The organism is Yoonia sp. SWMV100 (genome assembly GCF_056108365.1).
Genome location: NZ_JBWBAQ010000002.1, coordinates 730,705 through 845,143, shown reverse-complemented (window position 1 = coordinate 845,143; position 114,439 = coordinate 730,705). Strand labels below are relative to the sequence as shown.

General features: G+C 56.8%; 108 protein-coding genes and 2 tRNA genes (2 of these 110 running past the window's edge). 56 read left to right on the top strand and 54 right to left on the bottom strand.

Going from position 1 to position 114,439, the window contains the following annotated elements:
* The 11 genes from ybgC to folD all read left to right on the top strand — a co-directional run.
* On the top strand, window positions 1–270 hold the 3' portion of the coding sequence (ybgC, locus tag ACXJGX_RS04280; protein ID WP_474778955.1) for a tol-pal system-associated acyl-CoA thioesterase. 117 nt of this gene lie to the left of the window's left edge; 270 of the gene's 387 nt are visible here — the last part of the coding sequence; its start codon lies off the left edge, out of view; the stop codon is at window positions 268–270.
* Between the two features lie 112 nt (window positions 271–382).
* Window positions 383–1,057, top strand: a complete 675-nt coding sequence (tolQ, locus tag ACXJGX_RS04275) for a protein TolQ (protein WP_474778953.1) — start codon at window positions 383–385, stop codon at window positions 1,055–1,057.
* Between the two features lie 2 nt (window positions 1,058–1,059).
* The gene (locus ACXJGX_RS04270; RefSeq protein ID WP_474778951.1) at window positions 1,060–1,536 is read left to right on the top strand and encodes an ExbD/TolR family protein; all 477 of its coding nucleotides are present in this window, start codon (window positions 1,060–1,062) and stop codon (window positions 1,534–1,536) included.
* Window positions 1,537–1,539: 3 nt separating this feature from the next.
* A complete protein-coding gene (locus ACXJGX_RS04265; protein WP_474778949.1) occupies window positions 1,540–2,685 on the top strand; it encodes an energy transducer TonB in 1,146 nt (381 codons plus the stop codon).
* Window positions 2,686–2,787: 102 nt separating this feature from the next.
* On the top strand, window positions 2,788–4,104 hold the full coding sequence (gene tolB / locus ACXJGX_RS04260) for a Tol-Pal system beta propeller repeat protein TolB (protein WP_474778947.1): 1,317 nt from the start codon (window positions 2,788–2,790) through the stop codon (window positions 4,102–4,104).
* An 83-nt stretch (window positions 4,105–4,187) separates the two neighbouring features.
* Window positions 4,188–4,727: a peptidoglycan-associated lipoprotein Pal gene (pal, locus tag ACXJGX_RS04255; RefSeq protein WP_474778945.1), complete on the top strand. Its 540-nt coding sequence runs from the start codon at window positions 4,188–4,190 to the stop codon at window positions 4,725–4,727.
* Window positions 4,728–4,747: 20 nt separating this feature from the next.
* On the top strand, window positions 4,748–5,566 hold the full coding sequence (gene ybgF, locus ACXJGX_RS04250; protein ID WP_474778943.1) for a tol-pal system protein YbgF: 819 nt from the start codon (window positions 4,748–4,750) through the stop codon (window positions 5,564–5,566).
* Window positions 5,557–6,828, top strand: coding sequence for a tRNA lysidine(34) synthetase TilS (tilS, locus tag ACXJGX_RS04245; RefSeq protein ID WP_474778941.1), 1,272 nt, complete (start codon window positions 5,557–5,559; stop codon window positions 6,826–6,828). Before ybgF ends, tilS begins: the two co-directional genes overlap by 10 nt.
* A 77-nt stretch (window positions 6,829–6,905) precedes the next feature.
* Window positions 6,906–8,819, top strand: a complete 1,914-nt coding sequence (gene ftsH / locus ACXJGX_RS04240) for an ATP-dependent zinc metalloprotease FtsH (RefSeq protein ID WP_474778939.1) — start codon at window positions 6,906–6,908, stop codon at window positions 8,817–8,819.
* A 125-nt stretch (window positions 8,820–8,944) separates the two neighbouring features.
* Window positions 8,945–9,523, top strand: coding sequence for an MOSC domain-containing protein (locus ACXJGX_RS04235; RefSeq protein WP_474778937.1), 579 nt, complete (start codon window positions 8,945–8,947; stop codon window positions 9,521–9,523).
* 185 nt (window positions 9,524–9,708) lie between these two features.
* Window positions 9,709–10,602, top strand: coding sequence for a bifunctional methylenetetrahydrofolate dehydrogenase/methenyltetrahydrofolate cyclohydrolase FolD (gene folD / locus ACXJGX_RS04230; protein WP_474778936.1), 894 nt, complete (start codon window positions 9,709–9,711; stop codon window positions 10,600–10,602).
* A 22-nt stretch (window positions 10,603–10,624) separates the two neighbouring features.
* Here the strand turns inward: folD and ACXJGX_RS04225 are convergent, their stop codons facing one another.
* The 14 genes from ACXJGX_RS04225 to ACXJGX_RS04160 all read right to left on the bottom strand — a co-directional run bounded on the left by ACXJGX_RS04225 (window position 10,625) and on the right by ACXJGX_RS04160 (window position 23,785).
* A complete protein-coding gene (locus ACXJGX_RS04225) occupies window positions 10,625–11,410 on the bottom strand; it encodes an NAD(P)-dependent oxidoreductase (RefSeq protein ID WP_474778934.1) in 786 nt (261 codons plus the stop codon).
* Window positions 11,411–11,484: 74 nt separating this feature from the next.
* Entirely contained in the window at window positions 11,485–12,795 is a 1,311-nt protein-coding gene (locus tag ACXJGX_RS04220; RefSeq protein WP_474778932.1) for an ATPase, read from the bottom strand.
* A 135-nt stretch (window positions 12,796–12,930) separates the two neighbouring features.
* The gene (locus ACXJGX_RS04215; RefSeq protein ID WP_474778930.1) at window positions 12,931–13,422 is read right to left on the bottom strand and encodes a prepilin peptidase; all 492 of its coding nucleotides are present in this window, start codon (window positions 13,420–13,422) and stop codon (window positions 12,931–12,933) included.
* 3 nt (window positions 13,423–13,425) lie between these two features.
* A complete protein-coding gene (locus tag ACXJGX_RS04210; RefSeq protein WP_474778928.1) occupies window positions 13,426–14,280 on the bottom strand; it encodes a tetratricopeptide repeat protein in 855 nt (284 codons plus the stop codon).
* A gap of 31 nt (window positions 14,281–14,311) precedes the next feature.
* Window positions 14,312–14,869, bottom strand: coding sequence for a tetratricopeptide repeat protein (locus ACXJGX_RS04205; RefSeq protein WP_474778926.1), 558 nt, complete (start codon window positions 14,867–14,869; stop codon window positions 14,312–14,314).
* A 6-nt stretch (window positions 14,870–14,875) separates the two neighbouring features.
* On the bottom strand, window positions 14,876–15,844 hold the full coding sequence (locus tag ACXJGX_RS04200; RefSeq protein ID WP_474778924.1) for a type II secretion system F family protein: 969 nt from the start codon (window positions 15,842–15,844) through the stop codon (window positions 14,876–14,878).
* 10 nt (window positions 15,845–15,854) lie between these two features.
* Window positions 15,855–16,820, bottom strand: coding sequence for a type II secretion system F family protein (locus tag ACXJGX_RS04195; protein ID WP_474778922.1), 966 nt, complete (start codon window positions 16,818–16,820; stop codon window positions 15,855–15,857).
* Window positions 16,821–16,826: 6 nt separating this feature from the next.
* On the bottom strand, window positions 16,827–18,281 hold the full coding sequence (locus ACXJGX_RS04190) for a CpaF family protein (RefSeq protein ID WP_474778920.1): 1,455 nt from the start codon (window positions 18,279–18,281) through the stop codon (window positions 16,827–16,829).
* A gap of 11 nt (window positions 18,282–18,292) precedes the next feature.
* On the bottom strand, window positions 18,293–19,534 hold the full coding sequence (locus tag ACXJGX_RS04185) for a CpaE/TadZ family protein (RefSeq protein WP_474778918.1): 1,242 nt from the start codon (window positions 19,532–19,534) through the stop codon (window positions 18,293–18,295).
* 246 nt (window positions 19,535–19,780) lie between these two features.
* Complete coding sequence (locus ACXJGX_RS04180; RefSeq protein WP_474778916.1) at window positions 19,781–20,437, bottom strand: OmpA family protein; 657 nt, start codon at window positions 20,435–20,437, stop codon at window positions 19,781–19,783.
* Window positions 20,438–20,454: 17 nt separating this feature from the next.
* On the bottom strand, window positions 20,455–21,897 hold the full coding sequence (locus ACXJGX_RS04175; protein ID WP_474778914.1) for a type II and III secretion system protein family protein: 1,443 nt from the start codon (window positions 21,895–21,897) through the stop codon (window positions 20,455–20,457).
* Between the two features lie 211 nt (window positions 21,898–22,108).
* Window positions 22,109–22,936 carry a Flp pilus assembly protein CpaB gene (gene cpaB, locus ACXJGX_RS04170; protein ID WP_474778913.1) on the bottom strand — a complete coding sequence of 276 codons (828 nt, stop codon included), beginning with the start codon at window positions 22,934–22,936 and terminating at the stop codon, window positions 22,109–22,111.
* 275 nt (window positions 22,937–23,211) lie between these two features.
* A complete protein-coding gene (locus ACXJGX_RS04165; RefSeq protein WP_474778911.1) occupies window positions 23,212–23,388 on the bottom strand; it encodes a Flp family type IVb pilin in 177 nt (58 codons plus the stop codon).
* A 217-nt stretch (window positions 23,389–23,605) separates the two neighbouring features.
* A complete protein-coding gene (locus ACXJGX_RS04160; protein ID WP_474778909.1) occupies window positions 23,606–23,785 on the bottom strand; it encodes a Flp family type IVb pilin in 180 nt (59 codons plus the stop codon).
* A gap of 204 nt (window positions 23,786–23,989) precedes the next feature.
* On the opposite strand from ACXJGX_RS04160, the gene ACXJGX_RS04155 reads away from it, so the two are divergent.
* On the top strand, window positions 23,990–24,139 hold the full coding sequence (locus ACXJGX_RS04155; protein ID WP_474778907.1) for a hypothetical protein: 150 nt from the start codon (window positions 23,990–23,992) through the stop codon (window positions 24,137–24,139).
* On the top strand, window positions 24,136–24,969 hold the full coding sequence (locus ACXJGX_RS04150) for a lytic transglycosylase domain-containing protein (RefSeq protein WP_474778905.1): 834 nt from the start codon (window positions 24,136–24,138) through the stop codon (window positions 24,967–24,969). The genes ACXJGX_RS04155 and ACXJGX_RS04150 overlap by 4 nt, the downstream gene beginning before the upstream one ends.
* Before the next feature lie 45 nt (window positions 24,970–25,014).
* On the opposite strand, the gene ACXJGX_RS04145 is transcribed toward ACXJGX_RS04150, so the two are convergent.
* The 5 genes from ACXJGX_RS04145 to tldD all read right to left on the bottom strand — a co-directional run bounded on the left by ACXJGX_RS04145 (window position 25,015) and on the right by tldD (window position 32,099).
* Window positions 25,015–25,638 carry a 3-oxoacid CoA-transferase subunit B gene (locus ACXJGX_RS04145; RefSeq protein WP_474778903.1) on the bottom strand — a complete coding sequence of 208 codons (624 nt, stop codon included), beginning with the start codon at window positions 25,636–25,638 and terminating at the stop codon, window positions 25,015–25,017.
* Entirely contained in the window at window positions 25,638–26,342 is a 705-nt protein-coding gene (locus ACXJGX_RS04140) for a CoA transferase subunit A (RefSeq protein ID WP_474778902.1), read from the bottom strand. The genes ACXJGX_RS04145 and ACXJGX_RS04140 overlap by 1 nt, the downstream gene beginning before the upstream one ends.
* 84 nt (window positions 26,343–26,426) lie before the next feature.
* Window positions 26,427–29,051: a type I DNA topoisomerase gene (gene topA, locus ACXJGX_RS04135; RefSeq protein ID WP_474778900.1), complete on the bottom strand. Its 2,625-nt coding sequence runs from the start codon at window positions 29,049–29,051 to the stop codon at window positions 26,427–26,429.
* 108 nt (window positions 29,052–29,159) lie between these two features.
* Window positions 29,160–30,293 carry a DNA-processing protein DprA gene (dprA, locus tag ACXJGX_RS04130; RefSeq protein WP_474778898.1) on the bottom strand — a complete coding sequence of 378 codons (1,134 nt, stop codon included), beginning with the start codon at window positions 30,291–30,293 and terminating at the stop codon, window positions 29,160–29,162.
* A gap of 384 nt (window positions 30,294–30,677) precedes the next feature.
* Entirely contained in the window at window positions 30,678–32,099 is a 1,422-nt protein-coding gene (gene tldD, locus ACXJGX_RS04125; RefSeq protein WP_474778896.1) for a metalloprotease TldD, read from the bottom strand.
* 169 nt (window positions 32,100–32,268) lie between these two features.
* On the opposite strand from tldD, the gene coxB reads away from it, so the two are divergent.
* From coxB to ACXJGX_RS04075, 10 genes are all read left to right on the top strand, one after another.
* The gene (coxB, locus tag ACXJGX_RS04120; protein ID WP_474778894.1) at window positions 32,269–33,135 is read left to right on the top strand and encodes a cytochrome c oxidase subunit II; all 867 of its coding nucleotides are present in this window, start codon (window positions 32,269–32,271) and stop codon (window positions 33,133–33,135) included.
* Window positions 33,136–33,217: 82 nt separating this feature from the next.
* On the top strand, window positions 33,218–34,150 hold the full coding sequence (gene cyoE, locus ACXJGX_RS04115; RefSeq protein WP_474778892.1) for a heme o synthase: 933 nt from the start codon (window positions 33,218–33,220) through the stop codon (window positions 34,148–34,150).
* Window positions 34,151–34,351, top strand: coding sequence for a hypothetical protein (locus ACXJGX_RS04110; protein ID WP_474778890.1), 201 nt, complete (start codon window positions 34,151–34,153; stop codon window positions 34,349–34,351).
* The gene (locus tag ACXJGX_RS04105; protein WP_474778888.1) at window positions 34,348–34,962 is read left to right on the top strand and encodes a cytochrome c oxidase assembly protein; all 615 of its coding nucleotides are present in this window, start codon (window positions 34,348–34,350) and stop codon (window positions 34,960–34,962) included. Before ACXJGX_RS04110 ends, ACXJGX_RS04105 begins: the two co-directional genes overlap by 4 nt.
* A gap of 25 nt (window positions 34,963–34,987) precedes the next feature.
* Window positions 34,988–35,821 carry a cytochrome c oxidase subunit 3 gene (locus ACXJGX_RS04100; protein WP_474778886.1) on the top strand — a complete coding sequence of 278 codons (834 nt, stop codon included), beginning with the start codon at window positions 34,988–34,990 and terminating at the stop codon, window positions 35,819–35,821.
* A gap of 96 nt (window positions 35,822–35,917) precedes the next feature.
* Entirely contained in the window at window positions 35,918–36,598 is a 681-nt protein-coding gene (locus tag ACXJGX_RS04095) for an SURF1 family protein (RefSeq protein WP_474778884.1), read from the top strand.
* 4 nt (window positions 36,599–36,602) lie between these two features.
* Complete coding sequence (gene thrC / locus ACXJGX_RS04090; RefSeq protein WP_474778882.1) at window positions 36,603–37,982, top strand: threonine synthase; 1,380 nt, start codon at window positions 36,603–36,605, stop codon at window positions 37,980–37,982.
* Window positions 37,983–37,984: 2 nt separating this feature from the next.
* Entirely contained in the window at window positions 37,985–39,253 is a 1,269-nt protein-coding gene (locus tag ACXJGX_RS04085) for a M16 family metallopeptidase (RefSeq protein WP_474778880.1), read from the top strand.
* Window positions 39,253–39,837: a GNAT family N-acetyltransferase gene (locus ACXJGX_RS04080; RefSeq protein WP_474778878.1), complete on the top strand. Its 585-nt coding sequence runs from the start codon at window positions 39,253–39,255 to the stop codon at window positions 39,835–39,837. Before ACXJGX_RS04085 ends, ACXJGX_RS04080 begins: the two co-directional genes overlap by 1 nt.
* A gap of 42 nt (window positions 39,838–39,879) precedes the next feature.
* The gene (locus ACXJGX_RS04075; RefSeq protein ID WP_474778876.1) at window positions 39,880–41,295 is read left to right on the top strand and encodes an FAD-binding oxidoreductase; all 1,416 of its coding nucleotides are present in this window, start codon (window positions 39,880–39,882) and stop codon (window positions 41,293–41,295) included.
* A 260-nt stretch (window positions 41,296–41,555) separates the two neighbouring features.
* Here the strand turns inward: ACXJGX_RS04075 and ACXJGX_RS04070 are convergent, their stop codons facing one another.
* On the bottom strand, window positions 41,556–42,086 hold the full coding sequence (locus ACXJGX_RS04070; protein ID WP_474778874.1) for an adenine phosphoribosyltransferase: 531 nt from the start codon (window positions 42,084–42,086) through the stop codon (window positions 41,556–41,558).
* A gap of 10 nt (window positions 42,087–42,096) precedes the next feature.
* A complete protein-coding gene (locus ACXJGX_RS04065) occupies window positions 42,097–42,963 on the bottom strand; it encodes an S-methyl-5'-thioadenosine phosphorylase (protein WP_474778872.1) in 867 nt (288 codons plus the stop codon).
* A 175-nt stretch (window positions 42,964–43,138) separates the two neighbouring features.
* Here ACXJGX_RS04065 and ACXJGX_RS04060 point away from each other — a divergent pair, with 175 nt between their 5' ends.
* The 3 genes from ACXJGX_RS04060 (at window position 43,139) to ACXJGX_RS04050 (ending at window position 46,090) form a co-directional block, all read left to right on the top strand.
* On the top strand, window positions 43,139–44,755 hold the full coding sequence (locus ACXJGX_RS04060; protein WP_474778871.1) for a SulP family inorganic anion transporter: 1,617 nt from the start codon (window positions 43,139–43,141) through the stop codon (window positions 44,753–44,755).
* A gap of 93 nt (window positions 44,756–44,848) precedes the next feature.
* Entirely contained in the window at window positions 44,849–45,769 is a 921-nt protein-coding gene (locus tag ACXJGX_RS04055; RefSeq protein WP_474778869.1) for a calcium/sodium antiporter, read from the top strand.
* Between the two features lie 72 nt (window positions 45,770–45,841).
* A complete protein-coding gene (locus tag ACXJGX_RS04050) occupies window positions 45,842–46,090 on the top strand; it encodes a peptidase (RefSeq protein ID WP_474778867.1) in 249 nt (82 codons plus the stop codon).
* Here the strand turns inward: ACXJGX_RS04050 and ACXJGX_RS04045 are convergent.
* Window positions 46,087–46,695: a flavin reductase family protein gene (locus ACXJGX_RS04045; RefSeq protein WP_474779194.1), complete on the bottom strand. Its 609-nt coding sequence runs from the start codon at window positions 46,693–46,695 to the stop codon at window positions 46,087–46,089. The genes ACXJGX_RS04050 and ACXJGX_RS04045 overlap by 4 nt on opposite strands.
* A 70-nt stretch (window positions 46,696–46,765) precedes the next feature.
* Here ACXJGX_RS04045 and ACXJGX_RS04040 point away from each other — a divergent pair, with 70 nt between their 5' ends.
* Window positions 46,766–47,281 carry a GNAT family N-acetyltransferase gene (locus ACXJGX_RS04040; RefSeq protein WP_474778865.1) on the top strand — a complete coding sequence of 172 codons (516 nt, stop codon included), beginning with the start codon at window positions 46,766–46,768 and terminating at the stop codon, window positions 47,279–47,281.
* Window positions 47,282–47,296: 15 nt separating this feature from the next.
* Window positions 47,297–48,076 (top strand): EcsC family protein, encoded by a 780-nt coding sequence (locus ACXJGX_RS04035; RefSeq protein ID WP_474778863.1) that lies wholly within the window; start codon window positions 47,297–47,299, stop codon window positions 48,074–48,076.
* Here the strand turns inward: ACXJGX_RS04035 and ptsP are convergent.
* The 4 genes from ptsP to ACXJGX_RS04015 form a co-directional block, all read right to left on the bottom strand.
* A complete protein-coding gene (ptsP, locus tag ACXJGX_RS04030; protein WP_474778861.1) occupies window positions 48,067–50,310 on the bottom strand; it encodes a phosphoenolpyruvate--protein phosphotransferase in 2,244 nt (747 codons plus the stop codon). The genes ACXJGX_RS04035 and ptsP overlap by 10 nt on opposite strands.
* A gap of 37 nt (window positions 50,311–50,347) precedes the next feature.
* Complete coding sequence (locus ACXJGX_RS04025) at window positions 50,348–51,586, bottom strand: aspartate kinase (RefSeq protein WP_474778859.1); 1,239 nt, start codon at window positions 51,584–51,586, stop codon at window positions 50,348–50,350.
* A 111-nt stretch (window positions 51,587–51,697) separates the two neighbouring features.
* Window positions 51,698–52,102, bottom strand: a complete 405-nt coding sequence (locus ACXJGX_RS04020; protein ID WP_474778857.1) for a DUF1178 family protein — start codon at window positions 52,100–52,102, stop codon at window positions 51,698–51,700.
* A gap of 6 nt (window positions 52,103–52,108) precedes the next feature.
* Window positions 52,109–52,618, bottom strand: coding sequence for an NUDIX hydrolase (locus ACXJGX_RS04015; RefSeq protein WP_474778855.1), 510 nt, complete (start codon window positions 52,616–52,618; stop codon window positions 52,109–52,111).
* A gap of 33 nt (window positions 52,619–52,651) precedes the next feature.
* Between ACXJGX_RS04015 and ACXJGX_RS04010 the strand changes: the two genes are divergently transcribed.
* From ACXJGX_RS04010 to modC, 4 genes are read left to right on the top strand one after another with little or no spacing between them, the layout of a single operon-like run.
* Window positions 52,652–53,809 carry an acetoin utilization protein AcuC gene (locus ACXJGX_RS04010; protein WP_474778853.1) on the top strand — a complete coding sequence of 386 codons (1,158 nt, stop codon included), beginning with the start codon at window positions 52,652–52,654 and terminating at the stop codon, window positions 53,807–53,809.
* Window positions 53,810–53,847: 38 nt separating this feature from the next.
* Window positions 53,848–54,585, top strand: a complete 738-nt coding sequence (gene modA, locus ACXJGX_RS04005) for a molybdate ABC transporter substrate-binding protein (protein WP_474778851.1) — start codon at window positions 53,848–53,850, stop codon at window positions 54,583–54,585.
* Window positions 54,582–55,277: a molybdate ABC transporter permease subunit gene (modB, locus tag ACXJGX_RS04000; RefSeq protein WP_474778849.1), complete on the top strand. Its 696-nt coding sequence runs from the start codon at window positions 54,582–54,584 to the stop codon at window positions 55,275–55,277. Before modA ends, modB begins: the two co-directional genes overlap by 4 nt.
* On the top strand, window positions 55,277–56,338 hold the full coding sequence (gene modC, locus ACXJGX_RS03995) for a molybdenum ABC transporter ATP-binding protein (RefSeq protein ID WP_474778847.1): 1,062 nt from the start codon (window positions 55,277–55,279) through the stop codon (window positions 56,336–56,338). The genes modB and modC overlap by 1 nt, the downstream gene beginning before the upstream one ends.
* Here modC and ACXJGX_RS03990 read toward each other — a convergent pair.
* Genes ACXJGX_RS03990 through neuC form a run of 3 tightly spaced genes read right to left on the bottom strand, consistent with a single transcriptional unit; the run spans window position 56,335 to window position 59,981 of the window.
* Window positions 56,335–57,618 carry a 3-deoxy-D-manno-octulosonic acid transferase gene (locus tag ACXJGX_RS03990; RefSeq protein WP_474778845.1) on the bottom strand — a complete coding sequence of 428 codons (1,284 nt, stop codon included), beginning with the start codon at window positions 57,616–57,618 and terminating at the stop codon, window positions 56,335–56,337. The two genes, modC and ACXJGX_RS03990, sit on opposite strands and share 4 nt — an antisense overlap.
* Window position 57,619: 1 nt before the next feature.
* Window positions 57,620–58,873: a 3-deoxy-D-manno-octulosonic acid transferase gene (locus ACXJGX_RS03985; protein ID WP_474778843.1), complete on the bottom strand. Its 1,254-nt coding sequence runs from the start codon at window positions 58,871–58,873 to the stop codon at window positions 57,620–57,622.
* A complete protein-coding gene (gene neuC, locus ACXJGX_RS03980; RefSeq protein WP_474778841.1) occupies window positions 58,857–59,981 on the bottom strand; it encodes a UDP-N-acetylglucosamine 2-epimerase in 1,125 nt (374 codons plus the stop codon). The genes ACXJGX_RS03985 and neuC overlap by 17 nt, the downstream gene beginning before the upstream one ends.
* 206 nt (window positions 59,982–60,187) lie before the next feature.
* Between neuC and ACXJGX_RS03975 the strand changes: the two genes are divergently transcribed.
* Window positions 60,188–60,261 (top strand) — tRNA-Cys (locus tag ACXJGX_RS03975).
* 95 nt (window positions 60,262–60,356) lie between these two features.
* On the opposite strand, the gene ACXJGX_RS03970 is transcribed toward ACXJGX_RS03975, so the two are convergent.
* The 13 genes from ACXJGX_RS03970 to xdhA form a co-directional block, all read right to left on the bottom strand.
* Complete coding sequence (locus ACXJGX_RS03970) at window positions 60,357–61,478, bottom strand: aminodeoxychorismate synthase component I (RefSeq protein WP_474778839.1); 1,122 nt, start codon at window positions 61,476–61,478, stop codon at window positions 60,357–60,359.
* Window positions 61,479–61,481: 3 nt separating this feature from the next.
* Window positions 61,482–61,775, bottom strand: coding sequence for a Dabb family protein (locus ACXJGX_RS03965; RefSeq protein ID WP_474778837.1), 294 nt, complete (start codon window positions 61,773–61,775; stop codon window positions 61,482–61,484).
* A gap of 239 nt (window positions 61,776–62,014) precedes the next feature.
* Window positions 62,015–63,670, bottom strand: a complete 1,656-nt coding sequence (ettA, locus tag ACXJGX_RS03960; RefSeq protein ID WP_474778835.1) for an energy-dependent translational throttle protein EttA — start codon at window positions 63,668–63,670, stop codon at window positions 62,015–62,017.
* 70 nt (window positions 63,671–63,740) lie between these two features.
* Window positions 63,741–65,069: a KAP family P-loop NTPase fold protein gene (locus tag ACXJGX_RS03955; RefSeq protein ID WP_474778833.1), complete on the bottom strand. Its 1,329-nt coding sequence runs from the start codon at window positions 65,067–65,069 to the stop codon at window positions 63,741–63,743.
* Between the two features lie 138 nt (window positions 65,070–65,207).
* Complete coding sequence (locus ACXJGX_RS03950; RefSeq protein WP_474778831.1) at window positions 65,208–66,653, bottom strand: type IV pili methyl-accepting chemotaxis transducer N-terminal domain-containing protein; 1,446 nt, start codon at window positions 66,651–66,653, stop codon at window positions 65,208–65,210.
* A 216-nt stretch (window positions 66,654–66,869) separates the two neighbouring features.
* Window positions 66,870–68,462 (bottom strand): phosphate ABC transporter substrate-binding/OmpA family protein, encoded by a 1,593-nt coding sequence (locus ACXJGX_RS03945; RefSeq protein WP_474778829.1) that lies wholly within the window; start codon window positions 68,460–68,462, stop codon window positions 66,870–66,872.
* Between the two features lie 423 nt (window positions 68,463–68,885).
* Window positions 68,886–69,959, bottom strand: a complete 1,074-nt coding sequence (locus ACXJGX_RS03940) for a BMP family ABC transporter substrate-binding protein (RefSeq protein WP_474778828.1) — start codon at window positions 69,957–69,959, stop codon at window positions 68,886–68,888.
* Window positions 69,960–69,983: 24 nt separating this feature from the next.
* Entirely contained in the window at window positions 69,984–70,898 is a 915-nt protein-coding gene (locus tag ACXJGX_RS03935; protein ID WP_474778827.1) for an ABC transporter permease, read from the bottom strand.
* Window positions 70,898–71,977 carry an ABC transporter permease gene (locus tag ACXJGX_RS03930; RefSeq protein WP_474778826.1) on the bottom strand — a complete coding sequence of 360 codons (1,080 nt, stop codon included), beginning with the start codon at window positions 71,975–71,977 and terminating at the stop codon, window positions 70,898–70,900. Before ACXJGX_RS03930 ends, ACXJGX_RS03935 begins: the two co-directional genes overlap by 1 nt.
* 42 nt (window positions 71,978–72,019) lie before the next feature.
* Complete coding sequence (locus ACXJGX_RS03925; RefSeq protein WP_474778825.1) at window positions 72,020–73,543, bottom strand: ABC transporter ATP-binding protein; 1,524 nt, start codon at window positions 73,541–73,543, stop codon at window positions 72,020–72,022.
* Window positions 73,540–74,280 (bottom strand): xanthine dehydrogenase accessory protein XdhC, encoded by a 741-nt coding sequence (gene xdhC / locus ACXJGX_RS03920; protein ID WP_474778824.1) that lies wholly within the window; start codon window positions 74,278–74,280, stop codon window positions 73,540–73,542. Before xdhC ends, ACXJGX_RS03925 begins: the two co-directional genes overlap by 4 nt.
* Window positions 74,277–76,640 carry a xanthine dehydrogenase molybdopterin binding subunit gene (gene xdhB, locus ACXJGX_RS03915; protein ID WP_474778823.1) on the bottom strand — a complete coding sequence of 788 codons (2,364 nt, stop codon included), beginning with the start codon at window positions 76,638–76,640 and terminating at the stop codon, window positions 74,277–74,279. The genes xdhC and xdhB overlap by 4 nt, the downstream gene beginning before the upstream one ends.
* Window positions 76,637–77,992, bottom strand: a complete 1,356-nt coding sequence (xdhA, locus tag ACXJGX_RS03910) for a xanthine dehydrogenase small subunit (RefSeq protein ID WP_474779192.1) — start codon at window positions 77,990–77,992, stop codon at window positions 76,637–76,639. Before xdhA ends, xdhB begins: the two co-directional genes overlap by 4 nt.
* A 285-nt stretch (window positions 77,993–78,277) precedes the next feature.
* Between xdhA and ACXJGX_RS03905 the strand changes: the two genes are divergently transcribed.
* The gene (locus ACXJGX_RS03905) at window positions 78,278–78,715 is read left to right on the top strand and encodes a hypothetical protein (protein WP_474778822.1); all 438 of its coding nucleotides are present in this window, start codon (window positions 78,278–78,280) and stop codon (window positions 78,713–78,715) included.
* 41 nt (window positions 78,716–78,756) lie between these two features.
* Here ACXJGX_RS03905 and ACXJGX_RS03900 read toward each other — a convergent pair whose 3' ends face one another.
* Window positions 78,757–79,077 (bottom strand): ArsR/SmtB family transcription factor, encoded by a 321-nt coding sequence (locus tag ACXJGX_RS03900; RefSeq protein ID WP_474778821.1) that lies wholly within the window; start codon window positions 79,075–79,077, stop codon window positions 78,757–78,759.
* A gap of 105 nt (window positions 79,078–79,182) precedes the next feature.
* Here ACXJGX_RS03900 and dnaE point away from each other — a divergent pair, with 105 nt between their 5' ends.
* Window positions 79,183–82,683, top strand: coding sequence for a DNA polymerase III subunit alpha (gene dnaE, locus ACXJGX_RS03895; protein ID WP_474778820.1), 3,501 nt, complete (start codon window positions 79,183–79,185; stop codon window positions 82,681–82,683).
* Window positions 82,684–82,688: 5 nt separating this feature from the next.
* On the opposite strand, the gene ACXJGX_RS03890 is transcribed toward dnaE, so the two are convergent.
* On the bottom strand, window positions 82,689–82,892 hold the full coding sequence (locus tag ACXJGX_RS03890; RefSeq protein WP_474778819.1) for a SlyX family protein: 204 nt from the start codon (window positions 82,890–82,892) through the stop codon (window positions 82,689–82,691).
* A 163-nt stretch (window positions 82,893–83,055) separates the two neighbouring features.
* Between ACXJGX_RS03890 and hisS the strand changes: the two genes are divergently transcribed.
* From hisS to ACXJGX_RS03870, 4 genes are all read left to right on the top strand, one after another.
* Window positions 83,056–84,534 carry a histidine--tRNA ligase gene (gene hisS, locus ACXJGX_RS03885; RefSeq protein ID WP_474778818.1) on the top strand — a complete coding sequence of 493 codons (1,479 nt, stop codon included), beginning with the start codon at window positions 83,056–83,058 and terminating at the stop codon, window positions 84,532–84,534.
* Window positions 84,534–85,613, top strand: a complete 1,080-nt coding sequence (locus tag ACXJGX_RS03880) for an ATP phosphoribosyltransferase regulatory subunit (RefSeq protein ID WP_474778817.1) — start codon at window positions 84,534–84,536, stop codon at window positions 85,611–85,613. Before hisS ends, ACXJGX_RS03880 begins: the two co-directional genes overlap by 1 nt.
* Window positions 85,603–86,295, top strand: a complete 693-nt coding sequence (hisG, locus tag ACXJGX_RS03875) for an ATP phosphoribosyltransferase (RefSeq protein ID WP_474778816.1) — start codon at window positions 85,603–85,605, stop codon at window positions 86,293–86,295. The genes ACXJGX_RS03880 and hisG overlap by 11 nt, the downstream gene beginning before the upstream one ends.
* Window positions 86,296–86,368: 73 nt before the next feature.
* Complete coding sequence (locus tag ACXJGX_RS03870) at window positions 86,369–86,956, top strand: hypothetical protein (protein ID WP_474778815.1); 588 nt, start codon at window positions 86,369–86,371, stop codon at window positions 86,954–86,956.
* A 4-nt stretch (window positions 86,957–86,960) separates the two neighbouring features.
* Here the strand turns inward: ACXJGX_RS03870 and ACXJGX_RS03865 are convergent, their stop codons facing one another.
* Window positions 86,961–87,392, bottom strand: coding sequence for a DUF1489 family protein (locus ACXJGX_RS03865; protein WP_474778814.1), 432 nt, complete (start codon window positions 87,390–87,392; stop codon window positions 86,961–86,963).
* A gap of 146 nt (window positions 87,393–87,538) precedes the next feature.
* Here ACXJGX_RS03865 and ACXJGX_RS03860 point away from each other — a divergent pair, with 146 nt between their 5' ends.
* A complete protein-coding gene (locus ACXJGX_RS03860; protein WP_474778813.1) occupies window positions 87,539–89,821 on the top strand; it encodes an adenosylcobalamin-dependent ribonucleoside-diphosphate reductase in 2,283 nt (760 codons plus the stop codon).
* A 473-nt stretch (window positions 89,822–90,294) separates the two neighbouring features.
* On the opposite strand, the gene ACXJGX_RS03855 is transcribed toward ACXJGX_RS03860, so the two are convergent.
* Window positions 90,295–90,384, bottom strand: a tRNA-Ser gene (locus tag ACXJGX_RS03855).
* A gap of 514 nt (window positions 90,385–90,898) precedes the next feature.
* Between ACXJGX_RS03855 and ACXJGX_RS03850 the strand changes: the two genes are divergently transcribed.
* From ACXJGX_RS03850 to ACXJGX_RS03815, 8 genes are all read left to right on the top strand, one after another.
* Window positions 90,899–91,447: a GbsR/MarR family transcriptional regulator gene (locus tag ACXJGX_RS03850; RefSeq protein ID WP_474778812.1), complete on the top strand. Its 549-nt coding sequence runs from the start codon at window positions 90,899–90,901 to the stop codon at window positions 91,445–91,447.
* 29 nt (window positions 91,448–91,476) lie between these two features.
* The gene (locus tag ACXJGX_RS03845; RefSeq protein WP_474778811.1) at window positions 91,477–92,139 is read left to right on the top strand and encodes a DUF4166 domain-containing protein; all 663 of its coding nucleotides are present in this window, start codon (window positions 91,477–91,479) and stop codon (window positions 92,137–92,139) included.
* Between the two features lie 15 nt (window positions 92,140–92,154).
* Window positions 92,155–93,060, top strand: a complete 906-nt coding sequence (locus tag ACXJGX_RS03840) for a LysR family transcriptional regulator (protein ID WP_474778810.1) — start codon at window positions 92,155–92,157, stop codon at window positions 93,058–93,060.
* Between the two features lie 69 nt (window positions 93,061–93,129).
* On the top strand, window positions 93,130–95,205 hold the full coding sequence (locus ACXJGX_RS03835) for a hydantoinase/oxoprolinase family protein (RefSeq protein ID WP_474778809.1): 2,076 nt from the start codon (window positions 93,130–93,132) through the stop codon (window positions 95,203–95,205).
* Window positions 95,202–96,887 (top strand): hydantoinase B/oxoprolinase family protein, encoded by a 1,686-nt coding sequence (locus ACXJGX_RS03830; protein WP_474778808.1) that lies wholly within the window; start codon window positions 95,202–95,204, stop codon window positions 96,885–96,887. The genes ACXJGX_RS03835 and ACXJGX_RS03830 overlap by 4 nt, the downstream gene beginning before the upstream one ends.
* On the top strand, window positions 96,887–98,089 hold the full coding sequence (locus tag ACXJGX_RS03825; RefSeq protein ID WP_474778807.1) for an NAD(P)/FAD-dependent oxidoreductase: 1,203 nt from the start codon (window positions 96,887–96,889) through the stop codon (window positions 98,087–98,089). Before ACXJGX_RS03830 ends, ACXJGX_RS03825 begins: the two co-directional genes overlap by 1 nt.
* Window positions 98,086–98,871 (top strand): HpcH/HpaI aldolase family protein, encoded by a 786-nt coding sequence (locus tag ACXJGX_RS03820; RefSeq protein ID WP_474778806.1) that lies wholly within the window; start codon window positions 98,086–98,088, stop codon window positions 98,869–98,871. The genes ACXJGX_RS03825 and ACXJGX_RS03820 overlap by 4 nt, the downstream gene beginning before the upstream one ends.
* Window positions 98,868–99,704, top strand: a complete 837-nt coding sequence (locus ACXJGX_RS03815) for an NAD-dependent epimerase/dehydratase family protein (protein WP_474778805.1) — start codon at window positions 98,868–98,870, stop codon at window positions 99,702–99,704. Before ACXJGX_RS03820 ends, ACXJGX_RS03815 begins: the two co-directional genes overlap by 4 nt.
* 43 nt (window positions 99,705–99,747) lie before the next feature.
* Here the strand turns inward: ACXJGX_RS03815 and ACXJGX_RS03810 are convergent, their stop codons facing one another.
* The 4 genes from ACXJGX_RS03810 to ACXJGX_RS03795 all read right to left on the bottom strand — a co-directional run bounded on the left by ACXJGX_RS03810 (window position 99,748) and on the right by ACXJGX_RS03795 (window position 101,904).
* Window positions 99,748–100,011: a hypothetical protein gene (locus tag ACXJGX_RS03810; RefSeq protein ID WP_474778804.1), complete on the bottom strand. Its 264-nt coding sequence runs from the start codon at window positions 100,009–100,011 to the stop codon at window positions 99,748–99,750.
* Between the two features lie 128 nt (window positions 100,012–100,139).
* Window positions 100,140–100,922 carry a transglutaminase-like domain-containing protein gene (locus tag ACXJGX_RS03805; RefSeq protein WP_474778803.1) on the bottom strand — a complete coding sequence of 261 codons (783 nt, stop codon included), beginning with the start codon at window positions 100,920–100,922 and terminating at the stop codon, window positions 100,140–100,142.
* Between the two features lie 92 nt (window positions 100,923–101,014).
* Window positions 101,015–101,440, bottom strand: a complete 426-nt coding sequence (locus ACXJGX_RS03800; RefSeq protein ID WP_474778802.1) for a DMT family transporter — start codon at window positions 101,438–101,440, stop codon at window positions 101,015–101,017.
* Window positions 101,437–101,904, bottom strand: coding sequence for a DMT family transporter (locus tag ACXJGX_RS03795; protein ID WP_474778801.1), 468 nt, complete (start codon window positions 101,902–101,904; stop codon window positions 101,437–101,439). The genes ACXJGX_RS03800 and ACXJGX_RS03795 overlap by 4 nt, the downstream gene beginning before the upstream one ends.
* 336 nt (window positions 101,905–102,240) lie before the next feature.
* On the opposite strand from ACXJGX_RS03795, the gene rpsD reads away from it, so the two are divergent.
* The 5 genes from rpsD to ACXJGX_RS03770 all read left to right on the top strand — a co-directional run bounded on the left by rpsD (window position 102,241) and on the right by ACXJGX_RS03770 (window position 107,099).
* Window positions 102,241–102,861 (top strand): 30S ribosomal protein S4, encoded by a 621-nt coding sequence (rpsD, locus tag ACXJGX_RS03790; RefSeq protein ID WP_474778800.1) that lies wholly within the window; start codon window positions 102,241–102,243, stop codon window positions 102,859–102,861.
* A gap of 154 nt (window positions 102,862–103,015) precedes the next feature.
* Complete coding sequence (locus tag ACXJGX_RS03785) at window positions 103,016–104,167, top strand: WD40/YVTN/BNR-like repeat-containing protein (protein ID WP_474778799.1); 1,152 nt, start codon at window positions 103,016–103,018, stop codon at window positions 104,165–104,167.
* A 105-nt stretch (window positions 104,168–104,272) separates the two neighbouring features.
* Complete coding sequence (gene hisC / locus ACXJGX_RS03780) at window positions 104,273–105,358, top strand: histidinol-phosphate transaminase (RefSeq protein WP_474778798.1); 1,086 nt, start codon at window positions 104,273–104,275, stop codon at window positions 105,356–105,358.
* Complete coding sequence (locus tag ACXJGX_RS03775; protein ID WP_474778797.1) at window positions 105,358–106,281, top strand: prephenate/arogenate dehydrogenase family protein; 924 nt, start codon at window positions 105,358–105,360, stop codon at window positions 106,279–106,281. Before hisC ends, ACXJGX_RS03775 begins: the two co-directional genes overlap by 1 nt.
* Window positions 106,278–107,099, top strand: coding sequence for an extensin-like domain-containing protein (locus ACXJGX_RS03770; RefSeq protein ID WP_474778796.1), 822 nt, complete (start codon window positions 106,278–106,280; stop codon window positions 107,097–107,099). Before ACXJGX_RS03775 ends, ACXJGX_RS03770 begins: the two co-directional genes overlap by 4 nt.
* Here the strand turns inward: ACXJGX_RS03770 and ACXJGX_RS03765 are convergent.
* Entirely contained in the window at window positions 107,096–108,145 is a 1,050-nt protein-coding gene (locus tag ACXJGX_RS03765; protein ID WP_474778795.1) for an aspartate-semialdehyde dehydrogenase, read from the bottom strand. The genes ACXJGX_RS03770 and ACXJGX_RS03765 overlap by 4 nt on opposite strands.
* Window positions 108,146–108,229: 84 nt before the next feature.
* Window positions 108,230–108,487, bottom strand: coding sequence for a hypothetical protein (locus ACXJGX_RS03760; protein ID WP_474778794.1), 258 nt, complete (start codon window positions 108,485–108,487; stop codon window positions 108,230–108,232).
* 103 nt (window positions 108,488–108,590) lie between these two features.
* Between ACXJGX_RS03760 and ileS the strand changes: the two genes are divergently transcribed.
* Window positions 108,591–111,488 carry an isoleucine--tRNA ligase gene (ileS, locus tag ACXJGX_RS03755; RefSeq protein WP_474778793.1) on the top strand — a complete coding sequence of 966 codons (2,898 nt, stop codon included), beginning with the start codon at window positions 108,591–108,593 and terminating at the stop codon, window positions 111,486–111,488.
* Window positions 111,489–111,524: 36 nt separating this feature from the next.
* On the opposite strand, the gene ACXJGX_RS03750 is transcribed toward ileS, so the two are convergent.
* Window positions 111,525–112,493, bottom strand: a complete 969-nt coding sequence (locus ACXJGX_RS03750) for an alpha/beta hydrolase family protein (RefSeq protein WP_474778792.1) — start codon at window positions 112,491–112,493, stop codon at window positions 111,525–111,527.
* Between the two features lie 171 nt (window positions 112,494–112,664).
* On the opposite strand from ACXJGX_RS03750, the gene ACXJGX_RS03745 reads away from it, so the two are divergent.
* A complete protein-coding gene (locus ACXJGX_RS03745) occupies window positions 112,665–113,240 on the top strand; it encodes a TetR/AcrR family transcriptional regulator (protein ID WP_474778791.1) in 576 nt (191 codons plus the stop codon).
* Here ACXJGX_RS03745 and ACXJGX_RS03740 read toward each other — a convergent pair.
* Window positions 113,237–114,238, bottom strand: a complete 1,002-nt coding sequence (locus ACXJGX_RS03740; RefSeq protein WP_474778790.1) for an LLM class flavin-dependent oxidoreductase — start codon at window positions 114,236–114,238, stop codon at window positions 113,237–113,239. The two genes, ACXJGX_RS03745 and ACXJGX_RS03740, sit on opposite strands and share 4 nt — an antisense overlap.
* A 69-nt stretch (window positions 114,239–114,307) precedes the next feature.
* Between ACXJGX_RS03740 and ACXJGX_RS03735 the strand changes: the two genes are divergently transcribed.
* A protein-coding gene (locus ACXJGX_RS03735; RefSeq protein ID WP_474778789.1) for a methylated-DNA--[protein]-cysteine S-methyltransferase crosses the window boundary here: on the top strand, window positions 114,308–114,439 show its 5' portion. It continues 345 nt past the right edge of the window; only the first 132 of its 477 coding nucleotides appear in the window; the start codon lies at window positions 114,308–114,310; its stop codon lies beyond the right edge, outside the window.

Genomic DNA, 114,439 nt, shown 5'->3' with positions numbered 1-114,439 from the left:
ATGGGGATTGATCAGGTCGCGATGAAAGCTGGCGGTCTGGTTTTTGCGGTGCGGCGGGTCGAGGCGGATTACCTGCACCCGGCCAAATTCGATGACACATTGGTCGTTGAGACAGCGATGGAGCAGGGGTCAGGCGTGCGATTGGTTGTCCGCCAAGACGTGAAAAGGGGTGATACGCTGCTTTTTACGGCGCTGGTCACGATCATTTGTATGACCACAGAGGGCGCAGTTACAAGGCTTCCAGCGGCGATCCGCCGTTTTGATCATTAAAATAGCGCCGATCACGCCGTTTTAGACCGGATTGATTGGATTTCATTTTTATACTGCGTTATGGTCTGAACTAATCAGAGCCCAAAACCGGGCCTACAGGCAGAGCAGGCATATGGACGCAGCAACCGACTTCACAATGTGGGCGTTATTCGCGCGCGCAACACTTACCGTTAAACTTGTCATGATCTTGCTGATCTCGGCGTCAATTTGGTGCTGGGCAGTGATCGTGGACAAGATCATCCAGTATCGCAAAGCCCGCGCAGAGGCAGATGTGTTTGACCGTCAGTTTTGGTCGGGCGAACCTTTGGACGCATTGTTTGACAAAATTGGCACGGATCCCGAGGGCGCGAGCCAAAAGATTTTTGTCGCGGGAATGTTGGAATGGCGCCGGTCACACCGTCAGGACGGTGGGCTGATTGCCGGGGCCACAGCGCGGATCGACAGGTCGATGGATGTCGCGATCGCGAAAGAGGCCGCAAAGCTGCAAAAAGGTCTGCCAGTTTTGGCCACTGTCGGGTCAACTGCGCCGTTTGTCGGTCTGTTCGGCACCGTCTGGGGCATCATGAACGCCTTTATCGAGATCGCAGAAGCCCAAAACACAAACCTTGCTGTGGTCGCCCCCGGCATCGCAGAGGCGCTGTTGGCCACAGGTTTGGGCCTGATGGCGGCGATTCCTGCGGTGATATTTTATAACAAGCTGTCCGCGGATAGTGATCGGATCGTCGCGGGCTACGAGGCCTTTGCCGACGAATTCGCGACCATTCTTAGTCGCCAGTTGGATAGCTGATCATGGGCGCAGGTGTGATGAAATCTGGTGGTGGGGGCGGCAGGCGCCGTCGCCGCCGCGGTGGCGGAACCCAACCGATGGCCGAAATCAATATTACGCCGTTTGTGGATGTGATGTTGGTGCTGTTGATCATCTTTATGGTGGCAGCCCCGTTGATGACGGTGGGTGTGCCTGTTGATCTGCCAAAGACCGCTGCTGACGCCTTGCCGGGTGACGACGAAGAACCGCTGACCGTGACGATCACCGCAGAGGGTGTGGTGATGATTCAAGAGACAGAAACCGCCCCAGAGGAACTGGTGGCAAAGCTGCAAGCGATTGCCGCTGAACGCACCAGCGATCGCATCTTTTTGCGCGCGGATGGTGCAAACCAGTGGAACCGCGTCGCCGAAATCATGGGCGCGCTGAATGCGGGTGGATTTTCCAATATCGGCCTTGTGACAGACGTGGGCGGCCCTGGCTTCGCGGGATCTGGCAGATAGATCATGCAGACGCCGGGCACCTATATTTCTGCCACAGGCCATATTGCCCTGATTGGCTGGCTGCTCTTTGGGTGGGGGTTCAATTCTGAGCCACTGAAGTTTGATACTATGGATGTGTCCGTTATCAGCGGCGAGGCCTTTGATGAGATGGTGGCGGCGCGCGCAGAGCTTCCAAGCGATGCAACCCCTGTGACACCCCTGCAGCCGGTTGTGGATGATGCAGCGCCTGCGCCACCTGTGATTGAACAGGCGCCAGAACCAGCCCCTTTGCCAGATCCTGTCGAACAGCCGATCATTGAATTGCCGCCGCCGCCGCCGCCTGCGCCTTTGGTGACGGATGCGACCGATACGCCACCTGTGGTGCCAGATGTGCCCGAATCGCTGCCATCATCCCCCAATGTTGATATCACGGCGCCGCCCGCGCCGACGCAGGCGGATGTCATTGCATCGACACCGTCCGCGCCGCCTCCGCCTGACGCAGAGGACGACCCGACTGTACGCCCAGAGGTTGTGCCTGACCAGACGGCCCCGCCGATCGTTGTGACCGAAGAGGTGCGACCAACCGCTCCAGAGGAAACGGCGACCGAGATTGCGTTGGAAAACGTCAAGCCGTCGGGTTTGGTGGAAACATCGCTGCGCCCTGTTGCGCGTCCGAGCCGTCCAATACCGCCTGCCCCTGCGCCAGACGCCGCCGAACCACCAACCGAGGTCGCAACACCTGCGCCCGATCCTGTGACGCCAACACCGGCCGAGCCCGAAGTGGACGCTGTTGCGCAGGCTCTTGCAGAAGCTGCCGCAAGTGCTGCTGCCGCGCCAACGGCCGCCGTGGCAGGGCCGCCAATGACCGGGTCGGAGCGCGACAGCTTTCGGGTTTCTGTGAATCGGTGTTGGAACGTTGACCCCGGATCGGTTGCGTCACGCGTGACAGTTGAGGTGGCGTTTGATCTCGACCAGAGCGGTCAGGTTGTAGGTCAGCCAAGGTTGGTAAGCTCACAAGGGGATCAAAGTGCCGTAGCGACAGCGTTCGAGGCGGCACGGCGCGCGATACTGCGATGTCAATCGGGGGGCTATCAACTGCCTGCCGACAAATATGACCAATGGAAAGAAGTTGTGATTACCTTTGATCCGAGCGGAATGAGACTACGTTAACGATGAACACGCGCAGGTGAGGTGAAAAGATTTCACACACTGCTATAATAGAAAGATATACGCAGATTTGGGACACACCCAAACACGCGAAGTGAGGCAAAGATGATCAAAAGATTTCTGACACTCTTAGTGGCGCTGCTATTGGCGGCGCCGGTTGTTGCCCAAAATGGTCCGCTGCGGTTGACCATCACCGATGGCGTGATCGAACCCATCACATTCGCAGCCCCCACGTTTCAGGCCGAAAACGCCGAAGCCACCCAAGCGGCCAATGACATCAGCCGTCTTGTGGCGCAGGATTTGCAGGGCAGCGGGTTATTTCGCGAAATTCCGGCGAACGCGTTTATTTCGCAGGTGTCGGGGTTTTCGCAGCCGGTGGCCTTTGCTGACTGGCGCGCCATCAATGCACAGGCTTTAGTGACCGGTGCTGTTGCGGTCAACGGCGGCCAACTAACCGTAAAGTTTCGCCTTTACGACGTGTTTTCCGGGCAAGAACTGGGTGGCGGATTGCAATTTGCCGGCACGACCGCTGGTTGGCGGCGCATGGGCCACAAGGTCGCTGACGCCGTCTATAGCCGGATCACAGGCGAGGGCGGGTATTTTGACAGCCGGGTTGTGTTTGTCGGGGAAAGCGGCCCCAAAGATAACCGTCAGATGCGTCTTGGGGTGATGGATTTCGACGGCGCAAACCTGCAGTATCTGACCGATAGCAGTTCTATCGTGTTGGCTCCGCGGTTTTCGCCCAACGGCGACCGCGTGCTTTACACCAGCTTTGAAAGCGGTTTCCCCCGGATCAACGTGCTGAATGTTGCAACTGTGGGGCGGCAGCAATTGCAGACCGCACCGGGAGAAATGGCGTTTAGCCCACGTTTTTCGCGCGATGGCGGGTCTATTATCTATAGTCTGACCAACGGCGGCAATACGGACATTTACCGCAGCGATCTGGCGTCCGGCCAGTTTGTGCAACTGACATCGGCCCCGTCGATTGAAACAGCGCCAAGCCTGTCCCCCGATGGCAGCCAGATCGTGTTCGAGAGCGACCGTTCCGGGACACAGCAAATCTACATCATGTCCGCCAACGGTGGCGAAGCGCGCCGGATTTCGTTCGGAGAGGGGCGTTATAGCACGCCTGTCTGGTCGCCACGCGGTGATCTGGTGGCCTTTACAAAACAGCATGCGGGCCGGTTCCATATCGGCGTGATGCGCACTGACGGATCAGAAGAGCGGCTGTTGACGGCGTCATTCTTGGATGAAGGCCCGACCTGGTCGCCCAACGGCCGCGTCATCATGTTTAGTCGTGAAAGCCAAGGCGCTGATGGGACATCTGCGATCTATTCTGTCGACATTTCCGGACGCAACCTAAAGGCCGTCCCGGTGCAAGGCGCCGCTTCAGACCCGTCATGGGGACCGTTGCAGCCGTAATACATAACAAAAGTGACGTTCCCAGAACGATGTAGCCATGCTATGCTGGGAAAAACGAGCAGATAAAAACAGGAATTGAAACTATGAAAATCATGACAAAAGCGGCGGTTATGCTCCTTGTCTTGGGCACTGCGGCATGTACCAATCCAGACCGTTTTGCTGGCGGCGCGGGTGCTGGTGGTGCTGGCGGCGCCGGTGGTGCTGGCGGCGTCGGGATGGACGGTGGCATGGCCGGGTCGGTAAGTGACCCGCGCAGCCCGCTGTATTTTAACCAGACAATTGGTGATCGCGTGCTTTTTGCCGTTGATACGTCCACACTGACCCCCGAAGGGCAGCGCATTCTGGATGGTCAAGCCCAATGGCTGCTGACCAACGCCGATTACCGCGCCGTTGTGGAAGGGCACGCTGACGAGCAGGGCACCCGCGAATATAACCTTGCTTTGGGCGGGCGTCGTGCGAACGCTGTGCGTGAATATCTGGTCTCGCGCGGGGTTCCGGCATCCCGGCTAGAAGTAATCAGTTATGGCAAACTGCGCCCGATCGAAATTTGCTCTGAGGAAAGCTGTTATGCTAAGAACCGCCGCGCCGTGACGGTGCTGTCGTTCTCGGCCATCACTAGCTAATCTAGCCTAAAGGACGTTCCATGTTGCACCGTATTGCTCTTGTTTGTGCTGTTTTGTTTGCGCCGATGCCTGCCCTTTCGCAGGATGAAACGTTGGCCGACATTCGCCAACAATTGACCGGACTTTATGTCGACGTGCAACGGTTGCGCACGGAACTGTCGACCACGGGCGGCCTAAGCACAGGGGTGGTTGGCAACACCCCGCTTGACCGCCTGAACGCGATCGAGGCGGAGTTGCAGCGACTGACGTCCAAAACCGAAGAGCTGGAATTCCGTGTGAACCGTATCACGGTTGATGGCACCAACCGGATTGGTGATCTTGAATTTCGACTTTGCGAGCTGGAGAGCAACTGTGACATTGGTCAGTTAGGCGATACGCCTAACTTGGGTGGTGTTGATAACGGTGCAAACGTACCAGCCCCAAATCTGCCACCCGCAACTGGTGGACCATCGCTTGCTATTGGCGAACAGACCGACATTCAGCGAGCCCGGGAGGCGCTCGCCAACCGTGACTTTCGCGGCGCCTTGGACCAGCTTACGGCCTTTAACTCGTCCTATCCGGGAAGCCCGGTAGCCTCTGAGGCGAATTTTATGCGTGGTCAGGCGTTGGAAGGATTGGGGCAACCCACAGATGCGGCGCGCGCATATCTCGAAGCTTTTTCGGGCGATCCCGCCGGCGCGCAAGCCCCGCAAGCCCTGTTCAAGCTGGGCGCATCATTGGGCGAAATCGGCCAAACTCAAGACGCATGTTTGACCTTAGCCGAGGTCAATGTACGCTTTCCCGGCCACCCATCGGTCAGTGACGCGCAATTGGCGATGCAGAATTTGGGATGCCAGTAGACGTCGCGCTAACTGATCTGACGGGACAGTTTTCACGCATCGTTACGGAAAGTGGTGTGGCTTTTCCACGCCGCGCTGTTGCATTGGCGGTATCGGGTGGCGGCGATTCAATCGCGATGATGCATATGGCTGCGCGCATGATCAGTCCCGAAATGTTGCATGTGGTATCAGTTGATCACGGTTTACGGTCAGGCGCTGCCACCGAAATTGCCGTTGTTCGTGATCAGGCAGCCCAACTGGGTCTGGCACATCACGTGCTGCACTGGACTTGGGATAAAACCGGAAACCTGCAAGCGGCTGCGCGTCATGGGCGTTGGCAAGCCATTGCACGTTGGGCGAAGGGTGCAGGAATAGACGCTGTCTTTCTGGGTCACACCGAAGACGATCAGGTCGAGACCCTGTTGATGCGTTTGGCACGCGGGTCCGGTGTGGACGGGCTGACGGCGATGAACCAAACCGCCATGCGTGATGGCCTGCAGATTGTGCGACCGCTTTTGGGTATGACCCGCGCGCACCTGCGCGCGTGGCTAAAAGACCAAAACATCCGCTGGTGTGATGACCCCAGCAACGAAGACCGACGCTTTGACCGGGTGCGCGCGCGTCAAATGTATACCCAGTTGGAAGCGCTGGGTATGACCCGCAAACGGTTGTTGCAAACGGTGGATCATATGCAGGCCGCACATCGATCACTGCAAAAAAGTGCTTTTGATTTTGCGCGCCGCCATGTGCGGCAAGATGCGGGTGATCTGATTTTCGATCCCGAAGGCGTGATCCTGGACAAAGATGACACACCACGGCGGGTCATGGCCGCGGCATTCTCGTGGATGGCTGGCCAAACATACCGCCCGCGGTTTGATAGTCTGATGGCGCGGGTGGATCAGGTGCGCAAAGGTCAGAAGGTCACGCTGTCGGGGTGCATTCTTTTGCCGCAGCCCGGCGGTGGCGCGCGTTTGGTCCGCGAGGCCGCGGCGACACCCGTCGTAATTGCGGGGCAAAGCCCAGACGCGGGTGTGCAATGGGACCGGCGATGGTATCTAGAGGGACCAATGACGCCCGGTCTTCGGTTTGCGGCATTAGGGGACGGGCTGCGGCAATGTACGGACTGGCGCCGTCTTGATATCCCGCAATCGTCGCTCATGGCGTCCCCTGCCGTTTGGCGTGATGGCGCGCTTTTGGCGGCACCGGTCGCGGGTCTGTCGAATGGCTGGTCTGCGCAGATTGTCACGGATTTCCATTCTGCGGCGTTTGGCATTGAAGATTAAGCATTAGCCTCTATTTTAGATGAAACGGTTGAAAACGACTCTGTGGTTTTCATTCCCCGACTTCAAAGGAGTTCCCCTTGGGCAACGCGAGAAATATGGTCTTTTGGATCGTCTTGTTTCTGATGGTTCTGGGCCTGTTCCAGATTTTCAGCGGCACACCCACCGCAACAAGCGGTAATAGCAAAAGCTATTCAGATTTTGTTGAATCGGTACAGGCGAATCAGGTGGCAGATGTCACGATTGACGGCGAAAACGTGCGCTACGTCGTGAACGGTACGACATATACGACGATTAAACCCGAAGACGCCGAGATCACAAATTTGTTGATCGCGTCAGATGTATCTGTGACTGCAAAAAGTCAGGAAACATCGTTGCTTCAGTCGTTTTTGGTCACGCTGTTCCCGTTCGTTTTGCTGATCGGGGTCTGGATCTACTTTATGAACCGGATGCAAGGCGGTGGCAAAGGCGGCGCAATGGGCTTTGGCAAGTCGCGCGCGAAGCTGCTGACCGAAAAACAGGGCAGGGTCACGTTTGATGATGTGGCCGGCATCGACGAAGCCAAAGAAGAACTTGAAGAAATCGTCGAATTTTTGCGCAATCCGCAGAAATTCAGCCGCCTTGGCGGGAAAATTCCAAAAGGTGCATTGCTGGTCGGACCTCCGGGTACTGGTAAAACGCTTCTTGCGCGGGCGATTGCAGGCGAGGCGGGTGTTCCGTTCTTCACCATTTCCGGATCTGATTTTGTTGAAATGTTCGTGGGTGTGGGTGCATCGCGTGTGCGTGACATGTTTGAACAAGCCAAGAAAAACGCGCCTTGCATCGTGTTTATTGACGAAATCGACGCCGTTGGGCGGTCACGTGGCGCAGGCCATGGCGGCGGCAACGACGAACGTGAACAGACGCTCAACCAGTTGCTTGTTGAAATGGACGGCTTTGAGGCCAATGAAGGCGTGATCATCGTCGCGGCCACCAACCGCCGTGACGTGCTGGACCCTGCGCTGTTGCGCCCGGGCCGTTTCGACCGCCAAATCACGGTGCCAAATCCGGATATCAAAGGCCGCGAGAAAATTTTGGGTGTCCACGCACGTAAAATTCCGCTTGGTCCTGACGTTGATCTGCGCATTATCGCGCGCGGCTCGCCCGGGTTCTCGGGCGCTGATCTGGCGAACCTTGTGAACGAGGCTGCATTGATGGCCGCGCGCGTGGGGCGCCGGTTTGTCACAATGATCGATTTCGAATCAGCGAAAGACAAGGTCATGATGGGCGCAGAGCGTCGGTCGATGGTGATGACCGCAGAACAAAAAGAAATGACCGCCTACCACGAAGCGGGCCATGCCGTTGTGGGGATTTCCCTGCCCAAGTGTGATCCGGTTTACAAAGCGACGATCATACCACGCGGTGGCGCATTGGGCATGGTGATGAGCCTGCCAGAGATGGACCGCCTGAACATGTTCAAGGACGAATGCCACCAACGTCTGGCGATGACGATGGCCGGTAAAGCGGCAGAGATTATCAAATACGGCCCGGATCAAGTCAGCAATGGCCCCGCAGGGGATATTCAGCAGGCAAGCCAATTGGCCCGTGCCATGGTATTGCGCTGGGGCATGTCCGACAAAATCGGTAACATCGACTATGCTGAGGCGCACGAGGGTTATCAGGGGAATACAGCAGGACTTTCTGTTTCGGCGCACACCAAAGAACTGATCGAGGAAGAAGTGCGCCTGTTTATTCAAGACGGGTACGACCTTGCGCGTAAGATCCTGATCGAAAAGAACACCGAATTCGAGCGCTTGGCGCAGGGCCTGTTGGAATATGAAACGCTGACGGGTGCAGAGATCAAGCGGGTGATGGCAGGTGATCCGCCGCAAGCGGGCGATGATGCGGGCGATACACCTGTGAGTGAAACACCGTCGGTCACCGCCATTCCGAAGACCAAGTCGAAAAAGCCACCAGCACCGGATGCCGGGCTTGAGCCGGAACCAACCGCATAAGTTTAAAACGCCGCCCCCTGATCTGGGCGGCGTTTTTTATGGGTCGCGCAGATGACGAAACAACGATTGCGCCGACCGTTGCAGATCGCTTACCCCTACCGATAAATCGCAACGAAAGGTCCGCCATGCCCGCTTTGAAACCAACCAAGATTACCGGCGAAGTTGTCTGGATCGGTCACGTTCCTGACCGTGACGCGTCATTGGCGTCTAAGGCGCAAGAGACCGCCGATCTGACCTTTGCGGGTATCCCCGGTGAAATTCATGCGGGTCTGACGCGCCCGTCCTGTTCTCGCGTCAGTAGCCAATACAAACGTAACACCGAAATTCGCAATGTGCGGCAATTGAGCGTGTTGTCGGCTGAAGAGCTTACTGAGATTGCGCATGACTGCGGTCTGGCCGCGCTGGACCCACAGTACGTTGGGGCGTCGATGGTGATCAAGGGAATTCCGGATTTCACCCATCTGCCGCCATCGTCGCGCCTGCAGTTCCCGGATGGGTCCACGTTGGTTGTGGATATGGAAAACCGGCCATGCCATTTGCCCGCCAAGGTAATTGATGCGGATTACCCCGGCGCCGGGGCAAAGTTTAAAACTGCTGCCAATGGCAAACGCGGCGTGACGGCTTGGGTTGAATGTCCGGGGCAGGTGCGCGTCGGTGACGAGGTGCGATTGCACGTCCCCGATCAGCGTGCATGGCGCGGCTAAGGTTTCGGGTGTGAAACACCTGCACCCTTTGCCGGCGTTTCCGGCGATACAAGTGTCCGAATGGTCCGCATGCGGGCTTGCAAACCGGCTAAATTCGGGTTGAACAAACACGGTATTTGCGCAGGCCCTTGCTTCAGGTTAGGACGCTGCTGTCTGACAATTTTTAGCGCCGGGACCGTATGACCATGACAGCCACAGTAATCGACGGAAAAGCCTTTGCCGCCAAAGTGCGCGCCCAAGTTGGAACGCACGTCAGCAGATTGAAAAATGACCACGCGATCACGCCCGGCCTTGCGGTTGTGTTGGTTGGCGAAGATCCCGCGAGCCAAGTCTATGTCCGTTCAAAGGGTAAAATGACCCTAGAGGTCGGGATGAACAGCTATGAGCATAAGTTGGATGTCGATACCCCCGAAGATGTGCTGCTTGCGCTTATTGATCAGCTGAACAACGATCCCGCCGTACATGGCATTTTGGTGCAGCTGCCGTTGCCCGCGCATCTGAACAGCGATCTGGTGATCAACAGCATTGATCCGGCCAAGGACGTGGACGGGTTTCATATTTCTAACGTGGGCTTGTTGGGCACCGGACAGAAAAGCATGGTGCCTTGCACTCCGCTGGGGTGCTTGATGATGTTGCGCGATTACCATGGCACCCTTTCGGGCCTGAATGCAGTCGTGGTCGGGCGGTCAAATATCGTCGGTAAACCGATGGCACAGTTGCTGTTGAATGACAGCTGCACGGTGACGATTGCCCACAGCCGGACCAAAGATTTGGCAGGTGTTGTGCGCGGCGCCGATATTGTGGTGGCCGCTGTTGGGCGTCCACAAATGATCACTGGTGATTGGATCAAACCGGGGGCGACCGTGATCGATGTTGGTATCAACCGGATCGACAAGCCCGAAGGCGGCACACGGCTGGTCGGCGATGTCGACTTTGACAGCTGTGCGGCTGTCGCAGGGGCGATCACGCCCGTGCCCGGTGGCGTTGGCCCTATGACGATTGCATGTCTGTTGGCAAACACAGTCACCGCCTGTTGCCGCGCGAACGGATTTCCAGAGCCTGAGGGGCTGACCGTCTAAACGCGGTGGGCCAGAAATCATGTTAACGTTTTGGGCGCGGTTTCAGGTTTTGAATGGCCGTCCGTACCGCCTCGGGGAGGGCGGTGTTGCTGTCCGGCGCGATATCAAGCGCGGCACCGACATCTTTGGCCAGAATACCGATACTGTTATCGTCGGTGAACCCGTCACGGGCGAATTCGATCTCGTCAAATCCAGAGGCCAGCCAGTTTTGGCCTGACGCAGTGCCGATCAGCGACAGCAGCTTTTCTTCGTCCACGCCCTGTGCGTCGCCCCAATCCAGTACCAGCCGTGTCATCGCAGTGTGCGATGCGGCCAAAAGGTTGTTCAGCACCTTGGCGGTCATGCCCGCACCGAATGCGCCCATATGGTGAATGTCGCGGCCCATTGCGTGTAGCAGCGGCATCACGGGGGCCGCGTCCCCACCGACCATAAACGTCAGGGTCCCCGCTTTCGCGCGCACCTGCGCCCCCGACATCGGCGCATCAATCAGGGTAACCGTTGCCGGGATGCGTGCGCGCAATGATTTGACGTAATGCGGTGACAGTGTCGAACTGATGATGATTGTACGCAGGGCTGTGGCACGCGTGACAACGGATTGGTCACCAAATAGCAGCGCTTCGGTTTCGATCGCGTCACGGACAACCGTGATCAGCGTTTGTAATCCGTCGCAAAAGGTTTCGATGTTGGTCGCGACACCGGCGTCGGGGCGGGGGTCATACCCGAGTGCGCGAAAACCGGCCTTTTGCAGATTTTCGAGCATAGGTTTTCCCATGCGGCCGCAGCCTGCGACACCGATCCCGTTTTGCATACGCGTTCCCCCCCGAAAACCAACTGACTTCCCACTTGGTAATGGGACGTCAGTTGGATGAAAATAGCGGCTGATCAGTGAACGATGTCTTCTTCTTTCACGAACATGTTCGCCCAGGCACGGTCAATCAGGTCAGGGGACATCTGATAGGGGATGCCTTCAAATTCGCAAATCGCAATCATCTGGTCGATCAAAAAGATCGGCTGATAGTTGGCATAGACATTGTCGATCTCGGGGTAGCGTACGTTCAGGAGGTGGACGAGCGTGTCCTCATCAAGCGGCATCTTGCGTTTGCGCGCGACCATCGCAAAAATCTTGAGAAAATCCTCTTGGCTTGGCCCGTCGATCTTGATTTTAAAGAAGATCCGCCGCAAAGCCGCTTTATCGAAGATCGCGTTGGGGTGGAAGTTGGTCGAGAAAATGACGAGCGTGTCAAAAGGCACTTCGAATTTTTCACCCGATTGCAGGGCAAGAATATCTTTGTTTTCCTCTAGCGGAACAATCCAACGGTTAACGAGTGTCTGTGGCGGTTCAGCCTGACGCCCAAGGTCGTCGACAATAAAGATGCCGCCGGTAGACTTAAGCTGCAGCGGCGCTTGATATGTTCGCGCGGTCGGGTTGTAGACGAGGTCCAACATCGAAAGTGACAATTCACCCCCGGTGATGACCGTTGGCCGTTCACACCGCACATAGCGTGTATCAAAGCGACCCGAGGTCCGGCGCAGGCTGTTGGGATCGTCAACGTCATCTTCAGCAGAGCTGTGCACGATGGGGTCATAGACGGTGATCACCTGACCCGAGTATTCAATCGCGCGCGGGACGTATATTTTGTCACCAAGCGCATCCCTAATCCCGTTCGAAATCGATGATTTGCCGTTGCCAGGTGGTCCGTACATCAGGATCGACCGGCCTGCACCGACTGCTGGACCCAAGTTGGACAGCAGATCAGGTGGAAGAATCAGGTGACCCATCGCGGTCGATAGCTGTTCACGCGAAATCTGAATGTTGCGGATCGACTGCCGTTTGATTTGTTCACTATAAATTTGCAGCGGTACAGGCATGGCGCCGTAGTATTCCGATTGCGTCAGCGCATCGAGCGCCCTTGCGCGACCCGCATCCGTTAGCTGATAGCCCATTTCATTGCCGTTATTGGCATTCAAGGTACCTGTGGCCTCAAGCAGAAGCTGGCCGCGGGCCATATCCACCAATTCTTGGGTGACAGGCACGGGCAAACAAATCGCGCGGCTGATTTGCGACACTTGGCTCAGGTTCATCCGGAACATCGTCTTAATCAGAATGTCACGCATCATCGCCATAGGCAGCAACATCGCATCAAGGCTGCGCGGCGCAGGAGGTGCTACTACACCGGTTGTCTGAACATTCATATCGTTAGCCCATTACCTAGAGTTTTAGGTCCGCGTACCGACCCAGATTTGGTGTGGATGAAACCAGCCTATTGTGGCGAAATAGTGAACAAACCTGCGCCTGTCCAAGGCATTACCTGAAGCAGCCGTTTTCTTTTATCGATAGATTGCGACGATCAGCAAGTAAAACAACAATGTCATGCTCAGGGGAAGGCCCATTGGAAACTTGCGCCCTGTGTCCCAGCTTTCCCATTGGGGGGTCATTTTGCGAATGAAGGATAAGCGTGCAATGCGGTGGGTGACATAGCCGGCCAATAGACACGACGCCAGCAGCGCAAACACCAACCTTAGGTCAGCATAGGCAACCATTGGTGCGGCGGCAGCCATGAATTTGGCGTCGCCCGCACCCAAGACCTTTGCTGCATTCATCAAAATCCCGATCGCCAGGACGACAGCAAAATGCGACCAATGCCAAAGGTAGTCATAGAAGGGTAGGGCAATGAGCCCGATCACAGCATAATAGAGCAGCAAGAAATCCGTCGCCATGTTCGGGATTTTCATGCTGCGCATATCGCTCCATGACACGTATATCGACACAGGAATGACGGCGGGAAGAAACCAAAGCGCTGAATATGCTGTTAAACCCATCACCTAGTTGACCGCGTTGTTTTCGAGCGCGGCCAACGCGCGCACTGCTTCTTCGAAGTGACGCGGATGGGTCTCGATCGCGTCGGCCAGCAGTGATTTCCCTGTCCTTACGTCGTTTTGCTTGATTGCTGTTAGCGCCATTGTGTACAGCAATTGCGCCCGCTCGACTTGTGTCATGGTCACCACCGGAAGGGTGTAGTTGCGCTGCGCGCCACGCGCCAAAACAAGGTTGTTTTTCGCTGTGAACAGCCCCGGATCATGGCGCAACGCATCTATAAAGAGCCGCTCAGCACCCGAGTAATCGCCACGTGTCAACTTTGAATAGCCCCAGTTATTATAGACCGAGGCTGGGCGTGTTGTCAGACCAGACGCCGTTTCATAAAAGCTGTCTGCCTTGCTCCATTGTTGGCGGCTGTCCGCCACCATTGCTTCAAAGCGGTAGCGTTTGAAGGTTTCATATGTTGGCGGGACGGTGTTCAGTTGTGCGGCCGCATCGTCCCATTGGCTTGCACGAATGAACGCACCTGCCAGTTCAACGCGATCTTCACTGGTGGCGTCGGGATAGGTCAACACAGATTGCCAGGCTGTTATCGCCTCTGGGATCCGGTCTGCGCGGACCAGTGATTTGGCAAGGCCGCGCCGCAAATCGATGCGTTCAGGGGAGTTTGCCGATGCGCCCGAAAAATAGCGTACTGCCTCTTCCGGGTCGCCAACGGTCAACATCACATCATTGAGGTTTGATTCATCAATAACGTTGATATCACGCAGGGCCTCTTCTACTTGTTCGTCGGCTGATTTTTCGCATGCGGTCATCGCAAACGAAGCGACGCATAGCGTCAAAATAATCGAATGGCGCATATTTTTTGCGTCCTTTTTTGCTGCTCTTACCTCAGAGGTCCGACATCAGTACGAAATCTCCGGCACCGCGGCGGATCAAATTAAAGTTCTGATCGTCTTGTAGCACATTATTTTCAACATTTTCTAATTTTGCGAGTGCTAAAGTCAAGTTGTCGCGAATTTCATCTGAATTCCCGTTATCTGCGGCATATGCACGCCGGAACACTTCGCTCGCTTCAGCGACATTCCCTTTTTCCATCAAAATTACGCCTAGGTTGTTCCACGCGGGAGGGAACGTGGGATCCTTTTCGACCGCCATGCGCAACCAGCGTTCGGCTTGGTTCAAGCGCCCTAAGTTAAGATTGGCCGATCCGATCGCCGACATCGTGTCGACGTTCAACCCTTGCTGAGCCGCGGCGCGGTTATATGCTTTGAGTGCTAGTTCGTATTCGCCCGATGCCATCAGTCGGTGCCCAACGACCAAGCCATCAACATTGCTTTCTCCAGCGACACCGGGCGCAAACACACCGTCAGATTCATTGAGACCGCCTGAAGAACAGGCGGCCAGAATGATGAGCGCAAGACCATAGGCGATCTTTCTGTGTGTCATCACAGTTTAACCCCCGCCAAGGTTCTTTGCTATGGCGTAGATAGACGGGCCGATCAAAATTGCCATCAGCGGAGGAACCGTCAACATCATCGTTGCGAGTGTCATCTTGGTGGGCAATTTGTTTGCTTTTTCTTCGGCGCGCATCACGCGCTTGTCGCGCATTTCTAGGGAATACACGCGCAGCGCATCAGCGATGGATGTACCAAACTGCTGTGATTGGACCAAAACTGTAACAAAGCTGGTGATATCTTGTACGCCGCAACGTTCTGCCATGTCCTTCAAAACGGTGGTTTTGTCTTTGCCTGCTTTGACTTCCTGGCTGACGAGTTCAAATTCGTCGGAAATATCTGGAAAGCCAGAACGTAGTTCTTTAGACACACGAATAATCGATTGGTCCATGGATTGACCTGCCTCCACACAGACAAGCATCAGATCAAGAGCATCCGGAAAACCGTTGGTAATGGCCTCCTGACGGACCGCTTGACGGCGTGTCACCCAATACTTAGGCAGCATATAGCCGGCGCCACCAGGGACCAAGATCGTAAACGCAATGCTTTGCGTGTCGACGTCGCCAAGGGACATTTTGTAGATAGCGTAAATCCCGCCTATCAAAAGTCCGAAGATGCCTAAGGCAAATTGCAAGAAATGGTAAATACGAACCGAGTTTTGGCCGCGATAGCCTGCCTGTAACAGCTTAAGTTTAACGGCAGAGTATTCGTCAGCGTTCTGAGGTTCCAAAAAGCTGGAGTATTTTTCTAATTTGTCTTTGCTGGTTGCGGTACGAAGCTTTTCACCTTTGGCTGTTTTTTTATCGTTTTGGCGCGCACCGGCCTTCAAACGATCAAGCGGGTCCTCTTGTTTTTTCATGAGGGTTGGTAAGGTGAGAAGGACTAAGAATGCGCCAAGTAGCCCTATCAGGATAATTCCACCATAGGGTCCGAGAAGATCCGAAATCGCGGTTTGAAAGGCTTCCATAATCTTTCCCTTAGACTTTAATATTAACGAGGCTGCGCATCACGATCATGTTTAGCACCAAAAACGCACCGATGACGAAACAGGCCGGAATGAACATCGGGCTTTCCATGACCTCGTCAAAATAGTCAGGTTTCACCAGCGTAATCATAATTAACGCAAGGATTGGAAAGGCGGACAACAGGTTACCGGACCACTTTGCTTCAGCGGTAATTGCGCTGACGCGGCGAAACAGGCGGAAACGTGCCCTGATCACCTTGGCCAAGCCGTCCAAAATTTCGGCAAGGTTCCCACCTGACGTTTGCTGAATGCTAACGGCCACAGCCAAAAAACGCATATCCTGATTATCCAGACGTTCCGCCATCGATTTGAGTGCTTCACCCATGTCTCGACCATAGGCGGCTTCGTCTGAGATCAATCCAATCTCTGTGCCCAGTGGATCGGCAATTTCGTTCGATACGATCTGAAGGGATGCAGAGAATGGGTGGCCAACACGTAGCGAGCGCACCATGAGTTCTACGGCCTCAGGCAGTTGCTCGCCAATCATCGCCATACGCTTATTCGCTTTGCGGCTGACCCAAACAAAAACCCCAGCAACGCCCATGAGCATTGCGACCGGAAGACGCACAGCGGCGCCAAGTTGTGTTAAGAATGTAAGCATGACAAACGCGACGACACCCAGAACACCCATTATCATAACCAGTTGAGTGGGTGTGAATACAATGTTCGCTTTCTGCGCTCTGTCGGCAAGCAAAGAGTAGACCGGGATACTTTGCGATCGCATATGCTGCGACATTTCTTTGCGCAGTTGGTCCAACACCTGTTCACGGGTTCCGCCCTTATCCAGCATATCCAAGCGGCGGTTGACCTTGCCGTCCATGCTGATGGATTTACCAAAGATGAGGAGATATATGCCTTGAACCATCGCCACAACCGCGACGAATATCAGAACATAAATAAGGGGAGCAGCAGAAATCATACGTTACTACTCCGCAACCATGGGTTCAAAAATGGCCGGCGGTAGATCATAACCCCAAAGTTTGAAGCGATCTGAAAAATGGCTCCGAACGCCTGTCGCGGTAAAGTGACCGATGATTTTGTTGTCTGGTGTCAGGCCGACCCGCTGATAGCGGAAGATTTCCTGCATCGAAATCACGTCACCTTCCATCCCGGTGATCTCTGTGATGGACGTCATGCGGCGCGAACCGTCCTGCAAACGAGAGGCCTGTACGATCAGGTTCACAGCCGATGAAATCTGGCTGCGCATCGCCTTAAGGGGCATTTCGATCCCGGCCATCGCGATCATGTTTTCCAGACGTGACACCCCGTCACGCGCAGAGTTGGCGTGGATTGTGGTCATTGATCCGTCGTGGCCAGTGTTCATGGCCTGCAACATGTCGATAACCTCTTCACCGCGGGTTTCCCCAACGATAATCCGGTCAGGGCGCATCCGCAGTGCGTTTTTCAGACAGTCGCGTTGCGATACGCCACCTTTGCCTTCAACGTTTGGTGGGCGGCTTTCCATCCGGCCGACGTGGGTCTGTTGAAGTTGAAGTTCCGCAGTATCCTCGATCGTCAGGATGCGTTCGTCATCGTCGATAAATGATGACAGCGCGTTAAGCGTTGTGGTTTTACCGGAACCGGTACCCCCTGATACGATGACGTTCAGACGCGTGGAAACTGCCGCCTGAAGATACGCCGCCATTTCTTCCGTAAACGCACCAAACCGCACCAGATCCTCGATGCCTAGTTTATCTTTTTTGAATTTACGAATTGAAACAAGGCTGCCGTCCACCGCGATCGGTGGAACCATCGCGTTGAAACGAGACCCATCCGCAAGGCGCGCATCGACGTAGGGGTTACTTTCGTCAACACGACGCCCAACGGCGGACACGATCTTGTCGATGATCCGCAACAGGTGCTTTTCATCTTTAAAAGTGATGTCGGTCAGTTGTAGTTTCCCGTCGCGTTCCACAAAGATTTGTTGAGGACCGTTGACCAGAATATCGTTGACAGTGTCATCTTTTAGCAATGTTTCGAGTGGACCAAGCCCTGTAACCTCAAAGAAAAGGTCCTGGCTCAGCGTTTGCCGCTCTTCGCGGTTCAGCACAACACCCATTTCTTCGAGCGTTTCATTGGCGATCGCGTTAATTTCGGAACGCAGCTCTTGCTCGGATGCGGTTTCAAGTGCCGCGAGGTTAAGGTTGTCAAGCAAAGCTTTGTGCAGCTCTAGCTTAATTTCGCCAAGTCGCTCTTTGCGACGCTTGTCTTTGTCAACCGTACCAACCTCTGCTGGACGTTTGGCAGGCATGGCGCGCATCAACGATTGTCGCTCTACCGGTGCAGCGGCTGCCGTTGGCGCGACATTTACCTTTGGGCGCACACTGCCAGCGGCAGGGGCGTCTTTGGGGGCGTTAGGCTTTTTATATTTCGAAAACATATGTTGGCCTCTTAAGCTCTGGCTTCGACGTCAGCTTTGTTGATGTCGTGCATAGACTTTGCAAGTTTAATAATTTCTTTGCGCAGTGGATTTTTGGGAATGCTGACGGCCATCGGGGAACCGTGGTCGCAGCTTTGCATCACCGGCTTTCCGCCATCGGGCATCAGCAAATCGATCGAGATACCTAGACTATCTGCTAAGCGTTTGACCCGGCTCTTGCCGTTCAAATCTGTAAACCCGGGCGCGCGATTCAGGATAAACCGAATTTTCTCAAACGGCAGATCCTCTGATTGAAGCGCACGTTTGAGGCGCAGCGTATTTTGCGCCGACCGCATATCAAGTTCGATAGTCGCAAAATAAATATGGGCCATCTCAAGCACGGTCTGAGACCATTCAACCATCGTGGTCGGCATGTCGATGACCACATAATCAAAGTTGACCCGTGCCATTTCAATCACGCGGCTGATGTCAGCAGGCGTGATCATGTCCAACGGAATCATATCGGTTGGGGCTGTCAAAACATGGAGCTTTTCATCGTACATCAACATCGACTGAAGAAAGCCTTCTGAATCCATCGACTCTGTGTCGGTCAACATTTCCAGAACTGTTTCGCGGCGCGGCAAGTCAAGGTAAGTTGACGCTGAGCCAAATTGGAAATCAAGATCGAGCAAGCACACCTTTTGGGGGTTGTCCTTGTCAATATTTGCGAGCTCCCAAGCAAGATTGACGGCAAACATCGTCGCGCCTGTCCCGCCAGCCAGCCCGTGAACCGGTACAATAACGCCAGACTTATCGCCCGTTGCCTTAAAGGCCTTCCCGCCGGTTTCTGATTTTGCAGGTTCTTGTGCTGTCAGCACGCGTTCGATGGCACGTGCCAGTTCATTTTCTGGCAAAGGGTAGGGCACAAATTCGTCACCACCTTCGCGCAAAAGCTGATGCAGTGCTGTCGGGCTTACATCTTCGGCGATCAAGATAACCTTGATACCGCCGGCTTTGGCGGCAGCGATGATTTCTGAAATGAGCGATAGGTTTTCTTCGTCTTGCGCGTCCATTGCGATCGTGACGAACTGAAGGCTACGCGCTTCCTTTTGAACAAGAAAGGCCGCGGCGTCATCAAAGCTGAGGTCACCCCAGGCGTCACCTAGGGCCGCCTCCATATCCTCGATCAGCAGGTCAAAAATTTGCACATCGCGGCTAATCGTGCACGCGACGATAGGCGGTGCGTCATGTTGTACTGCCGTACTATCAGTCATTCGTTGTCGTCCTCATCACTTCTTTTGCCCATCTTATTCCGCCAATAGCAGTCTGCGCCAGTGCAATAGAAACGCATGCTCTCTACCCGTCAGTAGTGCGCGCGAATCTTCATCATTATCAGGGGGAATCGTGTCGAGATTTGGACCAAAAGGTCGGAAAGCAAAGGAATGTTGCGTCGATTAAGTCCAAATCAACCTGTCCACGCCACATTCCCATGGCGTGGACAATTTTGTGGTAGGCTATTTTCAGCCGCCCGTTGCGACAGAAACAGATGTGCCGCCTAGAACAGTCGCTGGTACCGCACGCGCAATGTATTCGCGGTAAATTACTTGCGCGTACTTGCCGTCCAGAACCAGCGGATTGTTTTCGACGAAACCGGACACTTCGGTCACGGTACGACGATTGCGACGCTCTGGATCCGTTGTCGAAATAATCGGCTGTGTTTCGCCGAAGGATGCAACTGCTTCGAGTCGGCTACGGCTAATCCCCTGAGATGTCAGATAAGCCACCACAGCCTGTGCCCGACGCAGACCCAAGGCCCGGTTGTAGGATTGGCTGCCGACAAGATCGGTGTGCCCGTACACCCGGAAGCGTACCTCTGGGAACTGACGGATCCAATCTGCCTGACGCTTCAGCACAAGCAGTGCCTGCGCGTCGAGCACCGCAGAGTTAAACGCGAAGTTTACGGTCGAGTCGATCTCAGAGGCAAAGCGAGCCGCCAAGTTAACACGGTAATCTTCTTGCCCCGACTGAACCATCACATTGTTCATCGTCGAGTTACCGAAGTGCCCATTGTCGATAACGGCCCCAGCTTCGTAACCAAGCTGCGGGAAATCACCTACTGTTGTTGAGCAACCTGCAAGAAGAGCAGCAGCCATTGCTGATGTCATAAGTTTTTTCATTGACCTGTGCTCCAAATTCATTCGTCCATGACGTAGCCGTAAGAACCGGTAAAGTCCTGACGCGCTACCTCACCAGCGCCACCCGGGATTTGGGTGCCAGCTGTTGTTTTGCCAAGTAGGAACAGATCGGCTTCGGTGGGGAGCCGCACACGATCAGTTGGAAGTGACAGTGCGGCGCCGCTTGTTGGTGAAACAAGGTGTGGCGTAACAATTATCACGAGTTCAGTTTGACGACGCTCGTATTCAGCACTGCGGAACAAAGCCCCCAAGATTGGAACATCACCGATCCATGGCACTTGACCATTCAGATCGGTAAAGTCGTCCTGTAGAAGGCCTGCAATCGCAAAGCTTTCCCCGTCACGCATTTCGACGGTGGTTTTGGTTTCCCGGCGCGAAAAGGCGTTGATCGAAATGCCATTCGCGGTGAAGGCCGTTGTCGTGTCAATCGCAGAAACCGCGGCTTGCAGTTCCAAATTGATGATGTCGCCATCCACAACAGTCGGGATAAAGTTAAGCTCAACGCCAAAAGGCTTGAACTCAACGGAAATCGTCCCATTGCTTCCAACAGTGGGGATTGGATATTCACCACCGGCAAGAAAGCTTGCCTCTTGGCCGCTAAGGGCCGTCAGGTTCGGTTCCGCAAGGGTGCGAACGACACCGCGGCTTTCCAGCGCCTCAAGCATAAGCCCGACACCTACACCGCCAGCGTCGAAGCCAAATAGGAATGCTCCATTGCTTTCTGCTTGCGACGTGAGCGCAACGCCTGCCGGGACTACCGCACCAGGGGTCGTCTGGCTTGGAAGGCTCGTGACGCCGCCAGCGCCGGTGCCGCCAATAACGTCCATCGCCGCAAATCGACCGCCCAAGCTTACTGAGCTCGAGAGCGATTTGCGCACAGAACGCTGCATTTCCGCGAAACGAACCTGCAACATGACCTGCTGTATGCCGCCTACAACCATCAGGTTTGAAACCCGATCAGGTGCATAGCGATTTGCCAATTCAAGCGCACGGTCAAGCCGTGCGATAGAGCTGACAGTTCCCGAGAGAACGATGCCGTCGTTTGCTGTGCGGACTTCAATATGCTCGCCCGGCAAAACCTGTGTCAGGCGCTCTTTGAATTCTGCCATATCGGGTGATACATGCACTTCGACGTTTGTGATCAGACGCCCATCAGCGCCCAAAAGTGTCATAGTTGTGCGACCTGGTTCTTTGCCCAGTACATAGATTGTACGGTCCGACAAAGACGAAATATCCGCAATGCCGGGGTTAGCAATCGAAAGTTCCGTGAACGGAACATCGCTTTCCACGACGACGGCCCGATTCATCGGGACGCTAAGTGCACTGGATGCCGCGCCGCGCAGAACGCGCAACGTTTCAGCCGGTGCCATTGTTGGAGCTGCCGCGGATAGCGACAACGTCAAGCCGGTAAGTGCGGCTTTGATAAATCTGTCATACTTCATAAGTGACCTGCCTCTCCGATCACGCCTCGTTGTTAGGGTCTTAATGCCCATCATTCCATGACCATGCGTCACGTGCTCATTTATTGCAATAATCAATAGGTTGGAGGGTGAAGCGTATGTGGACATCGGGCAACACTCTGTGCACTAGGCGAAAAAGCGCCCGGATATCTCCGCGCGCTTTCTCCTTTATTTAGGCTTGTTTAGACGGGTGTTATTCGCAGGGCACTTCTTCAACGGGAACCCGTTCGGTGCCGCGGCGTTCATAACGATAGCAGATTTCTTTAACCTCTTCGACGACAGGGGCCTGAACAACAACGTCCTGTTCACCTGTAATGGCGCTGTTATCGACCGTGATGTTTGAGGCGGTTGGCGCTGCGTCGCCAGACCCGATCAAAGAAATAGTTAGCTGGCCGGATGACTGTGCTTGTGTCAGGAGTGCCACTTCTTCCGGGGTGACTTGAAGAACAACATTTTGTGCGGCGCCGTTGCCTCCCATGACTGCGATGATTCTCAGACTGGATTTCAATAGATTGGTCACTTCGCGCCCTGACCGCAAACGCCCTGTCCAGTAAAGATCAATTCGGTCTTGTGGGCGCAGCGTGCCCAACCCCCCGGTCACGCGCCCGGAAATCGGAAACGCACGCATCCCTGGATCAACCAATGCAGTCAGGCCGCGGTTGGATCCCGGCGCTGCGAGTTTGCTTTCCATGATAGGTTCATTGGGGAGCATGGGCAGAGCAACAACGCGCGACGCAGGAAAGTTTTGTGGAAAGAGCGCTTCTTGGGTTTGCACCACGCCTTCAGGAAGCGAGTTTTTCGCGTATTTGATGAGAACAACATCGTCTGGCGTCATTTCTTCGCCGTAGGTAAACGCACGGTTGGGAGAATAGACATCTACGGTTTGGACAACCCCGTTCCGAAGCTCCCGTTCGCGCGCTAGGGCGTCATCTTGTTTTTCGAGCTGCTGTTTGACCATATAAACCGCGAATCCGGCTAGCCCCATGCCAACAACTAGTACTAATGCAAAAAGTCCGCGCATTGTGGTATCCCCTGATGTCCAATTGCCAATCTTCGGATTGGCAGTTCGGTGGCGATGTTCGGCTCGCACAGCCAAACATCGCCAACACTTTTGTCTTCTAAACTAAATAGCGGTCTTGATACAATCCGTCACTTGGTGCTGGTGCATGATGACCGCAAGTCGTCAAGACCGTAACGGGCTGTTACTGCAATGCAGCGCCGCAAAAGAAATGAAGCACCCATCGCCTAAACAAGGGGTGCCTTTCTAAATGGCGTAAGCGATTTATCAGTGTTTTTTTAGCCATCGATATTGTCAAGCGCGAGTTCGATCTCATTTGCGAGGCCCACTGCGCCGCCTGAAATCGAGGTGACGACAACTAAGCCCAGCATTGTGATCGCCGCAGTCAATACCACGAAATCAACAGTTACAGCACCGTCTTCGTCGTTACGAAATGTTGTGATGAACCTTTTCATGTTCGTTACTCCTGGCTGTCGTGCCAACGGAATGTACCTGGCAGCGAAAATTCTAAATGTTGAGAATATTGTGCTGTCGAAATGAGGCGAAATTTGGGTACGGGCGCAGCTATTTTATGTGCAAACCGTATGTCTTTAAAGAAAAAACGCGCTACGTAAAACGTAGCGCGTTCTATATTAGACAAACCAAGTGTATTGGTCTGAAGCGCCAGAAATATTATTCGGCGTTCATTTTGTTCAGTGATGTTTCAATCTCGTTGGCCAAGCCTTTTGCGCCACGGGAAACCGCGCCGCCAACAGCCAGACCCAGAACAACGATCGCAGCAGTCAGAACTACGAAGTCAACTGTTACAGCACCGTCTTCGTCGTTGCGGAAGTTTTTGATAAAGTTAAGCATTTAATTCCCTCCTCAGGGTATCACTAGGGTTTATTTCGTTCCGCGCCGGGTCAGCTGGCTGATTGGTTCAACCTAACCCCCGACTTGGATGTCCTTATATAGCCTCTCGATTGGGGCGGGAGTTTGGCGCGTTTCGTTCTTTTTTGGCGGTCAGTGCTATTTTTCGAAAAAAAATACCAAGTGTATGTAAATTAAAGACTTTTAATGGCAGTAGCGCGCGAGGCTGGCAACCTTGCGTTGCTGAAAAGCCCGCAATCGCCCGAAAATGACATAATTGTTCCCGTGAAACTGGCCTTTTGGCGAATTTATGCCAAGGTCACATTAATAAAAAATGATGAGCAGGACAGAAAATGAATCGTAAGATTCTAAGTTTGGTGGCTTTTGCGACCCTTGGATGCGCGGGCGCCGCCAACGCAGAGGTGATACGGCTTCAGCCTGACTTTACATTTCGCCGCGTCAGCGTGCCTTCGACGAGCGCAGGAAGCCGCATCAACGTGCAAATCGATCCCACAGCTGCACGGCGTGGCCCGGTATACGCAGAGCCCGCGCCAGAGCCAGCATCCGCCCCGAACGTTGCGCCGCCCGTGTCGTCGGGCATGGAGTGGTTTTGGGCAGGTGTCACATCTGGTTTAGCAGAGGCCAGTCCGGGCCGTCTGACAACCGCCATCAACCAGATCAACAATCCACCGTCAGGGAAGGGCGTGCCGACACCGCGTTTGCAAACCCTGCAGAACATTGCGCAGGCTCATGGGCTGTCAATCTTGCGCGAGACGGTTGGTACGGATGTGTCGCCTGCACTTGTGCTTGCGGTGATTTCTGTCGAAAGCGCCGGTCGTACCGATGCAGTCAGTTCCGCAGGGGCCACTGGCCTGATGCAATTGATGCCCGCGACCGCCAGCCGATTTGGCGTCGATGACAGCACAAATGCCAGCGAGAATATAAAAGGTGGTGTCGCGTACTTGGGGTGGTTGCTCAATGAATTTGGCAATGATCCGGTCCTTGCGCTTGCGGGGTATAACGCTGGCGAGGGGAATGTGCGCCGTCATGCGGGGGTGCCGCCCTTCGCAGAAACCCGCGCCTATGTACCCAAGGTATTGGCCGCGTGGCAGGTGGCAAAAGGCCTGTGTCAAACCCCACCAGAACTGATCACTGACGGGTGTGTGTTTAACGTAAATGGAATTTAGGCAGGAACCGGGGCGCCCAAAGACTGTTTAGGCGCCCCATTCCGATTATACGATTGTTGCTTCGGTTGCCGCGCGCAGTTCGTCTTCGGTCACACCGTCGGCGCATTCGACAATCCGCAGACCACCTTCGACAACGTCGAGCACACCAAGGTTGGTGATAATTCTGTCGACGACAGATTTACCCGTCAGGGGCAGCGTGCAGGATTTCAGCACTTTGCTTTCACCATGTTTGTTGGTGTGATCCATCACGACGATGACGCGGCCAACGCCCGCCACCAAATCCATCGCGCCACCCATTCCTTTGACCAGTTTTCCTGGAATCATCCAGTTCGCCAGATCGCCGTTTTCGGCAACTTCCATCGCGCCCAGAACCGCGGCTGCAATTTTTCCGCCCCGGATCATCCCGAATGACGTTGCTGAATCAAAATACGCTGTGCGGTTCAGTTCGGTGATCGTCTGTTTTCCTGCGTTAATCAGGTCTGGGTCTTCGTCACCTTCAAACGGAAAGGGGCCCATTCCGAGCATGCCGTTTTCCGATTGCAGGGTAATATCTTTGTCGCCGACATAGTTTGCAACCAGCGTCGGGATGCCAATGCCAAGGTTCACATACCACCCGTCTTCGAGTTCTTCTGCGGCACGGGCCGCCATCTGATTACGATCCCAAGGCATTATGCGTCCTCCCGCTTGCGTGTCGTGCGTTGTTCAATCCGTTTCTCGTGATCGCCCTGAATGATGCGGTGCACATAGATACCAGGAAGGTGAATGTGGTCGGGATCAAACGTGCCGGTTGGTACAATCTCTTCGACCTCGACGACGCAGACTTTACCGCACATGGCGGCGGGCGGGTTAAAGTTGCGTGCGGTCTTGCGGAAGATCAGGTTGCCCGTCTCGTCGGCTTTCCAGGCCTTTACGATCGAGAGATCCGCAAAGATGCCCTCCTCAAGGATGTAATCCTCGCCCCGAAAATTCTTAACCTCTTTGCCGTCTGCAATTACGGTGCCAACGCCGGTCTTGGTGTAAAAACCGGGAATGCCGCAGCCGCCGGCGCGCATGCGTTCTGCCAGGGTACCCTGTGGATTGAACTCTAACTCCAGTTCGCCCGATAGATACTGGCGCATGAATTCAGCGTTCTCGCCAACATATGAAGAAATCATCTTTTTGACTTGGCGGGTTTGAAGCAAGATCCCGATCCCAAAATCATCGACACCGGCGTTGTTGCTCGCAAAGGTCAAATCTTTGGTGCCCGCATCCTTAATTGCACCTAACAGCAATTCGGGGATGCCACACAGGCCGAATCCGCCTGCGGCAATGAACATGCCATCGAACAGCAACCCTTCAAGAGCGGCCTCAGCATTGGGATAGATTTTCTGCATAAACGGTGTCCCCCATCTTTTGATTTCTCAAAGGGTGACGCGCAGATGCGCGAAAGTCAATTCAGATGCTGCGCCGCGGCAAAGTTATGTTTTCTTCGCCGCAGGCTTTTTAGCAGCAGGTTTTTTTGCCGCGGGCTTCTTGGCCGCGGGTTTTTTCGCCGGCGCCTTTTTCTTCGCAGCAGGTTTCTTTTTACCTGCCTTTTCCGCGCGATCATCAATCAGGACGACAGCTTGATCCAACGTGAGGTCATCGGGGGTGATTTCTTCGGGGATCGTCGCGTTGATTTTGTCCCACTTTACATAGGGACCGTATTTGCCGTCATAGATGTTGACGGGGCCACCAGCCACAGGGTGCTCGCCCAGTTCGCGCAGCGGTGCCGCCGCTTTGCCGCGTGCCCCGCGCGATGCAACTTTTTCGGCCAAAAGCTGTACAGCGTGGTTCATACCCACGGTCCAGACGTCATCAATGCTTTCCAGATTGGCATTGGTACCACCCCGGTTTGACGTGGTGTCTGCGTGCTTGAGATATGGACCATAGCGCCCGATATTTGCCCAAACCGGCACCCCGTCTTCGGGGTGCGGGCCAATTTCGCGCGGCAGTTGCAGCAGCATCAACCCGCGTTCTAGATCTAACTCTTCGGGTTCCCATGTGCCGGGCACCGATTGGCGCGGCGGCTTGGGGTTTTCTGCCGTCGCTTCGCCACGTTGCACATAGGGGCCAAAACGGCCCTTGAACACGCGAATATCATCACCGGCATCCACGCCCAGCAATTTACCGTCAGGTGGAATGGCGGATGCTTCGGCTTCTGGGTTGGGCGGGCCGAACGGACGGGTATAACGGCATTCAGGATAGTTCGAACAGCCGATAAACGCACCGCCAGATCGTGCGGTGCGCATCGATAGCCGGCCTTCACCGCAGTTCGGACAGGTGCGCGGGTCGCTGCCGTCTTCGGTGGGCGGGAACAGATGTGGTTCCAGAACTTCGTTGATTTTTTCCAACACTTCGGTGATCCGCAGATCCGCGGTTTCCGCGATTGCAGCTGAAAAATCGCGCCAGAACCGTTCCAGAACTTTTTTGTAATCGGCGTCGCCTGCGCTGACTTCGTCCAATTGGTTTTCCAGATCGGCGGTAAAATCGTAGCCGATGTATTTGCGGAAATAATTGGTCAGAAAGGCGGTCACCAAACGCCCCTTATCCTGCGGGATCAGGCGGTTTTTGTCTTTTTCGACATAGCCGCGATCCTGGATCGTGGTCACAATTGATGCATAGGTCGACGGGCGGCCGATGCCCAACTCTTCCATACGTTTTACCAGCGTCGCCTCGGTGTAGCGGGGCGGCGGTTGGGTGAAATGCTGTTCAGGTTCGACCGCGTTCTTTTGGGCCTTTTCACCTTGGGTCAGCTGCGGAAGGCGCTTGTCGTCGTCGTCCCCAGAGGTGTCATCTTTGCCCTCTTCATAGATCGCGATAAACCCGTCGAACACCATGACCTGCCCGTTGGCGCGCAGAATGACCTGTTGATCGTCGCTGGCGATATCTACGGCTGTACGCTCGAATTGCGCGGCGGCCATCTGGCTTGCGATGGTGCGTTTATAGATCAGATCATAGAGTTTGCGCTGGTCGGCGTCTTTGATATGCGCCTCTTCGGTCGCCAGCATCAGGTCGGTCGGGCGGATACATTCGTGGGCCTCTTGCGCGTTCTTGGCTTTGTTTTTGTACACGCGCGGGCTGTCTGGCAGGTATTTTTCGCCAAATTTCGATTTGATGGCGTCGCGAGCGCCGGTGATGGCCTCGGGGGCCATATCGATGCCATCGGTCCGCATATATGTGATCAAACCGGCTTCATATAGCCGCTGCGCCACGGACATTGTTTGCCGTGCACCCATACCGAACTTACGGCTGGCCTCTTGCTGCAAAGTCGAGGTCATGAAGGGTGGCGACGGGTTGCGGGTCGCTGGTTTTGCCTCGACAGAGGTGACAACCAGATCGCGCGAATTGATCGCCTGAACAGCCATTTCGGCTTGGGTGGCGTTGGACAGGTCGAATTTATCGAGCTTCTTGCCAGCCAGCGAGGTTAGTCGCGCTTCGTAGGTTTGGCCGCGCGGGGATTGCAGGATTGCTTTGACAGTCCAATATTCCTGATTACGGAACGCTTCGATTTCCATCTCGCGCTCGACGATGATGCGCAGGGTAACGGACTGCACCCGGCCTGCCGACTTTGCGCCGGGCAGTTTGCGCCACAAGACCGGCGACAGATTGAATCCGACCAGATAGTCAAGCGCGCGGCGGGCCAAATAGGCCTCGACCAGTGGCGCGTCGACTTGACGCGGGTGTTTCATCGCCTCGAGAATGGCCGTTTTCGTGATCGCGTTGAATACAACGCGGCTGACAGGTGTATCTTTTTTGATTGCCTTACGGGCAGTCAGTGCCTCTGTCAGGTGCCAGCTGATCGCTTCGCCTTCGCGGTCGGGGTCGGTGGCAAGGATCAGCTCATTGTCGTTTTTCAGGGCGTCGATAATCGCCTTAAGATGCTTCTTGCTGTCGCTTGCGACCTCCCACTTCATGTCGAAATCTTCGTCTGGCAAGACCGATCCGTCTTTGGGCGGTAGGTCACGAACGTGCCCGTAAGACGCCAGAACGGTGTATCCTTTACCAAGATATCCTTCGATTTTTTTGGCTTTGGCCGGAGATTCGACGACAACAACAGGCATGGGAATCCTTTGAGCGGTTTAGTGGCGCAAGATGTGGGGTGTGACTAGGGATTGTCAATGCGCCCGTTTTCGCAGCCCTTAAGCATGTTGGCGCGAAGGGTAAATGCCCTAAGGCACAACCGCCGCCCAAAGTCCGCCGGGATGGCGTGCAATGCGTCCGTCGAGTTCAAGGTCAACCAGTACGGGTGTCACTTTGGCAGCGGGGGCCGCGAGGTCGCGCAATAACTGGTCTTCGGCGATCGGGGTTGGCCCAAGCCGAGACAGAATTTCCGAGTGCAGCGCCGCGATGTGTTTGAGGGGGCGTGGCGTGGGCACAGGTTCAAACGGAAGGGGCGGCTGCGCAATGGGGGCGGGCGATAGCGCCTCGATCACGTCGGCGGCGCTGCGCACCAAAATGGCCCCGTCACGCAAAAGCATGTTGCAGCCTGCGGCGCGGGCATCGAACGGATGCCCCGGCACGGCAAAAACATCGCGCGCCTGATCCAGCGCGTTGCGGGCCGTGATCAGGCTGCCGGATTTCGCGGCGGCCTCGACGACCACGACGGCCTGTGCAAGCCCCGAGATGATCCTGTTGCGTGCGGGAAAATGACGCGCTTGCGGCTGCATCCCCATCGGCATCTCGGACAGGCGCAACCCTTGTTTGCCGATATCATGCGCCAGTTGGCTGTTTTCAATCGGATAAATGGTGTCCACCCCGCCCGCCTGCACGGCGATAGTGCCGCCGGATAGGGCCGCCAGATGTGCGGCTGTATCAATCCCGCGGGCAAGGCCAGACACCACAACGTACCCTTCTTCGGTCAATTCCGCCGCCAGTTTTTTGGCCATGCGCGTACCCAATGACGACGCGTTGCGTGCGCCGACCAGCGCGATCATGGGGCGCGCCAGCAAGGCGCCGTTCCCCAAAACCCATAGCATTGGCGGTGCATCGTCAATATTGCGCAGGTTTTCAGGATAGCGCGGATCTGTGTCGAAAATGAGATCTGCCCCGGCGGCGCGGCCCGCATTTATTTCTGCCTGGACCACGCCTATGGGACATGTTTCATATCCCGTCACGCCCGCTTCACGGGCGATTATCGGGAGCGCGTCAAGCGCACGTGTCGCGTTGCTGTGTTCTGCCAGCAGCCGCCGATAGGTCGCAATGCCGACCCTGCGAGAGCGCAATAGACGAAGCCGGTTGATCCGTTCCTCTTCCGTGGTGGTAAGGAGGGGGGGGTGATTGGAAGAAGTGCGTTTTCCGGTCATCCTGTTGCTCCGCCTATTGCCAGTTCAAGTTTAGGATTACTCGGTTAATGAGGCGTAAATAAAATAAATGGCAATTTAAGATAATCGACGTGAAATCGTTAGCGCACTGAACTTAAACCTAAAATGCGATGCGCCAATCGTGCAGTAGCCGTGCGCAGACGGCCCGACAGACCCGCATATGTTGCGGCTGGTGCGACTAACGTCCGATGTCAGGCGCGCCCGCGCCGAATCGTTGGCCGATCAAAATTTTGGCCCGTTTCATGCGCGTGCGCATCTTTATTCCGGGCGGCACAGCAGCGATCAGCACCAAAGCACGCCAGCAGCGCCCGTGTTCTGATCGGTCACGCCGCGATGCCAAACTTACTGGCGCCAGATGATAACGTCCTACCCAGCCGCCCCGCCAATCGTCAGCCCGCCAATCAATAGGCTTGGCTGGCCGACGCCGACGGGCACCCATTGTCCCGCCTTGCCGCAGTTGCCGATGCCGGGATCGAGCTGCATGTCGTTGCCGATTCCGCGGATTTTCTTGAGCGCTGTCGCCCCGTCGCCGATCAGGGTCGCGCCTTTGACAGGCGCGCCGATAACGCCGTTTTTCACGCGGTAGGCTTCTGTGCACGAAAACACAAACTTGCCGTTGGTGATGTCCACCTGACCGCCGCCAAACCCGACCGCATAGATCCCATCCTTTAATTCCGCGACAAGGTCTTTGGGGCGCGCATCACCTGACAACATATAAGTGTTGGTCATGCGTGGCATCGGCGCATGGGCAAAGCTTTCGCGGCGTCCGTTACCCGTTGGGGCCACGCCCATCAGCCGGGCGTTTTGGCGGTCTTGCATATAGCCAACAAGCACACCGTCTTCGATCAGCACGTTTTTGGCGCTGGGCGTGCCTTCGTCGTCGACCGTGATCGACCCGCGCCGGTCGGGGATGGTGCCGTCATCCAGCACGGTGACGCCTTTCGACGCAATCTGTTGCCCCATAAGTCCCGAAAAAGCGCTGGAGCCTTTGCGGTTAAAGTCACCTTCCAGCCCGTGACCGATTGCCTCATGCAGCAAAATGCCGGGCCAGCCCGGGCCAAGCACGACATCCATCACGCCAGCGGGTGCCGGTTCGGCGTCAAGGTTAACCAGCGCGATCCGCAACGCTTCGCGCGCGACGGGCTCCCAATGGTCGCGGCCGATAAGCCCGATCAGGCCGGCCCTGCCACCGCCGCCCATGCCACCAGATTCGCGTTTGCCGTTTTCTTCGACAATGACGCTGATATTCAGGCGTGACATTGGTCTGGTGTCGGTGACCAACGTACCTTCGGGGCGCAGGATAAGCACCTCTTGATGCGAGGCGGCCAATGTGGCGCTGACCTGAACCACGCGCGGATCAAGGGCGCGGGCAAAAGCGTCGATTTCGCGCAAAAGATCGATCTTTGCCGGGAAAGTCGCTTGCAACATCGGGTCTTCGTCAGAATAAAGTTTTTGGTTGGTGCCGACAGGTCCGGGGGCCATGGTGCCGCCGCCGTCGCCCACGGCAAGGCGCGCAGTGGCCACAGCACGTTTGAGCGCGTGTTCGTCAATGGTTGTGGAATGGGCATAGCCTGCCGTTTCGCCGCGCACAGCGCGCAGGCCAAAACCTTCGGACGCATCAAAGCTGGCGGTCTTGATCTTGCCATCATCAAACGACAGGACCTCGGATTTGCGCCGCTCCAGGAACAGCTCTCCGTCGTCGGCGCCATGGGTTGCTTCGCGCAGCAAGGTCAGCGCGGTGTCGCGGTCGAGATTGGTTTCAAACGGGCGAAAGGGGTCGACGGACATGCTGGTTTCCTTAGACAAGGGTAAATTATCGTCAAAAGCGTCTGTTTGCCGCAACAGCAGTTCTTGAGTTGTTCATCAAGATATGGGACATGAACGGTCAGATACAACGGGATTCCGTCGGAAGCCCCGTGCGAGACGCGCCAAGAGCGCCACGAAGTTAGGGTAGAATATGCGACTGAAAACCTTTGCGACCTCACTCTGGGCCACGGCTGGCTTGCTGATGGCGGGGACATCTGTCTTTGCACAGCAAGTCAATCAAGAGTTGGAAATTGTTGGCCACCCGATTGACGGGCTGACCGGATTTCAGCCTGCTGCGACAGAATTGGCCCGCGACGTGCATTGGTTGGATGGGATGTTGTTGGTTATCATCACTGCGATCACACTGTTTGTGACCGGCCTGCTGATCTGGATCGCGATCCGGTATAACCAAAAGCGGCAGCCGAACCCGGCGACATTCACCCACAACTCTCCGTTGGAGGTGGCGTGGACAGTGATCCCGATCGTGATCCTTGTTGTCATCGGGTCATTTTCGTTGCCTGTTCTGTTCAAGCAGCAGACCATTCCCGAAGGTGACATCACCATCAAAGTGACAGGGTACAAATGGTACTGGGGCTATGAATACGTGGATGAAGGTGTCGCGTTCGAAGCAAACATGATCGGCAACGCCTACACTGGCGGCGACTATCGCCTCACGCCCGAGACCGAAGCGATGCTGGTCGAGGCGGGCTATTCGCGCAATGAATTCCTGCTGGCCGCTGATAATGCCGTGGTTGTTCCTGTGAACACGACCATTGTGATGCAAATCACTGGCGCTGATGTGATCCACTCTTGGGCGATGCCTGCGTTTGGCCTGAAACAAGATGCGGTGCCCGGGCGTTTGGCGCAGCTTTGGTTCTCGGCAGAGCGTGAAGGCATTTACTTTGGTCAGTGTTCGGAACTTTGTGGCAAAGACCACGCTTACATGCCGATCACAGTCAAAGTCGTAAGCCAGGAAACGTATGATGCCTGGTTGGCAGAAGCCAAAGGCACCTCCTAAGCGCGGGGTGGGTTCCCGCCCACCTTACGCCAGATCAATCCCTTAGGGTGGCTTTCAAGCCACCCCTGTAAGAAGGTCCAGCATGAGCGATATCAGCCTGCAAGACACCCCCTACGAGGCCAATATGGGCGATTATTTCGCCCTGCTGAAGCCGCGTGTGATGTCGTTGGTGGTCTTCACGGCGCTTGTTGGTTTGCTTGTGGCGCCTGTACCGGTTCACCCGTTCATCGGGTTCGTCAGCATCTTGTGTATTGCTGTCGGGGCTGGTGCATCGGGCGCGCTGAACATGTGGTGGGACGCCGATATTGATCGGTTGATGAAGCGTACTGTCACCCGTCCGATCCCATCGGGTCGGGTTGACCCCGGCGAGGCGTTGGCCATTGGTCTGGCGCTTTCCGGCTTTGCTGTGGTTGTCCTTGCGCTTGCCGCGAATATTTTGGCGGCGTTCCTGCTGGCATTCACCATCTTCTTTTACGCTGTCGTCTACTCGATGTACCTGAAGCGCGCGACGCCGCATAACATCGTGATTGGTGGGGCAGCGGGGGCGTTTCCGCCAATGATCGGCTGGGCCGTCGCCACAGGTGGCGTCAGCCTTGAAAGCGCGCTGATGTTTGCATTGATTTTTATGTGGACGCCGCCGCATTTTTGGGCGCTGGCCCTGTTCGTCAAGTCCGACTATGGCAACGCAGGTGTGCCGATGCTGACCGAAACGCATGGGCGTGACGTGACCCGCCGTCATATCCTGATTTACACAATATTGCTGGTCCCGGTCGCGCTGGGCCTTGGCCTGACATCGATTGGTGGGCCCGCATATATGGCGGTGGCTGTGGTCATGAACGCATGGTTTCTAAAAGGTGCCTACGATATTTGGCGCCGCGATGATGCCGCATGCGAGGCTGATAAGCACAAAGTCGAAATCGCGGTTTTCAAAGTGTCCCTTTACTACCTTTTCGCACATTTTTGCGCGCTCTTGCTGGAAGCGGCTTTGCGTCACTACGGGTTTGGGGGCTGGTAAATGGCGATCAATGTCGAACATGAAATTCACACGCGCCGCAAAAACCGTAATGTAGGTGTTTTGTTTTTGCTGATCGGTTTTGTCGGGATCGTATTCGGCTTGACCGTTGTAAAAGTATTGCAACTTGGTGACGCCCGCAGCTTTGAAAGCTTCGATCACGTCGCACGTCCGCAGATTGTACCTGCAGAGGGCACAGAGTGAAACTGTTTCCCAAACTAACCGGCAATCAGCGCACTGCGGCCCAAATGGCAAGTATTGTCGTGGTCATGCTTGGCCTCGCCTATGCCTCGGTGCCGTTTTACAGCTGGTTCTGCCGGGTGACTGGATTTGGTGGCGCGACTAACGTCGCAGAGGTGGGCAGCGATGTGATCCTCGATCAAACCATCAAGATCAGGTTTGACGCTTCCGTCGATAGCGGCATGCCGTGGACCTTCAAACCCGAGGTCCGCGAGATGGAATTGCGCATCGGCGAGACAGGTTTAGCATTTTACGAGGCGCACAATCCGTTGGATGTGCCGGTTGCAGGGCAGGCGACGTATAATGTCACGCCCTACGAGGCAGGCGGATTTTTCGACAAGATTGAATGTTTCTGTTTTACAGAACAGGTATTGCAGCCGGGTGAAACCGTGATGATGCCGGTCAGTTTTTTTGTTGACCCTGCAATCGTCGACGACCGCGAAGGGCAGTATGTTCATACGATCACGCTCAGCTATACTTTCTACCAGATCGACCTACCCGAAGATCAACGGCAGGCCGCGCTGGATACCTCGACTTTGACATCGGCGTCACAAGACGCCATAGAACTAAACTAACGACCAGCCGATAGGGACGCACCACATGGCGCATGCAAAAAATCACGATTACCACATCCTGCCACCTTCGATTTGGCCAATGTTGGGGGGGCTGAGCGGCTTTCTTATGCTGTTCGGCGCTGTCGCCTGGATGGGCGGACCGATCCCGATGCTGCGCGGAATGATCAGCGTGAACGGGCCTTATCTGTTTCTGATCGGCCTCGCGCTTGTGCTTTATGTCATGTTCGCTTGGTGGTCAGACGTGGTCGCCGAAAGTCGGGTCGGGGATCACACCCCGGTCGTGCGGATCGGTCTGCGTTATGGTTTCATCATGTTCATCATGTCCGAAGTCATGTTCTTTGCCGCATGGTTCTGGTCTTTCTTCAAACACGCGATGTATCCGATGGGTCCGATGAGCCCGATTCAGGATGGTGTATGGCCGCCTGTCGGGATTGAAACATTTGACCCGTGGCACCTGCCGCTGATCAACACGCTGATCCTGCTGTGTTCGGGTGCGGCTGCGACTTGGGCGCACCATGCGTTGGTTCACGAAAACAATCGTCAGGACATGAAATGGGGTCTGATCCTTGCTGTTGTTCTTGGCGCACTGTTCACGGTTTTTCAGGTCTATGAATACAGCCATGCGACCTTTGGGTTTGGTGGCAACATTTACGGCGCTAACTTCTTTATGGCGACAGGTTTCCATGGTGCGCACGTGTTCATCGGAACAATCTTCCTGCTGGTCTGTCTGATCCGTCTGCAAAAGGGCGACTTTACCCCTGAAAAGCACATCGGTTTCGAAGCAGCCGCTTGGTACTGGCACTTTGTGGACGTCGTTTGGCTGTTCTTGTTCGCGGCTGTCTACGTCTGGGGCGGCTAAGCGACCTATCCTTTGCCGTAGGGTGGGTCTTGACCCACCGCCCCTTATACCAAACGCGCGGGGCCACTCGCGCGTTTTCCACATCAAAGGCGCAAAATGCTGCGTAAACTGATATTTCCTCTTCTTCTTGGCCTCGCTGGCTGCGGTACGCTGATCAGCTTGGGTGTCTGGCAGGTCCAGCGGCTTGCCTGGAAAGAAGGGATTCTTGCAGAACTCGACACGCGCCTGACAGGCCCTGCGAAACCGCTGGATCTGGCGGTCAGCGAAGCGGGCGATGAATATACACATGTCACGTTTGCCGGCGCACCGTCGGGTGACGAACTTCATGTTCTGACCTCGGGCACCGCCGCCGGCACCGGCTACAGGGTGATTTCAAAGTTTATCCTTGATGACGGTGCCGCAATTTTGGTGGATATGGGCCTCTTGCCGCTTGATGCCAAGACAGAGGCGCCGCTGATTGCGCCGATGCAGGTGACTGGAACCTTGCTGTGGCCAGACGATCAAAACAGCAGCACCCCGGACCCTGATGCGGATAAAAATATCTGGTTCGCGCGTAATGTGGACATAATGGCAGCCGCCTTGGAAACGTTACCGCTGATGATCGTTGTCAGCAGCGCTGTCCCGGCTGACCCCCGTTTGACCGTGCTTCCGGTTGAAACCTCGGGGATAAAGAACGACCATCTTGAATACGCGACCACATGGTTTTTACTGGCCCTTGTCTGGGCTGTGATGACCGCGTTTCTAATCTTTCGCACGACTCGCCAAAAGGACGCCTGACAAAATGCGCTATATTTCGACCCGTGGCACTGCACCTGTGCTGACGTTTGAACAGGCAATGCTGACCGGGCTGGCCCGTGATGGCGGCCTCTATGTCCCCGAGACCGTGCCAACCCTGAGCCACGCGCAAATCGCTGCGATGGCGGGCATGTCATACGAAGAGGTGGCCTATGCAGTCATGCGCCCTTTCATTGGTGACACCTTCAGCGACGCCCAGTTTCAGGAATTGATCGCAAAGGCCTATGCCGGATTTGGCCATGCCGCGCGTGCGCCACTGGTGCAACTGGCCCCCAATCATTTCCTGCTGGAACTGTTCCACGGCCCGACGCTCGCGTTCAAAGATTTTGCCATGCAATTGATTGGCCAGATGTTTCAGGCGGCTTTGTCGCGCTCTGGCGACCGGGTGACCATCGTTGGCGCGACGTCAGGTGATACCGGATCGGCCGCAATCGAGGCATTTCGCGGGCTGTCGAATGTGGATGTCTTCATCTTGTTCCCGCATGGTCGCGTCTCAGAGGTGCAGCGCCGCCAAATGACGACCCCCAGCGAAGCCAACGTACACGCTTTGGCAGTAGATGGTGATTTTGACGATTGTCAGGCCGCCGTAAAGGACATGTTCAACGACTTTACGTTCCGCGAAGATGTGAAACTTGCGGGGGTCAATTCGATCAACTGGGGTCGGGTTTTGGCGCAGGTCGTGTATTATTTCACGTCTGCTGTCAGTCTTGGCGCCCCGCACCGCGAAGTGAGCTTTACAGTCCCAACCGGTAACTTCGGGGATATCTTCGCAGGCTACATTGCCAAGAAGATGGGATTGCCGATTGCAGACCTGATCGTCGCCACCAACCGGAACGACATTCTGCACAGGACTCTGCAAACTGGCGCATACACAAAAGAGGGTGTGATGCCCACGATCAGCCCGTCGATGGACATTCAGGTCAGTTCCAACTTTGAACGCGCGTTGTTCGATGCGTATGATCGCGATGGTGCTGCGGTGGCCGGACAAATGGCGGACCTGAAAAGCGGCGGCTTTGAGATCAGCCAGGGCGCCTATCAAATGCTGCAAGGCACCTTTAAATCGGGGCGTGCGTCCGAAGAGGACACACAGGCCGCGATCAAATCCTATCTGGCGACCAGCGGCGAATTACTGTGTCCGCACACCGCCGTTGGTGTGCATGTGGCAGAGGCGCATCTGGGTGCCACACCCATGGTCACGCTGGCCACGGCGCACCCTGCGAAATTCCCCGACGCGGTCAAAGCGGCCTCTGGCGTTGCGGCACCTCTTCCCCCGCGGATGGCGGACCTGTATGACCGTCCGGAACGGGTCACACGGGTGGCCAATGATCTGGCTGCGCTGCAAGCAGTCATCAAAGAACGGATCTAAATTTGACAATTGAACTTCACACGCTGTCCAACGGTTTCCGGATCGTCACAGAACATATGCCCACCCTTAAGTCAGCAAGCATTGGCGTCTGGGTCGAAGCAGGCGGACGGCACGAACGCCTTGACCAAAATGGCATTGCCCATTTTCTGGAGCATATGGCGTTTAAAGGCACGAAAACCCGCAGCGCGCTGCAAATTGCCGAAAGCATCGAAGATGTGGGTGGCTACATCAACGCCTATACCAGCCGCGAAAATACCGCCTATTACGCCCGTGTGCTGCAAGAGGACGTGCCGCTTGCCATAGAGGTGATTGCGGATATTTTAGTAAATTCCACCCTTGACCAGGCCGACGTCGCGATTGAACGCGGCGTGATTTTGCAGGAAATCGGTCAAGCCAACGACACGCCTGATGATATTATTTTCGACTGGCTGCAAGAATTGTCTTATCCAGATCAGGCGCTTGGCCGTCCGATTTTGGGCCCTGCAGAGCGCGTCGCAGCCTTCCAGCGCGAAGATTTGACCAGCTTTGTCTCAGAACATTACGGCCCGAACCAGATGATTTTGGCAGCCGCAGGCGGGATTGACCACGATCAGATTGTGGCATTGGCAGAGAACCTGTTTGGGCATCTGTCGCCGATCATCCGCCCCCCACATTTGCTGGAGCCCGCGCGTTTCGGCGGCGGAGAGATCCGCCGTAACAAGGATCTGGAACAGGTGCATTTTGCACTTGCACTCGAGGGACCGAACTACCGCGATCCTGCGATTTATACCGCGCAGATTTATGCCTCGGTGATGGGCGGCGGGGTGTCTTCGCGGTTGTTCCAAGAGATCCGTGAAAAACGTGGACTGTGCTACACTGTTTTTGCGCAGGCGGGCGCGCACGAAGATACGGGCATGACCACTTTCTATGCGGGCACCAGTGCCGAACAGATTGCCGAACTGGCCTATGTCACGATGGACGAAATGAAACGCGCAGCTGACGATATGTCTGCCGCCGAGGTTGCGCGTGCGCGCGCACAAATGAAAGCGGGGCTGCTGATGGGCCTTGAAAGCCCGACCAACCGGGCCGAACGGCTGGCGCGACTGCTGTCGATCTGGGGCCGTATCCCGACGCTAGACGAGGCGATTGCGCACATTGATGCGGTCACAACCGGCGATGTAAAACTATTTGCAGAGCAAATGGCCGGGCAAGCACCTAGCGCGCTTGCACTCTATGGGCCCGCCGAAGCTGCGCCAACGCTAGACGCCTTGAAAGCGCGGCTTGCCGCCTGATGCTGGGGGGCAAGCGCAAGGTTCGGATTGAAACCGAGCGTCTGACGCTGCGTCCTCCGGCGCATGGTGATTACCGCGCATGGGCGACGCTACGACAGGACAGTGCCGCGTTTCTGACCCCATGGGAGCCGACATGGACCGCGGACCATTTAACGCGCAAGGCCTTCACCAACCGGGTGTACTGGGCGCAGCGATCCATCGCGAGCGGGTCGGCGTTGCCACTGTTGCTTATCCGGCGGGCAGATCAGGTGCTGGTGGGTGCGATCACCCTTGATAACATACGGCGTGGACCTGCGCAGGCGGGGACAACCGGCTATTGGGTGGGCGCGCCTTTCGCGCGGCGCGGTTACATGCGCGAGGCATTACAAGCGGTGGTACACCACGCCTTTACAGTCCTGGACCTGAGCCGGATGGAGGCGGGCTGTTTGCCCGAAAACGCACCCTCGCGCCGGTTGCTGGAACAATGTAGCTATAAATACGAAGGTGTTGCCCAAAGTTATTTGCAGATCAACGGACGCTGGCGCAATCATGTACTTTACGCGAACCTGCGCCACGATCGGCGCGGCAAGACCGATGCCGGTTAAGCACACCCCAGTGTGTCTGCACATTGAAGCGAGGATAGTCCTATGTTGAACCCGGTCACACCCACCTTTGAACAGGCGTTGCGCGCCATGTTGCCCGCAGCCGCATTCAAGGATGACGCCGCTGGCTATCTTTCAGAGCCACGCGGCCGATTTGCAGGGCAGGGCCTTGTCGTTGCCCCCGGCAGTACACAAGAGGTCGCGCAACTGGTTGCGGCCTGTGCTGATGCCCGCATCGGCGTGATCCCCTATGGTGGCGGGACCGGTTTGGTGGGCGGGCAGCTGATGGCGCAAGGGCCCAAACCGGTGATCCTGTCATTAGAGCGGATGAATCGTATTCGTGCCGTCTACCCGTCCGAGAACGTGTTGGTCTGTGACGCGGGTGTCATCTTGGCAGAGGTGCAAAAAGCGGCGGCTGACATCGATCGGTTGTTTCCACTGTCGCTCGCGTCAGAAGGATCAGCGCGGATCGGCGGCCTGCTCGCGACGAATGCTGGCGGTGTGAACGTTTTACGCTATGGCAATGCGCGCGCCTTGTGTCTGGGGCTAGAGGTGGTGCGCCCCGACGGCACAATTTGGCACGGGCTGACGCGGTTACGCAAAGACAACACTGGGTTTGATCTGCGCAACCTGATGATTGGATCGGAAGGCGCGCTTGGTATCATTACCGCCGCAGCCCTGAAACTGGCACCGCGTCCGGTGGGGGTGGGGGCTGCGATGATGGCGGTGCCGTCACCGCAGGCTGCGCTGGATTTGCTGGCGCTAGCAGGTGCCCAGATCGGGGATGGGATTTCGGCGTTTGAAATCATGCATCGGCAAGGGATCGACTTTCTGGCCGAAGTCGGCCCGCAATTGCGCCAACCTTTTGATGACATACCCGAATGGTTTGTGCTGATCGACGTGGGTTTGCCCGCTGGACTGGACCCGCAAACCGCGCTGGAAAACCTGTTCGAAGCCGGATTCGGCCAGGGCCTTGTGACCGACGGCGTGATTGCCCAAAGCCAGAGCCAGCGACAGGATTTCTGGAATATCCGCGAGAACATTCCAGAAGCGAACAGACGGATCGGATCGGTCAGTTCGCACGATATTTCACTGCCGCTCAGCGCAATTCCCGCGTTTATAGCGCAGGGTGAGCAGGCTTTGGCGGCGGTCGGCGATTTTCGCATCAACTGTTTTGGACATTTGGGCGACGGCAATCTGCACTACAACGTGTTTCCGGCCAAAGGTCGCACACGCGCGGACGATGACCACCTGCGTGGCGCGGTCAAACAGACGGTGCACGATCTTGTCGCACAGATGGATGGCTCTGTGAGCGCCGAACACGGGATTGGCCGGTTGAAAGTGCATGATCTTGAAAAATACGGTGATCCCGCCAAGCTGGCGATGCTTCGCGCGATCAAGGACGCGCTTGATCCGCTGGGCATTATGAACCCGGGCGCCGTTTTGCGCGGTAAACCCTAGCGCCGTGGCTTTAATCCTATCAAAGGAAACCCCTGACACCGCAGATCCAGTTGGGGTGTCAGGACAGACGCGGATATCGGGCTTGTTGCACCGAAAACGGATCGCCAAAAACAAAACAGTCGTTTGTGAACATCGATGCGTCGTGTCGTAGACGTCACCAAAGGGGCGTTGCTGCCGCGCGTTGCGATTTGCGCGGCCGGCTGGATTGGCGACACCATTCTTAAGATAACGCGCTTTTTGGCGGCGTGATCATCGCAGGGTTACGCGCCTTCAAAGGCGCATAAAGCATGTACGTCCATACCTAATTTTTCAAGACGCTGCCGCCCGCCCAATTCGGGCAGATCAACGACAAAGGCGCAGCCGGTGACTTCTGCCCCCAAGCGTTCGATCAGTTTGATGCCCGCTTCGGCGGTCCCGCCTGTGGCAAGCAGGTCATCGACCAATAGTACCCTTTCGCCCGGTTGCAGCGCGTCATCGTGGATTTCGACAACCGCCTCGCCGTATTCAAGCTGATAGGCCTGCTCGATTGTTGCGCCGGGGAGCTTGCCCTTTTTGCGGATCGGCACAAAGCCAAGTGACAGTTGGTGCGCAATAGCCCCGCCCAATATAAATCCGCGCGCTTCAAGCCCGACGACCTTGTCGATGGGCTGTCCTGCGTAGGGGTGCAAAAGCTGATCAATCGCCATCCGGAAACCGCGTGGGTCGCTGAACAGTGTCGTCACGTCACGGAACATGATCCCGGCATGAGGAAAGTCGGGAATGGTGCGGATATAGTCTTGGACGGTTTTCATCGGGAGCTTTCTAAAGGACGCGGCCTGCAACGGCATCAAGTTTGGCGACAAGCGCTGGGTCGCGTTTATCGGGGGCGGTCATAATCGCGTACTCCAATGCCTGATCACAGCCGTGCGGGCAAGGGGCGCGCGTGGCGCCCAAAAGCGCCGGCAGGCGCGCGACAAGATCGCGGGCCTTGGTGCCGTTACCCTGCAATGTGGCGATGATTTCCGTGATGTCGACCGCGCCGTGGTCTGGGTGCCAGCTGTCATAGTCAGTGATCATGGCGACAGAGGCATAACAAATTTCAGCTTCGCGGGCGAGCTTGGCCTCGGGCATATTTGTCATCCCGATGACATCGCAGCCCCAGGACCGGTACAGTTTGCTTTCGGCCATCGATGAAAACTGCGGGCCTTCCATTGCCAGATAGGTGCCACCACGATGTATGGTAATGCCCGCGTCGCGCCCGGCGGTTTCGCAAGCGTCAGACAGGCGTTCACAGGTTGGATGTGCGACGCTGACATGGGCAACGCAGCCAGTCCCGAAGAATGATTTTTCCCGCGCAAAGGTCCGATCAATGAACTGGTCAACGATGACAAAATCACCCGGTGCAAGCTCTTCGCGAAACGACCCGCAGGCGCTGACGCTGATGATGTCAGTGACGCCCAGACGTTTGAGCGCGTCGATGTTTGCGCGGTAGGGGACCGTGGTGGGCGAATGTACATGCCCGCGTCCGTGGCGCGGTAAAAATGCCATCGCGACACCGTTCAAGGTCCCTGTCAAAATCGCATCCGACGGGATGCCCCATGGACTGGCGACTGTCACCCATTCAGCATTTTGCAGCCCTTCCATATCATAGAGGCCTGATCCGCCAATAATTCCGATCTTGGTTTCCATATTGCGCCCCTCGTGTTGCTGCGTTGACCAGAGTTTGTCGTGCTACGGATGGAAAGGAAAGCCCAAGCGCCGTGCCGTTGTGGCAACACCAAGAAGAGCGGCCCGCTGAAGGGGTGACATTCTGCCAAGGGTAAGCTAGGGCTGCCCAAACAGCCCCATTTTGTCAGGAAATCTAATGGCCCGCGCACTTTTGGCGAGTTTCGTCGAGAATTTGTCGATCAGTGATCCGAATGCCCCTTTGACCCCCGCGCAATTGCGTACGGACCTGTTGTCCGGCCTCACGGTTGCATTGGCGTTGGTTCCCGAAGCAGTGGCATTTGCCTTTGTTGCCGGGGTTGATCCGCTGGTCGGACTTTATGCTGCTTTTATCGTCGGCCTGATCACGGCGTTGATCGGTGGGCGTCCGGGTATGATATCGGGTGCGACAGGGGCGTTGGCCGTTGTGATGGTCAGTCTGGTCGCGCAGCACGGTGTTGAATATCTGTTCGCGACTGTCGTTCTGATGGGCTTGATCCAAATTTTCGTAGGCGTCATGCGGTGGGGTAAATTCATCCGCCTTGTGCCGCATCCGGTGATGCTGGGCTTTGTCAACGGTTTGGCGATTGTGATTTTTCTGGCGCAATTGGGTCAGTTCAAGGTTCCCGGCTCTGCCGAGGCAGTCGGCCATGGCATGGGCGGTGGGGAATGGTTATCGGGCGGTCCCATGGCGCTTATGCTGATGCTGGTCGCGCTGACGATGGCGATCATTTGGGTGATGCCTAAAGTGACCAAAATTATCCCTGCTCCGCTTGCAGGTATTGGAATCGTCGCGGCGATAGTGATCGGTTTCGGGCTGGATGTGCCGCTGGTGGGTGATTTGGCCAGCATCGAAGGTGGATTGCCACCGTTCCATATTCCAATGTTGCCGCTGACGTGGGATACACTGCTGATCATCGGCCCTTACGCGTTGATCCTGGCCGCAATTGGTCTGATCGAAAGCTTGCTGACGCTGAACCTTGTTGGTGAAATGACCGGCAATCGCGGGGGCGCAAGCCAAGAATGTATCGCTCAAGGTGCCGCAAACACTGTTACAGGATTTTTCGGCGGGATGGGCGGTTGTGCGATGATCGGTCAGTCGATGATCAACGTGAAATCAGGTGGACGCACCCGCGTTGCTGGCGTTGCTGCGGCGTTGTTCCTGCTTGCGTTTATCTTGTTCGCCAGCAGTCTGATCGAACGTATTCCGCTGGCTGCACTGGTTGGCGTTATGTTCATGGTCGTGATAGGCACCTTTGCATGGAATTCCTTGCGCATATTGCGAAAGGTTCCACGGACCGATGCTTTTGTGACGATTCTGGTGACGGTTGTCACCGTTGCGACCGACCTTGCCACCGCGGTTGTGGTTGGTGTGATCGTATCGGCATTGGCCTATGCATGGGGCAACGCACGCCGTATCCACGCCAAAACATACGACACACCTGAAGGTGCCAAAGTGTACCAAGTACAAGGACCGCTGTTCTTTGGGTCTTCGGATGGTTTCGCCGAACTGTTTCAGATTGAATCCGATCCATCGCTGGTCATCATCGACTTTGCCGACAGCCGCGTCGTCGATCAATCTGCTTTGCAAGCGATCGAGGCTGTAGCAGCGAAATACGAGGCCGCTGGCAAGCGCATTCAACTGCGTCACCTCAGCCGCGATTGCCATCGCTTGCTGTCTAAGGCGGGCCATTTGATCGTGGATAGTGACGATGATCCAGATTATGCGCTGGCCGTCGATTACGGTGTAAAAATAGGTATTATCGGCGGGCACTGACCTCTTGCAAATGGGCGCGACACGTCACACCTGAGTGTGGCGTCCATTGGCCGGTGGCGCCGCACAGCGCGTCTTTGGGTCGGGGAATATCGAATGTTGATGGACGTCATGTTGGTGCTGGCTGGCCTTGCCGCACTTGTGGTTTTTGGCGATATGTTGGTGCGGGGTGCTGTTGGTGTGGCGCAACGGGCGGGGCTGTCGCCGTTTGTGATTGGTTTGACACTGGTGGGGTTTGGCACCTCGGTCCCGGAATTGTTGACCAGCCTGATCGCTGCCCAACAGGGGCTGCCTGGTATCGCGCTGGGCAACGTGGTCGGCAGTAACATCGCGAACATTCTTCTGATTTTAGGCGTGACCGCGGCGATGGGCGCGATATCGGGACGCATGCTGTTAGAGCGCGACGGCATCGTCATGGTTGCTGTCACCTTTCTATGCGCGGGGTTGATCCTGACTGGCGACATCGGGCGGTGGTCCGGTGTCGCCTTTGTTGTGACGCTGGGTGTTTATTTGTTTTTGACCTTGCGCTACGGGCAGTCCGCGCCCGGCGAATTGCCCGAGGGGGCTTATTTTTCTGTTTGGCGTGGCATGGCCGTGTTTCTGGTTGGATTGGTCGGTGTCATGCTGGGCGCCAAGTTTTTGGTGCAAGGCGCAAGCGAGATCGCGCGCGCTTTTGATATTTCTGAATCGGTGATCGGACTAACCATCGTTGCGGTGGGAACATCGCTGCCTGAGCTTGTGGCGTCCGTGGTGGCCGCACGCAGGGGGCAGGGGGCGCTGGCTGTCGGGAATATCATCGGATCCAACATCTTTAACGTTCTGGGGATTTTGGGGATTACAGCAGTGGTTTATCCAATGGCCGTGCCAACAGACATGATGGGCGTCACCGTGATGGTTTTCTTGGTCGCGGCTGTGTCACCGATGATTCTGGCGATCGCCTTTGGGAAAATATCGCGTTGGGTAGGCTTTGCCTTTGTCGGGGCATATGCGGCCTATATCATTGCGCTCGTTGCGTAATCGGGGAACTTGCGCTAGGTGAAAGATGTCACACGCCGGGTCCACGGCGGACATTATCGAGACAATTTAAATATGACGCTGATGACATTTGCTGCCTATGAGCAGCAGTTGAAGTGGGTCGCATTTGTGCTGGGCGTTGCCAGCACAATTTGCGTGGTGCAAGGGTGGCAGTTGGGCGCAATGCTGTTCAGTCTGCCGTTTTGCCTGATTTGGATTTTCTGCGCGTGGCTGCGCGGTGAACGGCAGTTGAAATATATCAATATGCTGTTCACGGTGCTTTATGTGTATGGAATCGGGCGGTATTTTCTTGTAACGGCCTAGTCCTGCCCCGGACGTTTCAGGCTAAAGACGTCGCGGATAACAGCGTAATCTTGATAGCCCATGCGGGTCAGCATCCCAAACGTCGTCACATCAAATTTTCCATCGATCAGGCAGTCGTCGCGCAGGTGAACGCCGATGACCTCGCCGAACACCGCAAAATTTGCGACGCCGGGCAATTGCACGATTTGGGTCAGCTTGCATTCAAGCGTTGCGGGCGCATCGGCCACGCGTGCGCAATCAATTGTCGTGCATGCGGTCTTGGTGATCGCGGCAAGCGCGAATTCGTCGGTGCCCTTATCCCACGGGCCAGAGGTTTGGTTCATCGCGTCTTTGGCGGCATATTCAACAATGTTCACCGCAAAAACGCCTGTTTCGCGGATATTGGCGACCGAATCTTTGGTGCCTTCGCGGTCGGGTTTTGCGCTGGTTGATGCAAACATCACCTGTGGTGGCTCGTATGCGACGGCATTGAAAAACGAATATGGCGCAAGGTTGTCGGTTCCATCCAAGCCACGTGTCGAAATCCAGCCGATCGGGCGCGGCGATACAACAGCGTTAAACGGATTGTGCGGGAGGCCGTGGCCTTTTTTTGGTTCATAAAACATCATGTGGCCTTTTCGTTGCTGCGTAGTTTGGATAGCTTGGTTTCACCTTATTTGGCCAAATGAAAGCCCGATGCAAAGACTATCCGTTATTCTGGCGCAAGAAACCCCCGAAGATTGGTGGGAGGCCGAGGCTCTTTATGATCTTTGCTTTGCGCCCGGGCGCACGGCGCTGTCATCGTATCGTTTGCGTGACGATGTACCCCCCATTGCGAATCTGTGCTGGACCGCGCGGGACCCCGATGGGGTGCTGGCTGGCGTAATTCGCTGCTGGCCGTGCTATGTCGGCGACAAGGTGACCGTTCTTTTGGGGCCCGTTGCCGTCCACCCCACCCGCCAAGGCGAAGGCATCGCGGCGCTGCTGATGCATAAATCTATTGATACGGCCTATTATGCAGGCTGGTCGCGGATTTTGTTGGTGGGCGATCTGCCCTATTATCGACGCTTTGGATTTGATCATCTCACAGGGGTCATTATGCCGCCACCGACAAACCCTGATCGCGTGTTGGGGTTGCCCCTGAAAGACAAGGCGTGGGATCGCGTTAAGGGGAAGGTGCGCAAAGCAGACGATTGCATTTCCGTTGGCTAACCCCATATTTGAGACATGGAAAACAAGATTGCTGTGACAGCACACCCTGATCTTTTGCCGCTTGACGAGGTCGCGCAGGCCAAAGTTGCATTGCTCGCGCAACGCCAACGCAAGGCGAAGGGCGTGTTGATGAAGGCCGTGACGTTTGTTGGTGGGCAGGTCGAGGACGGCATGAAGATGTTGCCGAAATCAGTGCGTACCCAAGTGGACGACATCGCACGCAAAGCCTTGGAACATAGTTTTGACATGGCGGCCAAATCGCGTGGTGGGTTGGGCGCAAACATCGGGTCTGACCGCATCCACAAGGCGATGGGTGCGGTGTCGGGCGCATTTGGCGGTTTGGGTGGTTTGCCCACGGCGCTGGCCGAATTGCCCGTGGCCACCACCCTGATCTTTCGGGCAGTTCTGCACGTCGCCGAAGAATATGGCGAAGATCCCACATCAGTCGAAACACGGATGCAGTGTTTGGCGGTCTTTGGTGCGGGCGGGCCGGGATCGGGCGACGATGGGGTTGATACGTCGTTCATCGGGGCGCGTTTGGGGCTGTCGGGTGCCGCTGTGCATGGGCTGATCAGCAAAGTCGCACCAAAGTTCGCTGCTGTTTTATCGCAAAAGCTTGCGACCCAGACCGTGCCGATTTTGGGCGCGGCAGCCGGGGCTGGCACGAATTACGCGTTCGTCGATTACTATGTTGACTTAGCGCACGTACATTTCGGTTTGCGCAAGCTTGCGCGCACGCATGGTGACATTGCCGTCGCGGACGCCTTTCATCAAGCGGTGGACAATCAGACCTGATAGACCAGCCAGTCAGCAACAGCGCGACGCACCGATTGGTCGCCGTTTGCGATGGCTTCGTCCATGATCGCCTTGACCTCCGTCAGATCAACCCGCCGTAACAGGTGTTTGACCGGGCCAACCGACGCGGGCCGCATCGAAAGTGTCCGCAAGCCCAGAGCCGCAAAACAGAGCGCTTCGACAGGGCGCCCAGCGTCTTCGCCACAAAACGACAACGGTGTGTTTGTGGTCTCGCAGCGCTTGATCACGTGCTCTAAAAACGACAGAAAGCTGATGTTCAGCGTATCATAGCGTTTGCGCACGCGCTCGTTTTCGCGGTCTGCGGCAAAGAAGAACTGCTTTAGGTCGTTGCCACCGATCGAAATAAAATCGACCTCTTCGAAAAATGCGTCGGGTGCAAAGGCAAGCGACGGCGTTTCCAGCATGGCGCCGACTTCAAGGCTGGATGGCAATTTATGCCCCAGCACCGTTTCGCGCGCCATCGCTTTGTCCATCTCGGCTTTGGCGGCGCGGAACTCTTCAATCTGTGTGATAAAGGGGAACATCACGGAAAGCGGCCCGCCGTCTGCGGCGCGCAGAAGTGCCTGCAACTGCATCCGCAACACGCCGGGTTTATCAAGACCCACGCGGATCGCGCGCCACCCCATTGCCGGGTTTGGTTCATCGTTTGGTTTCATATAGGGCAGCACTTTGTCAGACCCGATATCAAGCGTCCGAAAAGCCACCCGTTTGCCATTCGCCGCCTTCACAACCCGCGAGTAGAGCGCAGAAAGTTCGCCGCGGCGGGGCATCTGGTTGCGCACAAGAAACTGCAATTCGGTGCGAAACAGGCCCACACCTTCGGCCCCTGACCCCGCCAAGGAGGGCAAGTCGGCAATCAGTCCGGCATTCATTTGCAGCGAAATATTGGTGCCGCATTTCGTCAGGGCGGGCAGATCGCGGATCGATGCATAACGTTCCTGGGCGCGGGTTTGCATCGCGAGTTTGTCGCGAAACGCCGATAGCACCGCTTCGTCAGGGCGCAGGTGGGCGATTCCCTGATCACCGTCCACAAGAATGATATCACCATTAAGCGCCTCATGCGTGACACCCTTGGCGTTAATCACCAACGGAATCGCCCATGCGCGCGCAACAACCGTCGCATGGCTGCCGACGGACCCTTCCTCTAGCACAATCCCCTTCAGCGCCTTGCCATATTCCAGCAACTCGCCCGGGCCGATGTTGCGGGCCACGAGAATGGCGTTTTCGGGCATTTCTGCGCGGGCCGCTGCACCCTGACCTGTCAAAATCCGCAAGAGCCGGTTGGACAGGTCATCCAGATCATGCAGCCGTTCACGGATATAGGGGTCAGGCGCCTGCTTCAGACGTGTCCGCGCCAACGATTGTTCTTTTTCAACGGCGGCTTCGGCGGAAAGGCCGTTGCTGACGTCTGCCTCCATCCGGCGCATCCAACTGGCAGAATGGGCGAACATGCGGTACGCCTCTAGCACTTCGGCCTGTTCTTTGTCGGTGGCGCGGGCGCCAGTTAGCATGTTGTCGACCGAGATACGCAGTTTTTCGACACCTTCGCGCAAGCGGGCCAATTCGACGTCAGGGTCTTCGGAAATCGGGTTGGTCACCACGACACGCGGTTCGTGCAGGAAAACGACCCCTTCGCTGGCACCTTCTTGGGCGATTGATCCGCGCAAAAGCACATGCTGCTGATGACGCGCTGACAGGGCTGCGCCTTCGCCTACAAACGCGCCAAGTTCGGTCATTTCGGCCAGAACCATTGCCACGATTTCAAGCGCGTAAACTTCATCAGCTGAAAATTCGCGGGCGGCTTTCGACTGGACAACCAACACACCCAATGCATCGCCAAGGCGCTGAATAGGCACACCACAGAACGATGAATACCGTTCTTCACCTGTTTCGGGCATATACCGAAACCCTTTGGCGGCGGGGGCGTCGGCGGTATTAATGACTGTCCGGCTTTTCGCGGTCCGGCCCACCAATCCTTCGCCAAGGCGCATCCGGGTTTGGTGCACAGCTTCGGTCTGAAGCCCCTTGGTGGCGCACAGTTCAAGCGTTTCGGGGTCGCGGAACAGATAGATCGAGCACACCTCGGTCATCATCGAGGTTGCAATCAGGTCAACAACTTCGTCAAGCCGCGCTTGGCCCTCGCTGTTTGCAGCGAGCGCCTCGCGCAGACGTCCCAGCAGCTTGCGGCTTTCTGTTTCGGTCCGATCTTGCATTGGTCCCCCGGTATGCAGCGAACCGATCTGTCTGAGATCAGCCCGCTTTCTCTAGTTCGAATGCATCATGCAGGGCCTGCACGGCAAGTTCCATGTATTTTCGGTCGATCAATACAGATATTTTTATCTCTGAGGTTGTGATGACCTTAATGTTGATCCCCTCTTGCGAGAGTATTTTGAACATTTTTGCAGCAACTCCAGTATGGCTGCGCATCCCAATTCCGACCACGGACACTTTGGCGACGCCTTCGTCGGCAACCAGATCATGGAAGTTGATCGACCCGTTGGCCTTGGCTTCGTTCATCGCCTTTTCGGCACGCAGCACCTGATCAACAGGACACGAGAAGGTCATATCGGTGCGCCCTTCTTCGGAAATGTTCTGCACGATCATATCGACGTTGACGCCTGCATCTGACAACGGGCCAAAAATCGCGGCGGCGATGCCGGGACGGTCCGCGACCGAGATCAGTGTCATTTTTGCTTCGTCACGGGAATAGGCCACACCGGCCACGACATTGGATTCCATAATTTCCTCCTCATCGCAGACAAGCGTGCCTGCTGTGTCCGATGGTTCTTCGAATGATGATAGCACCCGCAGGCGCACTTTGTACCGCATGGCAAGTTCGACCGAGCGCGTTTGCAAAACCTTCGCACCCAACGACGCCAATTCAAGCATTTCCTCAAACGAAATCTTGTCTAGTTTGCGGGCTTTTTTGGTGATCCGCGGGTCGGTGGTGTAAACGCCGTCCACATCCGTGTAGATATCGCAGCGCTCTGCGCCAAAAGCGGCAGCAAAGGCCACTGCAGTGGTGTCCGATCCCCCACGACCCAGCGTTGTAATCCGGCCTTCGGGGCTGATCCCTTGGAAGCCTGCAACAACCGCAACTTTCATGCCTTCGCCGAATTTGGCGTTCAGATTGTCGGTCGGGATTTCTTCGATTCTAGCGGACGAATGTGCGGATGTTGTCTTGACCGGCACCTGCCAGCCTTGCCAGCTGCGCGCAGGGATATCCATTTCCTGAAGGCGCAAGGCGAGCAGTCCGGCAGTCACGTTTTCGCCCGACGACACGATCGCATCATATTCGCGCGCATCATAAAGCGGCGAGGTCTCGCTGACCCAGCCGACCAATTCGTTGGTCTTGCCCGACATCGCAGAAACAATGACAATCACGTCATAGCCGTTGGCGACCTCAAGCGCGACGCGCTTTGCGGCACGGGCGATCCGGTCGAGGTTTGCGACCGATGTGCCGCCAAATTTCATCACAAGCGTTGGCATGAACAAATCCCTTGGGGGCGTCGTACCCCTGTTGCAATTTCGCAGGTGTCTTAATGGCCCTGCCCGCCAAGAGCAATGCGCAACCGTGCGCAAATATAAGGGTATCCCACCCTAGTTCGTCTTTTTGCGTGGAATAAAGGGCAGAGGCATGATGGGAATCCCGTCTTCGATCAGCTTTTTCGCATCATCGATCTTGGCTTCGCCATAAATAGGTCGCTCTGGGGCGGTGCCGTCATGCATCGCGCGGGCTTCTTGGACGAAGGATCCGCCAACGTATTCTGATGTCTTTTCGACCCGGTCGCGCAGCGCGGCTAAGTCCGGTTCGGTGGGTTTTGGCGCGGTGATGCCTGACGATGTGCTGACTGCAGGCGCCATCAATGATTTTGACACGACGGCTGAACCGCAGGCATCACAAATCACCATGCCCGCGCCGCGCAGCTTGTCATAGGCGGCGCCGGACTGAAACCAGCTTTCAAACTGGTGATTCTGGTCACATTGAAGGTGGAAACGGATCATGCCGTTTTAAATAGGCGTTTTCGCAACGCTTGCAAGCGGCGAAGCATGCAGTAAAAGCTGCGGCTTGAATGTTGCAACAATGCGTTTCAGTTCGGGTTCGGATAGCTTTTTGGACGCCTTCTTTGGGCTCATCCATTTGCGTTTGCGTTGACCTTTTTCGGGCCAGTCGCTCATGACGTTGCGCACATGGACGGGGTAGACCAGCACAACAATTGGCGCTGACCCGGCCTTAAGAGGTTTGGCATAACTATAAACGCCAAGGCAGTGGTCAATGGCCTCTCCGGTCAATCCTGCCTCTTCGAAGGCTTCGGTTGCGGCGGCCTGTGCCGGCGTTTGTTTGTGCATCGGCCAGCCCTTCGGCAAAATCCACCGCCCGGTGTTTCGGGTTGTGACCAGACAAATTTCGACATTGTCATTGTGCACGCGCCAGCACAGCGCCGCAAATTGTGCGCGTACGTCTGTTTTGCCGCCTTTGCGCAGCTTAAGAGGCAATTGATGCGGCGCAATATTGGTCATGGTACCGATCCGATTATGGGCTAGATACCCGATATGCAGAACGTTACGCACGACCCGGCCAGATCGACAACCCCTTTGCCGCGATTTATCGGGTCCGAGGTCTACCGACATTCAAGTTATGGCGCGTGGCACCCGTTGCGGGTTCCGCGTGTGTCCACCGTGATGGACCTGACCCGTGCTTTGGGTTGGTTGCCCACTGCCCAATTTATCATCAGTCCGCGTGCCAAACCGGCGGCGTTGGTTGGATTTCATACGCCTGCGTATATCGCGGCGCTTCAGGCTGCCGAAGCCACGCAAACGGTAAGCGCTGCGATTCGCACACGGCACGGGTTGGGGACGCCGTCAAACCCGGTGTTTGCACAGATGTATCGCAGGCCCGCGACCTCTGCGGGGGGATCGTTGCTTGCGGGCGAACTGCTTGCGCGCGGTGGCGTGATTTATGCGCCTGCGGGCGGGACGCACCACGGTATGCCCGACCGTGCCAACGGGTTTTGCTATCTGAATGATCCGGTGCTGGCGATCCAGTCATTGCGCCGCAATGGCGCCACGCGTGTCGCCTATGTCGATATCGACGCCCACCACGCGGATGGGGTGGAACATGCGTTCGCCGCCGACCCGGATACGCTGCTGATATCGGTGCATGAACGAAACCGCTGGCCGCGCACGGGCGCCCTGACCGATCGCGGCGCGGGGCAAGTGTTTAACTTGCCCGTTCCTGCGGGGCTACATGATGACGATATGGCGCTGATCCGCGATCAGCTGATTTTACCGATCGTTGCAGATTTTCGCCCTGATGCGATTGTGCTGCAATGTGGCGCCGATGCGGTGACCGAAGACCCGCAGTCGCGCCTTTGCCTGTCGAATAATGCGCATTGGGCGATTGTTGCGGCCTTGCGCGGGCTTTCTGCGCGCTACCTTGTGCTGGGTGGGGGTGGCTATAACCCGTGGTCGGTCGGGCGGCTTTGGACCGGGGTTTGGGCCACGTTGACGGGCGCGCAAATCCCCGAACGTTTACCAGACACGGCCCAAGACATTTTGCGCGCACTTGTCTGGGAGACACCGCAGCGCCGACAGACGCCCGCAGCACATTGGATCACAACACTGCAAGACGCCCCGCGCACAGGCGCGATCAGCGCAGAGGTCCGTCTGGGGGTGCAACAGTTGCTGTCGCGGCGTCGCAAGTGGGGGTAACGCTTGCACGTCCCTGCGTTCGCCCTGATAGTTGGCGCATGATGATCCGAACACTGATGATCGCCTGCTGTTTGTTGTTGGCCGCGCCCGCCGCGCGGGCCGAGGTGGTGGTCTTTGCTGCCGCAAGCCTGAAAGAACCTGTCGATGCGATGGCGGCGCAGTTTCCGGATGTGGTTGTGTCTTATGGTGGTAGCGGTACGCTGGCACGGCAGGTCAGTCTGGGCGCGCCTGCGGATCTGGTGCTTTTGGCCAACAACGACTGGATGGATTACCTTGTCAGCGGCGGGTACGTGCAGCCCGATACGGTCACTGATTTTGCGAGCAATGCGTTGGTGATGATTGGCGATGCACAAGCCGCGGATGTTGTGTTGACGGATGTTGATATTGCCGCAGCATTGGGCGAGGGCCGGATCGCACTGGGCCTGACAGCAGCCGTTCCGGCAGGAATCTACGCCAAAGCGGCGTTGATTGATTTGGGTCTTTGGGATCGGCTTGCCGCGCAAATCGCCGAAGTTGACAATGTCCGTGCGGCCTTGGCGTTGGTCGCACGTGGTGAAACCCCTTTGGGCATCGTTTATGCCACTGATGCCCGCGTGTCGGATGCGGTACGCATTGTCGCCACGTTTCCACCCGACAGCTACCCGCCGATCCGCTACACTGGCGCGGTCGCGCTGCACGCAGGTGATGATGCAAAGGCATTTTGGACATATGTTACCGGGCCGGACGGTCGGGCCATCCTTGCAGAGGCCGGATTTTTACCGCCGGTGCAGCCGTGAACGGCCTTTTTGGTCCATCAGAGTGGGCAGCCATCTTTTTGTCTTTGCGGGTCGCGTTCCTGGCGACCCTTGTGGCGTTGCCGCTGGCCGTCGCCATTGCGTATTTATTGGCGCGCAAGGATTTCTTTGGGCGCCATCTTTTGAATGGAATGGTGCATTTGCCGCTTGTGTTGCCACCGGTCGTGACGGGGTATCTGTTGCTGGTCGTGTTTGGACGGCATGGCGTGGTGGGCGGCTTTCTGGACCGGATCTTTGGCATCAGTTTTGCGTTTCACTGGACGGGCGCAGCGCTGGCGGCCGGGATTATGGCATTTCCACTGATGGTGCGCGCAATCCGGCTCGGGATCGAAGCAGTGGACCCCGGATTAGAACAAGCCGCGGCGACCCTTGGCGCGTCGCGCTGGCGTATTTTCGCGACAGTGACCCTGCCGTTGATTGTACCGGGCGTGCTGGCAGGGGCGATCTTGGGATTTGCCAAAGCCTTGGGTGAATTTGGCGCGACGATCACATTTGTTGCGGCAATCCCCGGGCAGACCCAAACCATTCCGTCGGCCATATACGGGCTGTTGCAGGTGCCGGGCAGTGAGCCCGCGGTGCTACGGTTGGTTTTGGTGTCGGTGGTGTTGTCGATGGGGGCGTTGCTGGTGTCCGAATGGTTGGCGCGCCGAATGGCCCGCAAGGTGGGCCGCTAATGCTGCATATCCATTTGCACAAACGCCAAGGCGTATTCGACCTGAATGTCGCGATTGACGCACCTGCGGGGGTGACCGCCATTTTTGGGCGTTCGGGGTCGGGCAAAACCACTTTGGTCAATGCACTGGCGGGGTTGACCCAGCCTGATCGCGGTCGCATCTGTGTTGGCGATACGGTTCTGTACGACAGCGCGTCGGGGGTAAACCTGCCCACACAGCGCCGTCGGGTCGGCTATGTATTTCAGGATGCACGACTGTTTCCGCATATGACTGTGCAGCGCAATCTGACCTATGGCGGGACGCATGATGCGGCCAGAATTATCAAGGTTCTGGGGCTTGAAGGCCTGTTACAGCGGATGCCCGCGGGATTGTCGGGTGGGGAAAAGCAGCGGGTTGCCTTGGGGCGGGCGTTAATGTCCGATCCGCAAGTGCTGTTGATGGATGAACCGCTGGCGGCGCTTGATGCCCCGCGAAAGGCTGAAATCTTGCCCTATCTGGAACGGCTGCGCGACGAGGTCCAGATCCCGATCGTGTACGTCAGTCACGATATCTCTGAAGTGGCGCGGCTTGCCACCACGCTTGTCATACTTGACGCGGGCCGAGTGGCGATCGCGGGACCGCTGGGTGACGTGCTGGCGCGCCCTGATCTGGTGCCGCTGCTGGGCACGCGCACGGCTGGCGCTGTGATTGCGGCGCGTGTGGTGGGGCGGTTGCCGGACGATGACCTGACCGAACTGCAATTTTCGGGTGGCCGGTTTTTGATGCCGGGGCAGGTGGGCATGATCGGGCAAACATTGCGCCTGCGGATCGCGGCCCAGGACGTGATTTTGTCCTTGCACGCCCCCGAAGGAATGAGCGCCCTGAACGTGTTTCCCGTGACGATCACCGCGCTTGTCCAAGGGCGCGGCCCCGGCGTGGCGGTGGCGCTGCAAGCAGGGGATGATCATTTGCTGGCGCGGGTGACACGGCGTAGTGCCGGGTTGATGCAATTGTCGGTGGGGCAGCAAATCTATGCGATCATAAAGGCGACCGCCGTCGGCCCCGAGGATATTGGCAGCTAAAGCGCAGCGTCAATCGCTGCCAGGGTGCGTGCGACACTGCCCGCGTGGTCAGTGTAAAACCGGGCGATCTGGGCGTCTGTGACGGGTGGCGGGTGTTGGACGACCTTTGCCAGTGCGGCGGGCGTGTCGGCCAAGGTGCAGACGCCTGCCGCGATCGCTTCGTGGGCTGGATAGGCGATGGTCCAGATATATGGCCCAACGATCACCGGTTTTTTCAACGCGAGCGGTTCAATCACATTATGCGCGCCTTTGGGCACAAAGCCACCGCCGACAATCGCGCGGTCTGCCAGCGAAAGGTAAAAATACATCTCTCCCATGCTGTCGCCCAGCAGCACGTCAATGTCGGGGGCGGCGCCCAGCAGATTTAGGTCTGGATCAAAAAGCGTGGCGCGACGTGCGAATTTGATCCCTGCGTCGGTCAGCATTTCTGCGACGTCGTCAAACCGCTCGGGTGCGCGCGGCACATAGACAAAGAACACGCCTTTGGTCTGGCGGATCATGTCAATGTAAATGGCATCTTCGCCCTCAACGACCGACGTCAGCGTAAAGGCGGGGCGACCCCGTGTCAGGCTGGTTTTTACCTGCGCAGCGGCATCAAGGTGTGCCTGCGGGATGGGTTGATCAAAGCGCAATTCGCCGGTGACATGGATGTTTTGCATCCCTGCCGCCGCAAAACGGTTGCGTTGATCGTTTGATTTGACAAACCCGCCTGCAAATCCGGCAAGCAACGCCGCGCGCAACCCAAGTCCACGCCTGTCTTTGTCAAAGCTTTTTTGCGGATATTGCGCATTACACATAAATAACGGTGTGCCCATGCGGTGGCAGGCTGCAATCATGCGCGGCCAAATTTCGATCTCCATGACCAGCCCGTATTTGGGGGTAAAATGCTTCAGGAAACTCCGGTAGGCAAAGCCAAGCTCGAACGGAACCCAAACGGTTTGCACCCGCCCTGCGGCAATTTCGGCGGCAAATTCACGGGTGGCTTCGCGGCGGCCTGCGGGTGTGAAATGGGTCGTCAGCACGGTTTCACCCTGGTCAAGCAAGGCGCGTATTAAGGGGGTCGCTGAACGCATCTCGCCCAATGACACAGCATGAACCCAGACGGGATTATGCAAGTGTACGCTGTAGCGTCCGAACCTTTCGCTGATATCTGCGGCATATGCCGGGTCTTTGCGCCCGCGTTTGCGCAGGTACAGTAGAGCGAAGGGCAATAGGAGCCACCAAAGCAGACCATAAAGCATCAGCGCGATGCGCAGTTTGAAGGGCGGAAATGTGGTCATGTCATCCCTTTAGCAGTGCGATCAGGTCGCCCGCTAACGCTTGCGTGCGCAGCGTTGCCGCCGATATGCTGGCGGCGGCGCGGGTGGCCAAATTGGAAAGATCTGCAGTTGTCAGTGCCTGCGCCAAGGCGTCTGGCGTCGTGACGGGCAGGGCGGCTTGGGTGGCATCCAACTGCGCAAAATCATCGCGGAAATTAGCGGTGTGCGGACCATGCAGGATGGCCGTATTCAGGTTCGCAGCCTCCCAAGGGTTATGGCCTTCGGTCGCGTCGAATGTGCCGCCAATCAGAACGGCCTGCGCCAAACGATAAACCAGCCCCAAGTCACCGAAAGTATCGCAAAGCCAAATGGGATCAGTCGCGTTCGGGGCCTGCCCGCAGGATTTGCGCGGCATATCAGTGGGGAACGTGTCGCGACGGTCGGGGAAACGCGGCGCGATAATTAACAGCGCGCTTGGGTTGGTTTGGCGCAAAATGACATGCGCCGCCAGTGCAATCGCCTCGTCTGCGGGGTGGGACGGTGCCACAGCCCAAACCATGCGCCCGCTGAGCAGGGTCGCCACTGCGATCATTTCTTCAGGATCATGCCGCAGGGCAGGGGCCGCGGGCTTAAGAGATCCTGTAACGCTGACCTGCGCGCCAAGTTTACGCAGGTGTTCCGCTGTTGACCCGTCTTGGGCGGTGACCACGCGCATTTGTCGATAGATGTCGCGGTAAAGGCTGCGCGCCTTTTGGTGCGAGCGAAACGATTTGGGGTTCATGCGGGCTGCCACAATGGCCTGTGGTATGCTGCGCGCAGCGGCATCACTGACAAAGCCTGGCCAAATGTCCTGTTCGACCCAAATACACAAGTCCGGCTTAAAATGATCCAGAAACCGGCGACGGTACGGGGGCGCATCAATTGGCAGAAACTGGTGGATTGTGCGCGGCGGCAGGTTGCGCGCAAACACCTCGGCTGAGGTGCGGGTTGTAGAGGTGACCAGAAACGACAGGTCAGGCCTTTGCCGGGCCATCTGCGTAATCAGGCCGCGCAGCGACAGCACTTCGCCCAACCCAACCGCATGTAGCCAGACCAGCGCACCATCAGGACGCGCGGCAAACGACTGCCCAAGCTTTTCATCCCAACGCGAAGGGTGTTCTTTCCCCCGGGCCAATCTTGCGCGCAGGATCGGTCGGGCAATCAACGGGAACAGGTGGGTCGCCGCCAGATAAAGCCGCAGCAGCACGCCGCGCCGCATCTTATTGCGCTGCGTCATGGAACGTTTTTTGCATCGCGCTTGTCCAAAACTCAGCGGTTTGTAGAATGGACGCGAAACGTGCGGCGGCACTGCCCCCGCCAAAAGCATCATGGCGCGGATAGGACACGCCCCACTGCGCATTCAGAAACGCGGCGATTTTATCGGTTTCCAGCGCGTCGGCAAAATATACGGACGGTGATTTAGCGCGGTTGGTTTGGCGGCTGCCAATATCCAAGGAAGGCAGGCCAATAAACGGGGCCTCGCGCACACCTGCTGACGAATTGCCGACCATAGCGCTGGCATTTTTCATCAGTTCGGAAAAATGGGCAAAGCGCATCGATGGCAAAACCCGAAACCGCGTGGTCGGCAGGGCGTTGATTGCGTCAAATATCGCGGCAGAGCCGGGATCGTTGTTCGGGGCAATGACGACGTAGTTTTTACCGGACTTATCCAGCGTATCAAACAGCGCCTTTGCTTGGGCGCCCATTGTGTCCGCCTCTGACGTGACGGGGTGAAACACGCAGATCCCAAAGTCATCAAACGGGATGGCATAGCGGCTTTTGACCTCGGCGATGCTGACACCGGACGGACCGGCGTGAAAATCCAGCTCGGGTGATCCAATCGCGTGAATATTGCTGGCGGCCTCGCCCAACGCCATAACGCGCCGACCGGCATCGTCTGACGACACAAAGTGGCTGCTTGCCAGTTTGCTATTACAGTGCCGGTAGATTTCATCAATCGTACCAGAGACTTCGCCACCTTCAATATGGGCGCAGCGGACGTAATTTGTCGCACACACCAATGCACAAGCCAACGCTTCAACCCGGTCGCCATGAATAACCACCAGATCAGGTGCATGTTCTTTGACGAAATCGGAAAACCCGATCACGGTTTTGGCGAGGATCATGTCTTGGGGGTCGCCTGCGCGCTGGTTCAAAAATTCGTGGACCTGCACACCGGGGGTGCGATGCACCTCTACTTTGGTCAAACCGTAGCGGTCCAGCATATGCATCCCGGTCACAAAGAAAGACACAGCAAAACCAGCGTCACGCGCGGCGACGGCCAATGGTTCAAGCTTGCCAAAATCGGCGCGGGTGCCTGTCACAAAAAGAATGGATCGGGACATCAGGGTTCCATATCAACGGCGTCTTCGGCGTAGACTATCGGCAGGCGGCGGGAAAGGAAACTGTGATCAAAGGTCTTGCATGCGCGGAATGAAGCAAAGTCGACAAGGTGGCAATCAAACCGCAAAGAGAATTGCGCGGTTAAGCCAAATTGCTGTGCATATTGGCTTGACGATACGCACCTTGATCCTTAGTGACACGGATCAAAGGCGAGTGGGCAGGCAGGCTATGCACCGGATTGCAAATCCGAGTAGACCGGTTCGATTCCGGTACTCGCCTCCATTTTTCGAACGAAGCCCCTGTATCTATACGTGCGACTTTTCCAGTCATATGTTTGCGCGTGGCCGCACCGTTTTGAACGACATGCGCTTGAATTTTTAGCTTAGATCAGCAAAACGGGATTTAAGCAGCGCCTCGGCATATTCATCCGGAGCCGTGCTGTCGTAGACGACGCCACCACCCACGTTCATCACAACGCTTTTGTCTTTGCGACACATCAAAGTCCTGATCGCGACATTGAATTCCATCGCACCGCTTGGCGCAATCCACCCAATCGATCCGCAGTATGCCTCTCGCGGGTGGGTTTCGACTTCGTGAATAATTTGCATTGCGCGGACCTTTGGTGCGCCGGTGATCGATCCGCAGGGGAAAAGCGCTGTGAAAAGGTCCTGAAATGTCGTGCCTTGCAAGATTTGCGATGTGATGCACGATGTCATTTGATGCAGCGTTGCAAAGCGTTCAACGACGAATAACTCTGGGACTTTGACGGTTCCAATTTCGGAAACCCGGCTCATGTCGTTGCGCAACAGATCAACGATCATCAGGTTTTCCGCCTGATTTTTCTCAGAGGCCCGAAGGCCGTCGCGAAGGGCGTCGTCTTCATTGGGTGTTCGTCCGCGCGGCGCGGTGCCTTTCATCGGGCGCATCGTCAATTGCCCCTCTGATGAAAGAGAGAAGAACAATTCCGGTGACCGGGACAACAATGTTGTCGCTTCCAATTCAACCATTGCGCCATGTGGGACGGGTTGGTGTTGGCACAAACGGGCATACAGTGTTTCCAGATCCCCCACGTATCGGGATAAGAGCGGAAACGTCACATTCGCCTGATAAATATCGCCAGCTTCAATATAGTCGTGAACCATGGCAAAGACTTTTGAATAGGTATCCAGGTTCCATGCGGGTTCGGTTGGGGCCAATGACGCGCGCGCATCGACGGCGCGGGTGTCGGATGGCGAAGGTCCATCAAAGACGCCAAAATGAAACAGCGGGAGTTCACGCGTTGGCGGCAGCAGGTGTTGCAGCTTTGGCGACATGAGGTAACCAAACTCGTAAGAAAAGTATCCCGCAAGCCATTTTCCATCCTGTTGGGCGCGCTGTATCGCATCAAACGCCCGATCAACGTCTTGCGGTGAATCCGCCCGGATAAAGCGAGACGGTTCCAAAAACGCAGTGCCGGTCCCCAACGGCCCCCGGTCAAATATTACCTTGCTGCTGTTCAATTTTCAGAAATCAGCGGCAATACGTAGGTCGCGCAATGGACGCACGATATCGATCGCCTGCTGATAAATAGGATGGGCTTTGTATGCCTGTAGCGCCGCGTCATTTTCAAACTCGGCATAAACGACCACGTCAACTTCGGATGAAAGCGCGTCAACGCGGTTGTTTTCCACCACCTCGAAGGTGCGCGCGTGCGGGATGTTTTGTAGCAATGACAATCCATCGACAATACGTTTCACGTCGGCGCTGTCGGTTGCGCTAAAGAAAACGACGTGCCGGATAAATGGTCTTTGTGCCAAGGTGAAACCTGCGTTCATTTGATGATTTTTATCACGAAACCACCTGCCTCAATCCGCGTCAAGGGACAAGGGGCGATCACGGTCCACACTGGCGCATTGCTGACATGAGGACCGTGTTGGGGGGGCAATCAAAAAGAGATTCGGCGATGAACGGGCATATTGCCCCGGTTGTCACCGAAATCCAGCCGCTGGTGTCAGGGGCCGCACATAAGTGGCGCTTGTGCGGCTCCTGAACATGCTTACCTGACGAATTTCTTGTGCTTCATCCGTTTCGGTTCCAGAGCGTCCGCACCGAGCCGGGCTTTTTTATCCTCTTCGTAGTCCGAGAAGGCGCCTTGGAACCATTCGACGTGGGCATCACCTTCGAATGCAAGAATATGCGTGCATATCCGGTCGAGGAAGAACCGGTCGTGGCTGATCACGACAGCGCAACCCGCGAAATCGACCAACGCGTCTTCGAGTGCGCGCAGGGTTTCGACATCCAAATCGTTGGTCGGCTCATCGAGCAGCAGCACGTTGCCGCCAGACTTTAGCAGTTTTGCCATGTGGACCCGATTGCGTTCACCACCTGACAGCAGGCCAACTTTTTTCTGTTGATCGCCCCCTTTAAAGTTGAACGCAGAGCAATAAGCGCGCGAGTTCATCGAGGCATCGCCAAGTTCAATAACCTCTGCCCCGCCACTGATTTCTTCCCAGACGTTGGCGTCCGGGTTCAGTGCATCGCGTGACTGGTCAACATAGGACAGCTTTACGGTTTCGCCGTACTCGACCGTTCCTTCATCGGGCTGTGCCTGACCTGTCAGCATCGAGAACAGCGTGGATTTACCCGCACCGTTGGGTCCGATCACGCCGACAATCCCGCCGGGTGGCAGGTCAAACGACAGACCCTCAACAAGCAGCTTGTCGCCCATCGCCTTTTTCATGTCGGTCACTTCGATCACCTTGTTGCCAAGGCGCGGGCCATTGGGAATGATGATTTGGGCGCGGCCCATTTTTTCACGCTCGGACTGGTTTGCCATTTCGTTATAGGCGCTGATCCGCGCCTTGGACTTGGCTTGCCGCGCTTTTGCACCCTGCCGCATCCATTCCAATTCACGCTGTAGCGTGCGCTGTTTGGATTTGTCGTCTTTGGCTTCGCGTTCCATGCGCTTGGCTTTTGCTTCAAGCCAGCTGGAATAGTTGCCTTCGTGCGGGATGCCCGATCCACGGTCCAGTTCCAAAATCCACCCTGTGATCGCATCAAGAAAGTAGCGGTCGTGGGTGACGATCAGGATTGTGCCTTTGTAGTCAATCAGGTGCTGTTGCAGCCACGCGATGGTTTCGGCGTCAAGGTGGTTGGTAGGTTCATCGAGCAAGAGCATGTCTGGCGCATCAAGCAGCAATTTGCACAGCGCGACCCGGCGCTTTTCACCGCCCGACAGGGTGGTTACATCGGCATCGTCAGCGGGGCAGCGCAATGCCTCCATGCTGATATCAATTTGCGCATCGAGATCCCACAGGTTTTGCGCGTCAATTTCGTCTTGCAACTGCGCCATCTCGTCGGCGGTTTCCTCAGAGTAGTTCATCGCGACTTCGTTGTAGCGGTCAAGGATCGCCTTTTTGTCGGCCACGCCCAGCATGACGTTTTCGCGGACCGTCAGGTTCGGATCAAGCTCCGGCTCTTGCGGCAGATAGCCGACGCGCGCGCCCTCGGCGGCCCATGCTTCCCCTGCAAAGTCCTTGTCCTGACCAGCCATGATCCGCATCAGGGTCGACTTACCGGTGCCGTTGACACCAACAACGCCGATTTTAACCCCGGGCAGAAAGTTGAGACGGATGTTTTCGAAAACCTTTTTCCCACCGGGATAGGTCTTGGACACGCCGTCCATGAAATAGACAAATTGATTGCTGGCCATATGGGCGGTTCCTTTTGATATAACTTATGCCCCACTTAAAAGCACAGCGCCGTCTAGGCAAGGGGAGGGGTTATCGGGGGAGCTTAAATGAGTCTAGAGATTGGGTGATGATTTCCGTGACGATAGTTCGGCTAGTTTTCTCAACGAAAGTTTTATCCAGAGCATTTTCGGCTTCACTTTTTGTCGCTTCGTCTGGGGCTGGATCCAGTGAAATTCGCCAAGCCGGTTGAACCATTTCTGCAAGCCACGGATCTGGATTTTTCTCGCTCCAATGAAATAGAGTTCGCAATTGGCTAAAGGTTAGTTTGCCTTCGCGCGCTTGCTGAACCCACCGCGGCTTGAGCACTTGCAATATAAGTAAGCCCGCAAAGATATAGTATTCCCGGTTGTTTTCATTATATTGCGTGGGTGTGATAACCATTAAAGTAGCTAACCGCTCGACATCTCGAAGGGTTAGGTCTTGGGCTTGATTGATAGTCAGAAGGTACTGATTGAAAATCCGCCATATGTCTGAATTGATTTCCAACGCATCTGTGATCACTCCAAAGTGCTTCACTGCCGCCCTCTCGGAAGGCCGGTTTTCTGAAGCGGAGGGCATCGGCATCGTGATTTGCACAAACCTATGCAGATACCGCTCTGCATCTACCCGATCCCCATACCTCGCCCTTACACTATTCGCCAACTCTTGCATGTTGGTCCCCAGCACAAAGTGGACGCCGGGGGTGGCGAAGAAGTGTTTGATGACCTCGAGCATTTGCAGCGCGTAATCGGGACGGCAGCGGTCGAGTTCGTCGATGACGATGACCAGTTTTTGTTGTGGGTCGCCATTTTCATCTGGCTTGGTCAGGGAGGTCAGCGCCTCGCGAAATTGTGCCATCGCAGCGCGCCTCCCGTCTTCGCGTTTCCAGTAGGCTTCGGCTGCCTTTTCAACATTTTCTGCAGATTGATGAATAATCGCATCACCTAGGGCGCCCGCGATCTCGGTTCCGCCAGCGGTTACTGCTGCAAGGCCAAGACGTGCAGCCATCGGGGCAATCTTAAACGCCGCAGTTTTGAGCTTCTTCAATGCCGCGGGCTTGCGGCCTGACTCCTTCAATCGTTCCGCCAGCGCCCCCGTCAGTACAATCAGTGGATCATCGAGATAATCATGTTCAAAGGCGTCAAAATAGAGTGTGGTGGTCTTATCTCGATGGCGTTTCAGATGTTCGCCGACCCAGCATTTGAGAAACACGGATTTGCCGCTGCCCCAGCCGCCGTCAAGCGCAATGACCAGCGGGTCATCGACGTTTTCGACCAGATTGGACAGCTTTTGAGCCATTGGTTTGCGGTCAAGCTTGTCGTGTTTGTCGAAACCGTCTTTGTAGAGTTCAATTGTGGGTTCGGGGATCGTGAGTTTCATCTGGGCAACCTTTCACGCAATATTCGCCTAGGTTGTTTCTGTTAGGGCTGTATTCGTCAATGGGGTGTTGTTTGCCAAAACGAGAAAGGCGCGGGCATTGCTGCGCCGCGCCTTGGTTCGTAAGTGGTGTTTCGCGTCTTACATCAGGTTTTGCACGTTGATCCCGAAAGTCATCGCGCCAATCACTTTGCCAGTGTCTGGATCGACAACAGGCATTGATGCTTGCGATTGGTAAAATCCGGTGCTGTCGTCAAATTCGACATCGCTGATGTGCAATGCATCGGGGCCTACGCCATAGGTTTCTTGGTGTTTCGCCTCGTCGCCTTGCCAATAGTCAGATGTTGCGACGCTTTGCGCGACGTTCAGGCCCTTGGCGTCCATAATGAACACTTCGGTGACAAACCCTGCTGTCGTGTCTTGATGTTCGCGCAACCACGCGGATACGTCGTTACCTAAGGCTTCGGTCATCAGCGGTCCGCCATCACCTGATGCCTCTGCACGCCATTGTTGATCAAGTGCGAGCACCTGTTCGTCGGTAAAGTCGACTGTGCGCAAGTTTTGCGCCTTTACTGCATCAACCACGCGCGGATCGGTGATCCACGTGCGCAATTCGGCGCCAGCGTATGCCTCGAGAGGAACACGGTAAATGCCGTCTTTGCCCGGTGTCGCAATGAGGTAAAGCGTGATGGCGTTGTTCATCCCGATGCTGAGCTGCTTTGTCAGCGCGTTGGCGGCCACGATATCATCCGCTGTGGGTGTCGCGCCGTCTTTGATTGCGTCATAGATGCCGCGCCCTTCTTGCCAAATGGCATAAGTGCTTTCCAAACTGGATTTCACCGCCTCATTCGGCGGTGGGTTGACGCCAGCAGCGGGGTAACCATCGCGCAACGCCACCATCGAAAGTTCGAACATGTCGACCGTTGCTGCCAATTCACCCAAGGTTGCGTCTGAACCTGTGCCTGACGCAATTTCGCATGCGGCCCGTGTCATACGTTGTGCCAATGCACGCTGACGGCTTGCAAAATTCAACACAGTGGCGTCGCTCTGCAGCAGCTCTTGTGGGTTGGTGTAGGCACCTGACACATCTGCTGCAAGAATGACGGTTTGGTCAAACATTGCCTTGTAGGACTGACGAATGATGTCCGCATCCGCTGCGGTCGCCGAATTGTCGATCATCTTGGCGGCGGCTGCTTCGATTGGTTCCCAAAGTTGATCGGTCGCCATGATTGCGTTGATGATACGCGGTGCCGTTTCGGCATTGGGCATCCCCAAGGCGCGGTCGCCAGCTGCAAGCCCGTCCAGAATTGCGTCAAAGTAGTCGTGAACATGTTTTAATTCGTCGGCGGCCTGCTCTCCGCCAAAGCCTGCGGTAAAGCGACAGCTTGCAGAGGCCATTTGTTCTGTCATACCGCCAAGGCTCGCAGAGCGGTTTACGCGGGCCTTGCCACCGTCATACAGGGCGGGGTTCATGGATTGTGCTTCGACTTGGGCCGTTGCTTCGCCCAGAAGGGCCAGCGCAGTCAGGCCTACTGTTGTCATCAGCGCCAAACGGCGGCTGGCTGTCTTAGGAATGCGATTTTGCATTGTGGTATCCTATCGTCGGACCGGATCAGAGGGCGATACCGTGAGGCGGTCATGTGGTTTGCAGGTATGAGATTGCGGGCCAGATTGGATGAAAATCGATAAAGAAATTGATCGTATCTGGCGTCTTCAATCACAAAAAGCGGTGCTGCATTTCGCATTTGCGCGTATGCTGCGAAAGGGAGGCATCTGACTGGTCAACGCCTCCCCGATGCCAACTTAACCGTTGGCTGCTTCGATCCATACTTCAACCCGACGGTTGACTTGACGCTCGGCTTCAGAGGTGTTGCACGCCGCAGGAGCAATCGAACCAAAGCCGGTTGTGGTCATTTCGACCCCACTCAGGCGGTCACTGGCATAGCTTTGCAGGGCCGACATCACCTGATCAGCGCGCGATTTAGACAGCTCGCGGTTGCTGTCGAATGCACCGACACTGTCCGTAAAGCCAACGAACATGATTTTGGTGCCTTGAGGCTGCGTTTCAAGATAGTCGGTCAGACGTGCGATGTTCAGTTCGCCGCGCAGGTCAAGGTTTTGCGATCCGGTGCGGAAACGGAATGTTGTGGATAGGCGGTCATAGTTCACCATCTGGCCCAGCATTTCACGCATGAAGCCAGCTTCGTAGGCGTCCGCATTCGGGTCAAGCAGGGCTTTGGCGCGGTCCCCGTCAAGCGGTTGTGCGTGACGGTCGACGCCAAGGTCGATAAAACCGGCTTTCGCGATCACTTCGTCTGCTGCGTTTGATGTTGCGTAGTCAACAAATGCGGTGGTGGCTTCGGTCGCCGTATCTGCACGGGTGTAGAGGTACAGCGGCCGCTGCAGCGCATACTCTTCTGTCCGCACAGAAAATGCCTCGGGCACCATTGTCAGACCGCAGTCATTGATCAACGTCATCGCTTGCGCACCGCGCTGGAATGCATAGCCAACCATACCCAATGCGTTTGCGTTTGCGTTGATATATGCGGCGGCTTCCGTGTCGTTATCGATTTCCAGGCTGTTTGCAGGGACTTCTGGTTCACCGCCGTCAAAAATCTTGTCGTCGATCAGCTCTTTTGATGGTGTGCCTTCGGTTGGCAGAACCAGTTGAATGGGGGCATCTTCACCGCCCAGTTCCGCCCAGTTTGTGATTTCACCAGTCAGAACAGCGCGCAGTTGCTCAAGCGACATGGATTTAACCGGATTGCTTGGGTGTGTGATAAACACCAAGCTGTCAGATGCGATGATGTGTTCCTGATCAGGAGAGATCATTTGACCGGCCCCCGCGTCGCGCAGTGCGCGTGCTTCGTCGGGGGTGATACGGCGGGCAGACATACCGATCTGGATCGTGTCATCCAGCAGCGCAGCAAAGCTGGCGTCCGAGCTTGTCGAGGTGACGAGGTAGCTGCCGATTGGATCACCGAACCCTTGTTCGCCCACCATGTCAGTCAAGAACTGACCGTCGACACCAGTTGCGGTTTGTGTCGCATCCGCACCAAGAAAGGCACCGTACCCGGAGACGAGCAGGGGCATAACACCCTGCGCAATTGTATCAGAGCCGCCAATATTAACATCGGCTTCGGTTGTGGTGAATGTGGGGCAGTCGTCACCGATGCAGCTGACGCGGGATGCGGATATGCGCAAATCGCCAAGTCCGGTGCGGATCACATAGTTGTTGTCGGTGAATTCAATGAACTCACCGACAAGGTTCACTGTGCCGTCAGCTGATTTCAGCGTGACTTCGCCCGCATATGTCGCAGCAGGAATCGCCATGGCCGTTGCCAAGGCGCAGGTTGCTGCGAAAGTGCGATAGGACTTGTAGATAGGTTGGTTCATTGGGAACTCCGTAACTCGTTAAAACACATTCACGATAGGCGGTTTCCCGCTTTCCTGACCAAAGGGCAACCTGTACTTTTGTTTAAGATGATTGCCACAATTTCACCGCACTCTTGGGTTGCGCGATGCATTTCAAGGTCAAAATTTGTTCCAAATCGTGAAACGGGCCATTTTGGCGATGGTGAATTTTCGCGATGAAATACTGTGACGAAATTTCAACCACGCATTTTCAGATGTTTGCAGCGGTTTTCAACCGCGCGGCACCGCTGGATCACCCGCATCGCAATACGGCCGCGTTGGTTTGCGATGTCATAAGACAAGTGTGGCCGAAAAAAGACAAGTCGCGTTGAACGTATCGCGTATTCGTCCACAAAAATAAAAAGCCCCGCATCGGCGGGGCTTTTGACGCGTTGTTAGCGGGAATTATTGTGGGATGTCGCCCGTCAGACCTTCGACATAGAAATTCATTCCAGCCAAGGTGCCGTCATCGGCTACGTCGCCTTCGGCCAGCCACACTGTGCCGTCTTGCTTGTTCAATGGACCGGTGAAGGGGTGGTATTCGCCCGATGCGATGCTGTCACGCAGCGCTTCTGCCGATGCTTTGACGTCAGCAGGAACTGCATCGGTGATTTCACCGATACCAACCATGCCAGCGCCGATACCGTCCCAGGTATTTGTGCTTTCCCATGTGCCATCGATGACGGCCTGCGTGCGCGCGATGTAGTAGGGCGCCCAGTTGTCGATGATCGATGAAACCCGTGGCATTGGCGCGAATTCGGCCATGTCAGACGCCTGACCAAATGTATACACATTGCCAGCGGCCTGCGCAGCCGCCTGCGGTGCCGTTGAATCTGTGTGCTGCAAGATCACGTCGGCGCCTTGCTCGATCAACACGTTTGCGGCTTCGGCTTCTTTTGCGGGGTCAAACCAAGTATAGGCCCAGACAACTTTGAATTCGACGTCGGGGTTCACAGCCTTCGCGTGAATATAGGCTGCGTTGATGCCGCGGATAACTTCGGGGATCGGAAACGACCCGATGTAGCCGATGATATTGCTCTCGGTGATTTGACCCGCGATGTGACCCTGGACGGCGCGGCCTTCGTAGAAGCGTGCCGAATAAACCGACACGTTGGGTGCCTGTTTGTAGCCAGTTGCATGTTCAAACATCACATCAGGGAATTTTTCCGCCACGTTGATGGTCGGGTCCATGTAGCCGAATGATGTCGTAAAGATCAGGTCAGCACCACCCAGCGCCATTTGCTGCAGAACGCGTTCTGCATCTGCACCTTCGGGGACGCTTTCAACAAATACGGTTTCAACCGCATCGCCGAAATGCTCTTCGACGGCCAGACGGCCTTGGTTGTGTTCATAGCTCCAACCGCCGTCGCCCACGGGGCCAACATAGATAAAGCCGACTTTGGTTGTATCTTGGGCAAAGGCAACGGTCCCCAAGCTTGCTGCAAGCGTGACGCCCGCCAGAATTGATTTAATAGTCATACACATCCCCTTGGTGGTAGTGCCTCAACGTGAGGCATGAAAAGATTGGCCCAGCGACCCCGGCGCCCGTCCAGCCCGCATAATAACAAGAACAACGATGGTTGCCAGATAGGGCGACATGGAAAGGTATTCGATTGGTATCGCCATTCCTGCCGCCTGTAAATTCAGCTGCAACACGGTGACCCCGCCAAACAAATAGGCGCCCAACAAAAGCCGCATCGGTTTCCAGCTTGCGAAGACCACAATCGCCAGCGCGATCCAGCCTGCACCAGCGGTCATCCCTTCGGTCCATTGCGGCACGCGCACCAGCGACAGATACGCGCCGCCCAGACCGGCACAGGCCCCGCCGAACATGATCGCGAGCATCCGCACGCGGATCACATGATAGCCCAACGCATGCGCCGCCTCGTGGTTTTCACCGACCGCACGCAGGATCAAACCTGCGCGGCTGAATTTCAGAAATGCCCAAACCGCGACAACAATGGCAAGCCCGACATAGACCATCGGGTCATGCTGGAACACGACTGGGCCGATGACAGGGATATCGCCCAGCAGCGGGATATGCCAATCAGGGAAGCCGGGCGCTTTGATCCCGATATAGCTTTGCCCCATGAGCGCCGACAGCCCCAGCCCGAACAGCGTCAGCGCAAGGCCTGTGGCAACTTGGTTCGACAGCAAAAACTGGGTCAGAAATCCAAAAAACAGGGACAGCACCGCGCCGCCAACGGCGGCCCCGATGAACCCCAGAAACGGGGAACCGGTGTTGACTGCCACGATAAAGCCGCAGACAGCGCCGGTGATCATCATGCCTTCGACGCCAAGGTTCAGAACCCCCGCACGTTCGACGACCAACTCGCCGATCGCGGCCAAAATGATCGGGGTCGCGGCGACCATCAGTGACGCCAGCAGCAGGATCGGGTTGATTGCGGTCCAATCCATCAGGCATGTCCCCGTTGGGCAAGTCTCACGCGGTAGTTTGTCAGCACATCGACCATGAGCAAAAAGAACAGAAGCATCCCTTGCATCAGTTGGATCGCGGCCCCCGGCAACCCAAGGTTCGCCTGCGCGATTTCACCGCCGATATAGGTAAGCGCCATCAATGCGCCAGCCAGCAAAATTCCGACCGGATGTAACCGACCCAAAAAAGCGACGATGATCGCTGTGAACCCGTAGCCGACGTTAAAGTCGATGCTGATCTGACCTGCGGGGCCTGCGACCTCGAATAGGCCGGCAGCCCCTGCCAGCGCGCCTGAAATTCCCATGCAGATCAGCACCAGACGTGCGGGGTTTACGCCACCGAAACGCGCGGCACGGGGGCTTTGCCCGGCGACGCGTACATGAAAGCCAAAGATATGGCGCGACAGGGTAACATAGGCAAAAATCACCACGATCACCGCCACGACCACGCCCCAGTGCATGCCGGCATTTTCCGCGATCCAACTGGTCGCGCTGTCATATTTTGCCAGATTGCGCGACCCCGGAAACCCCATGCCTTCGGGGTTGCGCAACGCACCCAGCGCCATCGAGGCAAGCAATTGCTCGGCGACGTAAACCAGCATCAGGGACACCAGAATTTCATTGGTATCAAACTTGACCTTCAGCAGGCCGGGGATCAGCGCCCAGATCATGCCGCCCAGCACGCCGGCGACAACCATCAAGGGAAAGATGAACATCGACTCGGTCGGATAAAACGCAAGACCAACGGCTGCGCCGCAAATGGCGCCCATGATGTACTGGCCTTCGGCCCCGATATTCCAAACGCCTGCGCGAAATCCGAACGACAGCCCGATCGCAATCAACACCAATGGTGCGCCCTTGATTAAAAGCTGCGGACGATAAAACCACGCAAACTCTGAAAACAGCGGATCAAAAAAGATGGTGCGGATGGTCTCGACAGGGGATTTTCCCAAGGCCGCAAACAACAGCCCACCGCAAACCATTGTCAGGACGACGGCCACCAAAGGTGCGGCAAATGTCCATATCTGCGCAGGCTCTGGACGCTTTTCTAAATATATCATGCGCCGCAGCTCATTTTGTTATGTCTCCAAATACGCATAAAACTAGGTATCAACATGGGCAACCTGCATGTCATGTGCCCCACCCAGCATCAGGCCGATTTCGTCCACCGAAAGACCCGCAGCCGCGCGCGGCGCGGACAGCCGTCCGCCGTTCAGGGCCGCGAACCGGTCCGAAATCTCCATCAGTTCATCAAGATCCTGACTGATACAGATCACTGCGGCCCCTTTGGCCGCCAGATCCAGCAGCGCCTGCCGGATTGCCGCAGCCGCAGAGGCATCGACGCCCCATGTTGGCTGGTTCACAACCAACACATCGGGGTCTTGCATGATTTCGCGTCCAATCACAAACTTTTGCAAGTTCCCGCCTGACAGCGACCGTGCGGTGCTTTGGGAACTGGGGGTGCGCACATCGAATGTGGCAATCACATCCTCGGCAAAGCTGCGGGCCTTGCCCCAATTCACAAAGCCCTTGGTTTCCAATCCACGTCGCGTCGCCGCCGTCAGCACCGCGTTTTCTGTCAGGCTCATATCCGGCGCTGCGGCATGGCCGATCCGCTCTTCGGGTGCGGTCAGCAGACCGATCATGCGGCGGGCATTCGGGCCAAGGTTGCCAATGCTTTGCCCTTGATAAATCAACATGCCCGCACTGGTGCGCATTTCGCCCGAAAGTGCGGCAACAAGTTCATCTTGCCCGTTGCCTGCAACTCCACCGATGCCCAAGACCTCGCCTTTGCGCACGTCAACCGTGATGTCGCGCAAAGCGGTGCCAAATTGATGTGGTGCTTTGGCCGATAACGCCCTGAGCGACAGCACAACGTCCCCCACCGGACGCGCGGCGCGTGCGGGGACGTGCAGAACCGACCCGACCATCAATTCCGCCATATCACGCGCCGAAGTTGCGCGTGGATCGCAGGTGCCAACGACCCTGCCTAACCGCAGCACGGTGGCATTGTCGCACAATGCGCGAATTTCCTCGAGCTTGTGCGAGATATAGAGGATTGCGGTACCTTCGGCGCTAAGTTTGCGCAGCGTCTTGAACAGGATGTCCACCTCTTGCGGGGTCAGCACGGATGTTGGTTCATCCATGATCAGCAGTTTGGGATCTTGCAGAAGGCAACGGATAATTTCGACGCGCTGACGTTCTCCAGCGGACAGTTCGCCCACGATCCTGCTGGGATCAAGCGGAAGCCCGTATGCATCCGATACATCACGTATCTGCGCGGCAATTGCCCGTTGGGGCGACGGGTTTTCCATGCCCAAAGCAATGTTTTCAGCGACGTTCATTGCATCAAATAGCGAAAAATGCTGAAATACCATGGCAATGCCGGCTGCGCGTGCGGCCCGTGGCTCGGCGGGTGCAAAGGCGGCGCCGTTCAGCAACATGGTGCCGCTGTCGGGTTTGACCAGCCCGTAAATTGTTTTGACCAGTGTCGATTTGCCCGCGCCGTTTTCACCCAAAAGCGCATGGACTTCGCCCGGCGCGATGGCAAAGGACACGTCCTTGTTGGCGACAACACCGGGATAGGCTTTGGTCAGCCCGGACAGCGTCAATAACGGGGTGGTCATGCAGTCAGGTCCTTTGTCCGGTCGGAATTTGCCTGCATCATCGCTGTTGCCACGCCTAACGCAAGTGCCGCGGGGTGTTTGCCAAGGCCGGGGTCGCCAATCGGGCAGGCGATGCGGGAAATTTGCGCGGGACTGTGCCCTAATGCGGCCAGCCGCGATTTGAAACGCGCCCATTTGGTCGCCGAACCGATCAACCCAACCGCGTGAAATGGCCGCGACAGCAAGGCGTGACACAGCGCAAGGTCAATATCATGGCTATAGGTCAGGATCAGGTGATCTGCGTGATCGGGGGCATGCCGGACCGCCTGCGCCGGGTCGGCCGCAACAAACGTGGTGACGTCTGTCTGCGGGAACCTGTCCGCGCTGGTGTCGACCCACGTGATATCAAAATCGGGCAGCGGCGCCATCACGTGGACAATGGCGCGGCCCACGTGGCCTGCACCATAAATCCAAAGCGGGCGACCTTTTGGGGCTGCCAACCCTTCGGCTTGCTCCCAAAACAACGTCACCGATCCGCCGCAGCATTGACCCAAACCGGGACCAAGCGGGATAGTCTGGCGTTGCACGGCGCGCCCGGATGCCAACATTGCGCGCGCCTCGGAAATTGCTTCCCACTCCAACCGCCCGCCGCCGATCGTGCCTTGGGTGCTGTCCGGCCAGACCATCATCTGCGTGCCTGCGTCACGCGGCACTGATCCGGCTGTTTTGGTAATTGTGATGCGTATGCCGGCGGTCATCCGCGTGCCCGATCAATGGCATTCAGGATTTCTTCGGCGGTGGCGGGGGCTTGGAGGTCCGGGTAATGCGGGCCACAGGCGCTGACGGCGTCAGCAAGGGCAAGAAATGCCGAAATGCCCAGCATAAACGGTGGCTCGCCGACGGCTTTGGACCGATAAATCGTTTGCGCGGGGTTTGGCGCGTCCCAAAGCGCGACATTGAAAATATCGGGGCGGTCAGAACAGGCGGGAATTTTATAGGTCGATGGTGCGTGCGTGCGCAGGCGCCCTTTTTCATCCCAGACCAATTCCTCTGTCGTTAGCCAACCCGCACCCTGAACATAGCCGCCTTCGACCTGCCCGATATCCAGCGCAGGGTTCAGGGATGCACCCGCATCATGAAGAAGGTCGGTGCGCAAAATCCGGTTTTCACCGGTCAGCGTGTCAATCACCACTTCGGTCACAGCGACGCCTTGGGCGAAGTAGAAGAAAGGTGTGCCACTGCCTGCTTTGCGGTCCCAGCTGAGACCGGGCGTTTTGTAGAACCCTGTGGCCGACAGGCTGAAGCGGGCGCTGTAGGCTTTCATCGCGGCCTCGGCAAAGGGGATAGCGCTGTCTGCCAAATGCACCTGTCCGTTCGCAAAGGTGACATCGCTGGGGCCAAAGGCTGTATCTTTCGTCAGGCAGGCGGCAATGCGGTCACGGATCGTGTCGCAGGCGTTTGCTACAGCCATGCCATTCAGGTCAGACCCCGATGAGGCGGCGGTGGCGGAGGTGTTGGGGACCTTGCCGGTATCGGTCGCCGTAATTTTGACGGCGCTGACGTCGATGCCAAAGCGCGCGGCGGCAACCTGTGCCACCTTCTGGAACAACCCTTGCCCCATTTCAGTGCCACCGTGGTTCAGGTGCACGGACCCGTCCTGATACACATGCACCAACGCGCCTGCTTGGTTCAGGTGCGAAAGCGTGAACGAAATCCCGAATTTCACCGGACTAAGCGCGATCCCTTTTTTCAAGATTGGTTGATTGGCATTCCAGGTGGCAATGGCGCTACGGCGGTCGTGATAGTCGGATGTTTTCAACAGCCGGTCTGTCATCGCGTGCACAATAAAATCGGTCACCGGCATGTGATAGGGCGTGGTTTGCGTGGCGGGTGGATTATGCGCGGCCCGCAGCGGTTGCGCACCGCGCGATGTCAAATCCACCTCTGGCTCATTTGGGGTCAACAGCCCTGTCGTGTCCATCGCCGCGTAGTAGTTCCGCTGCCGGATGATCAGGGGGTCGATGCCAAGGGTCGCGCCAATATGGTCCATGACCCGTTCAATCCCCACAACGCCTTGCGGCCCGCCAAACCCGCGAAATGCGGTCGCGGATTGTGTGTTGGTTTTAAGCCGGTGCGACGTAATCCGTACCGTGGGCAGGTGATAGGCATTATCGGCATGCAGCATCGCACGGTCGGCGACCGGCAACGACAGATCCATCGCCCAGCCGCAGCGGGTGGCGTGGATGAAATCGACACCCGTTATCCGCCCGTCGGCGTCAAAACCCGCCACATAGTCGATCCGAAAATCATGCCGCTTGCCGGTAATCATCATGTCATCGTCGCGGTCATAGCGCATTTTGCAGGGTCGGCCGGTCAACCGTGCGGCCACCGCACAGGCCACCGCCAGCGCATTGCCCTGACTTTCCTTACCGCCAAAACCTCCGCCCATCCGCCGCACCTCGCAGCGCACGGCGTGCATGGGCAGGCCCAATGCTTCGGCCACTTTGTGCTGGATTTCGGTCGGGTGTTGCGTCGAACTGTGCACCAGCATATCGCCGCCTTCTTGCGGCAGCGCGAGGGCGGCTTGCCCTTCGAGGTAAAAGTGTTCTTGACCCCCTATATTGATCCGGCCTTGCACCCGGTGTGGCGCGTCTTTTAGCGACTGATCGACGTCGCCCTTTGTCCAGACAACAGGCCCATCCTCGAAACGGCTATTCGCCGCCAAAGCCTGATCAATCGTCAGGATCGGGGGTTCTGCGGTGTAGGTCACATCGCCCAGTCGCGCCGCCTTGCGGGCGTTCAAGTGGCTGTCGGCAATCACCAAAAACAGCGGTTGTCCCAAGTAATGTACTGTCCCGGTGGCCAGCAGTGGTTCATCATGCGCCGAAGGTGACACGTCGTTGGCAAACGGCAGATCCTGTGCCGTCATCACGGCGACCACGCCCGGTGCCGTGCGAACCCTGTCCAAGGTCATCCGATAGGTGCCGCGCGCGATGTCGGCCAATCCAAATGCCAGATGCAGCGTGCCGGCGGGCGTGGGAATATCATCTATATAGCGTGCGACGCCCGTCACATGCAGGTTCGCGGCGTCATGCGGCAGGGGTTTGGTCACGCTCATGGGTGTACCTCAAGCACGTTGGTCGCCTTGCCGGATGTCTCTGCGAAATATCGGGACAGCAAATTTTGCGCCGCCCGAAGACGATAGGTCGCCGAAGCCCGCATATCTGACATCGGTGTAAAGTCTGTCGCGAAACAGGATGCCGCCTGCGCGATTGTCGCGTCTGTCCATGGCTGACCGATCAACGCGGTTTCGACCGCTGTCGCACGGTGTGGCGTACCGGCCATGCCACCAAATGCGATGCGCGCCGCACGCACCCGTCCGTCGACGACCGAGATATTAAAACATCCAAGAAGTGCGGAAATATCCTGATCAAACCGTTTCGAGATTTTATAGCAGCGCAGATCCGCTGCTGTTTTGGGGATGGTCACCGCTGTGACCAATTCCCCCGGCGCGCGGTCTTGTTTTCCGTAGGCTAAAAAGAAATCTTCGATCGGCAGATCACGCGTCTTATCGCCGTGGCGCAAATGCAGTGTGGCCCCCAACGCGATCAGGGCGGGCGGGTTGTCACCGATGGGTGATCCATTGGCAATATTTCCGCCGATTGTCGCGGCATTGCGCACTTGCTCTGATCCATATCGCCGGATGAGGTTCGCCCAACTTGGGTGGTGCGTGCGTGTCATCGCCAGGACGTCGGTCATCGTGACGCCCGCGCCAATGCGGATGCGGTCTGCTTCAAAGTCGATGGTACGCAGGTCAGCGCAGCGATTGAGAAAGGCGACTTTGGGTAGATCGCGCAGCTGCTTTGTCACCCACAGACCCACGTCTGTGGCCCCCGCGATCAAGGTTGCATCAGGGTTTTCCGCATACCACTTAGTTAACGCGTCCAGCGTTTCGGGTGCGTAGGGTGCCCGTTCAACTGTCGGAAGCTGATCATGCAGCCAAGCCGGCACCGCCGCGCCTTCGGCAGCTTTGGCGGCACGGATGATCGGCGCATAGCCGGTGCAGCGGCAAAGATTGCCAGCCAGCATATCATCATGGTCGGTGCGCCCGTTGGCGTGGCCCGCAGCCATTGATGCAATAAATCCGGGGGTACAGAACCCGCATTGCGACCCGTGATGTGTAATCATCGCCTCTTGGACCGGATGCAGTTGCCCGGCAGGTCCACTGATCCCTTCGACGGTGCGGACGGATTTTCCGTGCAGCTGGGGCATCAAAAGGATGCAGGCATTCAACGCTTTGGCACCGGTTTCATCGGTGACCATAACGGTGCAGGCGCCACAATCGCCTTCGTTACAGCCTTCTTTCGTACCGCAAAGGCCGCGATCAATGCGCAACCAGTCAAGCAGGCTCCGGGTTGGCGCGGCTTTAACCTGCACGGTTTCCCCGTTGAGAAGAAACGTGACGTTCATCATGTAAACCTGCCGCCTTACCAAAAATGACTTGCGCCCGAATTGGATGTCGATGCGGCGTAGACATCCGGGCCAAACTTGACCCTATGAAAACGATGCGGCGTGGGCTTGGCAAGAGGTAGGAAGAAAAAGAAGCTTAAAAATTATAAATCTGCCTAAATTTCAGGCAAATCCTGAGGCGGCTTTTCGCCACCACCCGGCTCAGTATGTTGCAGACCTAACCGGATTCTGCGTTAGTTGCCGGATAATATTGTTTTGGGATCATTTCTGAAAAGGTCGCTGTTTATGAAGACTACGTTGGTGAAAATCTGCGCGTTTCTAATTGTCGGGGCATGTGCAACGACAGTTGCGAATGGGATCGACTTTGGCAACAACACCAGCGAATACGCCAATGACGGCGAATGCGATGACCCGCGATTTGTGGGCGGCGGAATGGCGACATCGCTGAACAACGATAACATCGGACTTGATGCCGCGGATTGCATGGCGTTGATCGCAGCCAGCCGTATTCGGCTACAGCGGACGCGTGCTGATTGGGATCCGGTGCAATGTCGCAGTATTGACTATGGCGACAACAGTTCGCGGTGGGCGCGTGACGGTGAATGCGATGACCCACGCTTTACCGGGCCGGGGATCGACGACATCATGCTGGCCGAGGATGCGCAGGCCGATGCGCAGGACTGTCGGGCACTATGCACAAGCGGTGAAGTCTGGCTGAAATGAGATGGCGTAGGGTGAATTTCGATCCACCCTTTTTGCAAGCCTTAGGTCTCTAAGCTTAGCGAGATTTGATCAGCGTGGTCCATTTGGGTTTCCCAAAGATGACGTTGCCACGCCAGCCAGCCTTGCACTTCGATCAGCGGGGCGGCCTCTATATGGCAGGTGCGTACCCTGCCTTTTTTGATCGACCGGACAATCCCGGATTTTTCCAGCACGCCGAGATGCCGCATGAAAGTAGGCAGCGCCATGTCGTGGGCGGCATGCAATTCGCTGACGCTCGCGGGTCCGTTGACCAGCCGTTCGATCACGGCCCGACGAGTCGGGTCGGACATGGCGGCGAAAAATGAGTTCAGTTGCTGTGTCATCGGACTGACATATTTCCGATTCCCGCGGTCCGCGTCAATGCACATGCGTCAAGTCAGCGGGCTTTGTTCCCTTGTGCGCGGCCGCGCATCAGATAGTTTGGCCCGATGACACCTGATCTCCGATTCATTCACCTGCGCGTCCATACCGAATATTCGTTATTGGAAGGCGCAATTCCCGTGAAAAAGCTGCCCGGCATGGCGGCAGCGATGGATATGCCTGCGGTTGCCGTCACGGACAGCAACAACATGTTCTGTGCGCTCGAATTTTCCGAGGGCGCGTCAAAGGCGGGTGTGCAGCCGATTGTCGGCTGTCAGGTTGATCTTTGCTTCACAACGCCAGAGCCGGGCAAGCGCCCCGAAAATCCGGCACCGATTGTCCTGCTGGCGCAGTCCGAAGCGGGCTATATGAATTTGATGAAGCTGAATTCATGTCTTTATCTGGACGCAGGCGGGCAATTGCCGCAGGTGAGCTTGGATGATCTGGCGCGGTACCATGACGGTCTGATCTGTCTGTCGGGTGGTCCTGACGGCCCGGTGGGGCGGTTGTTGCGCCAAGGACAACGCCCCAAGGCCGAAGCCTTGATGGACCGTCTGGCCGTTACATATCCCGACCGGCTTTATGTGGAATTGCAACGCCACCCCGAAGACGGCGGCCTTCCAGAGGCGGAACGCCTGTCCGAACGCGGTTTTATCGAGATGGCCTATGCAAAGGGGCTGCCTCTGGTGGCCACAAATGACGTCTATTTCCCGAAATCCGCATTGTACGAGGCACATGATGCGCTGTTGTGTATTGCAGACGGGGCCTATGTCGACCAACAAGAACCACGCCGCCGCCTGACACCGCAGCATTATTTCAAGTCGCCACAAGAGATGGTGACGCTGTTTGCCGATCTGCCGGAAGCCACGCAAAATACCGTCGAGATCGCAAAACGGTGTGCATTCAAAACCTACAAGCGCGACCCGATCCTGCCCAAATTTGCCGACGACGAGGTCGCGGAGTTGCGTAGGCAAGCCGAGGCAGGCCTTAAGGCGCGTTTGGCGATTATTCCCCATGCCGCCGAAGTTGCTGAATATGAAAAGCGGCTGGAGTTCGAACTGAGCATCATCGAAGGCATGGGATTTCCGGGGTATTTCCTGATCGTTGCCGATTTTATCAAATGGTCCAAGGATAACGGCATCCCGGTCGGGCCGGGGCGTGGGTCAGGTGCGGGGTCGCTGGTGGCTTATGCACTGCTGATTACCGACCTTGATCCCTTGCGCTATTCCTTGCTGTTCGAACGGTTCCTGAACCCTGAACGGGTGTCGATGCCCGATTTCGATATCGATTTTTGCATGGATCGCCGCGAAGAGGTGATCCGCTATGTGCAAGACAAATACGGGCGCGACAAGGTCGGTCAGATCATCACGTTTGGTGCGCTTTTGTCCAAGGCCGCCGTGCGTGACGTGGGCCGTGTTTTGCAAATGTCGTATGGGCAGGTGGACCGTCTGTCCAAGATGATCCCGGTCGAAGGGGTCAAACCTGTGTCCATCGAAAAGGCGCTGGCAGACGAGCCGCGCCTGCGCGAAGAAGCCAAGAACGAAGAGGTCGTCGAACGTTTGCTGCGCTATGCCCAGCAGGTCGAAGGCCTGTTGCGGAACGCATCGACCCACGCGGCGGGGGTGGTGATCGGCGACCGCCCATTGGATGAATTGGTCCCGCTCTACCAAGATCCCCGATCCGATATGCCCGCGACCCAATTCAACATGAAATGGGTCGAACAGGCCGGGTTGGTGAAATTCGACTTTTTGGGTCTTAAAACGCTGACGGTGATCCAGAATGCTGTGGAACTGGTCAAAAAGACCGGTCGCACGTTGAATGTTGCCGCTGATGGGACGGAACTGTATCAACCGCCGGCAGGGTGCGAATATGACATCGGCGCGATCCCGCTGGATGATGAAGCCTCTTACAAGCTCTACGCCAGCGCAAAGACCGTCGCCGTGTTTCAGGTGGAATCCAGCGGCATGATGGACGCGCTTAAGCGCATGAAACCCACCTGTATCGAAGACATCGTCGCCTTGGTGGCGCTGTACCGCCCCGGCCCGATGGAAAACATCCCGACCTATTGTGAGGTCAAGAACGGGCTGAAAGAAATTGAATCGGTCCACCCGTCGATCGACCATTTGTTGGCAGAAACCCAAGGCATTATTGTTTACCAGGAACAGGTGATGCAGATCGCACAGGTCATGGCGGGCTACAGTCTGGGTGGCGCCGACCTTTTGCGCCGCGCGATGGGTAAAAAGATCGCCGAGGAAATGGCCAAGGAACGTCCCAAATTTGAAAAAGGGGCGATGGAAAACGGAGTTGATAAGAAAAAGGCCTCTGAAGTTTTCGACCTTTTGGAAAAATTCGCCAACTATGGTTTCAACAAATCGCACGCGGCGGCCTATGCGGTCGTATCTTACCAAACAGCATGGCTAAAGGCGAACCATCCGGTCGAATTCATGGCCGGGGTGATGAATTGCGATATCCATCTGACCGACAAATTGGGGGTCTATTTCCAAGAAGTCAAAAAGGGGCTGGGTATCGCCTACACGCCGCCTTGCGTGAACCGGTCGCAAGCGACCTTTGATGTGTTCGAAGGCAAATTGGTCTATGCGCTGGGCGCGTTGAAAAATGTCGGTGTCGAGGCGATGAAGCTGATCGTCGAAGGGCGCGGCGACCGCGAATTTGTCAACCTTTTCGATTTTGCCCGTCGTTGTGATTTGAAGCGGATCGGCAAACGCCCGTTGGAAATGCTTGCACGTGCGGGCGCGTTTGACGTGTTGGACAGGAACCGGCGCAAGGTTATGGCCAGCCTTGATGCGCTATCGGGATATTCTGCGGCGATCCATGACCAAAAAGGATCGAACCAAGTGTCGCTGTTTGGGGAAGCAGGCGATGATTTACCCGAACCGCGCCTTGCCGCTGGCGACGACTGGTTGCCCGCAGAAAGACTGGCCGAGGAATTCAAGGCGATCGGGTTCTACCTGTCGGGCCACCCGCTTGATGACTACATGGGCGCGCTGAAGCGCAAGCAGGTGATGACGCTGGACGAGGTGATCGCACGGGCCGAACGGGGCGCGTGCGTGGTGAAAATGGCGGGCACAGTGTCTGGCAGACAGGAACGCAAATCCGCCCGTGGCAACCGGTTCGCCTTTGCGCAATTATCTGATCCGACAGGACAATACGAGGTCACGTTGTTTTCTGACGTATTGGAACTGGCGCGCGATTACCTTGAAACCGGCAGTCAGGTTGTCATCAGCTGCGAGGCGACGATGGAAAGCGACCAGCTAAAGCTGCTGGGCAGGTCGGTGTCGCCGATTGATGCTGTTGTTGCCGATGTGGGCGGTGCTGGGCTGCGCGTGTTTATCGACACGCCTGATGCTATTGCATCCGTGGCCACGATTCTTGCCAATGCGGCAAATGATGGTGTGCGCGCGGGCAGGGGGCCGGTCTTTTTTAACCTGATGCACAGCGATCTGCCCGGAGAGGTCGAAATTGATTTGGGCGAAGAATTCCCCGTGAATCCACAAATCAAAGGCGCATTGCGCAGCCTCACGGGGGTGATCGAGGTCGAAGACGCTTGAGCGTGCTACCAGTGCGGCGGGCGCTGGTCTGCTAAAGGCACGGATCCGCCTGCGTCGAATTCGCGAGAGGCTTCGCGCTCCATCAGCATCGCCAAACGTCGCGTCATCAGCGCCAGCTCTTTTTCCTGACGCGCGACAATATCCGACAGGTCATCGACGGTGCGGGTCAAATGGGCAAGTTGTTCTTCAAGATGCAAGGTGTCGGTCATGGGCAGTCTTTAGCGGATCGGGTCGGTCCTGCATAGTGCGGCCTGTGGCCCGTTTTGATTATTTAGCGAAATGCGAACGCAGAGCGGGTTTTTTGATCACTGCATTGCTCCCGTGAACGAGCCGCGCTAAACGGCATCACAGACCAGCGAAGGCAGAACCGATATGGCCAAAGAGAAAAAACAGCCCCGTCCCAAGGCGCAGACCCCAAAAGGGTTCCGTGACTATTTTGGTGCAGAGGTCGCAGAGCGCAATGCGATGCTGTCCAAGATCGCGGGTGTCTACCATCGCTATGGCTTTGACGCGTTGGAAACCTCGGCTGTGGAAACCGTCGAGGCGCTGGGCAAATTCTTGCCTGATGTCGACCGCCCGAATGAAGGTGTGTTCGCGTGGGAAGAAGACAATGACTGGCTGGCGTTACGGTATGACCTGACTGCCCCGTTGGCACGGGTTGCCGCGCAATACCGCAATGATTTGCCGTCACCATACCGTCGCTATGCGATGGGTCCGGTGTGGCGCAATGAAAAACCCGGTCCCGGTCGGTTCCGCCAGTTTTACCAATGTGATGCCGATACGGTTGGTGCGTCCAGCGTCGCCGCCGACGCCGAGATTTGCGCGATGCTGGCCGATACGCTTGAGGTCGTGGGTATTCCGCGCGGCGACTACGTGGTCCGCGTCAATAACCGCAAGGTGCTGAACGGTGTGCTAGAGGTTGCGGGTCTGTCTGGCGACGACAAAGAGGCCGAGCGCGGGATTGTCCTGCGCGCCATCGACAAGCTGGACCGGCTTGGCGTGGACGGTGTACGCGCGCTGCTGGGCGCGGGCCGCAAGGACGACAGCGGTGATTTTACCAAAGGTGCAGGTCTGACGGATGCGCAGGCCGAGGTTGTCATGGGTTTTATGAGCGCCAAGCGCGATAATGGTGCTGCGACAGTGGCGCGCCTGCGCGAAATTGTTGCGGGGTCAAAGGTTGGTGCCGAAGGTGTCGATGAGCTTGAGACAATTGCCCAGCTATTGGCGGCTGGTGGCTACAGTTCTGAACAGATTGAGATTGACCCCTCTGTCGTGCGCGGACTTGGGTATTATACCGGCCCCGTGTTCGAGGCGGAATTGACCTTCGAAGTGACCGACGACAAAGGCCGCCCGCAGCGGTTCGGGTCGGTCGCCGGGGGCGGGCGGTATGATGATCTGGTCAAACGCTTTACCGGGCAAGAAGTACCCGCGACGGGCGTGTCGATTGGGGTGGACAGGTTGCTGGCCGCGCTGCGTGCCAAGGGCCGTTTGGATACCGTGATGGCAGGCCCTGTTGTGGTGACGGTCATGGACCGTGACCGGATGGCCGAATATCAGGGAATGGTCGCAGACCTGCGCAACGCCGGCATCCGCGCAGAAGTGTATTTGGGCAACCCCAAAAACTTTGGTAACCAATTGAAATACGCCGATAAACGCCAGTCTCCGGTCGCGATTATTGCAGGCGGGGACGAATTTGATGCGGGAATGGTGCAGATCAAGGATTTGATCCTTGGCGCCGAAATCGCCAAGGACGCAACCCTTGAGGAATGGAAAGACCGCCCGAGCCAATACGCGGTGCCGCGCGCCGATATGGTGGCAAAGGTTCAGGCGATTTTGGACGGACAGGACTGATGCCCAATACCCCCGAGACCCGCGCCGAGGCCCGGCGCCTGCGTGATCTGTTTGCCGCCCGCGGTGCGCAGGTTGTCAAGGCGGATGTGCTGCAATCGGCGGATACGCTGCTGGATCTTTATGGCGAAGACATCCGTGCGCGGGCTTATCTCACCTCTGATCCGCTGCGCGGCGAAATGGTTTTGCGTCCGGATTTCACGGTTCCTGTTGTGCAGATGCATATGGACAGTCAGGCTGATCCGGCCCGTTATACGTATTCCGGCAAGGTGTTTCGTAAGCAAGAAACCGATGAAACGCGCGCCAATGAATATGTGCAGGTCGGCTACGAAGTTTTTGACGGACAAAATCCTGCGGCCGCCGATGCCGAAGTTTTCGCGGCGATTGCCGACGGCTTGGCTGGTTTGCGCGTGCGCGCCGCAACGGGTGATATCGGAATTTTGACGGCTGCCGTGCGCGGTTTAAGGACGACGGATGCCCGCAAGGCCGCGTTGTTACGGCACATCTGGCGACCCGGTCGTTTTAAGGCCCTGCTAAAACGCTATGCATCGGACAAGATGCCGCCTGTGCGTGCGGCTTTGCTGGCGGCTAGCGACCCGTTTGCTGATGTCGGGCAAGAGATCGGATTGCGGAGCCGTGACGAGGTTGCCGCCCGCATCAAGGCGCTGCGCGATGACGCAGCACAGCCGCCGATTTCTGCCGACGAAGTGATGCTGATCGACGCGATTCTGGATTTGCGCGAAACAACGCCAAATGTACTTAGCCACCTGCGCGATATCGCGGTGGATATGCCTGCGATTGGCCATGCTGTCGTCCGCATGGAATCGCGGGTTGCGGCGTTGGATGCGCGCGGTGTGGATGTGGATAAGCTGGAGTTCGAGGGCAGTTATGGCCGCACGTCGCTTGAATATTACGATGGGTTTGTTTTCGGTTTTTACGCCACAGATCGCCCTGATTTGCCCCCGGTTGCGACGGGTGGCCGTTATGATGCGCTGACCTCTCGGCTGGGAAAAGGGCGTGCTGTGCCTGCTGTGGGCGGTGTCATCCGACCTGATTTGGCACTGGGGGTGCGTGATGCTTAAGCTGGGTGTGCCGTCCAAAGGGCGGTTGATGGAAAAGACGTTTGACTGGTTCGGCGCACGTGGTGTGACACTGCGCAAGTCTGGATCTGAACGGGAATATGCGGGTGAAGTCACCGGTATCGACGGGGTAGAGCTGGTGTTGCTATCTGCTGGCGAAATTCCGCGGGAATTGGCTGCTGGAAATATTCATCTGGGTGTGACCGGGTCCGATTTGGTGCGTGAAAAGCTGGCGAACTGGGACAGTCAGGTCGGCGAACTTGCGTTGATGGGATTTGGCGGCGCTGACCTGATCATTGCGGTTCCGCAAGGCTGGGTCGATGTCGATACACTGGACGACCTTGATTCGGCGGCCGCCGCGTTTCGGGCGAAACACGGTTTTCGGATGCGGATCGCGACAAAGTATCACCGGCTGGTGCGGGAATTTCTGCGCGAAAACGGCGTCGCGGATTATCAGTTGATTGATAGCCAAGGTGCCACCGAAGGAACCGTCAAAAACGAGACCGCCGAAGCAATCGCCGATATCACGTCCACCGGCGAGACGCTGCGCGCGAACGGGCTCAAAATCTTAAGTGACGGGTTGATCCACGCGTCTCAGGCGACGCTGTTTCGGGGCCGTCGCAGGGATTGGACAGATGCCCAGCGTCAGACGCTGAAAGAGTTGCAGCGGATTTTAGCGATTTAGGCGCGGCCAATTCTTATTTTGGTCAATAAGTGCGGCTACAACCCAGACCAAATTCATTTAGGTTGGGCCGATTATGAGATATGCGATTGCTTTGTTTGTACTATTACCCCTGTCTTTGGACGCGCAGGAAAAAAAGCCGATTGGCGGCTTTGCGCAGGCGGAAGCACAGTCAGACTGGCAATATTGGGACTACCGCGACTGGTCTGTCGCTGTCGAAAGCTATGATACCGGCGAAGATTGGCGTGTGAACTGCACGGCATGGACGGGTGGGGACGGTATGCCGACATTGCGCATTGAGGTGTCGAATGGCGATGTCTTGCCTCCATATTCCTATCCGGCGCCGACGTTGCATGAAACTGCGCCGCGCGGGTATGACACGATGATGCACGACGGCGACCGGGTGTTGTTCGAGTTTGATTTAGACACGGTGACCGAAGGGTTCGTTACCGCGGGCTATGACGAAGACGGGATTCTGAACGCGACGGTACAGGCGCACGAAGCTGACAGCCTGTGGTTGCTTCAAACCATGCGTCACGGTGATACGCTGTGGGTCACGTTGGATGGCGAAGTCGTTTATGGCGCGTCCTTGTCGGGGTTTACCGCAGCATACGGAAAAATTGCTGAACAATGCGGTTTCCCAACCAAGGGCGTCATCCAGTAGACGGTTAGCGCACGCCGATCGCTGCCAGAGCTTTCGAAAGCTCCGGGGGGAGGGCCTCTTCGTTTTGATGATTGTCGGCCAAGTCACCGGGCGTGTCTGCTGGCGCGAGATAGCGCCAACCCTGGAACGCGCGCTTGGGCGTTGTATCGACCCTGATCAGGCCAGGCTTGCTAACAATCGCGCAACGACGGATGCCGTCATGGCCAATAATTTCGTCCAGCCGAACGATCGGCTGGCGACACTGGATCAGTCCCTTTATTACCCAATAAATTGACCCACCATTCAGTATTTCTGCCTCGCGCTTGGGCCACATGCGGGTTATGTGTCGCGGGTAGCCGTCAGCGGTCTGTGCATGACCGCTGGCCTGCCATGCTGCCAGCCCGGACACATCATCAGTGCCAACCGACAACTTTACTAGATTTACGTATTTTGCCACTGTTTACCTCTAGATGTAGTAGGTGCGCATCGGTATAGACCGCCTATCACGATTCTGAAAGTAGCGTCCGCGCACTTGCTTTCAATATTGCACCTCTTATGATCGGCAGCTTAAAGCTGCCGCAGACCCAAACCAAGGATCCTCCCATGACCGCTTTTGCCGCCCCTATTGCCGAACAAATATGGGACATGAAATACCGGTTTAAGGACGCCAGCGGCGCGCCGATTGACCTTACCGTGACGGACACTTGGCACCGGATCGCAAAGGCTTTGGCCGCGGTCGAAGCCGATCCAAAGGCATGGGAAGGCAAATTCTATGACGCGCTGTCAGATTTCAAATATTTGCCAGCAGGGCGGATCACGGCAGGGGCGGGGACAGCCCGGTCAGTGACGCTGTTCAACTGCTTTGTCATGGGCACCGTGCCCGACGATATGGGCGGTATTTTTGATATGCTGAAAGAGGCTGCGCTGACGATGCAGCAGGGCGGCGGCATCGGCTATGACTTTAGCACGGTGCGTCCCAAAGGCGCAGCGGTCAAAGGGGTGGCGGCGGATGCCTCTGGGCCGCTGTCGTTCATGGACGTCTGGGACGCGATGTGCCGCACAATCATGTCTGCGGGGTCACGCCGTGGCGCAATGATGGCGACGATGCGCTGCGACCACCCCGATATCGAGGCGTTCATTACCGCAAAATCCGATGCAGCCCGGCTACGCATGTTTAACATGTCGGTCTTGATTACGGACCCGTTCATGGATGCCGTAAAGGCCGACGGCGCGTGGGACTTGGTGTTTGATGGTCAGGTTTACCGCACGGTACAGGCGCGTGATTTGTGGGACGCGATTATGCAGTCCACCTATAACCACGCCGAGCCAGGTGTGATTTTCATCGACCGTATCAATCAGATGAATAACCTGAGCTACTGCGAAACCATCGCAGCAACGAACCCCTGCGGAGAGCAACCTTTGCCGCCGTACGGCGCGTGCCTGTTGGGGTCAATCAATATGGCACGGCTGGTAAACAACCCTTTTGACTCAGACGCGGCATTAGATATCGCAGCGCTGACTGATCTGGTCGCGACGGCAGTGCGCATGATGGATAATGTCGTAGATGCCTCGCGATTCCCGCTCGAGGCGCAAGCTGCAGAGGCGCGCGCAAAGCGTCGTATCGGTTTGGGTGTGACAGGTTTGGCGGATGCATTGTTGATGGTTGGCCTGCGCTATGGATCAGAAGAAGCGGCGCGTCAGACCGACCAATGGATGCACGCGATTGCGCGCGCCGCATATCTGGCCTCGGTGGATTTGGCGAAGGAAAAAGGGGCGTTTCCCTTGTTCGACGCAGCCAAGTATTTGGCGAGCGGCGCAATGCAACACATGGATGAAGATGTGCGCGCGGCCATCCGTCAATATGGCATACGAAATGCGTTGCTGACCTCGATTGCGCCAACAGGGACGATCAGCCTTTATGCGGGCAATGTGTCGTCTGGAATCGAACCCGTATTTGCCTATGCATACACCCGCAAGGTTTTGCAAAAGGATGGATCGCGCACCGAAGAAGAGGTGGTCGATTACGCGGTGCAAATGTGGCGCGACCTGAAAGATGATGCGCCGCTGCCCGATTATTTTGTCAATGCGCAAACTTTGGCCCCTTTGGATCACGTGCGTATGCAGGCGGCCGCCCAAAAATGGATCGACAGTTCGATTTCAAAAACAATAAATTGCCCCGAAGATATCAGCTTTGATGATTTCAAAGACGTCTACATGGCCGCGTGGGATCAGGGCTGCAAGGGTTGCACGACCTATCGCCCCAATGACGTGACCGGGTCAGTTTTATCTGTGTCCGAAACGACATCTTCAACCGACGCACGCGTTCATATACGCGAAAGCGATGAAGGTTCCGAGGTTATCTATATGTCGGAACCACTTGACCGCCCCACCGAATTGGATGGCGCGACATACAAACTCAAGTGGCCCGATTCAGAGCACGCGATTTACATCACAATCAACGACTTGGTCATTGCTGGTCACCGTCGTCCGTTCGAAGTGTTTATCAACTCGAAAAACATGGAGCACTTTGCTTGGACGGTTGCATTAACCCGGATGATTTCGGCGGTCTTCCGGCGTGGCGGTGACGTGTCGTTTGTCGTCGAAGAATTAAAAGCCGTGTTCGACCCCCGCGGTGGCGCATGGATGCAGGGTAAATACGTGCCCTCTATTCTTGCCGCTATCGGCGGCGTGATCGAGAAACACATGGTTGCGACCGGGTTTCTTTCGGGCGAAGGCATGGGGCTGAAAGCGGATCCGCAGGCTGAAATTGTACCCATAAACAGCAAACCGCGTGGCAAGGCCTGCGGGGCTTGTGGGTCTTTTGAGTTGCGGATGGTTGAAGGCTGTATGACCTGCGGTTCGTGCGGCTATTCGAAATGTTCGTGATGAAATACTAAGTTCAGTTATATTCTGACTGCCAATTAGTGGCCACTCGGCGGGTCAGAAACGCCATTCTGCAAGCACAAAGTATCAATCGGGCGGAAACGCCCGATTTTTTCGTTTCTTGGTCCAGAACGCGAATATCAAGGGCTCGATGCTGTCCCAAGAGAGACGGGTCGCGATGAAAGCTATGCGAAGAAGCCGACGCCACGCGCCCGTTTGATCAACTGCCAGATAAAGACCCCCGCCGTCCGTACGCCGCCCGGGCGGCGCGGCCTTGACGAATGCCGCAGAGAGTCGCCGTTCAAAATGTGGCCCCGGCTTTTTGTCTAGGGCCTTGTTTTTAAAGTGTGAGCCGTTCATCTGTTCTACCCCACAATTTCTTGGAGGAGGATTGAGCGCAGATGTTGGGCAACCGATGACAAAACCGCAGAAACCGTGTGGCTTTGGCTTTCAAACATCTCGAATAGAGGGATTTGTGGCGGAGACGAAGGGATTCGAACCCTCGAAACGGTTCCCCGTTTACTCCCTTAGCAGGGGAGCGCCTTCGTCCACTCGGCCACGTCTCCACGGACGCGTATAGCCAAGCAAACATGGGGACCACAAGGCAAAAATTCTTCTTTTTGAAATTTCCCATACAGGCTTCAAAATCGGCGTAGATGTCACCCAGTGGCACCGGCATGCGCTGGGATTGGGGCGTATTTGGGGGATTTCCCGCACAGCAAAGCGGCATGGGCTGGCACACACACGGTCACGGGCTGGGGTTATGCGCAGTTTTACCGTCGAAAATTCCGTCATCCTTCGCTTGTCATCACGGACAAGGCCCGAAAACCCATCAAACTTTTGCAAGACCTGATTTCGGATGCGGCAGGTCGCACCAAAATCAACGTCATGGTGACAATGATAGCGACAGAACACAACATCGCACTCAGTATGAGGTTGTGCATGAGACACGATCATGTCCGGTTTCAGAAATATTCGGAATCTGTCGCGCCTTTTCCCGATTGTGCTGCGCGGCTTTCTAGAATGATTTAACTTGTAGCGCGTGATGTTCTGTCTTATATTTCTGTTATGACAGAAATAATGAAATTAGATGGAGAGACGGCAGCAGGCCAATTCATCCTGTATTGGGGTGATATGGGCGGGCAGTGGGGGGTTAACCGCTCTGTCGCGCAAATCCATGCCTTGTTGTACTTGGCCGAGGATCCGATGAATGCTGAACAAATCTCTGACAGGTTAGGCATAGCGCGTTCGAATGTGTCGAATTCTCTTAAGGAGCTGGTCGCGTGGCAGTTGATCCGGCGTGTCCCGCTGTCGGGGGATCGCCGTGAACATTATGTCGCTGAGGTCGATGTATGGGAGATGGCGATGCGCATTGCCCAAGGGCGCCGTACGCGAGAGGTTGATCCTGCCGTTCTGGCGCTGCGTGAATGTGTGGCCTTGGCCGAGGCGGAAAAAAACGGCGACCCAATTGTGTTGGCGCGCCTTCATGCGATGCAGGATTTTTTGACAACAACAACAAGTTGGTACGATCAAATGTTGCGCGTTCCCAAGGCGCAGCTCGTTACCCTGATGGGTCTTGGCGACAAAGTGATCAAGTTGCTCAGATTAACAGGCCGTAAAGAGAAATAGCCACAGAGCAGTGGCAAAGGAGACCGACAATGGAATGCATCCGTTTTCAAGAATGCAATGTGATCCCGCCAGTTGCGTCTGTCGCCACCGACCATCGTTTCGAAGAATTGCTAGGCGCGCGTGATTGGGCGATGTTGCCAGCGGCGGTCCGCGCCCGTTTCAGCAAAAGGTTGCGCGGCGGCGAGAGTACTGCCTATCAGGGCGTCGTGACTGTCATGCGGATGAACCGTGCGGGGTGGGTTTTGTCGCAAATGGCCCGGCTTGTCGGGGCGCCGTTTCCGTTTGATCGCGGCTGTGTCAATCGGCCTGCCGCCGTCATCGTGACAGAAGATGTTGCGTCGGACGGACAATTTTGGATTCGTCAGTACGGGCGCAAACAGGGTTTCCCGCAGGTCGTGCATAGTTCAAAGCGGTTTGCCGGACCGACCGGGCTGGAAGAATATATTGGCTATGGCATTGGTATGGCGCTGCAGATCGAGGCAACAGCGCAGGCGCTTTTGTTCAAAAGCGACCATTTCTTTGTGCAGGTCGCGGGGCGCCGCTGGCGGTTGCCACGCTGGATGAATCCCGGTCATGTGGTGGTCGGCCATCACGATATGGGCAACGCCCGCTTCCGGTTTTCACTGACAGTGACACACCGTGTTTTCGGGGTCATGCTGCGACAGGACGCGATTTTTCGTGATGTGTCTTAACGCAATGGGGACGTGATGCGGTTGAACCTGAAACAGCTCGAAGCCTTCGTTTGGGTCGCCGATATGCAAAGCTTTCGGCGGGCGGCGGATCGGTTGCATACCACGCAACCAAATATTTCGGCGCGCATTGCAGGGCTTGAGGCCGCATTAGGTGTGACGCTGATGACCCGTGATGCCGGGTCGGTCCGGCTGACTGAAAAGGGCCAAGAGATCCTGATCTACGCCCGGCGTGTGCTGGATGCATGTGATGCTTTGGTTGTGGCGGCGGACCAAAAGGCGCTGATCGCGGGCACCTTGCGGTTGGGCGTGACCGAGATGATCGTGCATACGTGGCTGCGCGATTATCTGCGCGCTTTGAAAGACCAGTTTCCCAGCCTCGCGGTGGAATTGACCGTGGACTTGTCCGCGAACCTCGAAAAGGGGCTTGCTGCGCGGACACTTGATCTGGCGCTTCAGAACGCGCCGTTCAGTCGGCAAAGTAGCGGTGAAATCGCGTTGGGTGCCTCCGCGATGATCTGGGTCGCGTCGCCGGCGCTGGCCTTGCCAGAGCGCGTCAAATTGGATCAACTGGCGCAATTCCCCATTTTGACCCACGCCCGCAACACCCGCCTGTTCGACCAGGTCGCGGCGCATTTCGCGCAGCGCCGCGATTTGCACGTCCGGTTGGTACCCTCGAGCAACTTAGCTGCCTGCCTGCATATGTCACTGGACGGAATGGGCGTTGCCACCTTGCCAGCGGCGATGGTCGCAAAGGCGATAAAGGCCGGTGAATTAATGCGGATCGATTGTGGGTGGAACCCTGCTCCGCTGGATTTTTTCGCCCGTTACGATGCGGAAAAGGCTGCGATGCCTGTTCGGCAAGCGGCTGCAACTGCTGCGGCCGTCGCGGCAAGCTATGATCGCGAAATCTTATCCTTTTGATCGCATTAAATAATTGGAAGTGATGGCATCCCACGTCTAATGTTGTCCCGATAGAACAAGGGGCAGCGCATGCAGCATCACATTCGTTTGGGCGTCGACATTGGGGGCACATTTACGGATGTCGTGCTTGAGGTTGGCACAAATCAATATTCTACCAAGGTGCTGACCACATATGGCGCGCCCGAAGACGCGATCATAGATGGCATGCGTCAGGTCTGTGCAAAGGCCGGCGTGGCACCCAACGATATCAGTCAGATCATCCATGGCACCACGCTGGCGACCAACGCGTTGATCGAGCGGCGCGGCGCCAAAACCGCGCTGATCACCACCGAAGGTTTCCGCGATGTCATCGAAATGCGGACCGAAAGCCGGTTTGAACAATATGACCTTAATTTGACGCTGCCGGAGCCTTTGTTGCCGCGCCAGTACCGGTTCACCGTCACGGAACGAATGGATGCAAAGGGCAATGTGCTGATCCCGCTCGACCGCGCCGCCGTTGCGACACTGGCCGATCAGATCGCGCCAATGGGTTTTGACAGCATCGCGGTTGGCTTGATCCATGCCTATCTGAACGATGCACATGAAAAGATGATCCGCGATGTGCTGGCCGAAAAATTGCCCGGCGTCATGGTGTCGATTTCTTCCGAGGTGTCGCCGCAGATGCGCGAATACGAGCGGTTCAATACCACCGTTGCAAACGCTTATATCAAGCCGTTGATGAAATCCTACCTAGGCCGATTGCGCGATCGTCTGGCCAAAGATGGGGCCAGTTGCCCGATTTTCCTGATGCATTCCGGTGGCGGGATCATCAGTTTGGAAAGCGCGGCAGAGTTTCCGGTGCGGCTGGTGGAATCAGGCCCAGCGGGCGGTGCTGTGTTCGCAGCGAACATTGCTGCTAGGTTTAACCTGAAAAAAGTACTGTCATTTGACATGGGCGGTACCACAGCCAAGATTTGTCTGATTCAGGATCAAACGCCCAAAACCGCACGTGTGTTCGAAGTCGCGCGGACCTATCGGTTCAAAAAAGGATCAGGGATGCCCATTTCGATCCCGGTCATTGACATGGTGGAAATCGGTGCAGGCGGCGGCAGTCTGGCTCATGTGGACAGTTTGCGCCAAATTCGGGTTGGCCCCGAAAGCGCGGGGTCCGAACCTGGGCCTGCCTGTTATGGCCGGGGTGGCACGCGGCCCGCGGTGACGGACTCGGATTTGATATTGGGCAAGCTCGACCCGGATCATTTCGCGGGCGGGTCGATCCCGCTACATGCGGATGCGGCGGCAAATGCCTTGCAAACACTGGGTGCGCCGCTTGATATGGATGCACAAACAGCCGCTTACGGTCTGGCCGAGGTAGTGGATGAAAACATGGCAAATGCGGCCCGTGTCCATGCCGTCGAGAATGGCGAAGATTTGGCCGATTATACCATGATTGCCTTCGGCGGCGCGGCCCCGCTGCATGCGGGGCGATTGTGCGAAAAGCTGGGCGTAAAGCGGCTGTTGGTGCCTTTCGGGGCTGGCGTTGGCTCTGCCATCGGTTTTTTGCGTGCGCCGTTTAGCTTTGAGGCGACGCGCAGTGTCTATATGAAGCTGTCCGGGTTTCTGCCCGAGACGGTCAAATCCATTCTGTCGGATCTCGCGACAGAGGCGACGGGGTTCGTGCGGACCTGTGACGCCAGCGCACCGATTGCCGCGGAATATAAGGTGTATATGCGCTATACCGGGCAGGGGTGGGAAATCCCGATCAGCCTGACCGCCGATCAGGCCGCAAACCCCGATGCTGCCACGTTTCAGGCCCTATTCGAGGCAGATTATCGGGCACTGTTTGGCCGGACTGTTGCGGGCATGGATGTTGAAATTACCGTTTGGGCGGTGAATGCCACAACGCAATCCGCCGCCGTAGATCCGCTGGCAGACAGCCCTTTGCCCACTGCGGCACAGGGTGCGGGGTACCGCGACTTGTTTGATCCGATGCGCGGTGCGTTTTCGCGCGCCGCCATCGTCTTGCGGGCGTCGATGCGGCCGGGCCAGACCGTCACTGGCCCCGCTTTGATCACCGAAGATGAAACGACCATTGTCGTTCCCGCCAGCCGCATCGCCACTGCTTGCGCAGACGGCACCATCGACATCACAGAGGTCCAGCCATGAGCAATGTTGCCAATCAAGTCATGTGGAACCGCCTGATTTCGGTCGTCGAAGAACAGGCGCAAGCGCTTGTCCGGACCGCCTTTTCCACATCGGTACGCGAGGCGGGTGATCTATCGGCTGGCGTCTACAACGCCGATGGGTTGATGTTGGCGCAAGCGGTGACGGGTACCCCCGGTCACGTAAACGCCATGGCCGATGCCGTGCCGCATTTCATCCGTCGTATCGGGCGCGAGAATATCCATATCGGTGACGTATATATTACCAACGACCCTTGGGAAGGCACCGGTCATTTGCACGACATCACCGTGGTCAGCCCGTCATTTCACAACGGTCAACATGTTGGTTTTTTTGCTTGCACCGCCCATGTCGTGGACATCGGTGGCCGTGGATTTGGCGCGGATGCGGCCAGCGTTTACGAAGAAGGAATATACATCCCGATTATGAAATTCGTCGACAAAGGTCGCGTCGATGACACGCTGATCCGGCTGATACGGGGTAATGTGCGTGAACCCGATCAGGTGGTCGGTGATATTTACGCGCTGGCGACCTGCAACGAGATCGGTCAGCGCCGCCTGTCCGAAATGATGGACGAATTCGGGATCGCGTCACTGGGCGGGATCGGACATTTCATCTTGGAAAATTCGCGCCGCGCCACTCTCGAGAAAATTGCGGCGCTGCCACGAAAATCCGCATCGGGCGGCATGACGATTGACGGATTTGATACGCCAATTGATTTGCGCGTCAGCCTCGAAATTACACAGGACCGCATCCTGTGCGATTTTACCGGCACATCGGGTGTTGATAAAAAAGGGATCAACGTGCCGATGGTCTATACAAAGGCCTATGCCTGTTATGCGCTGAAATGTGCGATTGCGCCGGAGATCCCCAATAATGCTGCGTCGCTGGCGCCGTTTGTGGTGACAGCCCCACTGGGCAGTATCGTCAACGCGCCGCATCCGGCCCCTGTCGCGCTGCGCCATATTATCGGCCATATGATCCCGGACACGGTGTATGATGCGCTGGATAAAATACTGCCCAAAACGGTGCCTGCCGAAGGTGCGGGGTGTCTGTGCAATTTCCAAGTCAGCTTGCGCCCGGTACCGGGACACAGCGGGCGGCGCGCCGAGGTGTTGACGTTTAACTCGGGTGGCGCAGGGGCGCGGCCAACTGTGGACGGGTTGAATGCGACCGCATTTCCGTCGGGTGTGATGACAATGCCGATCGAGGCGACGGAACACACCGGGCCGGTGATTATCTGGCGCAAAGAGCTGCGGCCCGACAGCGGTGGGGCAGGGCAGTACCGCGGCGGACTGGGGCAATATGTCGAGGTCGGGGCAGCCGCAGGACAAGAGTTTGATTTTTCCGCAATGTTTGACCGCGTGGATCACCCCGCACGGGGACGGCAAGGTGGTGCGGATGGTGCGCCGACGACGATTGCGCGTGATGACGGTGTGGCGATGCAAGGCAAAGGCAAACAATTCGTCCCCGATGGCAAGCGGGTCATGCTCGCGTTTCCGGGGGGGGCGGGCTACGGTCCGGCGTCGGCGCGTGACCCTGTGTTGGTAAAACGCGATTTAGTGCGCGGTTATATTTCCGCACGCGCGGCGGTGGACGACTACGGGCTGACCGAAATTGACGTGGCGTCCATTTTGGACGCAGTAGCGCGCGGAGAAATCCAGTGATGCAGGCCCCTCAAAAAAACCACTATGATGTGGTGATCGTCGGCGGTGCGATGCTGGGCGCGTCGGTCGCGTGGTTTTTGACGCACAACCCGGATTTTGATGGATCCGTCTTGGTGGTAGAGCGTGATCCGACGTATAGCTTTGCGTCAACGTCGCATACAAATTCGTGCATCCGGCAGCAGTTCAGCGCCCCGATCAACATTCAGATTTCGCAGTTTGGTGCTGATTTCATCAAGAACTTTCGTCAGTATATGGGCGGCGACGACAGCGTGCCCCACATCGCCTTGCACAGCTTTGGCTATTTGTATCTGGCCGACACCCCTGAATTTGCAGCCGCATTGCATGACAGCCAAAAGGTGCAGGCAGCCTGCGGGGCTGGCACAAAGCACATGACCCGCGATGAGATTTCAGCGGCCTATCCGTTTTACCAGCTTGATGATATTATTGCGGGCAACCACAATCTGGTCGACGAAGGTTACTTCGACGGCGGCACGATGTTTGATTGGTTCAAGCGGCGCGCGCGCGCGGCTGGCGTGGACTATGTCCATAACGCCGTCGTTGCGATGACAAAGACTGCGGCGGGCGAACGCGTGCAGAGCGTGACACTGCAATCCGGCGAGGTGATCAACTGTGGTACGGTTGTGAATGCGTCTGGTCCGCGTGCGCTATTGACCGCGCAGATGGCCGGGATCGCCATGCCGGTTGAGCCGCGCAAACGTTATACATTTGTATTTGAGGCGGCCCAGCCGCTTGATCGCGATTTGCCCCTGACGATTGACCCGTCCGGGGTGCATGTGCGTACCGATGGCCGCTATTACATGGCTGGCTGCCCGCCAGAAGACGACGGGCCGGTCGATTATGATGACTTTGTTGCCGATCACACAATCTGGGAGGAAAAGGTGTGGCCGATCATTGCCACGCGGATTCCCCAATTCGAAGCGGTGAAACTGCGCAATTCCTGGGTCGGCCATTATGCCTATAATACGCTGGATCAGAACGCGATTGTCGGGCCGCATCCAGAGGTGACCAACTTTATCCTCGTGAACGGGTTTTCAGGCCACGGCTTGCAGCAATCCCCGGCGATGGGACGCGGTGTCGCAGAATGGATCACATATGGCCATTACCGTAGCCTTGACTTGACGCCCTTTGGTTTTGGCCGGATCACAAGGGGTGAAAAGTTTATGGAAAAGGCCGTGATATGAAAATGCAAACTAACCGCTTTTTGGCGGCGTTGCGCGGCGGCGAAAAACAGGTTGGGTTTTGGGTCAGTCTGGCCAGTCCCTATGCCGCCGAAGTCGTCGCAGGGGCCGGATTTGACTGGCTCGTGGTCGATCTGGAACATTCGCCGGGTGATATGCTGACCACATTGGGGCAGTTGCAGGCGCTTGCACCTTATCACGCGACCGCCATCGTGCGCACACCGTGGAATGATGCCGTGATGGTGAAACGGTTGCTGGATTTAGGGCCAGAGGGCATTTTGTTTCCGATGATCCAGACAGCAGAAGAAGCGCGCGCGGCAATCGCCGCCACCCGCTATCCACCGCAAGGCGTGCGCGGCGTGGCAGGGTCGGCACGCGGCAATCGCTTTGGTCGCGTAACAGATTACTATGACAAGGTGGCGGGCGAGGTCTGTGTCATGATCCAGATCGAAACCTGCGCCGCAATCGACCGCGCCGCCGAGATTGGTGCGGTTCCCGGTGTTGACGGTGTCTTTTTTGGCCCCGCCGATATTTCGGCAGATATGGGCATGATTGGTCAACCGATGCATGACGATGTGTGGGCGCGGATCATGCCAGCGGCGCGTAAATTGATGGAGATGGGGGTGCCGGTCGGCACATTGGTGCCCGATCCGCTGATGGCGGCGCGATTGATGAATGATGGCTTTAGCTTTGTGGCCTGTGGCACCGATACGGGGCTGCTGGCAAAAGCAACAGACGGGATACTGGCGCAGATGCGTCATGCAATAAACGAGGAAAAGACATGAAGAAATTGGTTCTGACCGGGGCTGCTGGCCGATTGGGGTCGTATTTGCGCGAACCTTTGACGAAAATGTGCGATGAACTGGTGTCGACCGACCGTGCCGCCGAGATTGGCAAAACCTATCCCGGCGAGACATATGTGCAGGCTGATTTGGGTGACCTTGCGGCGATGGAGTCCGTGCTTGAGGGCGCTGACATGGTTGTGCATTTTGGTGCGATCGGTGACGAGGCACCATGGGACGATATCTTACAGTCCAATATCATCGGGGCATATAACGTCTGGGAGGCGGCATATCGCAAAGGTGTGCGGCGGGTGGTTTATGCCAGTTCTGTCCATGCGGTTGGGATGCATGTCAAAACGGACGTCATCGGGCTTGATGCCCCGCACAAGCCGGACACCTATTACGGGTTGGCCAAATGCTTTTGCGAAGATCTGGCAAGCCTTTACTGGGACAAACGCGGCGTGGAATCGGTGTGCATGCGGATATTTTCCTGCGCGCAGGTTAACAACGCCCGCAGTTTGGGCACATGGTTGTCTTATGACGATCTTATCCATTTGGTTGAGCGGTCGATCGATACCCCGGTCGTCGGCTTTACAAAAGTCTGGGGGCTATCCAATAACGACCGGATCGTCGCAGATAACAGCAAGGCCGCGCATCTGGGCTATCGGCCGAAAGACAACGCCGAAGTGTTCGCTAAGGACATATTGGCGACCACGCCACCGCTTGATAACAAAGATCCGGCAAATATGTGCCTTGGCGGGCCATTTGCCACTGTCGCATTAGGAAATTCCGGGGTTGCGGCACTGGGCGTCGTTGACGACCGCAAAAAAACCTGAATAGGGTTTGCCCCGGTGAAAAACCGGGGCGAACAGGCGCGGCTTATTCGGCCATTTTGGCGGTGGTTTCGTCCAAAAACGCGCAAATGGCGTCCATGTTTTCCGCTTCTGCGGATGCGGCCATAGTTGTTTGCAGGTCTGTCGAGATTTCCATCAAAAGTTCTGGGTTCGTTGCAGCCAGAGCTTGCAGGCCGTTGGAAATCTCCATTGCTTTTGCCTGCATCGATTCTTCGGTGCATTCGGCAGATGCTGTTGTTGCAAACGCAGCAAATGCGACAGCAGCGGAGATCTTTAATACGTTGTTCATTCTAGGTTTTTCCTATTTGCGTTGCGAACACCGCTCTATCATTGAAAATTTGAACAATGTCCATGAACGGTTTTCACGTCGGCGAATTTTCGCTGGAATTACAACTATGACAGATATATCAAAGTTAGTCAGCCGTCGACGATCGTCACATCGACAGTTTGCTGCATCAAACCCATGGCGCCAAACCCGCTGAGGAATGACGTGTCAGCGGCGTCTAACCCCACGCCAATGCGGGCAATTGTATCAGCGGTGGCCATTCCGGTCGCGTCGACCAAATGCCACCCGCCCTCAAGGTATACTTCGGCGACGGCGTGGAAATCTTGTGGGGTGACGCCCGGCGCGTAAACGCTTGCGAACCGCGCAGGGATCGCTGCAGCACGCACGAGACAAATCAACAGGTGTGCAAAGTCGCGGCAAACGCCTTGGCGCTGCATATAGGTGTCAAGCGCGGTGGTTTGCGGACCGCTAGAGCCCGACACGTATTGGATGTTTCTGAATATCCAGTCCCGCATCTTCGCCACCAGCGCGCCGCCCTGAACATTCCCGAAATCGACCGAGACAAGTGGCTGAAACCGATCTGCGGGGCAAAACCTGGACGGCATCAGATAGCGCAGTGTGTCGGCGGGCAGTTTATGTGGCGCGATCGACGCAAGCTGCGAAATATCTTCGGCATGACGATCCACATCGACGCGCGCACGGTAGTAGCAGTCAAAAACGCCATCACATCTGACCCAGATACGTTCGCCTATGCCGTCATTGCCCGGCACGCGTTCAAACAATATCGGGTTGATCACATTGATGTTGGCATGCTGGACCTGTTGGTCGGGCAAATGTGCCGCCTCGATCTGTAGCAACAGATCTGTCGGTTGAAATAGCTGGTATTGAAGTGAGATGTTCAGATCGAAACGCATGAAGTATTCCCGAATTTACCAAGCACCATGGTCATAGTTTGTTGCAGCAGGGTAGGGCAAAGTAACGCGGGTTCCCCTTCGTGACGCGACGCTTATTTTTTGCCGCCACGCGACACCCACATTCCCGCCATGATCAACGCAACCCCAGCCACGCGCGCAAAGGTATTTCCGGGCGCGCCGTTGGCGATATCCAGAACAACACCGGAAATCATTTGTCCGGCAATGATCAATAGCGCGGTATGCGCGGCCCCGATACGCGGAATGAGCCAACTGCCCGCTGCAATAAAGATGACGCCGATCGGCCCGCCGAAATATGCCCACCACGGTGCGGATTGGGGTGATCCGGCAAATAGTCCTCCAATGATCATTGCGACACAGGTGATGAACGCAAGGCCGATGAAATGGTTCCAAAATGACGACTCTATCGCGGATGTCGACAGTGCCAGCCTCCCGTTGATCTGGCGGCTGAGGCCAACCAGCGCCCCGGCCAAAAGGGCAAGTGCCGCATAAACGATCACGGTTTTCCACCCCAAAAGATGAGCGTAAGGCTGCCTGCAATGATCAGTGCCAACGACACAAAATCGCGACTGTTCGGCATGCGCTGCGGTAGCCCGAATAGGCCGCGCATATCGGCGAATACGCTGAAAAACACCTGTCCCGCCAAGCCAAGCGCGATGGTTCCTGAAAGGGCTAAGGCGGTATTCATGGTGGCGGAGGTTAACATGACGGTCAGGCCCCCAGACACGCCCCCCAAGTAGGCCCATAGCGGTGGTCTGGTTGATTTCGCCCGATTGGGACGCAGAACCATCAATAGCGCAAGAGCAACGGCCGAACCTGTCAGGTGCGGTATCCACGACGAAAACACAAGCGACCCATATGCTGCCAGCGTTCCGTTGCACAAAACCATCAGCGTCAGCAGGCCGCCCGCGCCAAAGGCAGCAGCAAAGTGGAAAAGGCGCGGCGCGTTATCTGATTCATCCATGCGATGTTGATCGGAGTTTGCGGGGGTGATCGCAAGTGCGAAGTTTCATCGCCATGGCATTGCGCGCCATATGCATGACATACCTGATCACGCGTGCCGCCTGCCACCATGGCGATCTTTCAAGATGTGCATGTGATTGATGTGCAAAGCGTGCTTTGCGGGGTTCGTAACCTCCGGCGCGTCACCACCGCGTTTTCACGTTGACACCCGCCAGATCGGGTCTATAAGCCCCGCATTCATTGGTGTTGGTGGACCTCGCAAGAGGAACCCTGTCGTCCCGGCAAAATCCGGGAAAAAGGACAACGCCCTTCGCAACATAAAGAAGGAGATCAGCGTATGACTAAACGTACCGCTGCCAAGTACAAAATTGACCGCCGGATGGGCGAAAACATCTGGGGCCGTCCAAAGTCACCAGTCAACCGTCGCGAATATGGCCCCGGCCAGCACGGTCAGCGCCGTAAAGGCAAACTGTCCGACTTTGGTATCCAGCTGCGCGCAAAGCAAAAGCTGAAGGGTTACTACGGCGACCTGACCGAAAAACAGTTCCGCCGCATCTATACAGAAGCTGAACGCGTTAAAGGCGATACAGGCGAAAACCTGATTGGTCTGCTGGAGCGCCGTTTGGATGCTGTTGTTTACCGTGCGAAATTCGTGCCAACAGTGTTTGCTGCGCGTCAGTTCGTAAACCACGGCCACGTGACCGTGAACGGCCAAAAAGTAAACATTCCTTCCTACCGTGTAAAAGAAGGCGACGTGATCGAAGTGCGTCAGAAATCCAAGCAGTTGGAAATCGTTCTGGTTGCAGCGCAATTGGCTGAACGCGACGTTCCTGACTATATGGAAGTTGATCACTCTAAAATGGTTGCGACATTCGTGCGCACACCAACTTTGGGTGACGTGCCTTATCCTGTCACGATGGAACCAAATCTGGTCGTCGAATTCTACGCCAAGAACTAATCGGTTCTGGATATGCTTACGGAAGGCCGCGCACTATTGCGCGGCCTTTTTTTATGCGTGACGCCGGAAAACAGCCCGTGGCGGCCATGAAAAATAGTTATGGGAACATCACACCCGTGGTACAATCGACCAGCTTTGTCTGCGGGAGGTGGAAATGGCAGGTTCTGACGTCAGCATACTGGTCGGCACGACAAAAGGGGCATTTCTGATTGCTGCGGACAACAACCGTGCAGAGTGGACAGTTTCTGGACCACATTGCGGCGGTTGGCCGATTAATCATGTGATCGCCAGCCCCGAATTAGGGATGATCTGGGCGGCAGGTGGTGGGGACTGGCAAGGTGCGGGTGTCTGGGCATCGCGTGATTCGGGCCAGACCTGGACGCTGACCAAGATCAGCAAAGGAAAGATGGATGAATGGGCGTCCAATGACGCTGGTTTCGCGGCGATGATCGGCTGGCAGGATGTCTCTGTTCCGTTCGACGACGCGTTCTCTAGCATTTGGTCGCTGCATTTTGCGGATGGCGTCCTGTACGCAGGCGCCAAACCTGCCGCGCTTTTGGCGAGCCGTGATTTTGGCGCAACTTGGGCGAAGGTTGACGGGCTGACCAATCACCCGTCCTCAGGGAGTTGGAACCCGGGCGGCGCCGGTCTGGTGTTACACACGATCCTGTCGGATCCCGCGCAGAACGGTAAACTTTGGGTTGGAATCTCGGCTGCGGGTGTCTTCGCCACAGAAGACGGTGGCGCAACGTGGGAACGACGCAACCGGCTGTCTAACGACGATGCCTGTGATCATCATCATCCTGCCGGGCCCCAAGGCGGAGAAATTGGCCACTGTGTGCATAATATGGCGCGCGCTCCGGGCGACGGTGATCGCATGTATCAACAAAACCACCATGGCGTATGGCGATCAAACGACGGTGGACGCAGCTGGCATGATATTACGGCAGGTTTGCCATCGACCTTTGGCTTTCCGATTCAGGTTCACCCGCGCGATCCCGACACGATTTGGACGTTGCCACTGAATGGCGATAGCGACGGGCGATATCCGCCTGATGCGGCAGCTGCAATCTGGAGATCGCAAGACGGTGGGCAAAGTTGGTCCGCGATGCGCAAAGGGCTGCCGCAAACCAATTGCTTTTTTACGGTATTAAGACAGGCGATGGCGGGTGATACGCACGATCCGGCGGGGGTTTATTTTGGCACGAACAGTGGGTCGATCTTTGCCAGCATTGACGCGGGCACCACGTGGTCAGAAATTGCACGGCACTTGCCCACGGTCCTGTCCGTCGAGGTTATCGGCTAAAACCCGCAGCGAAAAGTTCACTCTGACGATGTCACTGCGCGCTTGTCTCTGGTCAGTCATGCAGCATGACGCTAGAAACAGGCGACTGTATAAGGGGTGGCATAGATGGCTGACGGGATTCAACCGCAACCGGGCATTTTGGATATTGCGCTATACGAAGGCGGCGTTGCGCATCTTGATGGCATGAGCAATGTGCTTAAGCTGTCGTCGAACGAAAACCCGCTTGGCCCGAGCGATGCTGCAAAGGAAGCCTTTGCGCGCGCCGTTCACCAGCTTCACCGCTACCCGTCGTCTGATCATCTGGAGTTGCGGACGGCCATTGGCGATGTCTGGGGCGTTGATCCGGCCCGGGTGATTTGCGGCGTCGGGTCTGATGAGATTCTGCATTTTCTGTGCCAGTGCTACGTTGGCCAAGGCGACGAGGTAATCCACACCGAACATGGTTTTGCGATGTACCGCATTGCCACTTTGGCCGCCGGTGGCACACCAGTCGAAGTTGCCGAACGCGAGCGGGTCACCGATGTCGACGCGATTCTGGCGGCGTGTACGGCGCGCACAAAACTCGTGTTCATTGCCAACCCGAATAACCCCACCGGCACCATGATTGGCGCGGCCGAACTGGCGCGGCTGGCCGACGGTATCCCCGCAGGTGCGCTGCTGGTTCTTGATGGTGCCTACGCAGAATATGTCGAAGGCTATGATGCTGGGCTCGCGTTGATTGAAGCGCGTGAAAACGTCGTCATGACGCGCACGTTTTCTAAGATCTACGGCCTTGGTGGCTTGCGGATCGGTTGGGGTTACGGACCGGCTGCGGTCATCGATGTGATGAACCGCATTCGCGGGCCGTTTAACCTGTCTACTGCGGCGCTTGCCGCCGCAGAGGCGGCTGTGCGCGACACTGACTACACCGAAAAATGCCGTGTCGAAAACGCGAAACGGCGTGAATGGCTGGCAACCGCATTGGCCGAACTGGGGGTGCCGTCTGATACGTCGACGGCAAATTTCGTGCTTGCCCGCTTTGCTGACCAAACCGAGGCGCAGGCGTGTGATGCGGCGTTGCGCGCCGCTGGAATTATTGTGCGGCAAGTCGCAGGATATAAGCTGCCCAATTGCCTGCGCATTACGGTGGGCGATGAAAGCGCGTGTCGTCGGGTCGTGCACACGGTGGCCCAATTCAAGGGGGCTATTTGATGGCGCCAATCTACAACCGTGTCGCGCTCATTGGGCTTGGGCTGATTGCATCGTCGATGTGTCACGCAATGCGGCGCGCAGGGTTGGCAGGCGAAATCGTGGGTTATGCGCGCTCTGCGCAAACCCGCCAGATCGCCCGCGACATTGGGCTGTGTGACACGGTGTACGATAGCGCTGCCGAGGCCGCGACCGATGCCGATCTTGTTGTGCTATGCGTTCCCGTTGGCGCAATGGCGGCGGTTGCTGCTGAAATTGAACAGGTACTCAAGCCGGGCGCGACCGTCAGCGACGTCGGTTCGGTCAAGCGCACGGTGATTGATGAGGTGGCACCGCATATTCCGACGGGTGTCCATTTCATTCCCGCGCACCCCTTGGCGGGGACGGAACATTCAGGGCCGACATCGGGCTTCGCAGAGCTTTTTGATAACCGCTTTTGTATTCTGGTTCCGGTAGAAGGCACCCCACGTGCCGCGATTGATCGTTTGGCGGACTTATGGCGTGGGATCGGCAGCAAGGTCGATGAAATGGACGCTGACCACCACGACTTGGTATTGGCCGTGACCAGCCACACACCACATTTGATCGCGTATACGATGGTGGGGGTCGCTGATGACTTAAGCCGCGTCACCGATAGTGAGGTCATCAAATATTCTGCGGCGGGTTTTCGCGATTTTACCCGCATTGCGGCATCTGACCCTACGATGTGGCGCGACGTCTTCTTGAACAACAAGGACGCGACGCTCGAGATTTTGGGTCGATTCACCGAAGAGCTCTTTGCGTTGCAGCGCGCCATCCGCCAAGGAGACGGAGAGCATTTGTTCGAATACTTCACCCGTACCAGAGGCATCCGTCGTTCGATTATCGAAGCCGGTCAAGATACAGACGCGCCCGATTTTGGACGCAGCAAGGCAAAGTCGGAGTGATCCGGATCGCCATAATTTTTGTGGCGCTATGGGCATCGGCACTGACCGCCCAACCTGACGCGCCAATACTGCGCCCCGTCTCGCGCGAAAGTCATGTGGCTGCGCCAGCTTTGCGTCCGGTCGTTCGGCCATACGAACGGTCGGATATGGTGATCGGTGAGCAGACGCGCCCGATGTTTCGTGCGGAAATTGGTATGTTTGCGATCAGTGCCCATGCTGTCGCAAGGTCGCTGCATCCTGTGCTGCGCCCAAAGTCGATCGAGGCTGCGGCCGATGCCCGCCGTGCGGCGCGGCTGCGTGGTCAGGTTTGTGGTGATGTCGCCCTACAGGGCGCGGAAATTGGTCTGATAGAGGGGCCGGGCGACTGCGGTATCGACGCCGCCGTGCGGATCCGGTCCGTCGCCGGTGTCACATTGGAACCAAACGCAACAATGGACTGTCGTACCGCAACAGCACTCAAGCACTGGGTGTTACAGGGTGCAATTCCCGCAGTGGGCAGCGAGGGCGGCGGTGTTGACAGCTTGCGGATCGTATCGCACTACGCCTGCCGCAACCGGAACAATGCAAGCGGGGGCAGATTATCGGAACACGCCACTGGGCGGGCAATTGATATTGCAGGCATTGGTCTTGAGGACGGAACAGAAATCACTGTGCTTTCCGATTGGGGCAGTGCCGCGGATGGGGCGCAGTTACGGCAGATGTGGCGCGCCGCATGTGGTCCCTTCGGGACCGTGCTTGGCCCCGAAGCAAATGCATTTCACCGCGATCACTTCCACTTTGATACCGCGCGATATCGCAGCGGGTCGTACTGCCGCTAGGCGGCCGCGTTTTCGCGCAGCAACTCTGCGATCTGGACGGCGTTTTGCGCGGCCCCTTTCAGCAGTTGATCACCGACAATAAACATCGTGACACTGCGCCCGGACGGATCGCCAAGGTCGTTCCGGATGCGCCCCACCAGCACGTCCTCTTCGCCAGAGGCCTCGACGGGCATCGGAAAGTGGTTCGCCACGCGGTCATCAACCAAGCGCACGCCGGGTGCGTCGGTCAAAGCGTTGCGGATGCTGTCCACATTGACGTGATCGCCAAACCGGATGGTCAGGGCAATGCCATGCGCGCGCAGGATCGGCACCCGGATGCAGGTCACGTTGATTGGCAGCGCGGGCAGATCAAGGATGCGCCGTGTCTCTGCGATCACCTTTAGCTCTTCGCCGTTATAGCCCGTATCGGGATCGACGTCCGAATTATGGCTGAAGATGTTGAAGGCATAGGAATGCGGCAAGACCTTGGGTTTGAAATCGTACCCTTCCAGATGGGCGCGGGTGCTGTCGCGCAGTTCTTCCATCATGGCGGCACCACCGCCGGAGGCGGCCTGATAGGTGGACATCGACAGCCGCGTGATCGACCAGCGTTGATGAAGCGGCGCAAGCGCTGTTGTCAAAATGGCAGCAATACAATTCGGGTTGGCGATGATGCCGGGGGCACTGGCCAAAATCCGACCGTTTGCTTCGGGGACCACCAATGGCACATCGTCTTGCATCCGAAAGGCCGAGGAATTGTCGATCACTTGCGCCCCTTCGGCCACCGCCAACGGCGCAAAGCGTTTGGAAATCGTTGCCCCCGCTGAAAAAAATGCGATGTCGACACCGGCAAAGCTGTCGTCGGTCAGTTCTTCAACCGCGACCGACGCGCCCTGAAACCGCAGCGTACGTCCGGCAGAACGCGCCGAGGCCAGCAGGCGCAATTCACCAATCGGGAAATTGCGCCGTTCCAGACTGTGGATCAGTTCGATGCCCACAGCGCCCGTCGCGCCAACAATGGCGACAACAGGGGCGGGTTGCGGGGCGGCATTCAGGGGGGCGTTCATATGTGTCTTCCTTTTATTTTCGGAAGACGGGGCCTTAAAAAACAAAACCCCGTCCAATCCGGCGGGGTTTTTGTTTCGGTCAGGTTACTTGCGATGAACCCATACCAAACATTCCCCCGCCATCGCGGTGGTCATCTTGGTCATGGTTTTCTTCATCATTTGTGTCATGGGACCGGCGGATAGCAGATCGGATTTCATCTGACAAGTGGGCAACTGACGTGACGGCAGCCCGCCTGTGGCAGGCGTCACTGTGCGAAACAAGAAGAGGATGGGAAAGGCTTTACGCTTGCGTAGCGCCGTTCTATAAGCGCGCTTGATGTTGAGCATGATGATCATACGCATTATTTGCCCGGCGGCTTGAACGTCAAGCCGACCGGGAAAAGGTGTCTGCGTGTGCGCACCGCTCCTTACCCCTATGATTTCCTGATTTCAAAGGACGCTTTTGATGTGCGCCGAGACCACCGACTATAAAGACACCCTGAACCTGCCACGTACCGATTTCCCGATGCGGGCTGGATTGCCGAAACGCGAACCCGATTGGTTGGCCCGCTGGGCGCAGATCGGCGTTTATGAAAAACTGCGCGCCAAGGCCGCAGGACGCAAACCGTTCACGCTGCATGACGGCCCGCCTTATGCGAACGGGCATCTGCATATCGGCCACGCGCTGAACAAGATCCTCAAGGATATGGTTGTGCGGTCCCAGCAAATGATGGGCCGCGATGCGCGTTATGTGCCGGGCTGGGACTGCCACGGTCTGCCGATTGAATGGAAGATCGAAGAACAATACCGCAATAAAGGTCAGAACAAGGACGACGTGCCTGTTGTGGATTTCCGTCAGGAATGCCGCAAGTTTGCCGAAGGCTGGGTCGATATCCAGCGCGAGGAATTCAAACGCCTTGGCGTGCAAGGCAACTGGGATGATCCGTACCTGACGATGAATTTCCACGCCGAACGGGTGATCGCGGCGGAATTCCAAAAATTCCTGATGAACGGCACGCTTTATCAAGGGTCCAAGCCCGTGATGTGGTCGCCCGTGGAAAAGACCGCATTGGCCGAAGCCGAGATCGAGTATCACGATCACAAGTCGCACACGATCTGGGTGCCTTTTGCGTTTCAAGACGCGGCTGGTGATCTCGCTGATGCGCGGGTTGTGATCTGGACGACAACGCCGTGGACCATCCCGTCAAACAAGGCTGTGGCCTATAATCCCAAGCTTGCTTATGGCCTTTACCGCGTTGATGCGACCCAAGAAGAAAGCTGGACCAATCCTGGCGATCTTTACCTTTTTGCGGATGCATTGGCAGAGGATGCGTTGACCAAATCACGTGCGACTGAATTTACGCGTTTGCGTGATGTGACACCCGAAGAATTGGGCGTCCTTGTTGCGAAACACCCCTTCGCAGGTCTGGAAGGCGCTGACGGTTTCTGGGACTATGACGTGCCCATGATTGACGGGGACCATGTGACCGACGATGCCGGTACAGGTTTTGTGCATACGGCGCCGTCCCACGGTGCTGACGACTATGAATGCTTTATGAAGCGTAATTGGTTGGACCGTATGACCCACAACGTCGGCGAAGAATCCGAGTTCCTGCCGCATGTGCCGTTCTTTGCGGGGCTGCAAGTCTTTGACCGCAAAGGTAAAGAAGGCAAAGCGAACACCGCGGTGATCAGTAAACTGGTCGAGGTGGGCGGTATCATTGCGCGCGGGCAGGTCAAGCATAGCTATCCGCATTCTTGGCGCTCTAAGGCACCGATCATTTTCCGCAACACGCCGCAATGGTTTGCCGCGATTGACCGCCCCGTGGGTGACGGGCAAGATACCTATGGCACCACGATCCGCGAACGCGCGCTGCGGTCAATCGACGAATTGGTGACATGGACCCCGCAAAAGGGCCGCAACCGCCTGCACGCGATGATCGAGGCGCGCCCGGATTGGGTGCTGTCGCGGCAACGCGCATGGGGCGTGCCACTGACCTGTTTCACCAAAAAAGGTGCGCTGCCAACCGACCCGGATTTCCTGCTGCGCAGTGAGGCGGTGAACGCCCGCGTGCTGGAGGCCTTCGAGGCCGAAGGCGCAGATGCCTGGTACAAGGACGGCGCAAAGGCGCGGTTCCTTGGCAATGACGTGGATCATGACGCCTACGATCAGGTATTCGACATTCTGGACGTCTGGTTCGACAGCGGATCAACCCACGCTTTTGTGCTGCGCGACCGCGAAGACGGGTCCGAAGACGGCATGGCCGATCTTTACCTTGAAGGCACCGACCAACACCGCGGCTGGTTCCATTCGTCGATGTTGCAGGCCTGCGGCACCATGGGCCATGCGCCTTATCGCGGGGTGCTGACGCACGGGTTCACGCTGGATGAAAAGGGCATGAAAATGTCCAAATCTGTCGGCAATACCGTCGCCCCCGAAAAGGTGGTGCAGCAGTATGGCGCAGATATTTTGCGGCTTTGGGTGGCGCAGTCGGATTACACAGCCGACCTGCGGATCGGGGATGAAATCCTGAAAGGCGTCGCCGACAGCTATCGCAGATTGCGCAATACGATGCGTTATATGCTGGGGTCGCTGGCGGATTTCACCGAGGCTGACCGCGTGCCTGCCCCCGATATGCCCGAGTTGGAGCGTTGGGTGCTGCATCGGTTGGCGGAACTGGATCAGGTCGTCACCGAAGGCTACGCCAAATACGATTTCCAAGGCGTGTTTCAGGCGGTATTCACCTTTGCCACGGTCGACTTATCTGCGTTCTATTTTGATATCCGTAAAGATGCGCTGTATTGCGACGGTGACACGCTACGGCGGCGGTCGGCGCGGACGGTGCTGGATATTTTGTTCCACCGGATCACCAAATGGCTGGCGCCGATGCTGACCTTTACGATGGAAGAGGTCTGGTTGGAAAGGTTCCCTGGCGATGACAGTTCTGTCCACTTGCAGGATTTTGACCCGACCCCTGTGGATTGGCGCGACGACGGTTTGGCCGCGAAATGGGCAACCGTGCGCAAGGTTCGCCGTGTTGTGACCGGCGCGCTCGAGGTCGAGCGGACAGCAAAGGTCATTGGCGCGTCATTAGAGGCAGCACCGACAGTCTATGTCAGTGCGGATGCGGCATCGGTGCTGGAAACCGTCAGCTTTGATGATCTGTGCATCACATCTGGGATCACAGTGACCACCGATGCGGCCCCGGCCGATGCGTTCACGCTGGACGATGTGGCAGATGTGGCTGTGGTCTTTGCCCGCGCCGAGGGCGAGAAGTGCGAACGCTGTTGGAAAATCTTGCCGGATGTCGGCACCCACAGCCATTCGGGCGTCTGTGGTCGGTGTGATGCGGCGCTGAGCTAAAAGTTGGCCCGCCCTGAACAGGGGCGGGCCTTTTGCTTATTTGCTGTCAACAAAGGCATGATCGCTGGCATGCTGAGCCAGCGCATCACATGCAGTTTGCCATGCGCTATCGCCGTCATAAAGCGCGGAGCGCAGGTAGGACCATGTCATCCGCCGGGTGATTTCCAGACGGTCAGGGTCTTCGTCGTCTGTCTCTTTCGCGTCATAGCCCGCGATCCCGCCCAGACCGTGTTTACCGCCGATCAACGTGAGCATCTGGTCCGCGCCGGGGCTTTCGTGAAAGGGGTCTGTGTGCCACGCGGCCCCACGTTTGGTTAGATGCGGGTTGTCGTCCGCATCGCCCGCGACCACCAGCGTTTGTGTGGTCATGCCGCTGAAATCCGGGTTCAGGGTGGTGTAATTTTCGCGTGCAAAATCGCTTAGGCTGTCGCCGCCTTTGCCGGGGGCCGCCAGCAGGACGCCGACCTTGATACGCGGGTCAATCAGGCTCACGTTCTGCGCATCGGGGTCCTTGATGTCTGTCAGCCGCGCGCCCAGCAGCATCCCCACTGTCTGACCGCCCAGCGAATGCCCCATGACGGCGATCCGGCCGGTGTCGAGCCGCCCGGCAAGCAGCGGTTGTTCTGCAATAGTCGTATCAAGCTGATCGAGGATGGCCTGAAAATCCATCACCCGCGCGCGCCAGAAAAACGGCGCGCCGGGGGCGTCGGCGGGCAGACCTGCGACCTTGGAATTGGCATGGGTGGGCTGGATCACTGCAAATCCGTGGGCGGCATAAAAATCGACCAGCGGGCCATAGCCGTCCTTGGACGGGATATATAGCGACGGCCCATGCCCATGCGAGAGCAGGATGATCGGAAGGTTGATGCCTGTGGCGGGCAGGGTGATCCGTAATTCCAGCGGCAGATCACGGTCGGCGACGGTGATCGTCACGGGCGTGATCGCAATGGTCGTGACGGGATCCGACACGGGGATATGGGCGGCGGGACCGATAAGGTTGTTCATGAGCTGTCCTTTGGATTTGCACTTTGTCATGCGAGAGATTATCTGAAGCGGAACGATGATCCAATTTAAATGGATCAATGTTCCGAATGTGATTATCATATACGGAACAGTGATCCGTATTGCAAGTGCGGGCCAGGTGGATTTTGCCACCGGGGGGCGAAAAGGACTGTTATGGTAGGGAAAATTGAAAGCGACGGCGCGCCACGTCAGGTCCGCGCCGATGCGCAACGCAACGAAGACGCGGTGCTGGAAGCGGCCAAGACCGTCTTTGCCACATCCGGTGTCGATGCGCCCGTCCGCGAAATTGCGGCGCAGGCGGGGGTCGGGGTCGCGACACTCTACCGACGGTTCCCGAAACGCTCGGACCTGATCGCGGCTGTGTTCCGGCGCGAGGTGGACGCCTGCGCCGCCGCCGCCGGGGCATTGGCCGCAGAGCATCCGCCAGAGCAGGCGCTGGCGCTTTGGCTTAAACGCTTTCAGGCGTTCATCGGGACAAAAAAAGGGCTTGCCGCGGCCCTGCACAGTGGTGACAGCGCCTACGCCGCACTGCCGGGCTATTTCCGGTCAAACTTTGAACCTGTGCTTCAGGGATTAATCAGGGCAGCAAGCGCGACCATCCGGCAGGACATCGACGCCTATGACCTGCTCCGCGCCATCGGCAACCTCGCGGTTGCCCAAGATGATGATGGCGCGGCTCATGCGGACCGGATGCTGGACCTGCTGATCGACGGGCTGCGTTTGCGTTAGGCGGCCGCGCTTTTTGCGGTCAGATCCTGCAGCACCTGCGCCGCAATCTCGAACGAGTGCAGGCGCGCGGTGTGATCGTGGATCATGCCGGTCAGGATCAACTCATCAGGTTGGAAGGTCGTGATCAGTTCCTGCAACTGGGTGCGCACGGTCGCGGGCGATCCGGTTGCGGAACAGGCCAGCGCGGCATTCACGCCTTCCATGACATGCGGCGGCACGTGATCTGCGATATGCGCGACAGGGCGGGGCAGTTTGCCGGGATTGCCAGTGCGCAGCCGCGCAAAGGCCAACTGCTGCGATGATTTCAGCAAAATGGCCTCTGCGTCGGTGTCAGCCGCGCAAACGCCCGCGGCCATCATGACATAGGGCTTGTCCAGATAGGTCGATGGGCGAAACGCCGCGCGGTAGGTATCGATCGCATGCGCAAGCATGGCCGGAGCAAAGTGCGACGCAAATGCATATGGCAGACCGAGATGTGCAGCCAATTGCGCACCATAGAGACTAGACCCGAGGATCCAGACCGGGACGTGGGTGCCTGTGCCCGGAACCGCCTGCACGGGGCCGGGTGTGTCGCTGAAATAACTTAACAGTTCCTGCACGTCTTGCGGAAAACTGTCGTCGGGGGCCATGTGGCGACGCAGGGCACCGGCGGTCTGCATATCTGTACCCGGCGCACGGCCAAGCCCAAGATCGATCCGGTCAGGGTACAGTGTGGCAAGGGTGCCAAACTGTTCAGCCACAATCAGCGGCGCGTGATTGGGCAGCATGATGCCACCCGCACCGACGCGGATAGTTTTTGTCGCACCAGCCACATGCCCGATCACAATGGACGTTGCCGCAGAAGCGATGCCCGGCATATTGTGGTGTTCCGCAAGCCAGTAGCGGTGATAGCCACTGCGTTCTGCCAGTTGGGCCAGTTCAACCGTATGGGCCAGCGCGTCGGCGGTGGTCTGGCCCTCTGCAACGGGGGACAGGTCGAGAAGAGAATAATGGTGCATAGTGAACTCCTTGGTTTAGAACCTAGGTCTTTGGTGTGACCTTTCCAAGGTGTTGGACGGATTAATGATATGAAGTTGGATAATCGGGATGCTGGGTTGATTTGTGGGCATTCAGTTGTGGGCGCGCTGGGCGCTGACGCCGTGAACGGGGCGGTGACCGGGTTGGTATGGGGGCGGCCAGGGTCGTTGACCAACGGCCCG

Bases quoted from the DNA above. Each gene is read 5' to 3' on its own strand.
- tolQ (WP_474778953.1), top strand. From the start codon at position 383: ATGGACGCAGCAACCGACTTCACAATGTGGGCGTTATTCGCGCGCGCA.
- ACXJGX_RS04270 (WP_474778951.1), top strand. From the start codon at position 1,060: ATGGGCGCAGGTGTGATGAAATCTGGTGGTGGGGGCGGCAGGCGCCGT.
- ACXJGX_RS04265 (WP_474778949.1), top strand. From the start codon at position 1,540: ATGCAGACGCCGGGCACCTATATTTCTGCCACAGGCCATATTGCCCTG.
- tolB (WP_474778947.1), top strand. From the start codon at position 2,788: ATGATCAAAAGATTTCTGACACTCTTAGTGGCGCTGCTATTGGCGGCG.
- pal (WP_474778945.1), top strand. From the start codon at position 4,188: ATGAAAATCATGACAAAAGCGGCGGTTATGCTCCTTGTCTTGGGCACT.
- ybgF (WP_474778943.1), top strand. From the start codon at position 4,748: ATGTTGCACCGTATTGCTCTTGTTTGTGCTGTTTTGTTTGCGCCGATG.
- tilS (WP_474778941.1), top strand. From the start codon at position 5,557: ATGCCAGTAGACGTCGCGCTAACTGATCTGACGGGACAGTTTTCACGC.
- ACXJGX_RS04235 (WP_474778937.1), top strand. From the start codon at position 8,945: ATGCCCGCTTTGAAACCAACCAAGATTACCGGCGAAGTTGTCTGGATC.
- folD (WP_474778936.1), top strand. From the start codon at position 9,709: ATGACAGCCACAGTAATCGACGGAAAAGCCTTTGCCGCCAAAGTGCGC.
- ACXJGX_RS04225 (WP_474778934.1), bottom strand. From the start codon at position 11,410: ATGCAAAACGGGATCGGTGTCGCAGGCTGCGGCCGCATGGGAAAACCT.
- ACXJGX_RS04220 (WP_474778932.1), bottom strand. From the start codon at position 12,795: ATGAATGTTCAGACAACCGGTGTAGTAGCACCTCCTGCGCCGCGCAGC.
- ACXJGX_RS04215 (WP_474778930.1), bottom strand. From the start codon at position 13,422: ATGGGTTTAACAGCATATTCAGCGCTTTGGTTTCTTCCCGCCGTCATT.
- ACXJGX_RS04210 (WP_474778928.1), bottom strand. From the start codon at position 14,280: ATGCGCCATTCGATTATTTTGACGCTATGCGTCGCTTCGTTTGCGATG.
- ACXJGX_RS04205 (WP_474778926.1), bottom strand. From the start codon at position 14,869: ATGACACACAGAAAGATCGCCTATGGTCTTGCGCTCATCATTCTGGCC.
- ACXJGX_RS04200 (WP_474778924.1), bottom strand. From the start codon at position 15,844: ATGGAAGCCTTTCAAACCGCGATTTCGGATCTTCTCGGACCCTATGGT.
- ACXJGX_RS04195 (WP_474778922.1), bottom strand. From the start codon at position 16,820: ATGATTTCTGCTGCTCCCCTTATTTATGTTCTGATATTCGTCGCGGTT.
- ACXJGX_RS04190 (WP_474778920.1), bottom strand. From the start codon at position 18,281: ATGTTTTCGAAATATAAAAAGCCTAACGCCCCCAAAGACGCCCCTGCC.
- ACXJGX_RS04185 (WP_474778918.1), bottom strand. From the start codon at position 19,534: ATGACTGATAGTACGGCAGTACAACATGACGCACCGCCTATCGTCGCG.
- ACXJGX_RS04180 (WP_474778916.1), bottom strand. From the start codon at position 20,437: ATGAAAAAACTTATGACATCAGCAATGGCTGCTGCTCTTCTTGCAGGT.
- ACXJGX_RS04175 (WP_474778914.1), bottom strand. From the start codon at position 21,897: ATGAAGTATGACAGATTTATCAAAGCCGCACTTACCGGCTTGACGTTG.
- cpaB (WP_474778913.1), bottom strand. From the start codon at position 22,936: ATGCGCGGACTTTTTGCATTAGTACTAGTTGTTGGCATGGGGCTAGCC.
- ACXJGX_RS04165 (WP_474778911.1), bottom strand. From the start codon at position 23,388: ATGAAAAGGTTCATCACAACATTTCGTAACGACGAAGACGGTGCTGTA.
- ACXJGX_RS04160 (WP_474778909.1), bottom strand. From the start codon at position 23,785: ATGCTTAACTTTATCAAAAACTTCCGCAACGACGAAGACGGTGCTGTA.
- ACXJGX_RS04155 (WP_474778907.1), top strand. From the start codon at position 23,990: ATGGCAGTAGCGCGCGAGGCTGGCAACCTTGCGTTGCTGAAAAGCCCG.
- ACXJGX_RS04150 (WP_474778905.1), top strand. From the start codon at position 24,136: ATGAATCGTAAGATTCTAAGTTTGGTGGCTTTTGCGACCCTTGGATGC.
- ACXJGX_RS04145 (WP_474778903.1), bottom strand. From the start codon at position 25,638: ATGCCTTGGGATCGTAATCAGATGGCGGCCCGTGCCGCAGAAGAACTC.
- ACXJGX_RS04140 (WP_474778902.1), bottom strand. From the start codon at position 26,342: ATGCAGAAAATCTATCCCAATGCTGAGGCCGCTCTTGAAGGGTTGCTG.
- topA (WP_474778900.1), bottom strand. From the start codon at position 29,051: ATGCCTGTTGTTGTCGTCGAATCTCCGGCCAAAGCCAAAAAAATCGAA.
- dprA (WP_474778898.1), bottom strand. From the start codon at position 30,293: ATGACCGGAAAACGCACTTCTTCCAATCACCCCCCCCTCCTTACCACC.
- tldD (WP_474778896.1), bottom strand. From the start codon at position 32,099: ATGTCCGTCGACCCCTTTCGCCCGTTTGAAACCAATCTCGACCGCGAC.
- coxB (WP_474778894.1), top strand. From the start codon at position 32,269: ATGCGACTGAAAACCTTTGCGACCTCACTCTGGGCCACGGCTGGCTTG.
- cyoE (WP_474778892.1), top strand. From the start codon at position 33,218: ATGAGCGATATCAGCCTGCAAGACACCCCCTACGAGGCCAATATGGGC.
- ACXJGX_RS04110 (WP_474778890.1), top strand. From the start codon at position 34,151: ATGGCGATCAATGTCGAACATGAAATTCACACGCGCCGCAAAAACCGT.
- ACXJGX_RS04100 (WP_474778886.1), top strand. From the start codon at position 34,988: ATGGCGCATGCAAAAAATCACGATTACCACATCCTGCCACCTTCGATT.
- ACXJGX_RS04095 (WP_474778884.1), top strand. From the start codon at position 35,918: ATGCTGCGTAAACTGATATTTCCTCTTCTTCTTGGCCTCGCTGGCTGC.
- thrC (WP_474778882.1), top strand. From the start codon at position 36,603: ATGCGCTATATTTCGACCCGTGGCACTGCACCTGTGCTGACGTTTGAA.
- ACXJGX_RS04080 (WP_474778878.1), top strand. From the start codon at position 39,253: ATGCTGGGGGGCAAGCGCAAGGTTCGGATTGAAACCGAGCGTCTGACG.
- ACXJGX_RS04075 (WP_474778876.1), top strand. From the start codon at position 39,880: ATGTTGAACCCGGTCACACCCACCTTTGAACAGGCGTTGCGCGCCATG.
- ACXJGX_RS04070 (WP_474778874.1), bottom strand. From the start codon at position 42,086: ATGAAAACCGTCCAAGACTATATCCGCACCATTCCCGACTTTCCTCAT.
- ACXJGX_RS04065 (WP_474778872.1), bottom strand. From the start codon at position 42,963: ATGGAAACCAAGATCGGAATTATTGGCGGATCAGGCCTCTATGATATG.
- ACXJGX_RS04060 (WP_474778871.1), top strand. From the start codon at position 43,139: ATGGCCCGCGCACTTTTGGCGAGTTTCGTCGAGAATTTGTCGATCAGT.
- ACXJGX_RS04055 (WP_474778869.1), top strand. From the start codon at position 44,849: ATGTTGATGGACGTCATGTTGGTGCTGGCTGGCCTTGCCGCACTTGTG.
- ACXJGX_RS04050 (WP_474778867.1), top strand. From the start codon at position 45,842: ATGACGCTGATGACATTTGCTGCCTATGAGCAGCAGTTGAAGTGGGTC.
- ACXJGX_RS04045 (WP_474779194.1), bottom strand. From the start codon at position 46,695: ATGTTTTATGAACCAAAAAAAGGCCACGGCCTCCCGCACAATCCGTTT.
- ACXJGX_RS04040 (WP_474778865.1), top strand. From the start codon at position 46,766: ATGCAAAGACTATCCGTTATTCTGGCGCAAGAAACCCCCGAAGATTGG.
- ACXJGX_RS04035 (WP_474778863.1), top strand. From the start codon at position 47,297: ATGGAAAACAAGATTGCTGTGACAGCACACCCTGATCTTTTGCCGCTT.
- ptsP (WP_474778861.1), bottom strand. From the start codon at position 50,310: ATGCAAGATCGGACCGAAACAGAAAGCCGCAAGCTGCTGGGACGTCTG.
- ACXJGX_RS04025 (WP_474778859.1), bottom strand. From the start codon at position 51,586: ATGCCAACGCTTGTGATGAAATTTGGCGGCACATCGGTCGCAAACCTC.
- ACXJGX_RS04020 (WP_474778857.1), bottom strand. From the start codon at position 52,102: ATGATCCGTTTCCACCTTCAATGTGACCAGAATCACCAGTTTGAAAGC.
- ACXJGX_RS04015 (WP_474778855.1), bottom strand. From the start codon at position 52,618: ATGACCAATATTGCGCCGCATCAATTGCCTCTTAAGCTGCGCAAAGGC.
- ACXJGX_RS04010 (WP_474778853.1), top strand. From the start codon at position 52,652: ATGCAGAACGTTACGCACGACCCGGCCAGATCGACAACCCCTTTGCCG.
- modA (WP_474778851.1), top strand. From the start codon at position 53,848: ATGATGATCCGAACACTGATGATCGCCTGCTGTTTGTTGTTGGCCGCG.
- modC (WP_474778847.1), top strand. From the start codon at position 55,277: ATGCTGCATATCCATTTGCACAAACGCCAAGGCGTATTCGACCTGAAT.
- ACXJGX_RS03990 (WP_474778845.1), bottom strand. From the start codon at position 57,618: ATGACCACATTTCCGCCCTTCAAACTGCGCATCGCGCTGATGCTTTAT.
- ACXJGX_RS03985 (WP_474778843.1), bottom strand. From the start codon at position 58,873: ATGACGCAGCGCAATAAGATGCGGCGCGGCGTGCTGCTGCGGCTTTAT.
- neuC (WP_474778841.1), bottom strand. From the start codon at position 59,981: ATGTCCCGATCCATTCTTTTTGTGACAGGCACCCGCGCCGATTTTGGC.
- ettA (WP_474778835.1), bottom strand. From the start codon at position 63,670: ATGGCCAGCAATCAATTTGTCTATTTCATGGACGGCGTGTCCAAGACC.
- ACXJGX_RS03955 (WP_474778833.1), bottom strand. From the start codon at position 65,069: ATGAAACTCACGATCCCCGAACCCACAATTGAACTCTACAAAGACGGT.
- ACXJGX_RS03950 (WP_474778831.1), bottom strand. From the start codon at position 66,653: ATGCAAAATCGCATTCCTAAGACAGCCAGCCGCCGTTTGGCGCTGATG.
- ACXJGX_RS03945 (WP_474778829.1), bottom strand. From the start codon at position 68,462: ATGAACCAACCTATCTACAAGTCCTATCGCACTTTCGCAGCAACCTGC.
- ACXJGX_RS03940 (WP_474778828.1), bottom strand. From the start codon at position 69,959: ATGACTATTAAATCAATTCTGGCGGGCGTCACGCTTGCAGCAAGCTTG.
- ACXJGX_RS03935 (WP_474778827.1), bottom strand. From the start codon at position 70,898: ATGGATTGGACCGCAATCAACCCGATCCTGCTGCTGGCGTCACTGATG.
- ACXJGX_RS03930 (WP_474778826.1), bottom strand. From the start codon at position 71,977: ATGATATATTTAGAAAAGCGTCCAGAGCCTGCGCAGATATGGACATTT.
- ACXJGX_RS03925 (WP_474778825.1), bottom strand. From the start codon at position 73,543: ATGACCACCCCGTTATTGACGCTGTCCGGGCTGACCAAAGCCTATCCC.
- xdhC (WP_474778824.1), bottom strand. From the start codon at position 74,280: ATGACCGCCGGCATACGCATCACAATTACCAAAACAGCCGGATCAGTG.
- xdhB (WP_474778823.1), bottom strand. From the start codon at position 76,640: ATGAGCGTGACCAAACCCCTGCCGCATGACGCCGCGAACCTGCATGTG.
- xdhA (WP_474779192.1), bottom strand. From the start codon at position 77,992: ATGAACGTCACGTTTCTTCTCAACGGGGAAACCGTGCAGGTTAAAGCC.
- ACXJGX_RS03905 (WP_474778822.1), top strand. From the start codon at position 78,278: ATGAAGACTACGTTGGTGAAAATCTGCGCGTTTCTAATTGTCGGGGCA.
- ACXJGX_RS03900 (WP_474778821.1), bottom strand. From the start codon at position 79,077: ATGACACAGCAACTGAACTCATTTTTCGCCGCCATGTCCGACCCGACT.
- dnaE (WP_474778820.1), top strand. From the start codon at position 79,183: ATGACACCTGATCTCCGATTCATTCACCTGCGCGTCCATACCGAATAT.
- ACXJGX_RS03890 (WP_474778819.1), bottom strand. From the start codon at position 82,892: ATGACCGACACCTTGCATCTTGAAGAACAACTTGCCCATTTGACCCGC.
- hisS (WP_474778818.1), top strand. From the start codon at position 83,056: ATGGCCAAAGAGAAAAAACAGCCCCGTCCCAAGGCGCAGACCCCAAAA.
- ACXJGX_RS03880 (WP_474778817.1), top strand. From the start codon at position 84,534: ATGCCCAATACCCCCGAGACCCGCGCCGAGGCCCGGCGCCTGCGTGAT.
- ACXJGX_RS03870 (WP_474778815.1), top strand. From the start codon at position 86,369: ATGAGATATGCGATTGCTTTGTTTGTACTATTACCCCTGTCTTTGGAC.
- ACXJGX_RS03860 (WP_474778813.1), top strand. From the start codon at position 87,539: ATGACCGCTTTTGCCGCCCCTATTGCCGAACAAATATGGGACATGAAA.
- ACXJGX_RS03850 (WP_474778812.1), top strand. From the start codon at position 90,899: ATGAAATTAGATGGAGAGACGGCAGCAGGCCAATTCATCCTGTATTGG.
- ACXJGX_RS03845 (WP_474778811.1), top strand. From the start codon at position 91,477: ATGGAATGCATCCGTTTTCAAGAATGCAATGTGATCCCGCCAGTTGCG.
- ACXJGX_RS03840 (WP_474778810.1), top strand. From the start codon at position 92,155: ATGCGGTTGAACCTGAAACAGCTCGAAGCCTTCGTTTGGGTCGCCGAT.
- ACXJGX_RS03835 (WP_474778809.1), top strand. From the start codon at position 93,130: ATGCAGCATCACATTCGTTTGGGCGTCGACATTGGGGGCACATTTACG.
- ACXJGX_RS03830 (WP_474778808.1), top strand. From the start codon at position 95,202: ATGAGCAATGTTGCCAATCAAGTCATGTGGAACCGCCTGATTTCGGTC.
- ACXJGX_RS03825 (WP_474778807.1), top strand. From the start codon at position 96,887: ATGCAGGCCCCTCAAAAAAACCACTATGATGTGGTGATCGTCGGCGGT.
- ACXJGX_RS03820 (WP_474778806.1), top strand. From the start codon at position 98,086: ATGAAAATGCAAACTAACCGCTTTTTGGCGGCGTTGCGCGGCGGCGAA.
- ACXJGX_RS03815 (WP_474778805.1), top strand. From the start codon at position 98,868: ATGAAGAAATTGGTTCTGACCGGGGCTGCTGGCCGATTGGGGTCGTAT.
- ACXJGX_RS03810 (WP_474778804.1), bottom strand. From the start codon at position 100,011: ATGAACAACGTATTAAAGATCTCCGCTGCTGTCGCATTTGCTGCGTTT.
- ACXJGX_RS03805 (WP_474778803.1), bottom strand. From the start codon at position 100,922: ATGCGTTTCGATCTGAACATCTCACTTCAATACCAGCTATTTCAACCG.
- ACXJGX_RS03795 (WP_474778801.1), bottom strand. From the start codon at position 101,904: ATGGATGAATCAGATAACGCGCCGCGCCTTTTCCACTTTGCTGCTGCC.
- rpsD (WP_474778800.1), top strand. From the start codon at position 102,241: ATGACTAAACGTACCGCTGCCAAGTACAAAATTGACCGCCGGATGGGC.
- ACXJGX_RS03785 (WP_474778799.1), top strand. From the start codon at position 103,016: ATGGCAGGTTCTGACGTCAGCATACTGGTCGGCACGACAAAAGGGGCA.
- hisC (WP_474778798.1), top strand. From the start codon at position 104,273: ATGGCTGACGGGATTCAACCGCAACCGGGCATTTTGGATATTGCGCTA.
- ACXJGX_RS03775 (WP_474778797.1), top strand. From the start codon at position 105,358: ATGGCGCCAATCTACAACCGTGTCGCGCTCATTGGGCTTGGGCTGATT.
- ACXJGX_RS03765 (WP_474778795.1), bottom strand. From the start codon at position 108,145: ATGAACGCCCCCCTGAATGCCGCCCCGCAACCCGCCCCTGTTGTCGCC.
- ACXJGX_RS03760 (WP_474778794.1), bottom strand. From the start codon at position 108,487: ATGCGTATGATCATCATGCTCAACATCAAGCGCGCTTATAGAACGGCG.
- ileS (WP_474778793.1), top strand. From the start codon at position 108,591: ATGTGCGCCGAGACCACCGACTATAAAGACACCCTGAACCTGCCACGT.
- ACXJGX_RS03750 (WP_474778792.1), bottom strand. From the start codon at position 112,493: ATGAACAACCTTATCGGTCCCGCCGCCCATATCCCCGTGTCGGATCCC.
- ACXJGX_RS03745 (WP_474778791.1), top strand. From the start codon at position 112,665: ATGGTAGGGAAAATTGAAAGCGACGGCGCGCCACGTCAGGTCCGCGCC.
- ACXJGX_RS03740 (WP_474778790.1), bottom strand. From the start codon at position 114,238: ATGCACCATTATTCTCTTCTCGACCTGTCCCCCGTTGCAGAGGGCCAG.